This window comes from Parasedimentitalea denitrificans (genome assembly GCF_011813015.1).
Lineage (GTDB): Bacteria > Pseudomonadota > Alphaproteobacteria > Rhodobacterales > Rhodobacteraceae > Parasedimentitalea > Parasedimentitalea denitrificans.
Genome location: NZ_QHLQ01000001.1, coordinates 111,812 through 227,154, shown reverse-complemented (window position 1 = coordinate 227,154; position 115,343 = coordinate 111,812). Strand labels below are relative to the sequence as shown.

Genomic DNA, 115,343 nt, shown 5'->3' with positions numbered 1-115,343 from the left:
GTTTGTGGTCGTCGCGGCCTGGATGATTGCCGCTAGTCAGCATATCAACGGCCCTCCGGGACGGCTGTGGTCCTTTGGTCTGTGCATCACGATTGTGCTGATGCTGGCAATGCAGCCGGACTTTGGTCAGGCCTGTTTGGTGCTGTTTGGCTGGGGTGTAATGTACTTTGTTGCCGGCGCACCGATGCTGCTTCTGGTGGGAATGGCAGGGGCCGTGGTGATGGGCGGCATGTTTGCCTATGGCAACTCGGAACACTTTGCCCGTCGCATTGATGGTTTTCTAAACCCCGAAGTCGACCCGAGAACCCAGTTGGGCTATGCGGCTGATGCGATCCGCGAAGGTGGCTTGTTTGGTGTTGGTGTCGGTGAAGGCCAGGTGAAATGGTCGCTGCCTGATGCGCATACTGATTTCATTATTGCCGTTGCGGCCGAGGAATACGGCTTGGTGCTGGTGCTGATCCTGATCGCCCTATACGCAACAATCGTTGTGCGCTCGCTGTTCAGGTTGATGCGTGAACGTGATACATTCATCCGATTGGCGGGTACCGGGCTGGTTTGCATGCTGGGTGTACAGGCTATGATCAACATGGGTGTTGCGGTGCGGCTGCTGCCAGCCAAGGGCATGACACTTCCGTTTGTCAGTTATGGCGGTTCATCCCTGATCGCGACTGGCATTGCAGTTGGAATGTTGCTGGCCTTTACCCGCTCGCGACCGCAAGGTGGCATTGCAGATTTGCTGCGCGGACACGAACGCGGCTGAGATTAAGGAATACAGGGGCAGATGGCTCAGAAACTGCTATTGATGGCGGCAGGCGGCACCGGTGGGCATATGTTCCCGGCGCAGGCCTTGGCCGAGGCTATGTTGAAAAAGGGTTGGCGGGTGAAACTGTCAACTGATGCGCGCGGCGCACGCTATACTGGGGGCTTTCCTGAAGGTGTAGAAATAACCGAGGTGTCCTCGGCGACGTTTGCCCGTGGTGGGATATTGGCCAAGGCGTTGGTTGGGCCCAAGATTGCTGGCGGTGTGCTGAGCATGGCGCTGCAGATGCGTCGTGATCGACCTGATGCAGTGATCGGCTTTGGCGGCTATCCGTCAATCCCGGCGCTGGGGGCGGCAACGCTGCTGGGGCTGCCTCGGATGATCCATGAACAGAACGGTGTTTTGGGTCGGGTGAACCAACTGTTTGCCAAGCGGGTTGCCGGTGTGGCCTGCGGTGCTTGGCCAACCGAATTGCCCGAGGGCGTTTTGGCAGAGCATGTTGGCAATCCAGTGCGCGGCGCAGTTTTGGAACGGGCTGGGGCGGGATATATCGCGCCCGGCGACTATCCAATGTCGGTCTTGGTGATGGGCGGCAGTCAGGGGGCTCGGATTCTGAGTGATATCGTGCCTGAAGCCATCGCAGCCTTGCCAGATGAGATCAAACAATACGTTCGGGTTAGCCATCAGGCCCGGGAAGAAGATCTGCAAAGGGTTCAGTCCTTTTATGCGGATCACGGTGTCAGTGCGGAAGTTCAAACCTTTTTCACAGATATCCCGTCACGAATGACCGAATGTCAGCTGGTGGTAACCCGCGCTGGTGCCTCGACTATTGCGGATGTCAGCGTGATTGGGCGACCGTCCATCCTCGTGCCGTTGGCCGCAGCGATCCGGGATGAGCAAACAGCCAACGCAAGGGCGCTGGTTGAGGCCGGAGGCGCAGTTCTTATTCCGGAAAGTGCGCTTGACGCGGGCTCGTTGTCCGAGCAAATAAATTCTATTCTAAGCAACCCTTCGGCGGCGAACCAAATGGCCGCAGCAGCATTAAGCGCTGGAGTTCCCGACGCCACCGATCGTTTGGTGACCTTGGTTGAACAGCTGGCGGAAAAGGATAAAGCATGACCCCTACAACCAAGCTCCCCGGTGACGTTGGTGCGATCCACTTTGTTGGTATTGGTGGCATAGGCATGTCGGGCATTGCCGAAGTTCTGTTGAACCAGGGCTATGTGGTGCAGGGGTCGGATCTGAAGTCCTCAAAAATCACTGACCGATTGGCCAAGCTGGGCGCACAGGTTTTTGTGGGACAAAAAGCTGAGAACCTTGAGGATGCCTCAGTCGTGGTGATCTCATCCGCCATCAAGCCGGGCAACCCAGAACTGGACGAGGCCCGCCGCCGTGGACTGCCGGTGGTACGCCGGGCCGAAATGCTGGGCGAACTGATGCGGTTGAAGTCCAACGTTGCGATTGCAGGGACTCACGGCAAAACCACCACCACCACAATGATGGCCGAGCTGATGGTTGCCGGTAAGTTCGACCCAACCGTGGTGAACGGTGGTATCATCCACGCCTATGGTAGTAACGCCCGTGTAGGTGCTGGCGAGTGGATGGTGGTTGAGGCTGACGAGAGCGATGGCACGTTCAACCGTCTGCCCGCAACTATCGCCGTTGTCACCAACATCGACCCCGAGCACATGGAGCACTGGGGCGATTTCGACACTCTGCGCGATGGGTTCTACGATTTCGTATCGAACATCCCATTCTACGGCGTTGCTGTCTGCAACACTGATCACGCCGAAGTTCAGGCTTTGGTCGGCCGGATCACTGACCGCCGGGTTGTCACCTATGGCTTCAACGCGCAGGCGGATGTGCGTGCCAGCAACCTGACCTACAAGGCAGGTGTGGCGCATTTCGACATTCACTTGCAGACCGAAGATCTGGTGATCGAAGGTTGCAGCCTGCCAATGCCGGGCGATCACAACGTGTCCAACGCGCTGGCGGCTGTTGCAGTGTCGCGCCATCTGGGCATGGCCACGGATGACATTCGCGATGCACTGGCCAATTTCGGCGGCGTCAATCGCCGCTTTACCAAGGTGGGCGAGGTCAATGGGGTGACCATCATTGATGACTATGGCCATCACCCCGTAGAAATTTTGGCTGTGCTAAAGGCTGCAAGACAGGCTTGTGAAGGTCGGGTCATCGCAGTGCATCAGCCGCACCGCTTCTCGCGTCTTGCCAGTCTGTTTGATGATTTCTGTTCCTGCTTTAACGAGGCCGACGTTGTGGCGATTGCCGATGTCTTTGCCGCGGGAGAAGAGCCCATTGAAGGCGCAGGCCGCGACGATCTGGTTGCCGGACTGATCCGCCACGGTCACCGCCATGCGCGGGTACTGATCGACGAGGATGATCTGGAGCGTCTGGTGCGTGAACAGGCGCAGCCCGGTGACATGGTCGTCTGTCTGGGCGCTGGTACAATCAGCACCTGGGCCAATGGATTACCCGAACGGCTGAAAGGTTAGCGATGGCTGCTCCGCTTAAACGCCGCATCGGGCCCGGTCTGCTGACCGCCTATGGCATTGGCGTTATGGTCGGGGCTGGGATCTACGTTTTGGTTGGTGCGGTTGCGGGGGCTGCAGGTGTTTGGGCCCCTGTGGCCTTTTTGCTGGCAGGGCTAGTGGCGGCACCCACGGCACTAAGCTACGCTGAATTCTCTACCCGCATCCCCGAGGCTGCAGGTGAGGCGGCCTATGTTGGTGTTGGCCTGAATTCCCAAGCTTTGGCTGTCATCGTAGGTTTAGCGGTTGTCGCGGCTGGTACTGTGTCTGCCGGTGCAGTGTTGCGTGGCGGTGTAGGTTATCTGTCTGCCTCTTGGGATATTGACGCGGTGTGGGCCGTTATCGCGCTGGGAATTGTTCTGACAACAGTTGCGGTTCTGGGCGCGTTGGAAAGTCTGGCACTGGTCGCGCTGTTTACGTTGATCGAACTAGGCGGCTTGGCGCTGGTGATCTGGGCAGGGTTCTCGGCGCCCGTGGTCGCGGAATGGTCTGCTCCGGCATTGCCGGTTTGGTCAGGCGTTGGTCTGGGGGCTGGGTTGGCATTTTTTGCCTTTATCGGCTTTGAAGACATCGTCAACATGGCCGAAGAAGTGGACCGCCCAAACACCACTTTGCCGCGCGCAATTCTGGTGGCGCTGGGAGTCACGACCCTTATTTATGCATTGGTTGCGATAGCCGCAGTGCGTTCCGTTGATACAGCGACGATCTCGGCCAGCTCAAACCCTCTGGTTCTGGTCTGGCAGGCCGGGCGCGGTGGTAGCGGTGACTTTTTGTCGGGCATTGCAGTTTTTGCGGCGCTGAACGGGGTCTTGGCACAAATTGTCATGGCGTCGCGCGTGCTGTTCGGGTTGGGGCGACGCAGTCCTACACTTGCCATTTTTCATACCGCGCACCCACGGTTTGGTACGCCAGTACTGGCCACCTGCCTGATTGGAGCGGCTGTTATTGTCATTGCTGTTGGTGTTCAACTTGTTACGCTGGCGGGGCTTACCTCTGCGATCCTTTTGTCTGTATTCATGCTGGTCAATCTTGCACTTATTTTCCAAAAACGCCGAGCGCCACAGGCACCGTTTACAGTACCAATGGCCGTTCCGGTGCTTGGTTTCATCCTGTCTATTGTAGCTCTCGCCGCCGCTGTTATGGGGGCACTATGAGCGTTTCGGTTATTTGCGCCATCGTTTGGGTGTTTGCCGCTACTTTCGTAGCTTTTTTACCAATGCGCTGGCAGTTCCCACCGGGCCTTTGTTTGCTTGTAGCTGCCCCGGTCATCATTGTGATGTTGGGCCTTCAGCATGGTTGGTTACCTGCCTTGGGTGGGGTCGCCGCATTCGTTTCTATGTTTCGCAGGCCACTGGTGCACTACTGGCGCAAGTGGAAAGGTGTGCCGCAATGAACTTGTCCCTGACGCTAGCTGCAGTGTGGGCACTGGTTGCCAATATTTTGGCGATCATCCCAAGCAGTGACAACCATTGGCGCCGGGCCTATGTGCTGATTGCACTGGGAATACCGCTGCTGGGCTACGTCACCTATGAAAACGGCCCTTGGTGGGGGTTGGCGGTGTTGCTGGCAGGTATGTCGGTGCTACGTTGGCCAGTGATCTACCTTGGGCGCTGGCTGCGTCGGCAATTGCGAAAAGATTAGAGAGAGCGGCATGGAAACACTTATTCTTTTTTCGGTCTTCTTCAGCTCAATCGTTTGCGCTCACCTGCTTGCACTGCGGGGGCGGTATCTTCTGATCTTGTGTTTCGTAGTTGCCGCGGCCCTTCTGTATGCAGTGATTTATTGGTATGTTGGCACGCTCGAAGGCTGGGATGGGCTGGCGTTGGCAATATTTTCTTTGATCGCGGTCATGCCCTGCGGGGCCGGGCTGGTTCTTGGGGCGGGCTCTGGTTGGTTGCATCAACGGATTAGAACGCGCCGCGCCGCAAAGTGAGATTGTTCCCCCGCGCATAGAACTGGGCGTTGTTTTGTGGCGGCAATCCAGTTTAGAAGCACTGCAATTCGTTACGAGAGGCGCGCACAATGAATATGGATGGTATTCGGGGTAAGTTGACCCCTAATCGTGTGCTGTCAGAACTGACTTGGTTGCGGGTTGGCGGTGCGGCTGACTATTTGTTCCAGCCTGCTGATGTCGATGATTTGGCACTGTTCCTTTCGCAGCTTGATCCGGATGTCGACGTGTTTCCCATGGGGGTTGGGTCGAACCTGATCGTTCGTGACGGTGGGCTGCGGGCTGTGGTGATCCGTTTGGGGCGTGGGTTCAATGGGATCGACGTCGACGGCGACATCGTCACTACCGGAGCCGCCGCACTGGATGCACATGTGGCGCGCAAGGCTGCGGATGCTGGCCTTGACCTGACCTTCCTGCGCACCATTCCCGGTTCCATTGGCGGAGCTGTGCGGATGAATGCGGGCTGTTATGGCAGCTACGTGGCAGATGTCTTTGTATCAGCAACAGTCGTGACCCGTACCGGTGAGATCCGCGAGATCTCGGCGAAGGAGCTGGCGTTCCAATACCGTCAAACTGACCTGCCAGAAGGGGCGGTGCTGGTGTCTGCCAAGCTGCGCGCCGGGGCCGGGGAGCCGGATGTGCTGCATGCCCGGATGCAGGCGCAGTTGGAAACACGTGATAGAACCCAGCCAACCAAAGATCGCAGCGCTGGGTCGACTTTTCGCAATCCAGCCGGATTTTCATCCACAGGACAGGCGGATGATGTTCATGATCTGAAAGCTTGGAAAGTGATTGATGACGCCGGGATGCGCGGTGCCATGCGTGGTGGCGCTCAGATGAGCGAGAAACATTCCAACTTCTTGATCAACAAAGGTGGCGCAACTGCCGCAGATTTAGAGGGATTGGGCGAAGAGGTGCGGAAAAAGGTTTACGCGTCTAGTGGGATAACACTAGAGTGGGAAATTATGCGGATCGGAGAGCCGCAGCCGGACTAACCTGAAATTCCTTATGCTACCAATCACTTCATTGCAGTTGAACGTGTTGGAGCGGCCCTAGAATGATTAAAATGGCAGGGTGAAGGTAAACATGGTAAACCAACCGTTAATAAGTCGGTAAGACTTGTGTTGGTATAAAGGCACGGGGACTGGGTGGTCCTTATGATCCTCTGGCGGCGATGTCGTACTAAAAAAGGGCGAAAAATCGCCTGAACAAAAAAATGGATCGATAACGGTCCTAATAACCAAAGGGGCGCAAAGCCCTGTGTATATTGAGGCATTTGAAGTGGGTAAGTCGAGCGGGACTCTCCCGAAAGTGGCGGTATTGATGGGTGGGTCCTCAGCTGAGCGCGAGGTTTCCTTGTCCAGTGGACGCGAATGCGCCGCCGCACTACGGGGTGAAGGATTTGAAGTGGTAGAGGTGGACGCTGGTCCAGACCTCTGCACGCGTTTGCAAGACATCAAACCCGATGTGGTATTTAACGCCCTGCATGGTCGCTGGGGCGAAGATGGTTGCGTTCAGGGCATGCTTGAATGGATGGGCTTGCCCTATACTCATTCCGGCGTGCTGGCCTCAGCGCTGGCAATGGACAAGCAGCGCAGCAAGGATGTTTTTCGCGCTGCCGGGCTTCCAGTTGTCGACAGCGGGTTGTTCGATAAGGGCGATGTGATGGCCGCGCATGTGATGGCGCCGCCCTATGTCGTTAAGCCAAACAACGAAGGCTCAAGCGTCGGGATCTATCTGGTCCACCAGGATGCTAACGCGCCGCCGCAACTGGCCAATGATATGCCGAGCCAGGTGATGGTCGAGGCATTCGCGCCGGGCCGCGAGCTGACTACAACTGTCGTGGGCGACGATGAGGGTGACCCGGGCGCGTTTACCGTAACGGACATTCTGACGGATGGTTGGTACGATTACGATGCCAAGTATCAGCCCGGTGGGTCACGCCATGTAGTGCCTGCTGATCTGCCGAAAGAGATTTTCGACCTATGTTTGGACTACGCACGTCGAGCACATCAGGCACTGGGGTGTCGCGGTGTCAGTCGTACGGATTTTCGCTGGGATGAAAGCAAGGGATCTGCGGGCTTGATTTTGCTGGAGACGAACACTCAACCCGGTATGACGCCCACTTCGCTCTCTCCGGAGCAGGCGGATCAATACGGCATGAGCTTTGGCGAGCTTTGTGCCTGGATGGTAAAGGACGCATCATGCAATCGTTGATCCCTTGGCGCCGCAGCAAAACAACACAAAAGCAGGACCCGGCTCCGTCGCGGTTAAAGTACCGGATGCAGCGTTGGATGCTGACACCTGGCATCCGTCTTGGTCTGCGGATCGGCGTGCCGTTTTGCTTAGTGTTCGCACTCGGTAGCGCTTATCTCGCAAATGAGCAGCGCCGGGATGCATTGAACACATTTGTTTCTGACTTGCGGCAGTCGTTCCACGATCGCCCAGAGTTTCAGGTCAAAATGATCGCAATTGATGGCGCTGGCGCTGATCTGGCTGATGACATCCGCGAGGTCGCTTCGCTGCGGTTTCCCGTCAGTTCATTTGAACTGGATGTAGATCAAATCCGTGAAGTGATCGAAACGCTGGATCCAGTGAAAACTGCGTCGGTGCGTATCCGTTCAGGCGGCGTGCTTCAGGTCGATGTTGTTGAACGCCTGCCGGTGATGGTTTGGCGTGGTCGACAAGGTTTGGCGCTGTTGGATGAAACTGGCGCACATGTAGCTGAGCTGGGGCACCGGTCCTTGCATTCCAATTTGCCACTGATCGCTGGGGATGGGGCTGACGCCCATGTCGCCGAAGCATTGCGTATTTTTTCCACGGCCAGCCCTTTGGGTTCACGGCTTCGGGGGCTGGTACGCATTGGCGAGCGGCGCTGGGATGTGGTGTTAGACCGCGGCCAGAGGATTATGCTGCCGGCCGAAAATCCAATCTCTGCATTGGAGCGGGTGATCGCGGTAAGCGAAGTACGAGACCTGCTGGAGCGCGATATCGCTGCAGTAGACATGAGATTATCAACGCGGGCCACTGTACGGATGAGCGATAACGCCGTGCAGGAGTGGTGGCGGATCAGACAGATGAACGGAGGCGGATAGCGGCATGACGGATCTCTATCAATCCCAACGAGCCATGCGGCAAATGCGTCGCCAGTCCATGCAACGCGGCGTTGTTGCCATTCTGGATGTTGGCAGTTCCAAAATTGCCTGCCTTGTGCTGCGCTTTGATGGAAGCAGCCGGTTGAGCGAGGACAATTCCATCGGCTCGCTTGCTGGGCAATCCGGGTTCCGGGTAATCGGCGCTGCCACAACGCGGTCTCGCGGCGTGCAGTTTGGTGAAATCACCGCCATGCAGGAAACAGAGCGTGCCATTCGTACGGCTGTGCAGGCTGCGCAGAAGATGGCAGAGGTCCGGGTGGATCATGTCATTGCCTGTTTCTCGGGCGCCAACCCACGGTCCTATGGCTTGAACGCCCATGTGGATCTGCAGGGGCAGGTGGTCACCGAGGATGAAGTCGCTCGCGTATTGGCGGCGTGCGACGTGCCGGAATACGGCCATGGTCGTGAAGTTATGCATGCGCAGCCAGTGAACTTCGCGCTTGATAACCGATCAGGCTTGAATGACCCGCGCGGTCAATTGGGTCAATCCCTGGCCGTTGATATGCATATGTTGACCGTCGACGCTGCCTCAGTTCAGAACCTGGTGCGCTGCATCAAACGCTGTGATCTGGAGCTCGCCGGAATTGCTAGTTCTGCCTATGCCTCGGGCATTTCGGCGCTGGTCGAGGACGAGCAGGAATTGGGCGCGGCCTGTATCGACATGGGTGGCGGGTCGACTTCGGTGTCGATCTTCATGAAGAAGCACATGATCTATACCGATGCGGTTCGCATGGGCGGGGATCACGTCACAAGTGATATTTCCATGGGGTTGGGTGTTCCTACATCCGCCGCAGAACGGATCAAGACATTCTGTGGTGGCGTTCACGCGACTGGAGCAGACGACCGTGACATGATTGATATCGGTGGTGATACCGGCGACTGGGAACATGACCGTCGCACAGTGTCGCGGGCCGAGCTGATCGGAATCATGCGTCCGCGTGTCGAGGAGATCCTAGAAGAAGTTCGCGCACGGTTGGATGCGGCTGGGTTCGACCAGCTTCCCAGCCAGCAGATTGTTCTGACTGGCGGATCAAGCCAGATCATGGGGCTGGACGGATTGGCCAGCCGCATTCTGGGTCAGCAAGTTCGCTTGGGTCGTCCTCTTCGGGTACATGGCCTGCCGCAATCGGCTACCGGGCCGGGGTTTGCCAGTGCAGTAGGGCTCAGCCTGTTCGCGGCGAATCCGCAGGATGAATGGTGGGACTTTGATATGCCAAGCGACCGTCAGTCGGGCGGTTCAATCCGCCGCGCGGTGCGCTGGTTCCGCGATAACTGGTAAGGCGGGCCTGCGCAGAAAAAATTAACAAAATGCGAAAATTGTTTGGTGACAATTTTCGCATTTTGCATTATCGAGCTATTAACCAGCCGCGAAAAGCGGTGGAACACGCAGGCCGAGCAGTGGTTTGCACGCGAGAGAATGATGTTTTTGCCCTGCAAGAAGGCGGGTTTTCTAGTCGTTCTTGTATGTACTGGTTTGAAAATCCCCAAATATATCCTGATCAGCGAAATATCGCGGATGGATGTCCCGAATTTGCCATATTTTGTGGGGAAACGCGCTTTTCTTGGTGACGGATCGGCCCTTGCAATGTAGTGTCAAGGTGGACAGGAAATAATAATGCCTCGAACAGAGGTGCATAATAAAAGGCGGAATGACCATGACATTGAACCTTTCGATGCCCGGGCAGGAAGAATTGAAGCCACGTATCACCGTGTTTGGTGTTGGTGGTGCTGGCGGTAACGCTGTCAACAACATGATCGAAAAAGAGCTGGATGGCGTCGATTTCGTCGTGGCTAATACCGACGCGCAAGCGCTGCAGCAAAGTTCCTCTAAAAGCCGTGTGCAACTGGGTGTCAAAGTAACCGAAGGTCTCGGTGCCGGTGCGCGCCCCTCGGTTGGCTCTGCCGCTGCAGAAGAAAGCATTGAACAAATCGTTGATCACCTGGCGGGCGCACACATGTGCTTTATCACCGCTGGTATGGGTGGCGGCACTGGTACAGGTGCAGCCCCGATCATCGCACAGGCCGCTCGTGAACTGGGTGTTCTGACTGTTGGTGTTGTCACCAAGCCGTTTCAATTCGAAGGCGCCAAGCGGATGCGCCAGGCCGAAGAGGGCGTCGAAGCCCTGCAAAAGGTCGTCGATACACTGATCATTATTCCCAACCAGAACCTGTTCCGGTTGGCCAATGAAAAAACCACATTCACCGAAGCCTTCTCGATGGCAGACGATGTTCTGTATCAAGGTGTTAAAGGCGTGACTGACCTGATGGTTCGTCCAGGCCTGATCAACCTCGACTTTGCTGATGTTCGCGCCGTAATGGACGAAATGGGCAAGGCGATGATGGGCACAGGCGAAGCGGACGGCGAAACACGCGCAGTCGAAGCCGCAGAAAAAGCCATTGCCAACCCGCTGCTGGACGAAATCAGCCTGCGCGGCGCCAAGGGCGTTCTGATCAACATCACCGGGGCTGGCGATCTGACATTGTTCGAATTGGACGAAGCCGCCAACCGTATCCGCGAAGAGGTGGACCCAGAGGCCAACATCATCGTTGGTTCCACACTGGATACCGCCATGGAAGGCAAAATGCGGGTCTCTGTTGTGGCGACTGGTATCGACGCTGTTGAGGCGCGTCAGGAAACACCAGTTCCACGTCGCCCAATGTCTGCCCCGCTGAAGCAAACTGTGTCTGCCGAAGACTTGCGCCCTGCGCCACTAGAGCTGGAGCCTGCAGCGCAGGTACCTGCTGAAGTCGAAGTTGTAGCTGAAGAGCCATCTTTGTTCGAAGACATGAATGTAGAGCAAGTCGCGGCTCATGATCAGGCCGAGGATATCTTTGAAGAGTCAGAGCTGGTTGCTGAAGATGGATTGCCGATGCCTGCCTATCAGCCAAAAGTAGCTGAATTCCAGCCGCAAGAAGATGTTGCACAGGCCCCTGAGCAAACCTTTGTTGCTCCGAAGGCTCCTGCCGTTGGCACGCCTTCACCAGAAGCGATCGTGCGTTTGCAAGCAGCTGCGCAGCGTGTTGCTCCGAATGCAGTTGAAGAGGCCCAGCACGATGCAAAGCAACGCGGTGGATTTGGCTTGAACTCGCTAATTCACCGTATGACCGGGCAGGCGGGTGACACACCTGTTGGCGCTCAGCGTCGGCAACCTGTTGTTCAGCAGCAGGCTGCAGCCCCTCAGCAAGAGATCAATCCTGAACAGGAGCGCATCGAGATTCCAGCGTTCCTGCGTCGTCAAGCTAACTAAATCAGTCACTTATCTGATGAAGAGGGTCGCCTTTGGCGGCCCTTTTATCGTTTTAAGACAAGTTGTTAAGAAATATTAAGCGGCGTTCTGCCTATTTGTTACAGTGATGTTTCAATCGGTTACAAAGATTGAGTTGTGGGTTTCTAATCAACAGCATAACTCTGCTTCAACACAGCCCATGTGGCTGGAAACAGTGCTAAGAGGCATAGAGTGCAAAATACGCTCAAGACATCAGTGACTTTTGAAGGCGTCGGCCTGCATTCCGGCCATCCTGTCAAAATGATTCTAAAACCTGCCCCCGCAGGATATGGGATCAGCTTTAAGCGCACTGATATTGCTTTGGGCAACACCGTCATTCCAGCGCGCTGGGATATGGTAGAGCGCACCGCCCTGTGTACACGTCTGGTCAACGAAGCGGGCGTGTCTGTATCTACAGTCGAACACATCATGGCTGCTTTGGCTGGCTGTGGCGTGCACAATGCATTGGTTGAACTGGACGGACCAGAAGTTCCTATCGCCGACGGCTCGTCTGCTCCTTTTGTTCGCGCAATTATGAAGCAGGGCCTGCGTCGCTTGGGTGATGCTGTCGTCGCCTTTGAGGTGCTGAAGCCAGTCACAGTAGAGCACAATGGCGCCAAGGCGACCTTGTTGCGATCTGACCGCACCCGGATTGAGTTCCATATCGATTTCACAGACGAGGCCATCGGCCGTCAAAGCAAGACACTGGATATGCGCAATGGCGCCTTTGCCCGTGAACTTTGTGATAGCCGCACCTTCTGTAGCCGTTCTGACGTCGAGACGATGCAGGCCAACGGTCTGGCACTTGGCGGTGTTCCCGGAGAAAATGCTGTAGTATTTGACGGTAACTCGGTTGAGAGCGGGCCGGGCCTTCGTCACAACGACGAACCTGTCCGCCATAAGATGCTGGATGCGCTTGGTGATCTTGCTCTTATCGGTGGTCCGTTGATTGGACACTATGTAGGCGAACGTGCGGGGCACGCGCTAACCAATACTCTGCTGCGTGAACTATTCGCTACACCCGGTGCTGTGCGCGCGGTGACCTGTGATGCAGTGATGGCCGCACGTCTTCCTGGTCAGGGTTTGATCTGGTCGGAAATCCCGTCCGAAGTCGCGCGCGTCGCCTAATCTTCTTTCGCATGTATGTTTTATTGTGATGTCAGGTTAAGAAGCCTGAGCCTATTTTGATAATTTTTCCAGTGGCTTCCCCTTTATGGAACACTCGCAGGCCTTGACCCCGCCTGACTTTCTCTGCCAAGTGAATGCGAAATGGAATTAAAGGCGTTTTGCACGTTTGATGAATGTGCTAGACCCTGATGAAACGGGGTAAACACCCGCAAGATAAGACGGTGAGGTTAGGCTAACATGATCGGCATCAGAGCAGGGGCCAAAGCCTTTGGCACAGTTCTTCTGCTGACCGCTCTGGTCAGTTGCGGTGGCAAAGGCCGCGAAGGCGATCGGTCTGCGAACCTTGAGGCTTTCACTCCCGAGCAGATTTTCGAGCGTGGTGAGTTTGAACTAGCACGCGATCGCACCAAGGATGCTGCTTATTACTTCTCGGAAATTGAACGTCTGTATCCTTACTCGTCTTGGGCGCAACAGGCTCTGATTATGCAGGCCTTTACCTACCATCAGGGTCAGGACTATGAAAATAGCCGTGGCGCGGCTCAGAGGTTCATTGATTTCTACCCAACAGACGAAGATGCTGCCTATGCGCAGTATCTTTTGGCGCTTAGCTACTACGACCAGATCGACGAAGTTGGTCGCGATCAGGGCCTGACTTTCCAGGCGCTGCAGGCGTTGCGCACCGTTATTGAGGTTTACCCTGACAGCGAATATGCAAACTCAGCCGTTTTGAAGTTTGATCTGGCGTTCGACCATCTGGCCGCCAAGGAAATGGAAATTGGTCGCTACTATCTGCGGTTCGGGCATTACTCGTCTGCGATCAACCGTTTCCGCGTGGTGGTTGAGGACTTTCAGACCACAAGTAACACTCCAGAAGCGTTGCACCGGTTGGTCGAGGCCTACCTGTCGCTGGGTTTGACCGATGAAGCTCAAACGGCGGGTGCCATTTTGGGACATAACTATCGGTCTACTGAGTGGTATGAGGACAGTTACAAACTGTTGACTGCCAATGGTCTGAAGATGAAGGACCGCGGCAACAATTGGTTGAGCCAGATCTATCGCCAGACGGTAAAAGGGCAATGGCTGTAAGGCCTAAACAGGTGATGGGGCTCTTTGATGCTGCGTGCGCTTGATATCCGAAATTTGCTGATCATTGATCATCTCGAGCTGGGCTTTCATCCTGGCTTGAATGTGCTGACTGGCGAGACCGGCGCTGGTAAGTCTATCCTCCTCGATTCACTTGGGTTTGTGCTGGGTTGGCGTGGTCGTGCTGAACTGGTGCGCAGCGGTGCAACTCAGGGCGAGGTCGTGGCGGAATTCGACCTTCATGACGGTCACCCGGCTCATGCGGTGCTTAGCAAGGCTGGCTTGCCACCAAGCGAAGACGGTGAATTGATTTTGCGCCGGGTGAATACCGCCGAGGGACGTAAAACCGCTTGGGTCAACGATCGGCGTTGTTCCGGCGAGGTACTGCGGGCGCTTTCGGCCACTTTGGTAGAGCTGCATGGGCAGCATGATGACCGTGGATTGCTGAACCCGCGTGGACACCGGGCGATGCTGGATGAATACGCAGAACTTTCAGATCTACTCACCAAGGTGCGAGAGGCTTGGACCTCTATGGCGCGCGCACGCAAAACTGTGGATGCCACACGGGCTGCGCTTGATGCGGTGCGCGCCGAAGAAGAGTTTTTGCGCCATGCAGTGGGTGAACTGGACCAGCTGGATCCTCAGCCCGGAGAGGATGCCGAGCTGGATGCTCAACGGCGTCAGATGCAGGGTGCCGAACGTATTCGTGGTGACGTGGTGCGCGCGCATGGTCTACTAACCGAGGGTGCTGAGGGAGCTATGACCGAGGCACAGCGTTGGCTTGAAACAGCGGACATCAGCGAGGCAGCCTCGTTGGATGCACCATTAGCGGCGCTTAGCCGTGCGTTGCTGGAACTGGGCGAGGCACAGGATGGTATTGGTCAGGTTCTGAACATTCTGGAGTTCAATCCGGCTGAACTGGAAGAGTGTGAAGAACGTTTGTTTGCAATTCGTGCCTTGGCCCGCAAGCATGATGTTCTGGCTGATGAACTTGGCACTTATGCTGAAACCTTGCGAGTCAAATTGTCCGCGCTGGATGATGGCGACCGCGATCTGGCGGATCAGGAAGCTGCGCTTTCTGCAGCTGAACATGCCTATTCAGAGGCTGCTACTGCCCTTAGTGCAGCTCGCAAACAAAACGCGGCTGCTTTGGACAAGGCGGTGATGGCTGAACTCGCCCCGTTGAAAATGGAACGGGCGGTGTTTGAGACAACATTTGAAACCGCCGAACCGGGTCCCGAAGGGCAGGATACCGTTGCTTTTACCGTCGCGACGAACCCCGGTGCGCCTGCGGGTCCGTTGAACAAGATTGCATCAGGTGGTGAACTTAGCCGTTTTCTGTTGGCCCTTAAGGTCTGCCTGCACGGTGATGACGCTGGCCAGACGCTTATCTTTGACGAAATCGATCGTGGTGTTGGCGGCGCTACTGCTGATGCGGTGGGGCGGCGTCTGTCCGCACTGGCCGAGGGCGGTCAGGTGCTGGTGGTGACTCATTCACCGCAAGTTGCCGCTAAAGGGGCATATCACTGGCGGGTACAAAAACGGGTTGTGGATGAGGTTACTCTGTCAACAGTCGTCCCGCTGGACAGTGATGAACGCGTGACCGAGATTGCCCGGATGGTATCAGGCGACACAATCACAGATGAAGCGCGTGCCGCTGCACGATCACTATTGGTTGGGTGAGCCTCGCTTCGGCTCCTATACTACTCAATCTTCTACGAATTTTGGCGAACATGTTGAGTTTTTCAACGAAACCGGGTGGCAAAATTAACCGTCTTTTTCGTAGCTTCCGCCTGTCCTAGACTAGTGGGACCTAATGAGAGACTCAAAATGGCTGACAGTACCCATACCGAACTGCCGACCCAACTGGCGCAGGTCTGGACTGCGATGCGTGATGGATGGAAAGTCATTCGCCAGCGTGGCCCCAGTCAGGTGCAGTTTTGGTTTATCGCGCTGCTCATTGGGATTGCCGCCGGTTTTGCGGCCTTGGGATTTCGCCTGGGAATTGCGGCGCTTCAGGCCTGGCTCTACGGCGCAGACGATGTGGATTTTCTGCATAGTTTCGTGGAGTCCCTTGATTGGTACTGGATCTTACTCATACCGACAGTCGGCGGGTTGGTTGTTGGCCTGATCCTACACTATTTCACGCCTGACGGGCGCGTCCGCTCGGTTGCCGATGTTATCGAGGGCTCGGCGCTGGGAGATGGTCGGGTCGAGGTGAGGGCCGGTCTGGCCTCGGCAGTGGCCTCGTTCCTGACGCTGAGTTCGGGCGGGTCAACTGGGCGCGAGGGGCCGGTTGTGCACCTGGCTGGAGTGATTTCGACATGGGTTAGCAATCGCATCGGTGCTGATGGTCTGACTGGTCGGGATTTGTTGGGCTGTGCAGTGGCTGCGGCCGTCTCAGCCAGTTTTAACGCGCCGATTGCCGGGGCCTTGTTCGCGTTAGAGGTGGTCCTGCGTCACTTTGCGGTGCACGCTTTTGCTCCGATCGTTATCGCCTCGGTTGCTGGGACTGTAATCAACCGTCTGGCGTTTGGGGATGTGACTGAATTTGTCCTGCCAACTCCCGGAGCACTGCAATTCTATGTTGAGTTGCCAGCCTTTCTGATGCTTGGGGTTATTTGCGGTCTGGTATCCGTTGTTCTGATGCGGTCGATCTTTTGGGCCGACAGCTTTGGGACGCAGATGCAAAACCGTCTTGGCCTGCCGCGTTGGCTGCGGCCTATGGTTGCGGGCGTGCTGCTAGGCCTTATCGCCATTTGGTATCCGCACATCATTGGAGTGGGCTATGAGACCACTGTACTGGCCCTGACAGGCGGTTTGGTGTTGGGCCAGGTAATCCTGTTCACAATCGTCAAGACGGCAGCAGTCGCCATTACTATGGGTGGGCGCATGGGTGGTGGCGTGTTTTCCCCTTCTCTGATGATTGGTGCGCTCACAGGGTTGGCTTTCGGTTTGATCGCCACGTCGATCTTGCCAGACGTTTCGGGAACGCACACCCTGTATGCCTTTGCTGGAATGGGTGCAGTTGCTGCCGCTGTTCTGGGTGCACCGATTTCGACAACTTTGATTGTGTTTGAACTGACAGGGGATTGGCAGATCGGTCTGGCAGTGATGGTGGCTGTGTCAATGTCGACAGCACTGGCGTCACGCATGGTCGATCGCTCATTTTTCCTGACCCAACTGACTAAGCGTGACATTCACTGTGCAGCGGGCCCACAGGCCTATCTGTTGGCAATGATCCGTGTCGGCACGGTGATGCGACCAATGGGGGATCCACGCTGTGCCGAGGCTGTCGACTGTGAGGCAAAGTTGGAGCAGGGGTTGGTTCTGACTGATATGGACAAGCTTGATACCGCGATACCGATGTTTGATCGTGCCGATGTTGCCTACCTGCCGGTGGTCGATCAAAGCGGCGATGCGCCCGAAATCCTTGGTGCCTTGTACCATGTGGATGCGCTAAAGGCCTATAACCGGGCACTGGCTGAGACTGCCGCAGAGGAGCATAGCTAAGCCTAACCCGCTTGGGTGTGCGGTTTCTTAGTTCATCGTCACCTGTACCAAATCCCGCAGCCATTTCAGGCGGTTGGAGTTGTCATAGCGGCGGTGCCAGACCAGATCGAAATTTAAAACCGATTGTTTTAGGGGCAGGGGGCAAGACTGCAGTCCGCTAAACGCCGATTGTGCAAGTTGATTTGGAAGTGTTGCAATTAGATCGGTTCCACGAACCATCTCTGCCAGCAACCAGGCGTTCGGTGCCATGCAGTAAACTTTGCGGGTTAGCCCCTGTTTTTCCAAGGTCTGGGTTAGGGTACTTGCTGAACTGCCGCCAAAGTCCAATGCCGCATGACGGGCGTTGCAGAAATCAGTGACGGTGCGAACCGGGTCCGAGACAGAGGCATCATAGAACACCACCATTTGGTCCGACGATAGTGGCTGATGTTTTAACGCCTGCGGGTACTTGGACTGACGCACTGTAATAGCGATATTTGCGCTGCCGCTGTCCAGCATGGATTCAGCGTTGTTTCGGGTGCCGAGTTCTCTAAATATTACGGGTTTATCAGGCACTTGCGACCAGATTGCGTCGCGAATTTTAGACACTCCGCAGGCCAGCGTGCCACCATTCGCGGCTATTGAAAACGGCTCGGGGTCCTCCTGCGGGTTATATTCGCCCAGGTCAACCAACGCTTCCATGTCCGCCAATAAGCGCCGAACCTTGGGGGCCATCAGATCGGAATGTGCGCTAGGGATGATGCCACGCCCGGCCTGAACGAATAGCCTGTCGCCCAGAATGCCGCGGAGCTTTTCGATGCTGTGGCTAACAGTGGACTGATTGATATCCAGAAGGTGCGCAGCCTTGCTGACTGACTTCAAATCATAGACAGCGATAAAGATGCGCAAAATGCGGCCATTAACCTGTGATATATCTACATTACGCATAGGTTAATTTTTTCTTTCGATTGATTTTATCCACAGGTTAACCACAAGATAAGAAACGACAGTAGCATCACTCACAGGCACGACGGAAGGAATAACATGTTCTTCTCGAAAGTTGGTCCGCAAGAGGCCGATTTAAATAATAAAATGAGCGAGCAAGACAATGAACGAGTGGCAATGGAGGCCCTGATCGACTACGCGATTCAATGTGCAAACGAGACGCATTTTGTTGGATCGGGTGACGCAATGGAAGCTGCAAAGCGCCAACTCACGAATTCTTTGTTTTACTAGTATATGTTTTGGCTGCGGCTGGTTGTCACACTTGCTGCCGTAGTCCGAAACCTCGCCTCCTCCCCACAGGGTGTTTTTTTGGGGGGATTGGCATCCAATGTAGGTTTTTGGTCTGACGTGGCGCCTTAGGGCAACGTCAGACTACCTAACCGCGCCACAAATGGGCGCAGGACAAATTGGCTGGGTTTGTGACGACCTTACAGTTGCTCAACTTTGATTGAATCCCCAAGAACAAAGGCCAAGTGGTCTTTGATCTCTGCAACTGCATCAATTGGAGACTCGTAACTCCACACGGCATTCTCGGTCACCGAAGACTTATTGACGATCGAAAAGTAGCTGGCATCGCCCTTATGTGGGCAGTGCGTGGTTTTGTCAGTCCGGTCAAGCAGGGCCATGGCGATATCATCGCGTGGGAAATAGATGACTGGTGCCAGATCCCCTTCAGATAACTCCAACGCGTTTGTGCTTTCCCCAAGAATTGCGCCTCCAGAGCGCACAACCCAATTGCCAGTTGCCTTGCGAATGCGAATTTCCGTCATGAAATGGTCCCTGTAACTGTTAAATTCTTGGTATTGTGCAACCTGTCTAGCAGCTATGTATCAGATTGTCGCGGTCGCAGCATCCAACCATGCCTGTGCTTCGGCACTGACGTTTGGTCGGATCTTTGCCGCTACCTCTTGATGATAGCTGTTCAACCAATCCCGTTCCTCGCGTGTCAGCATCTCGATGACGATCAGCCGTCGATCAATCGGCGCGAAGGTCAGTGTTTGCCAGCTCAGCATGTCCCTCTCACGGTCGGCGCTCGCTAGTGCTGGGGCGGGCTCGACGACCATCAGGTTTTCGATCCGGATACCAAAGGCCCCCTCGCGGTAATACCCCGGTTCATTCGACAGAATCATACCAGTTTCCAAGGGCACGTGGCTGGCCCGCGCCAGACGCTGCGGCCCTTCGTGAACACTCAGAAATGCGCCGACGCCATGGCCCAATCCGTGGTTGAAATCCTGCCCGACCAGCCACAGGGGCATGCGGCCGATGGCTTCGATATCGCGCCCGGCCAGCCCCTTGGGCCAACGCAGACGGGACATGGCAATCATGCCCTGCAGTACTCGGGTGAAGGATGCTCGCTGTTCTTCTGACGGGGTTCCGACCGGCAGGGTGCGGGTGATGTCGGTGGTTCCATCCAGATACTGACCGCCACTGTCCAGAACAAGAAGATCTCCGTCTTGCAGTACAGTATTGCTGTCATCGGTCACTCGGTAATGCATGACTGCACCGTTTTCACCGGTGCCTGCAATGGTTTCAAAACTGATGTCGCGCAGGTTTGGATCGCGGCGGCGTAGGCCTTCCAGTTGTTTCACGACATCGATTTCGGTCAAGCTACCCGGAGCCTGTGCGTCCAGCCAGGTCAGCAGCTCTATCACTGCGGCGCCGTCGCGCAGATGGGCGGCAGCACTTCCTGCAATCTCGGCTTTGTTCTTGCGAGCCTTTGGCAGGGCGCAGGGGTCGCCGGAATTCACCGCCCGTTCCCCCAGTGCATCCGCCAGCACTTGGGGTATAGTTGCCTTGTCGACCGCAACACTTCCATTCAGTGCAGCAACAGCGGTCTGAAAGTCCGCAGGGTCTTTTCGCTGAACCGACGATCCAAGATGGTCGCTCACCCCATCCAGCTTTTCCTCAGCCATGAACAGGTCCACGCGCGCATCGTCGTGCAGAATGGCAAATCCCTGGGCAATCGGGTTTCGCGCAATATCTGAGCCACGGATGTTCATCAGCCACATGATCGAGTCAGGCAAAGTGATTACCGCCGCCGTCTGACCGGCGTCGCGCAGATCTTTGGCAAGGCGGGCACATTTTTCCGTCGCGCTTTCGCCTGCATATTCTATGGCATGGGCGCTGACAGGCTGCATCGGGGCATTGGGCTGGTCTTGCCAGATCCGGTCCACCAAGTTGTCCACCATCTGCACCAGTTCAATATCACTGTCCGCAAGGTCCCGCAGCAACACCTGAATTTGCGCTGCCGCATGCAGCCAGGGGTCAAATCCAACGCGGCCACCATTGGGAAGTTGCTCTTTCAGCCAATCCGCCAGGCTCACATCAGGCCAAGGCACCGGAGTGTACTCCTGCGCGACCTGTCGTTTGACCTGGGTGCGATAGCGGCCATCGATGAAAACACCGGCCTTGTCTTGCAACACAGCACAGAACCCGGCTGATCCGGTAAAGCCAGTTAGCCAACTCAGCCGTTCGTCACGGGGGGCAACATATTCCCCCTGATGGGCATCGTTGCGCGGTACCAGATAGCCGTCCAATTGCTCAGCACCCATCGCATCGCGCAGGGCCTGCAGGCGTGGCGGTCCCTGTTCCGGTCGGGCGGTCACATCAAATGTCTGATACATCGGGGGCTCCAGTGCTGACTTAGCAAAAAGGCACGCCCTCTCTCAGACGTGCCCATTTTTCTTCTTGTTCCAAATACCTCCGCCGGAGGCAAGGGCCGGCCTAGCCGGCCCTTTTGATCCCCATCACCCGGGCACGTGCGCGCGGATCGGAATCAAACAGCGCGGCTAGTTGTTCTGTCATCGCGCCAGCCAACTGTTCCACGTCCGTAATGGTGACCGCACGGTTGTAGTAACGGGTCACATCATGGCCGATACCAATTGCCAGCAGTTCAACAATCTTCTTCTTCTCTACCATGGCGATCACATCGCGCAGGTGTTTTTCCAGATAGTTGGCCGGGTTCACCGACAATGTGCTGTCATCCACTGGCGCGCCGTCAGAGATCACCATCAGGATCTTGCGCGATTCCTGCCGGGCTGCCATGCGGCGGTGTGCCCATTCCAGCGCCTCACCGTCGATGTTTTCCTTCAGCAGGCCTTCTTTCATCATCAGCCCCAGATTGGGCCGGGTGCGGCGCATCGGGGCGTCGGCACTCTTGTAGATGATATGGCGCAGGTCGTTCAAACGGCCCGGCATCTGTGGGCGGCCATCATTCAGCCAAACCTCACGCGCCTGTCCGCCTTTCCACGCCCGGGTGGTAAAGCCAAGGATTTCGACCTTGACGTTGCAGCGTTCCAGCGTGCGGGCCAGAACATCAGCACAGATCGCGGCGATCGAAATTGGTCGTCCGCGCATCGAGCCGGAGTTGTCGATCAGCAGCGTCACCACGGTGTCGCGGAACTCGGTGTCTTTTTCGATTTTGAACGACAGCGGCGTGGTGGGGCTGACCACCACACGGGCCAGACGGCCAGCGTCCAGAATGCCTTCCTCCAGATCAAATTCCCACGACCGGTTCTGCTGTGCCTGCAGTCGGCGCTGCAATTTGTTGGCCAGACGGTTCACCGCGCCCTTCAGCGGTTCTAGCTGCTGATCCAGATAAGCGCGCAAGCGTTCCAGTTCAGCAGGTTCGGCCAGATCCTCGGCGTGGATCTCTTCATCGTGGTCACCCAGATACACCTTGTAATCCGGATCGGCATCCGAAGGAGGCATCGGGGTAGGCGGCTCTAGTGGTGCCTCGCCATCGGGCATCTCGGTTTCTTCGCCAGTTTCCTCGTCAGCCATGTCATCAGCCGAGACCTGAGCCTGCTGTTCGTCTTGCTGCTGCTCCTGGCTCTGCTCGGGCTCGGCATCAGCGTCTTCGTTTTCGGTATCGTCCTGACCGGTGCTATCCGGATCCTGCTGCTCTTCGGCGTCGTCCTCGGACTGATCATCCTGATCGTCGACATCATCCGGGTCCTCGCCCAGCTGATCACCATAGCCCAGATCCGAGATCACTTGACGGGCAAACCGCGCAAAATCGGCTTGATTATCAATCTTATCGTCCAGGTTCTCCAACGTATCGCCAGCCTGGTTTTCGATAAACCCGCGCCACAGCTCCATAATGTTGCTAGCGCCTGCGGGCAGAGGACGGCCGGTGGCCAGGTGGCGGATTAAATACCCGGCTGAAACAGCCAGTGGTGCTTCAGATGCGGTTTTGCACTGATCGTAACCTTTACGCAGGGCCTCGTTGTGGATTTTGACGTCGATGTTGCTGGCAGTGCCCGGCATATGCCGCGCGCCCATCGCCTCGCAGCGGGCTGTTTCCATCGCTTCGTACAGATCCCGTGCCATGTCACCGGGTGGGGCGTATTTGGCGTGCACGCCGTCATCGTGGAACTTATGTCGCAATGCCAGCGCATCGGCAGTCCCACGGGCCAGCAGTACCTCTTGGCGAGTCATCCGGCGCGACACCTGCGGCAGGCGCATGGCATCACCAGACAGCCCCGAAGGGTCAACTGTGTAGTTGATGCTCAGGTCCGAGTCGTCAGCCATGACCTTGGTGGCCTCGGCGAGGGCCTTTTTGAACGGATCAGCTGGGTTGTCGTTCGGCTTTTTCATTTGCTCATCGCCACTTCGTCAAGGTTGCGGCGTCCGGTGGCCAAATCGGCAAGAACCGATACATGCACATCCAGCGCGTCAATTACGGTATACTCTGGGCTCTGGTTGTCAAAGGCCAAGTTAAGATCGGTGCCGGCCAAAACAACGGCCTGAGCATCATGGTGTGCAATCATCCGTCGGCCGGCATCCAGCATCTGCGTTCGTTGTTCGTCAGAGCAGGTGCCTGCAACAGCAATGTCCTGATAGCTCTGCCCCAGAGTGTCGATCTCATCATCTAGCGCCACCGTCTCAGTTTGTTTCAGCTGGCCGAAAAGACGAGTTATCATGACTGATCGCGTCCCAAGCAGACCCACACGCTTCACACCCTGTGAAACAAAATACTCGTCCAATGGCGCTACACCGGAAACTACCGGTAGAGAGGATAACTCATTCATCTCGTTCACGCAGTAGTGCGCCCCTAGAGAGGTAAGGGCAACACAATCACAGCCAGCGTCCCGAAGGCGATCAATTTGGCGACCAAAAATATCTGCCTGCGGCTGGCGGTCATCTGCCAGGTTATTGCGGATTAGGGGCTGAATATCACCGTGGCTGATGGTGAGATCCAGCTTTCCGCCTCTCCGGTCTACTGCCGCCGTAAGGCGCTGATAATAGACCACCGTGGCTGCTACACCGATCCCGCCAATCAACCCAATGTGCATCTGTTCGGTCCTGTTTGCTTACCCCAAGCTTACGTTTGCAGCGCTTTCGGGCAGTTCCTCATCAAAGCAACGCTGATAGAACTCGGCCACGGTCTGGCGCTCCAGCTCGTCACATTTGTTCAGGAACGACAGGCGGAAGGCATAGCCAACGTTGCGGAAAATCTCGACGTTTTGCGCCCAGTTGATCACGGTACGTGGTGACATCACGGTGGACAGGTCACCGTTCATGAATGCAGTCCGGGTCAGGTCAGCCACAGTCACCATCTGGCTGACGGTCTTGCGGCCTGCCTCGGTGTTGTAGTGCGGCGCCTTGGACAGCACGATCATGGTTTCGGCGTCGTGGCTCAGATAGTTCAACGTGGACACCAGTGACCAACGGTCCATCTGGGCTTGGTTGATCTGTTGAGTCCCGTGGTACAGCCCGGTGGTGTCACCCAGACCAACAGTGTTGGCGGTGGCGAACAGGCGGAAGTGTGGGTTCGGGGTGATGATCTCGTTCTGGTCCAGCAGGGTCAGCTTGCCGTCATGCTCCAGTACGCGCTGGATCACAAACATCACGTCAGCACGGCCAGCGTCATATTCGTCAAACACAATCGCAACCGGGTTGCGCAGCGCCCATGGCAAAATTCCTTCGTGGAATTCGGTGACCTGCTTGCCGTCTTTAAGCTTGATCGCATCCTTACCGATCAGATCGATCCGGGAAATGTGGCTGTCGAGGTTCACACGCACAGCAGGCCAGTTCAGGCGGGCTGCAACCTGCTCGATGTGGGTCGATTTACCCGTGCCGTGGTAACCTTGGATCATGACCCGGCGATTGTGCGAGAAACCGGCCAGAATTGCCATCGTGGTGTCCGGGTCGAACTTGTAGGTGGGGTCGATGGCCGGTACCCGCTCTGAGCTCTCGGCGAAGCCCTTGACGGTCATGTCGGTGTCGATGCCGAACACATCGCGGACCGAGATGCTTTCGGTGGGTTTAGCAGTGATATCCAGCAAGCCGTTGCTCATGACGCGCGATCCTTGTTCTCATACCCCCATCGGAGGGGCCCCGTTTGCCGGATTGGTGCAACATCTGGCGGGCAAGGGCAAGAGGAACTGCACAGGTTCACGAATTGGCTGGGCGTTTGTCGGCCAACTGGTCCTATCTCTGGTAGGTTGCCACCCGCGACGATCCAATTATTTCTGCAATGTCGGTCGCAATCCCAAACACTGCGCTACCTTGTAATGATTACGCCGTTTCGGTGGTTTCCGTCTACGGTGAGTTTGTTGTGAAGGTATTGTGCTTCTGGAGGGGGCTTTATGGAAAAGTGGAGTATTCAGGGCGAAGAAATCGCCAATTGTAACTGCAACTTTGGTTGCCCGTGCCAATTTGGTGTTCTGCCAACGGACGGAACCTGCGAGGCGGCGGTGTTCTTTCGCATCGACAAAGGTCACTACGGCGATGTCAATTTAGACGGGTTACTGGCAGCCGGGGTCTACAAATGGCCGGGGCCGATCCACGAAGGCGAAGGCCAGATGCAGCTGATCATGGATGAAAATGCCAGCGCCGAGCAGCGTGCCGCGCTAGAGGCCATCATGACCGGCAAAGATACTGTTGAAATGGCCACCATGTGGTTCATTTTCAGCGCCATGTGCGCGACCCAACATGAAACACTTGTGGCGCCGATCTCAGTTGAGATCAACGCAGAGGACCGGATCGGCAAAGGCACTGTCGCGGGTGTTGTCGAGCTTGAGGCCGAGCCGATTCCTAATATTGTATCCGGCGCACCGCACCGCGTTGGTATTCGTCTGCCAAACGGGTTTGAGTTCGGCTTTGCCGAAATGGCCAAGGGGCACACCAAGACATCGGGTGGCGCAATCGAATTGCTGAAAAATTCGGGAACACACGCCCACATCGCCAGTCTGCATCTGACAGGTGAAGGACGGGTTGGTGCTTGAGTTGGGAGAATTGAAGTGGGGCAGTTGAAGCAGCCACTGGCACGAGGTCCGGTGGAACGTTTAGCGCGCAGAGATGGCTGGATTGTTGCGCTGGCTGCGCTGTCGATCACTGTCATGGCCGCCTGGTATACATTCGCTGGAGCCGGTCTTTCGATGGTGATGAACCCCGTTTGGACGCCGGGGTATGCTGGGCTGAACTTTGCCATGTGGTGGGCGATGATGATCGCCATGATGACCCCCAGTGCAGCACCGATGTTGCTCTTGTATACGTCAGTTAAACGGATGGGGCCTGATGCCAACCGGGTCGTGATGCTCAGCTTGTTGTTTTTGGCTGGGTATTTGCTGGCTTGGGGGGGCTTTAGCCTGGTCGCAACCTTTGCGCAGTGGCAGGTTGAAACCCTTGGCCTTTCGATGGGCGCAATGATGCCAATCAAGTCCGGGGCGCTTGCTGGCGCGGTACTGCTTTTGGCTGGATTGTACCAACTGACAGGAGTGAAGGATGCCTGCCTTTCGCATTGCCGCTCTCCCGGTGAGTTTTTGGTGCAGCACCGTCGACCCGGAGCATTCGGCGCACTTCGGTTGGGCGTGATCCACGGGGGGTATTGTCTGGGATGCTGTTGGGCGTTGATGGCGCTGTTGTTTGTTGGCGGCATCATGAATGTCTACTGGATCGTCGGGCTGGCGCTGTATGTTCTGGCCGAAAAGGCCGTGCCCAACATGCACAAGTTATCTGGCGTGACAGGCGGTGTGTTGATCGCCTGTGGCGCATATTTCCTGATCTCAGCCCTGACCAATTAGTCACTGGTAGAGCTTGACCTCGGACCATGATGTCTGGGGATGTTCTAACTATTTAACCCGTCACCGGAGGTAACCATGGCACTATTTATAACCTACGCAAGCTATTCGCAGGCTGGAATCAAAGGCTTGTTATCCAAGCCGGAAGACAGAACTGGGGCAATTCAAAAACTGCTAGACAGTGTTGGTGGCAAAGTCGTGGCCATCTATAACACCACCGGCACTAATGACATTGTTCTGGTGTCCGAAGCTCCGGATGGGTCTGATGCCGTTGCATTGGCTATGGCAGTGTCGGCGTCTGGCGCGATTTCCAAAGCTGAAACAGTGCGTGCCTGGACCAGTGATGATTTTGAATCGGTCATCAAGAAAGCAGCGGGCCTGACAGGGGCCTATGCCCCGCCCGGATCCTGAGAACAGTTTGGGTCGCTTGGAAAATAGCGGCCCTCACACCTGGCGGTTAATCGAAGTTGAATTAGCTGGCCTACCTAAGGCAGAATTTTGCTTGCCGCTGAGCGCATAGCTGCCTCAACAACAGAACATCTATACTTTTGCTCTGAAACCTATTACATGCCCCCAATCGGGTCACGTGGGCCCCGCCCACCGTGATGGTGGTGCCGTCAAAATTCCGGGCTGGCTGTCCCAATTGCCGTGCCCTGCAGCAAGCGAAAATGAATATCGTGAAAACAGCACTCGCAGATGCGCTTCAGGCGCGCGGTTATGAATCTCTGACCCAGGTCCAGCAAGAGGTCAGCAATCCTGAACTCGAACAGTCGGATCTTTTGGTTTCGGCCCAGACCGGCTCAGGTAAAACAGTAGGCTTTGGGTTGGCAATGGCACCGACCTTGCTAGGTGACGAAGAGGGCTTTGGCCGTGCCGCTGCCCCCTTGGCGTTGGTGATCGCACCAACCCGCGAACTAGCCATGCAGGTCAAGCGCGAGCTGGGCTGGCTTTATGCTGGCGCTGGCGCTCATCTGGCCTCGACCGTTGGTGGCATGGACATGCGTGATGAGCGTCGCGCGTTGGATCGCGGCACGCATATCGTCGTGGCTACGCCGGGCCGTTTGCGCGACCACATCATGCGCGGGACAATCGATCTGTCCGAAGTTCGCGCCGTGGTGCTGGACGAAGCCGACGAAATGCTCGACCTTGGTTTCCGCGAAGATCTGGAATTCATTCTGGGCGAAACACCAGAAACTCGCCGTACCCTGATGTTCTCGGCCACTGTGCCAAAGGGCATCGCGCGTCTGGCTGAAACCTATCTGAAAGATCACCAGCGGATCACCACGGTTGCCGAGAAATCGCAGCACGCGGACATCGACTATCAATTGTTGGCTGTGTCTCAGCGCGATAGCGAAAACGCGATCATCAACGTCCTGCGTTTCCACGAGGCCCCTAATGCGCTGGTGTTCTGTAATACCCGTGCCATGGTGAACCGACTGACCACTCGTCTGTCAAACCGGGGTTTCTCGGTTGTGGCCCTATCGGGCGAGCTGTCACAGGCCGAGCGTTCCAACGCGTTGCAGTCACTGCGCGATGGTCGTGCAAGTGTCTGTGTTGCGACTGACGTTGCTGCGCGTGGTATCGACTTGCCCAAACTGGATCTGGTGATCCACGCTGAACTGCCAAACAGCCACGAAACACTGCTGCACCGCTCGGGCCGGACCGGCCGGGCAGGGCGCCATGGTGTTTCTGCACTGATCGTGCCGCCCAAGTCGCGCGGCAAGGCGATGCGCCTGCTGCGTTCGGCCAAACTGACAGCGGATGAGCTGAACGCACCAAGTGCCGACGCCGTGCGTGCCCAGGACGAAGCCCGTATGCTGGGTGATGCTGCTTGGAACGAGGCCGTGACTGAAGCAGAAGCCACACCAGTTGCAAACTTGATGGATAAGTTCTCGGCAGAGCAACTGGCAGCAGCCTATCTGCGCCTGTTCCACTCGCGCCATACCGCACCCGAGGAGTTGAGTGATCCGGGTCAGGACCGCGGCGCCCGCAAAGAGCGCGAGCCATTTGGCCCGTCGGTCTGGTTCTCGATTTCTGGAGGCCGTGATGCTGGTGCAGAACCTCGTCGCTTGCTGCCAATGCTGTGCAAGGCTGGTAACCTGTCAAAAGACGACCTAGGTGCGATCCGGGTGCAGAACACAGAAAGCTTTGTTGAGCTGCGTCAAAGCAGTGTTGACGGCTTCCTCAAGGCTTTGGGCGGTGATCAGGTCGAAGGCTCCAAGGTGACCAAGCTGGACAAGGCGCCAGATATCGCCAATTCGCCACGCCCCAAGTTTGAGGGCAAAGGCCCGCGCCGCGATGACCGTGGTGATCGCAAACCCCGCGGCCCGCGCGAAGACCGTGGCCCCCGTGATGATTACAAAGCACGCGGCCCACGTGAAGACCGCAAACCCCGCGAAGATCGCAAGCCGCGTGACGACTATAAGTCGCGCGAAGATCGCAAACCTCGTGATGACTATAAGCCACGTGAAGACCGCAAACCGCGGGACGATATGGGCAAAAAGGGTAGCGGCAAATACGGCGGCAAGCCATCAACCCCACCAACAGATTGGAACGACGCACCCGCGCCACGCTCCAAAAAGCCCAAAGGCGCGGCCAGCAAGGCGGCACGTAACCCGTCAGAGCGCATGGCCCGTCCGGGTGAAGAGCACGTCACACCGCTAAAGCGTCGCAAGTCCGGCGATAGCAAACCCTATGCGGGTAAAACGCGCAGCGACGGCGAACGTAAAAAAGGCCCACCACCCCCGAAGGGTCGGCCTGACAGCAAAAAGAACCGCGCCCGCGCTGCTGCAGCCAAGGGTGGCGCTGCCAAAGGCGGCGGTGCTTATCCCAAGTCGAAGCCCCGCAAAGGCAACTGATTAAAAAGGGCGGTCCATCGGGCCGCCCTTTTTAATTAGAGTAGAAGCAGATTCCTACGACCTTGATCAGGTCAAGAAAGCGCGCCCAAATAGCTGTCTGTGAAGCTGCAATATGAACAGCCTGTTAGGTGCCGACCCAGGGGGCAGCAGTTACAGGAAGACATTAAAGGCCTTTTCAACCGCATAGACACCTGCACCGACGAAAATTCCTGTGAACAACAGGCCTAAGAATGCATTCAGGACCGCAAGAAATTTGGAAACACCCCGGGTAGGGCGGAAATCACCATACCCTACGGTCGTTGCGTTGATAAAGGCGTGATACAGTGCGTCACTTCGCTTCCAACCCTCGATGCGGCCAACCAGCAATCCATTGGCGGTGATAAGTGCTATCAGCACCAAGACAATGGGCCCGAGCCGCAGCAATACATCCGCGAAGGTTGTGAAAAAGGTCCAAGTATAGATCATACTTTCTGGTTATCCCGCAAACACCAGCGCCTTAACCGGCAGTAGAATGGTCTGAGCACGCATAACGATGGCGTTTGCAATTCCCATTCCATCAACCAGACGCGCGACAAAGGCCGAGAACCCGGTAATCTCTCCGGCTTCGATCTCTTTGGCCCGACTGGTATAAGCCACACCCACACAAGAGCTCCCAAGCGGCACCTCTTCCAGATGTTTCGGGTAAATTGGTGCGAGAAATGCCGTTATTGTCCCCGGGCGCCGTCGGTCTTGTTGGTCTAACAGCACATCACCCGGCCGGAACTGACCAGCGGCGATAACACTCTGTACGTCCTCTACGATCATCGGAATCACAGTCAGCGGTTTTGATGCACAGGTGATTTCGACCAACATGCCCTTCTTTACGACGCTGGCGGAAATCTGACCAAAGGCTGCAATGAAATGTCCTTCACCTGTCACTTTGGGCACCAAAATGCCGGCGGGTCGGAGGATGGGATTCACGATATCCCCGGTCTTCAGTAGAAACTGCTTCATAGTGCCGTCTACCTCTGCATAGACAGTTGATTTTGCGATTTCGGCCTCTGCTTCGTTCAACATCGCGCGCGCACTTTCCCGCTGGCTTGGGATGACACCGCTCTGCTGGAGCTTGGTGCCTTCCAAAGTGGACTGTGCACTGTCCCGCTGGCTCTCGGCGCGGTCCACGGTTGTTTCTAGGCGCGCCAACTCTTGTTCGCTAACCACCGCAGTGTTGCGTTCGGCAACCGCCCGGCGACGTTCCAGATCATCGCGCGCCTGTGCCAAGTCGGCCTCGGCGGCGGCAACCAAAGCGGTGGCTGTTGCGATTTGTGTCTCTGCTAGCGCCATGGCCGCGTCGAGTTCATCAATCCTACGTCGCGCTGTTTCAGCGGCGGCCTCCTGGCGGGTTGTATCAAGTCGAAAGATGGCATCGCCTGCCTTAACGTCGGCGTTGTTGGAAACGTAGACTTCTGCAACGCGGCCAGCCCTGTCAGACAGCACAGTAACAGTTCGAAACGCTGCTGATACATTGCGGGTTGTCGGGTGGTAGTAAAAAATGACCGTGAGCAGTGTAATCGCCAAGATTGCGCAGGCAGTTAGTCCCCAGCGCAGTTCATACCAAACGTTGAACAGCGTGATCTCATGCCCAAGCCTCTTACCTTGTTTGTAATGGCGGTAAAGATAGTCGGGTAAAATCGTTATCAGGGCTGAAAATATGAGCTCAAGCATCGGTGCTCTCCGATTTGTCGAGCATCGATTTTATCGATGGGAAAACTTCATGCAACGGCACTGCTGCAATCAAAATTGCGGCAATCCAGAATGCATTGTTCAATGTGAAAAGTGAGATCAGCCCCAGCACACTGACCAATTGCATCTGCACCTTGTGGGCGCCTGTGGCCATTCGGTCAGGAATGGCTTGAATCGTAAAATAGAGCGCCCCAAAGCCAAGCAGGACAGCGACTAGGACAAGCCCGATAACAATTAAAAAACCATCGGTTTGACCTGGTGGTGTTACCCAAAATGGTAATCGGTTCAGTACGTCGTCTGAATAAAGGCTGTCCATGAAACACTCCAATTAATCGTTATGCCCTTCAGCTTAAGCAGAAATTGGCGACAATCAACAATTCCGAAACTGGACTGACCACTGGCTGCAATGCCATCTGGGTTGCACATTGTCCAAATGAGGCACTTTTCTTTGTCGTTGCGGGGGCAAAGGGGCCCGGAATGGGAACGCCCAACCCTCCCTTGCTTTCCGTTCCAACCGATGCATTTTCACTAGGAAACTGGAGACTCCCTATGGAACGCCGTTTAGCTGCTGTTTTGGTCGCCGATATGGTTGGCTACTCACGTCTGATGGAACACGACGAAGGTGGGGTTCTTGAACGACAGAAAACGCACCGGTTGCAATTGATTGATCCAGCGATTTCACGTCATCGGGGACGCATAGTCAAAACAACTGGCGACGGGATGTTGGCCGAGTTTTCGTCAGCCCAAGATGCAGTGCGCTGTGCTATTGGCATTCAGTCGGAGATGACGCATCGGGAAACGGAAATGAAAGAACAGCAGCGGATAAAATACAGGGTTGGCATCAATCTGGGGGACGTCGTCTTCGACGAGGATGATATTTTCGGTGACGGCGTAAACGTGGCTGCGCGCCTAGAGGGACTGGCAGAGCCGGGCGGAGTGTGCATTTCCGATATTGTTCACCAGGCCGTAAATGACCAGAACCAAAGGTTCTTTCGCGACATGGGGGGGCAAAGGGTCAAAAATATCTCGCGCACAATTAGGGTTTGGCAGTGGACACCTGATGCACCAGATGAGCGCACAAAGCCCGAACTGGCGCTGCAACAGCATGTGCAATATTGCTGTTCAGAAGACGGAACAAAGATCGCATGGGCGGACGTCGGCGAAGGCCCACCGGTTTTTAAGGCACCCAATTATCTCAATCACATTGAATACGAATGGGGCAATCCAATTTGGGGGCCGTTTCTGGCCGAGTTCGCGCGAGCAAACCGGTTGGTTCGCTTTGATCAACGCGGAAATGGGTTGTCAGACTGGGACGTCGATACGATTTCATTTGATGCAATGACCCAGGATATGGAGGCCGTTGTAGCAGCATCTGGCCTTGACCGGTTTGCACTCTTTGGCGTCAGTCAGGGGGCGGGGTTCTCCATTCGCTATGCGGCCAAGCATCCAAATAGAGTTTCCTGTCTTGTCCTGTTGGGCGGTTTTGGCCGCGGAGAGGCAAAGCGCAACAATCCGGAGCATGATGCTTTTTGGAAAACAGCGCGTGTTATGTTTCGCGAAGGTTGGGGATCGACCAACCCTGTCTATCGCCAATTCTTCGCATCTGGCTTTGCCCCTGATGCCACAAAAGACATTCGCGATAGTTTTGACGAACTTCAAAGAATTAGCAGCTCTCCGCAAAACGCGATGCGTATCAAAGAGATGAACGGTCAAATGGACATTCTCGAAATAGCGGAACAGATCGATATCCCAACACTGATCCTTCACATCGAAGGTGATCAGGTCGTGCCGATTGAGGAGGGGATACTACTTGCCCGTGCAATCCCAGGAGCGCGATTTATCAAACTTTCAGGAAATAACCACGTTGCCCTAGAGGGCGAGCCCTGCTTCAACCTGTTTTTCGAGGAAGTTCACGCGTTCATCGCAGAACATGCGAACGTGCCTGTTTTCTGATCCGAAGCTCGCCTGATGATGTTAACGGCACGCATAAAATCATGACTGTCTGCTTGCACAAGTTAAAGGGCGGTCCAGTCGACCGCCCCTTGTTGCTTTTTGGTGTGGTTGCCGCTTTAGGCGTTCAGCAACGGCGTAGCTTATTGCTACCCGTGGGAATGAACCGATCGAATAGCATGCTCAATTGCGGCTTTGGCAAATTCTGACCCGTCAATGCCAAGCGGAGTAGGACGCAGCGATGCCTCTTGTTCATCCTGTCCAACCTGAATTTTCCGACCTTCCATAACTGTACCCCAGACGCCTACGTTCTTGATTTCGACGGGATCAACGGTCAGGGGGTTGTCGTCCAGAATTGTAAAGTTCGCGAGCTTGCCAACCTCAATACTGCCCCGTTCGTGCTCCAGTCTGTGTGAATAGGCCGCATCAAGGGTCACACCGCGCAGGGCGCCCTCGCGCGAGACACGTTGACCTTCACCGGCAACCCGTCCGGAGCTGGTGATCCGATTGACCGCACACCACATCAAGAACAATGGGTCGGCGGGGGCCATTGGCATGTCGGAATGCAGCGAATAAGAGATACCAGCACGCTCGACATCACCCAGACGCACCATCTGATCTGCACGTTCTGGCCCAAGCCCCGTTTCGCTGTACTGATCCGACAAAGCGGTCACATAATATGGGTTTGCGCTCACAATGGCGCCAAGCTGTTTGATGCGATCCACCTGATCCGCTGCGCTGACCGCAAAGTGGATAATTGTCGTCCGGTGGTCGGAACGTGGATTACGTTTCAGGTTGGTTTCAAGACTATTCAAAACGCGATCCAGCCCTGCATCGCCGTTTACGTGAATGTGGATTTGATATCCTGCGTCCCAGTAAATGCGGAAAGACCGCTCAAATAGGTCCTCATCCATCATCCACTCGCCGTGATAATCACCGATGTAGGGATCTCGCAGTTGCATCGCGAGCGAATAGATCGCCCCGTCTGCAAACAGCTTTACAGATCCTTCTGCAAAGTGGGTCATCCCGTTGTACCAGCTTTCCAGCTTCTCGGTTTCGGCAATGACTTCTGCATCATCCGCATAAGTCTCCGCCAAGGTCTTCCCGTCGGCCATAAACGACCAGCGGAATGGCATAGACGAGTCGGACATGACTGAATTCACCGCGTCCTGTACCGGTTTGGCCAAGATCCCACCGGGTTCGTTGCCAAAGGTGATCCCCTTTGCGTGCATGTAATTGCGCATCACAATCGCGCCTTCTTGGAACTTGTCAGGGTTGGCAACCATGGGGGCAATGTGGGGTAGGACTGAGAACATGCCTTGCTCCCAAAAATGACCCTCTTCAAAGTTGGATTGTTCTTTGGCGGATTTGCTCCACCCATCCATAATCTCTTGAGTGATGCCTGCTTGATTAAGGGCGAATGAGTTCATCACAAATTCATGGCATGACCGCAGCCAGATGACGACGGGGCGGGTAGAGCTGATTTCGTCCAGATCGCTGCGGGTAAGCGGGCCATAAAATGCGGCATGATAGCCCCAGCTGAACAACACGGCCTCGGGTGTTTCAAGTTTTGCTTCGGCGGCCATCAGGCGCTCCACAAAATCAGCTTTGTCTTTCAGCGCTGGAACAGTCCCCGTGGGCAGTTCCCAGTCTTCGATCGACAGGATTTCAGACGACATCGACAGGGACGCAAGTAGTGGGTGCGCGTGCTGGGCGATAAAGCCCGGAACAACCACCTTGTCCTGGAAGGTTGTATCCATCTGATAGGCACGATCACCAACAGCGGCCTTTACCTCGTCCAGAGTGCCACAGGCCAGAATGCGGTCGTTTACAACTGCAACAGCAGAGGCTGTTGGCTGTGACGGGTCAAGCGTGACGATCTCGCGGGCGGAATAGATCGTTATAGTGGCATCCATGACCAACAGTTTGCCTAGGTCAGAAAGAGAAGATGTCTTTGCCAAAGCAACTGCGGCAGGCGAGATCAGAAAACTCGCGCTCAATAGTCCAGTTCGTAGGAAGTTTCTGCGATTGAAATTGCTCATTACAATATCCTCTGACTTGAAATTACACATCCAAAGTGAGGGTAAGTTGAGTCGATTTCCAGAGGTGAAACGTACTTTGCGTTTGGTGAGCCAACGAAAAGGGCAAGAGACTAGGCCATTTATCGCCTTTTAATCGAGAACCGGCAATTGTCCGCTTCTTTGCTTTTATACCTGCCAATTAAGTGAAAACTCTCGGTGCGGCCCAAGCTGTTCTGACTTCAGCAGGGCGTCGCGTGCACACCGGGCCGCTTAACTCAGCAAGTACAAAGCCTGCGCAACAATGGCGTCCTTTTCTTCGTCACTTGGTGAGACAATCCCATAGATCGAAAGCCCGCTATCAAGTGTCGACAACAGATTGGCGAGCGCTTCGATGTCTTTGTCCGGCCCGATTTCTCCATCTTCCTGAGCCACTTGAAGGTTCATCAGGAACAATGCGCGCGCTCTCTGAATGACCTGACGGGCAGCTTCGAAAGCGGTCGAGGTGATGATGTTCTGCTCGGTCAGAGTGTTGATCAGGAAACACCCATGATAGTCGTCTCCGTAACTCATCTCTTTGAAATAGTTGCGAAGATTGTCCAGCCCATAGGGTTCCATTTTGAGCGTCGCATCATACACGGCAAGCGCGCGTTGCAGGTAGAGTTCCAGAGCCTCCTGAAACAGCCCGTCCTTGCCGCCAAACTCAGCATACAGGCTAAAGCGCTTGATGCCGGTCACTTCGACCAGTTCGGACAGATGCGCCCCTTCGAACCCTTTGGCCCAGAACAAGGTCATCGCCTTCTCCAGAACATCGTCGCGGTTATAGCTTTTGTGTCTTCCCATGCATCCTTTCTGGCGCATCAGAAGCCAAGAAGCAAGCTTTTCCCACCTATCGTTCAGAAAAATATTGACGCGGTTGCTCGTTTCCATTTATTTCCCACCTATCGTTCAGAAAAAGGAATCGACAATGTTCAAATCAATCATCTCCGCCGGCGCTGTGGCGCTTTCCCTTACTGCTCAGATGGCATTTGCCGAGGATAAAACGATCCTCGAAATTGCTTGGTTCAAGCTGGTCCCGGGCACCGAAGAGACACAGATGCTCGAAGGTGCTCAGCATGTTCAGGATAAATTCCTGCCACGCTTTGACGGCCGGATTTACCGCGAGCTCATGGCTGAAGAGGGGGGGGATTACTGGATCGACTCGATCCACTGGCGCTCGGTTGGTGACTTTGCCGAGGCTGCAGCAGAGATCTTGGTCGATCCGGATGGCGCACCGATCATGGAGCTGATTGATATCTCATCTATGGCTTGGTTCCACGCAGACCGCATCCGCCACTGGCAAACCGCAGACATTCCGCAAGGCGATGGATACACCGAGCTTCAGGTATTCCGCCTGATTGAGCCGGGGTCTGAGCTTGAGTTCTTGTATCCGACGACAGAACCAGAGTTCCTGACAGCAGCCGAGGATATCCAGACAGAGCTGGCGGCTCAGCCGGGGTTCACTGACCGTGAATTGTTCCGAACCGGTGATGGCTGGTGGCTGGATCTGGTCCACTGGACAGCAAAGGATGCAGCAGATGCAGCAAAGGCCGCCATCATGGCGGACATGGCGGATATGGAGTCTGCGACGTTCAAGTTCATGACCAAAATCGACCCCAAAAGCGTCAAGACCTTCAACATGAACCAGAAACGCGTTTGGTGAATTCGAACCTGACCGCGTGGTAACACAAGACAACAAAAAGGGCGGCCAAGGCCGCCCTGATTTCAACGCTGTGCAGGAAAATTACTTTTCCTTGAAGCTGCGGCTGTCCTTGATCTGATCCCAGGCCCACATCACCTCTTGCAGCTGCTCTTCCTGGCTACGGTCGCCACCGTTCATATCTGGGTGCAGCACCTTGATCAGCTTCTTATAGGCCTTGCGGATCTCGACCTTGGTCCAACCATCATTGGCCTCCAAAATCTCAATCGCACGACGCTCAGTCGCAGGCAGGCGGCGGCCAGTGCTGCCGTTGTTCTTGCCGGGGTTCTGGGTCGCGTTGGCACCTAGCACCTGATGCGGGTCCTCAATGCCCAAACGGGCCCAGGCGCGCGCTTCGGGGTCGCCAATTGGCCGGGTCTCGCGTTCCCAGACCTTGTCCTTGGACGACTGCGCGTTCAACTCGGCCTCTGTGGTGCCTTCAAAGAAGCTCCACTTGGCATTATACTCACGCACGTGCTCTTGGCAGAACCAAAAGAAATCATCCAGCACATCAGGTGCCTTGGGAGCGCGGAACTTGCCTGACTCCGTACAGCCTTCGTGGTGGCATTCACGGACAGAGGTCTCGGAGGCTCCGGACATGCTTCGCCGCCCGCGCGGGTTCTTTTTCTTTGCGGATCGGACCGACATATCGAAACCGAAAGGATCTGACTTGCTCATGGGGGTGCACCTTCTACGACGCATCTATTCGACTCGGAGCGAACATTCTAATCTACCCAGCGGCAGATAGAAGAGGCTAACGCAAATAATATGGAAAATGTGTCAATGAACGTGAAAGAAGAAATCGAAAGTAGACTAACCGCAGCGTTTGACCCGTCCGAGTTGCAGGTTGTGGATGACAGCGACAGCCATCGCGGCCATGCAGGCCACGACGGCAAAGGCGAAAGCCATTTTAACGTGCGCATTCGGGCGGCTGGCTTTGCGGGCAAGAACCGGGTGCAGCGCCATCGCATGGTACACAAGGCGCTCGGCGAAATCGTGCCGAAAATCCACGCTCTGGCGCTGGATATCGACACCTAAATAGCTCGAAGTTGTTCCTAGTCAGAAAAAATTAGGGCAGTGACCGACCGCGGGCGGAAGCGAAGCGCCCGCCCATGCGGGCGGTCGGGCGCTGCCCGGTGTTCCACTGGGCGTTTTGCTTGCTTTGATTATCAGCCGAGTGGCTTACTCGTCGCTCTGCTGCTTCGCACGGGTTTTCAGGGCCGAGGTCATGCCCGACACCGGGCTCAGCTCTTCCACACCATTGTCCGACAGCATCTCGCGCGCGCCGGGGCCGGGCACCGGCACAGCATCAGGCGAGGCATACGGATCGCCAGCTGTCGCCGTCAGCACAGGTTCCTGCGGCATCTGAACAGGGTCCACAGCAGGGGCAGCGGAAACCTCTTCTTCATCCACGTACTCAACAATCGCGCGTCGGAAAATCATCACATTACGCCAGTTGGTGGTCGACCCAGTCAGGCCCGAGCGCTCCTCGCTCGGCAACAGCTCGGCGCGTTGAAACTCCCAGCCCTCAGACGCCATCTCGTTTAGCAACTGCTCAATCGACACGGCAAAGCGCCCATGCGGAGTTTTCACTCCTTTGGCCTTGGTGCCCTTGGCAGGGGCGGGAACAACCTTGTACTCGAACTGCATCATGATCCGGATCTCTTGTTGGTTACGGGTGTTTAGCAAGAGAGGAAGGAGAGGCCAAGAGACGTAAACCCAGTTGGGGCGGCAAACCTTTGCCAGTGTTGCAATCTTTTGGAGCACCCATCTTGTTCGGTGCACTTTAAAGGTGTTATATTGGCTGTTATAGTTTGTTCTTATGGAGTTTTTTGACGTGCCCAATTTGATTCAAGCAATAACTTCAACAACTGCAGTTGTCGGCCTTATGGTGGCACCAGCACTGGCAGATACGCTTTATTTCAATGGCGAGATCTTGACGATGGATGGACCAGAACCGTCCTACGTCGAGGCGGTGGTTGAAAAAGATGGACGAATTGCCTTTGTCGGAAGCAAATCGGAGGCCCTGATTGCCTATCCCGATGCTGTCCCGCGCGATTTGGAGGGGCAGACCATGTTGCCGGGGTTCCTAGACCCACATGGGCATTTCATGTTTGCGTTGAACATGGTCAATCAGGTCAATGTGGCGATCCCACCGGTTGGAACAGTGACCAAGATCGCTGATCTAGTCGAGAACCTGAAAGCCTTTCAACAGGAAAGAGATATCCAACCAGGGGAATGGATTGTCGGTTGGGGATATGATCAGGACGGTTTGGCCGAAGGCCGCCACATCATCAAGTCAGATCTGGATGCAGCCTTTCCAGATAACAAGATCATGCTCATCCATGTGTCTGGTCACGGAGCGGTGTTGAACTCGGCGGCACTGGATTGGGCAGGGATTGACGCAAGCACAGAAACCCCGGCGGGGGGCATAATCGCGCGAGTGGATGGGTCGAACGAACCTGCGGGCCTGCTCATGGAGACCGCCTATATCCCGGTCTTGGAAAAGCTGCCTCAACCTACTGAGAGCGAAATGCTTGAATTGATGGAAGAGGCGCAAATGATGTATGCCTCCGAGGGCTACACCCACGCGCAGGAAGGGTTCACCTACCTCAAGGATTTGGCTTTCTTGCAGAAGGCGGCAGATGAAGGGCGGATTTTTCTCGACATTGTTTCGCTGCCTGCTTTTGTGGAAGCGCGAGAATTTGTCGGCAATCCGAATTATGTGTTCGGCGAATATAACGGTGGCCTGAAACTGCAGGGGATCAAGTTTACCCAAGATGGCTCTCCACAGGGCAAGACCGCGCATGTGAGCCACCCCTATCTGACCGGTGGTCCCAACGGTGAAGAGGGCTGGACAGGGGAAACCACTCAGCCGCGCGAAGATTTCGAGGCGCAGGTAAAAATGGCGATTGAGGCAGGGTTGCAAGTCTTCGTTCACGCAAATGGAGATGCAACCATTGATCAGGTGATCGAAGCGGTACGCGGGGCTGGTGTCACGGCAGCGGATGATCGTCGCACAATTGTTGTACATTCACAATTTCAGCGACCTGATCAATTGGATGCCTATGTCGAGCTGGGGCTCAGCCCATCCTATTTCACCAACCACACCTTCTTTTGGGGGGATGTGCATGTTCGGAATATTGGACAAGAAGCGGCTGAGTTCATTAGTCCGGTGATGTCATCCAAAGCCAAGGGGTTGACCTATTCCAACCATACGGATTTCAATGTCACGCCTCTGGATCCGATGTTTGTGATGTGGTCTGCGCGGGCGCGGCAAACCCGTTCCGGTGTGATCCTGGGGGCCGATGAACGGGCCGATGCCTATACGGCCCTACAGGGATTGACGACTGGCCCGGCCTGGCAGATCTTTGAAGAGGGTGAAAAGGGTATGATCCGAACCGGGCTAAAGGCCGATTTTGTTGTGCTTTCACAGAATCCGATGACCACAGATATCGACTCGCTGCGGGAAACCGAGGTTATCGAGACTATCAAGGAGGGTCGGGTGATCTACAGTTCCAATCCAAAGCTTGCCAACCCTTCGGCCACCTTTTGCATCGAAAGCGGCGGGGCCTACGACATTCGCGATGGAGAGGGCGGCAAGGTTGGCTATTGTACGCTGGCCGATGGTAGTGAGGTCGATGCCTGGGAATACTACCGCAAAAACGCCGGATAAGGGGCAGGGGACCTAGTGACGCCCGATCGCTCCCTCAAACCAAAGGGGGCTATTCAAAAAAAGGGCGGGGGCTTTGCCCCCCCCACTCGCTTCCAGGTGCTTTTCTCAGGGGTCTTACGAACCGAAAGAATTTACGCCCTTACTTCTCCGCTGCCAGTTGCACAACCGACAGGCACACATCCGTTGCTGTCGCCATGTCCTGCACCGAGATCCATTCTTTGGGGCCGTGAATGCACTGCATACCGGTAAAGATGTTTGGCGTCGGCACGCCGAATTCGGTCAAGCGTGAGCCATCCGTGCCGCCTCGGATCGGGATCGATACCGGCTCGATCCCTTGTGCCTTGGTAGCGGCATGGGCGAGTTTAACCGGGGCCATGTTTTTCTCCAGCCAGTAACGCATGTTACGGTATTGCGGCGTGATCTCGCAGGTGATGCTGGCGCGGGGTTCCGAGGCCTGAACGGCGGCGCAAACCTGACACAGCAACTCGCCCTTGGCCTCTAGCCCTTCCATCTCAAAATCGCGCAGGATGAATTTCAACTTCATCTCGGATGACCCGCCGGTCATGTCGGTGGCGTGGATGAACCCCTCGCGCCCGTCGGTGGTTTCCGGGGTCATTGTGGCTTGCGGCAGCGTCTGCACGATTTTCGAAGCCAGATGGATGGCGTTGACTAGCTTCTCCTTGGCCCAGCCTGGGTGGATCGACACGCCGGTGATGGTGACAACCGCGCCATCGGCCGAGAAGCTCTCGTATTCGATCTCGCCCACGTCGCTGCCGTCCAGCGTATAAGCAAAATCTGCCCCCAGATCCTTGGGCAGTTGCGGGCCAACACCACGGCCGATTTCCTCGTCCGGGGTGAACGCAATGCGGATCGGGCCGCGCTGAATATCGGGGTTGTTCAGCAGGTGGCGCGCCATGGTCATGATGATCGACACGCCCGCCTTGTCATCAGCGCCCAGTAGGGTCGCGCCCGAGGCGGTGATCAGGTCATGCCCCTGTTTGGTGGCCAGATAAGGATGCTCGGTTGGGGAGAGCACGAGTTCGGGATCATCGGGAAAAGTGATATCGCCGCCGTTGTAGCCCTTGATCACGCGGGGTTTAACGCCGGTGGCGTTGAACTGCGGCGCGGTGTCCACATGGGCGAGGAAGCCGATGGTGGGGCCTGGGACAGTGCCGGGAATGGTCGCCAGCACCACGCCATAGTCGGTCAGCGTAACATCCTGCGCGCCAATCTCGTTCAGCTCAGTTTTGAGCAGGTTCAGCATATCGAACTGGATCTCGGTGCTGGGGGCCGAGGGCGAGTCTGCGTCGCTTTGGCTGTCAATCGCCGCATAATGGACAAGGCGATCCTGAAGTTCCTGATTGAAATCGGTAGACATGGTCACTCCTCAAAAATTTTGCCTACAGAACGCTCCGCGCTGCGGAGTGTCAAGTTGATGACTTGATCCACAATTTGAGAAGATGATTTCCCTTGCTCAGTCGAATTCTGGATTACGCCAAACCATAAGCGCAAAGTGTTCTGCGATGCCGGTATAGTTGGGAAGAGCGATCTCATGATCGAAACCCGCATACAAAGCAATGTTGATAGATGTGGAAGGCCCCATTGAACCCGATAGATACGGGCGGCCGAAGTCTTTCGCACCTTCCGCCAAGGTCTGACGCTGAAACTCGGTGGTTCCTGAACGCTCCCGTTTGCCTGGAAATGGCAGAGCAATTGCCACCCCCTCCAAACCTGCTTTCATAGCCAGATTCTTTAAGGAAACGAGCAATGGAGAGAGTTCTGGATCTAACGATTGGTGGCCAGCTCCAGCGGTAAGAAGCATACGGCAGACGTATAGCCACTTGCCTGAGGGATTATGTGCAGCCCCTGTTCCCGAAGTGGTTATTGCAGTCCAGTTATGGGGGGCTAGCGCAACGCGGGATGGAAGACGAATGGCATTCAGATAACCGACAAGACGGCCCTTGGTTTCACTCACAAACGCGCCTTGTGGGAAGGTGTCAAAGCATGTGTTGACCGCGATATGCGAGTGCCTTGGATGAACAAAGGCAACGCTTCGTCGGCCAAGGGTGTCCACTCCCGGATTATCTTGCAACTCCACAATGGCTTGCAGGTCTATGTCGAGAGCTGAACGTGCAGGCAATGTCGCCAATGGGGCTTCCTAAATTGATTTTGAAAATATTGCCCGGAAATAAAGGTCCAACTCAGTAATAAAGGGCGATCTCCATTGGATAAATTGGTAATGCGATTATCGTCAAAAGAAAAGGGCGACCCCAAGGCCGCCCTGTTATTCCTTGCTGTAACCCATGGGTTACTTGGCCAAGTTACTCGCCCAGTTTCTGCGCCACCAATTGGTTCACAGCCTTTGGGTTGGCCTTGCCGCCGGTGGCCTTCATCACCTGACCGACAAACCAGCCTGCCAGTTTTGGGTTCACTTTGGCTTTTTCGACCTGCGCCGGGTTGTCGGCAATGATCTGATCCAATGCAGATTCGATCGCGCCAGTATCAGTCACCTGCTTCATGCCGCGCTCTTCGACGATCTGCGCCGGGTCGCCGCCTTCGGTGTAGACGATTTCGAACAGGTCCTTGGCGATCTTGCCGGAAATAGTGTCCGCCGAGATCAGCTCGATTACGCCACCCAGCTGCGCTGGGGTGACCGGACAGTTTGAGATGTCTTTGTCGTCAGCTTTCAGGCGGCCAAACAGCTCGTTGATCACCCAGTTGGCGGCCAGCTTGCCGTTGCGGCCCTCAGCCACAGCCTCGAAATAGGCAGCCGATTCGACATCTGCCGTCAGCACCGAAGCGTCATAGTCGGACAGACCGAAGTCGCTGATAAAGCGCAGTTTCTTGGCGTCTGGCAGTTCGGGTAGGGTGGCGGCAATCTGGTCTACCCACTCCTGTTCGATTTCCAGCGGCAGCAGATCGGGATCGGGGAAGTAGCGATAATCGTGTGCCTCTTCCTTGGACCGCATCGACCGGGTTTCGCCTTTTTCGACGTCATACAGGCGGGTTTCCTGATCAACGGTGCCACCGGCCTCGACGATTGCAATCTGGCGACGGGCTTCGACCTCGATCGCCTGCTGGATGAACCGCATCGAGTTCATGTTCTTGATTTCACAGCGGGTGCCGAGGTGCGAGAAGTCCTGGGTTTCCTGATATTTTTCGTACTGGCCCGGACGGCAGATCGACACGTTCACATCGGCGCGCATGTTGCCGTTCTGCATGTTTCCGTCACAGGTGCCCAGATACCGCATGATCTGGCGCAGCTTGCCAACAAATGCTGCTGCCTCTTCGGGGCCGCGGATGTCAGGGCGCGATACGATCTCCATCAGGCAAACCCCAACACGGTTCAGGTCAACGAACGACATGTTCGGATCCATATCGTGGATCGACTTGCCTGCGTCCTGCTCCATGTGGATACGTTCGATGCGCACGTTACGCGCCAGGCCGTTGCCCAGTTCCACCAGTACTTCGCCTTCGCCCACGATGGGGTGATACAGCTGCGATATCTGATAGCCCTGCGGCAGGTCCGGGTAGAAATAGTTCTTGCGGTCAAAGGCAGATTTCAGGTTGATTTCAGCCTTCAGGCCCAGACCAGTACGCACGGCCTGTTCGACACAGTATTCGTTGATGACAGGCAGCATGCCGGGCATCGCGGCGTCCACGAACGCCACGTTTGAGTTCGGCTCGGCGCCAAACTGGGTGGACGCCCCCGAGAACAGCTTGGCATTAGAGCTAACCTGCGCGTGGACCTCTAGGCCGATGACCAGTTCCCAGTCATGCTTGGCACCCGAGATCACCTTGGGTTTGGGCAGTTCATATGTCAGGTCGAGCATCTCGCACCGGCTCCTTTGATCGCGTTTGTCAGCGTTCTAGGCCAGCCAGCGGAGCGGGGCAAGTGGCCAGAGCATTGTCCGGCCACTTGTGGGGGTTAGGCGGTGGCGATTTGACCACTGCGACGGCGAAGTGCACCAAGCGAGAACAGTTGGAACGCGATGAAAATCGGCACAAAGTATTCGGGGAACAGGGCCAGTGGGTAGGCGTTGATGATGTTGGGGCTGTCAAAGGCCATCAGCTGCATGAAACCAACCGAGGTGACGATGCCTAGGCTGACGGCGACAACGAAATCCAACAATCCGATGATGCTGGCACGACGGACCAGGTGTTCGGCATTGGCGTCACCTCTGTCCAACGCCCGAACGGCCTGAATGGCGGCAATCCCGGCCATGATGTCGCCAATCCCGGCGGGCAGGGCGAATTGCCAAGGGATATCCCCCATTACCCAGCCGATCAGGAAGAACCCACCCATCAGACGCAGGCTCTGGATGCTGATCAGATGAATATGGTCAAGGCCGCCTAGGATAGTGCGTCCTGTATCGGTCCACCGCCCCAAAGCCCACAGCAGGAAAGCACCGCCTAACAAGGGCATCAGGGCATAGGGTGGATCGGTGGCTTGTAACGGCGGCATCAGAATTCCGGCCTTGGCCAGATTGACGGATAAGGCGTGCCAGACCCCAAGCAAGGCTGCGATACCGCCAATTGCAGCGACTGTCTTGGCCTTGGACAGGCCAGATCGATGGGCGCCAATGGCGATTAGGCCGATGACAAGTGCAGGCAGGATCACGGCAAATACCTGCACATAGTAGGTTGCGATGGTTTCGAACATTGTGGTCTCCGAGCATTTTGACTTCATTTATTATAGTGACTACTAAATGAGGAGTGACTTCACATTTGCAAGGGACGACCCTAAATAAAATACATGGAACAGGATGAACGCCGAAATTGCCCGATCCAACGGGCATCAAATGTGATGGGCGACCAGTGGTCGTTGCTGATCCTGCGCGAGTTCTTTTTGGAAGGGTCGCGAAGGTTTCAGGACTTGCAGGATGTACTGGCAGTGTCGCCCAACACGCTGTCAGGTCGGTTGCGTAAGCTGGAAGAGGGCGGCGTGTTGGAGCGTCGGAAATACTCGCAAAATCCGCCACGTTGGGAGTATCACCTGACCGAAAACGGGCAAGCGCTTGGCCCTATGATGTCGGCGCTTAGGGCTTGGGGCGCAGAACATACGCCAGACCTGCCGGATTGAAGTTGCTGAAATTGCCGCTCAGACACATGGAAGCCCGATGCACAGCTTATGAAGGCGGCGCATCGGAAATCACGGTTGGTTTCTAGGCGAACTTTCGGTGGATCAATCCCAATAAGACGCCAAATACGGCGAATTGGATTGTACTGGCCGTAGCCTCAACCCTGATCCAGTCCATAATAGACGGCACTTCGTATTTGGCAGGTTCAGTCAGGACAATATAGGACGCCAGAAACAGGCCAAAGCCTAAAGAGACAATCATCGCGTTACGCAGACTTGGCCGTGATGGGGCAAACCGAGTGAGAGCAAAGCTTAAGATCAGCCCCTCGATAATCATGACTGAAAACCCCAGTGGCAAAATGGGTGACTCTCGCAGAAACCCAATTGCCGCAAAGTGCTCCTTGTTGAGCTGATAGTGCGAAAACCCCTGCACGGCAAAGGTAACACCCATGAAGGCCAGAACGGACAGCAGATGCTTGGTCATTGTTGGGCAGCCTCATCGCGTTTCCACAATGCCAGTGGTGCGCCACCCGGATCCTTCAGAAAAGTTGCAATTCCTGCCGGGCCAGTCAGGTTCTCTGCAATAATTGTTGCGCCGTTCGACGCGGCCTTGGCCACTGCTGGTGCCAATTCATCGACCTCGACGTAGGGCACCCAACCGCGGACATCGTCCATGCCATCACAGGTTGCTGCAAAGGGGAGTTCTCCCTCATCCGTTAGAAATGTCATTGGGCCAATGTTGTTGGCTGACCAACCAAATGTCTTGTCTAGGAAGTCGGTCGTTTCATCTCGCTTAGCTCCGATATTATCAAACCATACAAAGGGTGAGGGCATGTCGTTCTCCAATTCACTTTTATTTTGCAAGTGGATTGTTGATTGGGCGCTTTCAAATTGCAAGTGAAAATATTTCTGCTAATCTGGGGCTATGAAAAAGTCAGATAAAATCACGTGGTCCGGCTGCCCGGTTCGCTATGCCGCTGGGGTTTTTGGCGACAAGTGGTGCTTTGTCCTGCTGCGAGACATTTTGCTGCATGGTAAGCGGTACTACGGAGAATTTGCCGCCTCGGAAGAGGGGATATCGACGAATATTCTGGCGGATAGACTGTCACGGCTGGAAGGCGATGACATGTTGACTCGGCATGTGGACCCCAACAAGCGAAGCAAAGTTTTCTATCTTCCGACGCGCAAAGCGCGGGCCTTGTTGCCTGCATTCCTCGGCATGATGGTTTGGTCCACTGAGTTCGATGAAAAGACCGCAGCTCCGGCATCCTTTGCCAAGGCATTTCGGGAAGACCCCAAGGCGGCTATTGATTGGTACGAGGCTGAAATCGACCGCGTGAATGCGGGACTGGAGCATTCTTCCTGACAAGTTTTGCAGACAGTCGATAATTTTCCACCATGGGATCGTGACCACTTGGCGATGGCTTTCGGCAAGGCTAAGAAGGGCGTCCAACAGACCCACAGGAGGCCGCCGTGGACACCGTCACCCGCATCGCCCAAACCATTGCCCGTGAAATCAGCGCCACGCCAAAACAGGTTAGCTCGGCAGTTACTTTGCTGGACGAGGGGTCTACGGTTCCTTTCATTGCACGTTACCGCAAAGAGGCGACTGGGGGTTTGGATGACACCCAGTTGCGGACACTGGATGAGCGACTGACCTACCTACGCGAGCTTGAGGCGCGACGTGTCTCGATCCTTGACGCGATCAAATCGCAGGACAAGCTGACCGCGGAGCTGGCAACCTCGATCGCCGGAGCCGAGACCAAGGCACAGTTGGAAGACATTTATCTTCCCTACAAAAAGAAACGCCGCACCAAGGCGATGATCGCGCGCGAAAACGGGTTGGAAGCACTGGCCGAGGCGATCCTGGCGGATCGTATGACCACACCAGAGAGTTTGGCTGAGGGGTATCTGACAGAAGCGGTTGAGACGGTCAAAGATGCCTTGAACGGGGCGCGGGACATTCTGGTGGAACGCTTGACAGAGAATGCGGTCCTACTCGGTAACCTGCGTGGTTTCATGCAGAAAGAGGCCCTTCTGACAGCGCGGGTCATTGATGGACAGCAGGACAAAGGCGCCAAGTTCTCGGACTACTTTGACCACCGCGAGCGCTGGGCGGGTGTGCCATCGCACCGGGCGCTGGCAATGCTGCGCGGATCGAACGAGGGCGTACTGACGCTGGATATCAGTCCCGAGCCTGAAGAGGGAGCTGTGAAGGCTGAAAACATGGTCGCCGCGCAATTGCAGGCGGGCGGTAACGGACCGGGCGATGTCTGGCTGCGCAAGATCGCCGGTTGGGCCTGGCGGGTGAAGCTGAGCCTGTCGATGATGCTGGAGCTGATGAGCGAACTGCGTTCGCGCTCGCAAGACGAGGCGATCAAGGTATTTGCCCGCAATCTAAAGGACTTGCTGTTTGCAGCCCCGGCCGGTGCGAGGCCGACACTTGGGTTGGACCCGGGCATTCGCACCGGCGTTAAGGCGGCAGTGGTTGATGCAACCGGGAAATTGGTGGCCACAGAAACACTGTACCCATTTCAGCCCAAAAATGATCTGCGCGGGGCGCAGGTGTCGATCTTGAAGCTGATCGCGGAACATGGGGTCGAGCTGGTTGCTATCGGCAATGGCACCGCCAGTCGAGAGACCGAGCGCATGGTGGCTGAGGTGATCAAAAATCTGCCACCTAAGGTGAAGAAACCCACCAAGGTTGTAGTGTCTGAGGCCGGGGCCTCGGTCTATTCTGCATCGGAACTGGCGGCCCGGGAGTTCCCGGATCTGGACGTTTCTTTGCGTGGTGCAGTGTCGATTGCGCGGCGGTTGCAGGACCCGCTGGCGGAACTGGTCAAGATTGAGCCAAAGTCGATTGGCGTCGGTCAGTACCAGCATGATGTGGATCAGCACCAGTTGTCCAAATCGCTGGAGGCGGTGATCGAGGATGTGGTGAACGGCGTTGGTGTTGATCTGAACATGGCCTCTGCACCATTGCTAGCGCATGTGTCGGGTCTTGGACCGGGACTGGCCGAAGCAATTGTAGCGCATCGAGACGTGAACGGCGCCTTTGTCTCGCGCAGGGAGTTGTTGAAAGTGGCGCGTCTAGGGCCGAAAGCGTTTGAGCAATGTGCTGGGTTCCTGCGGATCCGTGACGGCAAGGAACCGTTGGATGCCTCGTCCGTGCACCCTGAAAGCTATAAGGTCGCCCGTGAAATCGTTGCCGCCTGTGGTCGGGATATTCGGCAGATCATGGGCGACGATACGGCGCTGAAAGGTCTGCGAGCCGAGGACTTTGTTGGCGGTGATGTGGGGCTGCCCACCGCGCGCGATATTCTGAGCGAGCTGGAAAAACCGGGCCGTGACCCGCGCCCTAGTTTTGTTACAGCGTCGTTTGCGGATGGCGTTGAGGATATCAAAGATCTGAAACCGGGGATGGTTCTGGAAGGCACGGTGACCAATGTCGCGGCCTTTGGGGCCTTTGTCGATATCGGCGTGCATCAGGACGGTTTGGTGCATGTCAGCCAGTTGGCAGACAAATTTGTCAAAGACCCGCACGAAGTTGTGAAAACGGGTGCTGTGGTCAAGGTGACGGTCACCGAGATCGATGTACCACGCAAACGCATTGGTCTGACCATGCGCAAGGATGGTGGCGCCTCGGCGAAAGAAGACCGCAACGCGCGTGGGGGCGGGGCCAAGGAACGGTCCGGAGGTAAGCCTAACCGGAGCCATCAAGGCGGCCGCGGCAAGCAGAAAATGTCATCGAGCCCTAAAGGCAAACAAAGCAGCGGTGCTGCGGGTGGCGCGCTGGGCGCGGCGCTAATGGATGCGATGAAGAAAAAGTAGACCTCTGCTGAGGTCGCCGTGTGGCACGAAAAAGGAGCCGGCAGGGTACTTATCCTGTCGGTTATTCTATTGTTTAGATCGGTTCTTGCCGTCTTCGTATACTAGCGGCGACGTCGCCAAAACGGGATCGGACGAGGACTTTATCCCTCGAGCGTAAATGCATTTCGGTAGCACCTCCGGTACAACGCAGGCCCTGTTCCTGTGTCGGGGGTGTCAGGCCCGACGATGATCGCGATCAGGCTGCACTATGAGGGGCAATCCAAAATTTGGCGTTACAAGGGCGCGCGCTGCCTGCGCAATACCGGGTCAAAGCTGCGGTTCATGTCGCTAAAATACTCAAATCCCAACCAAAGCTGCGGAGGGCAGATCTTGTGAATTAACACAAGGCTATCAAACACCTAGGCAAGGCTGAACTGAGGGCCCTCGTTGGTGAGTGTTACCTTGTGGCCTTGGTCGATCTCATCGCGGAACAGATCGGCGATGATCTGCATTGCGTCGGCACGGCCGCGGGCAGCAAACCGGCTGGGTGAGGTGATCCTGGTATTGTTGTCAAACCCGTCAGCGGCATGTGCCCAGATCAGAGGGTGTAGCTCGTACAGGTGGTCGCGGATCAGCCATTCAGCGGACTCGGCAATTTTCAATCTGGGCAAATCAGAAGGTTCGTTAAGGCCCAGACCATTACTGAGCGCCACCGAACAATAGGCGGCCAGCAGGTTGATCATTTCCTGTGTCGGACGGGTTTTCACAATGTCGCGCAGCCCGTCGAGAAAGAAATCGACGTCAACCTGCGCGCAGGCGAGTTCGTCATTTACGATAGCGTCAAAGTAAACCCAAGTGTAGCCGCCAGCGCCCCAAATGTGCTCTGTGCGGGCTGCGGTGCGGCGGGCCTCAAGCTCTAGTGCGGGATAGGACCCGGACCACCGTGGCAGCATGTGATTACCAAGAGCCCGCAGGTGGCGGTTGTCGGTTGGGTCCAGATCAATCAGGCGTTCATATCCATTGGCGACCTGTGTCGTGTCGGTGGTGTTGCCCTGTAACACGGCGCAGCAGGTTGCCGCAAAAATGGGGCTGTTCAACTGCATGTTGTCGAATGGGGCTAGCAGTGCCGCTGCGCGATCAAAATGGGCGGACCAACGTTGGCGGTTGGCCGCAGGGAGGGTGTTTTCCCATCCGGTTCCGCGCCAGGCCCAGCCTATGTCGATATGGGCTAAGGCGACGACCGCGGCCAGATATGGGTCGTCGCGGAAGGGCATGCGAACCGCTTCGAGCGCCATGATCCCGTCGATCAATGCGCGCGAGTCTGGCTTGTGACCCTCGGCAAGAGCATGTTCGACTGCATTGACCACATCGGTGCGGGCCCCGAAGGCGAGCAGATCTGCGATTGGCATTCCGCCCGGTGTTTTGTCTCGGGCGATTTCTGCGGCCTTGATCTCAGCTGAGAGTTCTTCCCACAGGTCCTGTCTTGCCAGGTATTGCCCACGTGCCTGAGTGTCGCGACTGGCAATGTCGTCGACGCCCTGATCCATAACCGAAATTGACAGACTGTCTTCGGGTCTTACTTGCTGAAATTTGGTTTCGACTGGCACAGCCCGGGCGATCACCTGGTCTTTATTCGCCGTGCCAAAACGCCCCACCAATGGATGGATCATACGAGAAATGGCATCGTGCGCCTGTCGCGGTAGGTTGAGCATCAGCGGTATCCGGTTCGGTGGCAGCAGAATTCGTTGAACTACCATCTAACGGCAATGGGGCGCAAAAAGGGCAAGGTTGGGGTGCTCGGGAATTGAATTGGGGTTTTCGCGTGACCTTGGCCAAAAACAATCTGAGGTAGCCTTTGTCAGAAAAACCGAAAATGGTACCGCTTAGTTGGGATGCCGCGCTCTTGCAGTTCTGGTTCAAGCTGGCGGCGCGGGGGGATTACCTGAGACGGCAGGTAGAGTTTGCGACCATTTTTCAAGATAAGAGTGATCCGCACAGAGAAATCAAATCGGGTGTTAAAACTTGCGCGGTCGATCTGTTCCAACGGTAGGTTGTCTGTGCGTCGTCCGCTGTACCACTCGATCTGATCTGAGTTTAGCGTCAGGCCGGAATGGGTGTTGCGCCAACAGTCCCAGACAGCAGGTATTGTTGGAAGGGCTAATATGCTGACGATCCACCAAGCAGCGTCCAGCGAGAAAAACAGTAAAATCAACACAGTATAGAGCATGCCCAATGTCACAACCATCTGTGGCGTGCGGGAGCTTCGGGAAAACTGATAGGTTTCAGTCACTGGCAACCTCTGGCTCCTACGCTGCTTTGACACTGTGTTCGGGGCATCTGGTTCAGGACTTAGGTAACCGAAAGGAAATGCGGAACCGTTCAATTGCATCCTGTTGGTGCTGGCTTAGGCCACTATTGGGCAGGCTGCCTTTGATGATCTCCAACAGGGGCGGCAGGGCCTCTGGGCCACCAAGTTTGTAGACCTTGCGGGATAGTCGGGAAACGGCGGCGTCGGTTCCGCCACATTGGGACACAAGCCAGCCGCCGAGGATCACAGCCTCTTTTGCGGCCTTGCTGTCCATTTGTAGCTGTGCTTGCAGTTGCTCGGCCAGTTTACTGCGCTGTTCCCGCGTTGGCATGCCGTCGAGCTCCTGAAAGGCAACGGCTAGCGCAGCGGTGGCGAGGTTCAGGTCTTGGACAGTTTCAACGGGGTGCATGTTGTCCTGGCGGCGAAAGCCAAAACGCCGGGCAGCAAGTTGCACATCCTTGGCGACATCCACAAGGTCACCGGCCATCAAGGCCGCGTTTCGGGCGCGGTTCAAAAAGAAATACACCGCAGCAGCGATCGCGATGATGGCAATAAGAAGGGGCATTAAGGAAACTCCGTTGAAAGAGGCTATGAAATACCCGTTCTTATTGACCAGTGAATGGACGGCTATTCAACCGCCCATCGTTATTATCCGTTCAGAATACGCGTGACCATCTCACTTGTGTCGCGGCTTAGGTTTTCAGTGCCTGCGATGCGTTCTAGCTGGGTGCGGATTAGGCCCTGACGGGTGTCATCGTAGCGTTTCCAGGTCTGGTAGGCAGCGCACATCCGGGCGGTGGTCTGCGGGTTTAGCGCATCCAGCGCGATCAGGTTGTCGGTCAACAGCTTGTAACCGGCACCGCCAGCATAGTGAAACCCGGCCTGGTTCATCGCCAAGGCACCCATCACCGCGCGGAAGCGGTTGGGGTTCTTCATGTCGAACAGCGCGTGTTTGGTCAGATCCTCGGCCAGGCCGGCGGCCTTGGCTGGGGCGGCACAAGCGACTTGCAGGCCGAACCATTTATCCATCACCAGTCGGTCTCCCTGCCACTGATCGAAAAAGGTCTGCGACTGCTCGGCGCCTTTTTCAGCCTTCAACAGGCTGGCCAGGGCTGCGTTTTGCACTGTCATGTTGTCGGCATCAGCATACTGGCGGGCGGCTTGGTCGCCACCATCCAGACGGGTCAGCAGCGACAGGATGCGGGTGTTGAGATCGCGTTTGCCGGCGCTGGCTGCGTCAGGGCTGTAGTCTCCCTGCACGGTGGTGTCAGCGTATAGGCGGGGCAGGCTGTCGGTCATGGCCTCGGCGAGCGTCTGGGCGAAGGTTTCAGCCGCGTCATAGATTGCCTGGGGGTCGGGTGTGTGACCGCGTTCGAACAGGGTTTGGGCCAGATCCGATTGGCTGGGCGGCGACAGGACAAGCGAGCGGAACGCTGGGTCAAGGCTGTCATCACGGACCAGTTTGATCAGCGCATCCAGATAGTCGGCATCAGGGGCTGCGCCGTCCAGTACCATGGCGATCCGGGATTCTTTGGCCAGTGTATTGCCTGCTTCCCATCGGTTGAACGAGTCGCTGTCGTGCGCCAGCAAGAAGGCGCGCTCAGCGTTGGTGGTTTCACGTTCCAGAATGACCGGAGCCGAGAACTCGCGCAGGACCGAAGGGATCGGCTTGGCGGACAGACCTTCAAATGTGAAACTCTGCTTGGCCTCGGTCAGTTCCAGTACTTCCGTTTCACGGACCTCATCTCCATTCTGACCCAGTAGGCCGACGGCTACCGGGATCACCCGTGGGTCTTTGTCTGGTTGGCCCGGAGTAGGGGGCGTCGATTGCTCTAGCGTTAGCGTGTAGGTGCCGTCGGCGTAATCGTCAGTGACCTTGATACGTGGCGTGCCGGCCTGGCTGTACCACTTGCTGAACTGGCTGAGGTCGCGGCCGGTGCTGTCTTCGAACACCTGCAACCAGTCTTCGATGGTGCAGGCCTGACCGTCGTGGCGTTCAAAGTACAGGGCTACTGCCTTGGCGTAGGCGTCATCGCCAACCAGACGTTTTAGCATGCCGATCACCTCGGCGCCTTTTTCGTATATAGTTGCGGTGTAGAAGTTATTGATTTCCTGAAAACTTTCAGGTCTGACCTGATGCGCCAGAGGGCCGTTATCTTCGGCGAACTGGCGACCGCGCAGGTCGATCACGTCCGAGATCCGTTTGACCGACGCAGAACGCATGTCGGAGGTGAACTGACTGTCGCGATAGACAGTCAGACCTTCCTTTAGGCACAGTTGGAACCAGTCACGGCAGGTGATGCGGTTGCCTGTCCAGTTGTGAAAGTACTCGTGGGCGATAATCGCCTCGATACGTTCGAAATTTGCATCTGTGGAGGTTTCTGGGCTGGCGAGGACGCAAGAAGAGTTGAAAATGTTCAATCCCTTGTTCTCCATTGCCCCCATATTAAAGTCGTCAACGGCGACGATATTGAAGATATCGAGGTCATATTCCAGACCGTAAACATCCTCGTCCCATTTCATCGACTTGATCAGGGCCTCCATGCCAAAGGCGCATTTGTCCTCATCCCCCGGGCGGACCCAGATGTTCAGTTCTACGTCTTTGCCGGACTTGGTGGTGAAGCGGTCGGGGTGATTGATCAGATCACCAGCCACCAGCGCAAACAGGTAGGCGGGTTTGGGCCATGGATCGTGCCATTCTGCCCAGCCTTCACCCGACCCGGTGGGGTTGCCGTTGGACAGCAGAACCTTTTCATCGCCTTCGATGCGCACGGTAAAGGTGCTCATCACGTCGGGGCGGTCGGGGTAGAATGTGATCTTGCGGAAACCTTCGGCCTCGCACTGGGTGCAGTACATGCCGTTGGACATATACAGACCTTCGAGCGCGGTGTTGCCTTGTGGGTTGATCTCGACCTCGGCTTCCCAAACGAAGGGCTCGGTTGGGGCGTCGCAGGTCAGGCCCTGTGGCGTGACAGCAGGGGACACCGGCTGGCCGTCGATCTTGGCCGCGATCAATTTCAGCTGTTCCCCGTGGAGAAAGAATGTCTTGTCCTTGGCGTCAGGCTGCGGAGTGAATTCAATGCGGCTAACCACGCGGGTTGCCTTGGGGGACAGGTGAAAGGTGAGGTGGACCGAGTCTACCTGAAAGCCAAAAGGGGTGTAGTCCTTGAGGTAGATCGTCTGAGGGGCCGTTTCGGTCATGTCACTCTCCTTGGTCACGCTGTGTGACAGGTGTAGTGCAAGGCCGCGCAACTGCAAGTGGATAGGCGTGATTTGAATGACCTGAGCGGGATCTGGCGGCTGAATAATAGGAATTGGGAGGTCGTCGTGGGGTATCTTCTTGAATTCCAAGAGACAGACTATTGTGATTGCCGGGGCCGGTTTTGTTGCTGATAGGAAACCAGTGTTCTAGTTTGGCCCGGAATACGAATGGGTACCGCAGGAGGAAAGATGACAACTCGGGTTGAAAAGCAGGGGCTGCAGGTTGCAGCCGAGTACGCCGATTTCATTGAAAAGGATGCGTTGCCAGGTACAGGTGTGACAGCGGATGCTTTTTGGCAGGGGCTAAGCCAGCTGGTGCATGAGTATGGACCAGAGAGCCGCGCATTGCTGGCCAAACGTGAAGATCTTCAGGCCCGTATTGATGGCTGGCATATCGAGCGCAAAGGGCAAGAGCACGACGCCGAGTCCTACACAGCGTTTCTGAAAGAGATTGGCTATTTGACGCCAGAGGGCGATGATTTCGAAATTGAGACGCAGAATGTCGATCCTGAGATTGCCCAGGTGCCGGGGCCTCAGTTGGTGGTGCCGATCACCAATGCGCGGTTTGCACTGAACGCGGCAAATGCCCGGTGGGGATCACTGTATGATGCACTGTATGGCACCGACGCCATGGGTGATCTGCCGCAGGGCAAGGGATACGATGCTGCGCGCGGGGCGCGGGTTGTGGCCTGGGGACGTGATTTCCTGGATGCGAATTTTGCGCTGGCCGAGGGATCATGGGCTGATGCTGGGGCGCTGTCTGTTGTTGACGGAGCGCTGGTGCCGTCGCTGGGCAATGCCGCCGGTTTTGTCGGGCATGTTGGTGATGCAGCTTCTCCATCACGTGTTTTGTTGAAAAACAACGGCTTGCATGTGGTGCTTGAGATCGATGCGGCTGGTAATATCGGCAAAGATGATGGCGCGAGTATCAACGACATCACGCTTGAGGCGGCGATGTCGACGATCATGGACTGCGAGGACAGTGTGGCTGCAGTGGATGCGGCGGATAAGGTTCAGGCCTATTCCAACTGGCTGGGCCTGATGAAGCGCGATCTGAGCGAGGATATCGTCAAAGGCGACAATACTTTCACACGCGTGTTGAACGAGGACGTTCAATTTACCGCAGCGGATGGCTCGGATGCTTCGCTGAAGGGGCGGTCGCTGTTGCTGGTGCGTAATGTTGGGCATCTGATGACCAATCCGGCGGTTCTGGATCGTGATGGGCTGGAGATCGGCGAGGGTTTCCTTGATGCGATGACCACCGTGATGATCGCGATGCATGACCTGCAGGCCAAGGTTGGCAACTCGGCGCATGGGTCGGTTTATGTGGTGAAGCCCAAGATGCATGGCCCCGAAGAGGTGGCATTTGCCTGTCGGATCTTTGATCACGTCGAGGGTGCGCTGGGCTTGCCATCTAACACGGTCAAGATTGGCATCATGGATGAGGAACGCCGCACCAGCGCTAATCTGAAGGAATGTATCCGGGCGGCGAAATCTCGGGTGGCATTCATCAACACCGGGTTCCTGGACCGTACTGGCGACGAGATCCATACCTCGATGGAAGCCGGGGCGATGTTGCCCAAGGGCGAGATGAAGACCACGCCGTGGATCGCGTCTTATGAGGATCGCAATGTCGACATTGGTCTGGCTTGTGGGCTGAAAGGCAAAGCACAGATCGGTAAGGGCATGTGGGCGATGCCAGATCTGATGGCGGATATGCTAGAGGCCAAGGTCGGGCACCCGAAGGCGGGCGCGACATGTGCCTGGGTGCCGTCACCCACCGCCGCCACGTTGCACGCGACGCACTATCACGCGGTCGATGTTCTGTCTGTTCAAGATGGGTTGAAGGCTGGTGGTGCACGAGGATCGCTGCAGGACTTGCTGACCATTCCTGTGATGACTGGCGAAAACCTGTCGGATGACGAGATCCGCCGCGAAATCGAAAACAATGCTCAGGGTATTCTAGGCTATGTGGTGCGTTGGATCGATCATGGCGTGGGTTGTTCAAAGGTGCCGGACATCCACGATGTTGGCTTGATGGAGGACCGCGCGACGTGTCGGATTTCTAGTCAGGCTTTGTCCAACTGGCTGCATCATGGGGTCGTCGACGAGGCGCAGGTTATGACAGCGTTGCGCAAAATGGCCGCAGTGGTGGATACGCAAAACGCCGGAGATCCGAGCTATCAGCCGATGGCTCCTGGGTTCGATGGTATTGCCTTTCAGGCGGCGTGCGACCTAGTTTTCAAGGGGCGGATTCAGCCATCTGGGTACACTGAACCAGTGCTGCATGCCCGCCGGTTGGAGCTAAAGGCCGCTGAAGGCTGAGAGAGGCTTTCGTCGACCAAAATAGCAAAGGGGGCCAGCAGGCTCCCTTTTTGTTTTTCTTACTCACGCCAGCAAAAGTTGTCTTTAGCCGTGACCGAAGAGGGTGGGCTAAGTGGTAAGACGTTCTACGTAACCGAACATGATCTGGCACTTTGCTGTGCCAAGTCCTGTTAGGGCGGGAAGGCTGAGGGCCTAGTTGATGCTACGGTCACAATGCCCCACTGTGTGCGTGAGACATCGGGAATGATTTGAATGACGAGTGTTAGACCTCTCATGTATTCGTTTCTAGCAGGGGCGATGGTGTTGATCAGTACTTGGATGATCAACAAACTACTTCATGTTCAATTCGAGAAAGAAGCCGTGACGGTGGCCTCGGCTAAGGCTCAGGCTGTAGCCGAACACATGGAGAGCTCTCTGCACGAGCGGTTGGAACTTACAAAGGGGTTATCGGCCTTTGTAAGGAGTAGGTGGGATTTTTCGCAAGAGGATTTTGATGTTTTTGCTGCCGCGCTGCAGGACGGGTATCCAGCTATCCGCTCCTTGCAATTAGCACCTGGTGGCGTGGTTAGTTACCTGACCAATAAGGATATTAATCCCGGAGTTTTAGGCCACGACCTAATGGGTGATCCAGATCGCAGACCATTTGTCGAGAAAGCAATCAACAGTCGCCAGTATATCATCGTTGGCCCCTTGAGCCTAATGCAAGGTGGGTCCGGTATCATTGCCAGATTGCCTATTTATCACTCTGGTGAAATGAGCCCAGCTGATAGGTTTTGGGGGTTTGCCACTGTGGTGCTGGACCCAGGGGATATTATCGGTGGAAGTGGGTTATTCGACGGGACGGAAACGTTTGAATTCGCGCTGCGCGGAAAGAATGGGCTTGGTGCTGCGGGGGGTATGATCGCGGGTAATGAGGCGGTTTTCACAAATCCAGATTTTGTCGTTCCGGTGACTTTGCCGGTCGGCACTTGGCAGATTGGAGGGAGCAGCCGTGAGGGAAACGAACTTCATAATTTCGAATTGGAAGCCCTGATCTGGGTCCTTGGTCTCGTTCTTTCCAGCGCTGTTTCTTTCTTGCTTTATGGGCGCTTGCGTTTGCCTGACGAGTTGCAAAAACAGGTGGAGATCGCTGTCAGCGTAGCACAGGCAGAACGTGAAGAGACCAAAAAGATTGAAGTTGAACGGCTGAATGCGGAACAGGCAAATGACGCCAAGTCGGCTTTTCTTGCCAATATGAGCCACGAAATCCGAACTCCGATGAATGGAGTAATTGGTATGCTGGATGTGTTGCAAACAACACCGCTCCAAAATGACCAGGAGCGGATGGTGGATACAATTCAGCGTTCTGCACAAAGCCTGCTGAGGATCATTGATGACATTCTAGATGTGTCAAAAATCGAGACTGGAAAATTGGCGATTTACGAAGAGCCAATGCAGCTGTGTGCGATCTTTGAGGATGTTCTCAAAACCTTTTGGCCGATCGCCAGGGAAGCTAAAGTTGATTTGGATTTCGTCTGGAAACCACATGAGGTCGACCGCCGGGTTCTTGTTGATGGGCTTCGGCTTAAGCAAGTTTTGATCAATCTTATCGGCAATGCGATCAAATTCACGGCTGGCGTAGAGCAGGTGAAAAACCGGAAGGTCAGGATTATTCTGGAAAAACAGTCGAATAGAAGAACGCGAATTGTCGTGAGCGATACCGGTATTGGTATCGAGCAAAAGCAGAAGAAAAAACTATTTGACCGGTTCACTCAGGCTGATGAAACAACGACACGCCGATTTGGCGGTGTCGGGCTGGGGTTGTCCATTACTCGCGATCTTGTTGAATTGATGGGAGGAACAATCGATGTCGAGAGCAATTCGGGTCAGGGAAGCAGCTTTGAGGTGCTTCTTCCTTTGAAGGACGTCAAAGAGGAAAACCGGACGCCAACTTTGGACACAATACGGGTTTTTTTGGTGTCTGACGTGTCCAACCATCAGACCAAGGAGATTGAAGCGCTTTTGATTGAAGCTGGCGCCAATGTTGAAATTCGCGCTGATCCGATGGGTGTCCTTGACTGTGATACTGCCTTTGACCTGATTGTTGATCTTAGAGAGCAAGAAGAGTTGACGCTAGAGTTGCGAAGGGCAATGCCTGCATTGCCAGTGATAGCTTCGTTTTTGGGCGGGTATGAAAGCCAAACGCGGCCGACAAGCGAGAAAGGGCTAACGTTTTTAACCGCTCCGCTCCTGCCTGTAGAGCTGATAAAAGCTATCGTCGATATGACTAAGCCCGCGGATGCTGAGGAGGCTGAACAGGTAAGTAACACGGCCAAAGTTCTGTTGGTCGAGGATAATGAAATCAATCGTGAGGTGCTTACGGCCCAGCTGACACGGCTGGGGCATCGGGTTGAAACCGCCAATGACGGGAGTGAAGGATTCATCAAATGGCGTGATGGCTGGTATGATATCGTGCTGACCGATTGTCAGATGCCCGTCATGGATGGGTACGAGATGGCCAAATTGATCCGTCGCGAAGAGTTACAGCATGAAATGGAGGCAACAACGATTATTGCGATAACCGCCAATGCGCAAAAGTCGGAAGCGTTCAAATGTCGTGCTGCCGGGATGGATGGTCATATGAGTAAGCCAATAACCAATGCCGACCTAGTTGAGAAAATCAGCGAATACTGCTGATTTCTCAGTGGTTGTCCGATTGTTAGCCGCTGGTCAAACGAGAATGGGCAAACGACTCTTGTGCAATGCAGACTTATGCTTGTCAGATAAAACACCTGAGTGTTAGATCGGCTATAAATGTAGAAGGTTATGGTATGACGCGTCCTCGGGTTGGTATTATCGGAAACTCTTATCTGATCAACGATCAGTATCCGGCACATGCCGGTGGCACGATGAATTCAGAGGCGGTGGCTGAAGTTTCTGGATGTATGCCGTTGTTAATCCCGTCGGACCCTAGGTTCTTGTCAGTTGAGGAACTGCTGGAGACCTTTGATGGGTTCCTGTTGACTGGCGGTCGCCCCAATGTACATCCGCAAGAGTATGGAGAGGCAGAGACGGCCGCGCATGGGGCGTTTGATCGGGCACGTGATGCCATAGTGCTACCACTGGTGCGGGCCTGCGTGGAACGGGGGCAGCCGTTTTTTGGTATCTGCCGAGGGTTTCAGGAGGTCAACGTGGCGATGGGGGGGACACTGTACCCTGAGATCCGCGATCTGCCGGGGCGACTGAACCATCGCATGCCGCCTGATGGGACGCTGGAAGAGAAGTTTGCGTTGCGCCACGTTGTTGAGATGTCAGACGGCGGTGTGTTTCACAAGTTGCTTGGTGCACGTGAGGTGATGACCAATACCTTGCACGGGCAGGGGATCAAGACGCCGGGTACGCGTATTGTTATTGATGGTTATGCCCCGGATGGCACACCCGAGGCGACCTATGTCAAGGACTCGCCGGGATTTTCGCTTGCGGTGCAATGGCATCCGGAATGGGATGCGGCCAATGATCCAGTGTCACGGCCATTGTTCCAGGCGTTTGGCAAGGCGGTGCATGCATGGGCTGCAGGGGAGCGCCCCAGCGATCTTCATAAAACTGCTTAGCAGGTCCAAGCTCAATCTGATCTTTCAATGGCCTTGATTGCGTTCTGAGCTTTGCGGCCGGTCAAAGATCCATCGGTCATTTTCATGAGGGTGGGCAAAGCATTTTTTGCTCCAGGACCAATTTGTTCAAGCGATTTGATAGCTTGGTTTTTAACCACTTTGCTTTCATCCACAAGTGCCAGCGTGAGCAGGGGAACGGTGTCAGAGGCGTCAAGCTCGGGGAAGCCCAAGATCATCGCAACATTTCGGCGCTGAGAGGTGTTCCCGGTTTCTAAACGGTTCTGCAGATACCCAATTGGATCATCGGGTGGCAATGCAGCAAGATGAAGCCCGTTGATCACATTGGTTACGATCTCTGGGTTATGTTCCCAGGTGAACGGAAAATGGTAGGAATAGGGAAGTGCAGAAAGTTCTTTTTGGCCAGCCTTTGGCAGGGCCAGTCTTATGGCGGCGTTGGCTTCATCGAAACGCTGAAGATGTGCAAAGGTTGCTGCGGCAATAACCGCCAGCTGTTTAGCATTGGGGTCGCGTTCTAATGCTTTGGACAGAACGTCAGCAGATTGCTCAAGCTCGCCCATTGAATAATGCGCCATGGCCTGAGCAAAGACGTAATAGCTGGGGTAGGTTGGATTCAGCCGCATGGCCTGATCTACCAAATCCAAACCAAGTTTTGGCTGGCCGGTCGTGATCATCGCCCATGCCATGGCTATGAAAGCCTCGGGATCATTTGGGTCAGTTGCAATTGCCCGTGTGGCGTCAGTCTTGGCAATATCGTAGCGGCTATTATATAGATTGACCCCCGAGGCCGCTACGTTGCCCAGAGATGAGGGGAGACGTTTGGTTTCAGCAAGGGCGCTCATCGCATATGCATTTGCCTCACCAGCGCTGAGGCCCAGTGGTTTGTTCCACCGCAATTGGCAGCCACGCAGATAAGCCAGGCTAAGCGCCGCATGGGCGCGGCCATAATTTGGGTCGATTTCAAGCGCCTGTTTGAACTGATCAACTGCGTTGGCATTGTCCTCGGCTGAGTATTCCAGAAAACTCTCCCAACCGCTTTGGAACACTTCACGCGCTAGAATGTCTGTGGTCTGGCCGAGGGCAATTTCCTGCTCTTCCTCTTCTGTCAGGTTAATTGCCAGTGCTTTGGCAATTTTGCGGATGAAGGTATCTTGAACCTCAAAAATATCGGTGACGTCGCCATCGTAGCGTTCGGCCCAAATGTGACCTCCGGTAGTGGCGTCGATCAGCTGCGCGTTGACGCGAACCTGATCACCAGAACGGCGTGCGCTGCCTTCGAGCACGTATTGCACACCCAGTTCCTTGGCCACCATGGGGATGTTCACAGATTGGCCTTTGTACACAAATGTGGAATTGCGGGCGACGACGAAGAGACCTGAGATGCGTGACAGATCCGTGATCAAATCTTCGGTTAGGCCGTCAGAGAATCCTTCTTGTGTGGGGTCGTTGGACAGGTTGGCGAAAGGCAGGACTGCGAGTGAGGGTTTGTCAGGCAGAGGCAGGGCGGTGCGTTCTAAGTTTGCAGGCGCTGGGCCAGTCGTTTGGAATTGCGACCAGCCAAGGCCACCTAGAATGACAAGTCCGGCTGCCATGACCGCAGCCAGGTTCCAGCGCGTCTTTGATGACGGTGCGTTAGGGCTTTGCTCAACGGGGAGGGCGGCAACAATCGCCGTAAGGTGGTTAAACTCGATGGTGGCCGCATGAACTGGTTTATCGATATTCTTGACCGTGATCGCACCTAAGTCCTTAAAATCGAGGTGGAGTTTGCCACGGATCTGGTCGCGAACAGATTGGTGGACGCAGATACCGCCGGGTTCTGCCAAAGATTCTAATCTGGCCGCGATATTGACCCCATCGCCAAAGAGATCGTCATCATCCGCCACCACGTCACCAATGTTGATGCCAATGCGGTAGCTTAGCCGCTGGCCTTCGGTTTGATGAAGCTCGGACAGTCCTATGGCGTGCTGCATGCAGATGGCGAAATGCACCGCTTCAACAGCACTGGAGAACTCCATAAAACCGCCATCGCCCATGACCTTGATCATGCGTCCATTGTGACTTTTGGCGAGCGGCTGAATGACCTGTGAAAAGGTTTGTTTCAGGGCGCTGATCGTAGCGGTCTCATCCTGGCCCATTGCCCGGCTGTAGCCGACAATGTCGTAAAACAGTATGGCTGCGAGTCGACGGTTCATGGCGTCTCTCCCTGTCGCTGATACTAACAAGAAATGGTGCAAAAATCCATGCGGTCGACGCTTGTGTAGACATTCAATCACACATTTCGACTTTTCGCCGGATGCGCGCGCGTGACGCAGTTTTTCGATATTGAGCAGGAAGAGTGTGACGTTAAGTCAGCGAAGCCTTGCCAGAATGCCTGTTTTCGCTCAAATTTTACTTGCTATGACGCTCTGGTAGTTTAATCGGTGGTTAAGCAACGACAAAAAGCAGGCGCATGACCCAAACCACTGAACAATCCCGGACGCAACCCGGCGCGCTCTCAGCGCGCGACTGGGTAAAGACATTGGCAAAATACCGCGAGCCGAACCAGCTGCGAAGCGTATTCGAGCTTGCTGTGACCTTTGGTCCATTTGTTCTGTTGTGGGCACTGGCCTGGTGGTCGATGTCGATCAGTTACTGGCTGACATTTGCAATTTCATGCGCCAACGCGCTGTTCCTGTTGCGCCTTTTTACAATCCAGCATGATTGTGGCCACGGATCGTTTTTCAAGAACCGCCATGTCAGCGACTGGGTTGGTCGTGTGATCGGCGTTCTGACGCTGACGCCTTACGATGTTTGGCGTCGGACCCATTCGGCACACCACAGTGCGGCGGGTAATCTGGGCAAGCGGGGCATGGGGGATATCCACACGCTTACCGTGGCAGAATACAACGAGTTGAACGGCTTTAATCGTCTGATGTACCGGGTGTACCGCAACCCGATCACTTTGTTTGGCTTTGGTCCCGGATATTTGTTCTTTGTACAAAACCGGGTGCCGTTGGGTCTTATGAACAGTGTCAGATACTGGGTCAGTGCAATGGGCACCAATATTTCGATTATCGCAGCTTTGCTGGTAATCTGGTATTTCGGTGGGTTTGCTGCGGTTTTCCTGATTTTTGTTCCGTCAACGTTGTTGGCTGCAACTGCTGGCATGTGGTTGTTCTACGTGCAGCACCAGTTTGAAGACACCCGCTGGGAGCAGGATGAGAACTGGCAACTGCATGACGCGGCGCTGCATGGCAGCTCGCACTATGTGCTGCCGTCTGTACTGCAGTGGTTCAGCGCCAACATTGGCATTCACCATGTGCACCACCTGTACAGCCGGATCCCGTTTTATCGCCTGACCGAGGTCCTGCGCGACCATAATGTACTGGCGGAAAGCAACAAGATGACCATCCGCGAGAGCCTTGCCTGTGCCCGGTTGCACCTGTGGGATGAGAATAGCCGTCAGTTGTTGTCGTTCTCGCAAGCGCGGGTGATGTACGGCTGATCTGCCAGAAAGCTTGATGAAATCAAAAACACCGCAGCCCCAAGGGGTGCGGTGTTTTTCTTTGGCCGCGAGCAGCGGACCAAGGTGCCACACTCATTAGGCCGCGAGCAGCAAACCTTCGTGTGACTTGAGACATAGGCGAGCTGTGTCGCCAAACCCGCCTGCGTGGCTGCGCAGTTCTGGGAACAGGGTGAACATTTCATCCAAGCCTTCTTCGGTCAGGGCGTTAAGGGCCTCATCTCCGGGATAGAAGCTCTCGGTGGCGGCGCCATTGGCATAGACCACCTCGTGCTTGTCCAGCATCAGGTGCATGTAGGTGACTGCGCCACCTTCGCGACGGGATACGGCTGGATTTGCCAGTAGGTGACGCGCTGCAACCAGAACTTCGTCGTCTCCGAACAGCATTTGGGCCCGTGCGCCGCTCCATAGCAGACGGTGCTGCGGCGATACCAGCAAAGGTGCAGTGGCATCAGGCAGTAATGTTGGAGCAATTTCAATGGGTGCAAAATCGCCTTGGGCGGCAACGGTGCGACTGCCTACCCAGCGCAGGGGCTGCAATCCGTGGTCGCGCGTGACGATCAGGTCGCCGACCGTCAGGGTCTCGATGGGGCGGGGGCCATGGGCGGTGTCGATCAATGTACCGGGTGTGAAGCAGATGATGTTTTCGATGTTCGAGAACGTCACCAGAGAGCCATCGAGCATTTCGACGGTGCCTGCCTTTTCGCCCGGAAGGTCAGTGGTCAGGATCAGCGTGGACTTGTCGGCTAGCCCATTCAGGTTGAGAGTGTCGCCGGTAGTATCACCATCATCGCCTTCATTGCCGATGATGGTGATACTACCGCTACCGGATTCATTGTAGTCGCTGAGGACGAACATATCGTCGCCGTCGCCGCCCTCTGCGGTGTCGCCCTGCGCGACCATCAAGGTGTCATTGCCGGTGCCGCCAGACATGCTGTCAGCGCCATTCGCCCCTTGAAGGGTGTCGTTACCGTTGCCGCCTAGCAGGGTATCTGCGCCATAGCCTCCGTTCAGACTATCTGCACCGATGCCACCGTCTAGGAAGTCACTGGAGCCGCCACCATTAATCGTGTCGCTGCCGCTGCCCCCGATGAGCGAGTCACTGTCATTGCCGCCCTGAAGAAGGTCATCGCCGTCGCCGCCGATCAGAGTGTCTTGGCCAAAAGACCCTTGCAGTGTGTCGTTGCCGTCGCCACCGTCGGCATAGTCGTCCCCATCGCCGCCCTTAAGCAGGTCATTACCACCTTCACCATAGAGGCTGTCGTTGCCGTCGCCACCGTTCAGAACGTCATCGCCGGGTGGGTTGGCAATGGTGTCAAAGAACACGTCGCTGACCCAAATTGCCTGAGTTCCGTCAAGCTGGTTTGCGTAGATGATATCTATTTTTTCGACAGGGCCAGCGATTTCCACCAACAGAGATCCTGTCGCGTCCGAAGCGCTTTCGCTGGTTTCGCCTGCGGTAACTGTATTGCCGGAAACCACATCGGTGTTGGTGCTATTGTCGACAACCGTCAGGGTGACAGTCACAGGAGCGCCGTTGGCGTCATAGGCGTTGACTGTGATCAGATCACGGTGGTTGCCCGAGATGAAGTCGATGTCGCTAATTCGGAAGACAACATTTTCAACTTCGTTATCTACGTCTGACGTGCTGTTGGCGGCGAAATTGAGTGTTGTTGTCGAGGTTGCGTCATCGCCGTCGCCGCGCAGCTTTAGCGACGAATTCTCGTCGAATGCCTCGCCTGATGCGACGTAGATGGTGTCTGTGGTTTCCAGATTATAGGTGGGTGAGTTATTGCCGTCGTTGGTGAAACTGACGGAGACGTCAATCTGTCCGGTGGTCTGGGTGAACCCTGCACTGACGTTTTGATTGTCGTTACCCTGAGCATCCCAGTTTAGCGATTCAGTTGTAGAGGTGCCGCCGTCGCCATAGATGACGTCATCACCGGTACCGCCGTCCACAGTATCATTTCCGCTGCCGCCGTAGATCCAGTCGTTGCCGCTGCCGCTGCTAATGTCATCAGCACCGGCTTGTCCGTAGACCAGATCTGCGTTGTCAGCAGTGTCGTTTATGCTGTCGCCGTCGCCATCGGTATAGCTGCTGTCGATTACGTCGTTGCCAGAAGTGCCGTCGACTTGGTGGTCTGGTACAAGAGAATAGCTTGGGGCGCTGACCACATCGGCACTGGTCAAGGTGTCGACCTCGCCATAGTCCGGAACAAAATAGACGTTGCCATTGGTGGCCAGATGATACTGCCCGGTTTCCACCAAGTCAGTGTAGCTTGTACCGTCATCAATCCCGGTAAAGACCCATTCGCCGGTTCCCAAATTGGTACTAGACGTAAAAAGATACCAAGCGCCGCCGATCACGTCATCGACGCCCAGTGCGCTGTCTGCGCCCAGTGAAACTAGATAACCGCTTGGCATTGCTCTTCCTTAACTCATCACTGCCGACGCGCGGCATTAGGGATTTGTTAACCTTGTTAGAGGAGGGGCATGGCTGAATTTTGCGTGGAAAATGGAGACTTTACGGCGGGGTGCCTAAGAGGTGCCGCAATTGCAATGTTCGGGGCTGGACCGCGGAGAGCCGGGGCCAGCCCCGGACCCCGTGGTATTTATGACAAGAAGAATCTGATCGATCAAAGATCAACGCAGGTGTTAGGTAAACAGGTCGAAATCATGCATCAGGGGCAGGCGACGTGCGCGTTTGCCGGTGAGATCAAAGATTGCATTGGCCAGGGCCGGGGCCGCAGGCGGTGTGCCCGGTTCCCCTGCGCCGCCCATGTGCTTTTGCGTTTCCAGAACCCGGACCTCGGTTTGGGGCATGGTGTGCATGCGCAGGGCGTCATAGTCGGGGAAGTTGCCTTGCTCGACCTCGCCGTTGGCAAAGGTGATCTCGCCAAAGAGTGCGGCGGATAACCCGTAGACCATACCGCCAGACATTTGAGCCTTGACCGTTTCAGGGTCAAGCGCCAGCCCCATGTCGCAGGCGATCCATGCCTTGTTGAGGCGGATGCTACCGTCTTCGTCGACGACCTCGATCACCTGGGCAACAGGGGTGCCAAAGCTGTAGCACATGGCTACACCGCGCCCGACGCCATCTGGAGTTTTGCCGGTCCAACCGGACATCTCTTTGACTGCTTCCAGCACACCTGCGGCAGGGGCCCATTCCTGCCGCGCAAGTGCCAGGCGGAATTCGAGCGGGTCGGCGCCTGCCTTGTGGGCCATTTCGTCCATGAAGCTTTCGACAAAGAAGCCGTTGAACGAGTTGCCGACGGAGCGCCAGAAACCGACCGGGATTGATATGTCACTCAGGTGGCCGCTCATGCGGAAGTTGGGGATAGCGTAGGGCGGGTTGAAGAAGCCTTCGACATGGACCTTGTCGGGGCCACCGGCAGGCAGGCCTGCAATGCGATCCATGATCTGTGCTGTCGGTGATGCGGCTGCGACCTTGCCGTCCATCAGTACGACCGCACCGTCTTTGACTGCTCCGCGCATTCGCCCGATGGCCCCGGGGCGGTAGAAATCGTGGCGCATGTCTTCTTCGCGCGACCAAGTTAGTTGTACCGGGACGCCGGGCATTTGTTTGGCTAGGCGGGTTGCGAGAATTGAAAAGTCTAGCTCTACCCTGCGACCAAAACCGCCGCCCAGGTAGGTGGTGTGCACCTCGACCTGTTCGCTTTCAAGTCCGGCTTCGGTTGCGCATTTCCATTGGTGTATTGTGGGCATCTGATTGCCACACCAAAGGGTCAGCTTGTCAGTTTCAAACAGCGCGGTGGCGTTCATTGGCTCCATGGTGGCATGGGCCAGATAAGGGAGCTGATACTCGGCGGTCAGCCCAACTGCGCCTTTGGGCAGTTGATCAACATCGCCATCGTCACGCATGGTGGAGTTTGGTTCGTCGTCAAAGGCCTCGGCGATGCGAGCAAAGACCTGATCAGTTTCGGGCGGGTAGGGGGCATCTTGCCAGTCAATTTCGATCGCTTCGACCGCTTGCATGGCCAGCCATGTATTATTGGCAACCACGGCGACTCCATCGCCCATGTCGACGATCTTTTCGACGCCGGGCATGGTTTCGGCTGTCGTCGCGTCAAAGCTGTTCATGCCTGCTCCCAGACGTGGGTTCATACGAACTGAGGCAAACTTCATCCCCGGTTGGCGTACGTCGATGCCAAATTCGGCGGTGCCGGTGGCCTTTTCCACCATGTCTACACGCGGCTGGGTTTTGCCCAAAAGACGCCATTCGCTGCGGGGGCGCAGGTCGGGCTCAACCGGATCAAGCTTGGCTGCGTCCAAGGCCAGTTCGGAATAGCTGAGCGAGGTGCCGTCAGGGGCCTGAACCATGCCCTTGGCGGTCTTTAATTGTTCGCGGTTTATGCCCAGTCGATTGGCGGCGGCCTGTTTCAGGGTTTCACGCGCGGAGGCACCGGCCTGGCGCATGCGTTTGTAACCGTCCTTCATAGAAGTCGACCCACCGGTGCCCTGCATGTTCAGGGTTCTTCCTAAAACCCCCATCACTTCGCCGACGGCATGTTGGAAGTCACTGACGTTGTAGCCGCGATTGGGCAAAGCGTCGGCCATGAAGGCGCTGTTGTAATAAGCCCTGGCGGCGGGGCCATGTAAGACGCGAACATCTTCGAGTTCGACATCCAGTTCCTCGGCAATTAGGGCGGCCCAGGTGGTTTTGACGCCTTGGCCCATTTCTGCGCGGGGAGCAAAGAGCGTGACGCCCTGTTGGTCGATCAGAACAAAGGGATTGAGCGCGGCCTCGCCCTTGCCGGGTTTCAGCGGGTTGGGGGCCGGGCGGCTGACGTAGTAAGCGCCAAAGGCGACGCCGCCGACGATGGCTGCAGATCCGATCAGGAAGGTGCGGCGGGCGATTTTTCCAATGCTGGCCATGGATCAAGCCTCCTGCATTTTTTGCGCGGCGGTGTGAACGGCGGCGCGGATACGCGGGTAGGTGCCGCAGCGGCACAGGTTGCCCTGCATGGCCTCGTCAATATCTGCGTCTGTTGGTGATGGGTTTTCGGCCAAGAGGCTGGCAGCTTGCATGATTTGTCCGGATTGGCAGTAGCCGCATTGGGCAACCTGGTGGTCGACCCAGGCCTGCTGTATCGTGGCCATTGCGCCCGGTTTGCCGATGCCTTCGATGGTGGTGATCTCGCCCTCAACGTCGCCTAGCGCGGTTTGGCAGGACCGTACCGACTCACCATTGATGTGCACGGTGCAGGCACCACAGGCGGCGACGCCGCAGCCGTATTTGGTGCCGGTCAGGCCAACCTCATCCCGTAACACCCAGAGCAGGGGGACGTCGTCAGGCAGGTCCACTTGGTGGGATTTTCCGTTGATGAGAAGGGTTGTCGACATGGCGGCATTCTTTCTGGCTGTGCGGATTTCTGACAGAATGACTGCAAAGTGTCAGGGTGTCAATTGACAAATTTTCGTGAAAGTGTCAGACGTGAAATCATGATCAAAGCAAGTAAAGATCCAAAGCAGCAGGCCATATTGGAATCCGCATGGGCGGTCTTTTCCACCTATGGATTTCGCAAGACGTCGATGGATGACATCGCGCGTGGGGCGGGCATGTCGCGCCCGGCGCTATATCTGCATTACCGCAACAAAGAGGCGATCTTTGCCGGCCTGGTTGAGGGGCATTATGGGCTGGCGCTTGAAACGGTGGCCGAAGCTCTGGCATCTGAGGCCAACCTTTCAGAACGGCTGCATGCTGCGTTTGAGGCTCAGGGTGGGCCAGCAATGAAGGCGATGATGGATTCGCCGCATGGGCTGGAGCTGTTTGAGGCTGGGATGAGTGCGGCTGGTGAGGAAATTGCAGCGGGCGAGAAGGCGCTGCAGGGCGTCTATGCGGACTGGCTTAGTAAGGAAGCGGCGGATGGCCGGGTGGCCTTGCCCGGTGAGGCAACTGAAATTGCGCGTGTGTTTTGTTCGACCATGAAGGGGATCAAGCATACGTCGCACGATTACTCCAGCTATGCCTCGGGTGTGGCGCAGCTGGCGGCGTTGTTTGGGGCGGCGCTGCGGGCGGACTAAAGAGGAGGTCTTGTCTTCGCCTGTTCTCAGAGAGTTTGTCGCCTGGCGGAAGGCCGGGCCGCGCCTGACCTTCCCCGCGGGAAGGCGCGTTGCACCTCCCCAAGGTCAGGCACCGCCCTCAGCTATTTGACAACGGTCTACCTTTCCTCAGTTAGAGTTCGGTACGCAGGTGCCAAAGCTCGGGGAACAGTTCGACCGCCAACATGCGTTTCAGATAGCTGACCCCGCCGGTGCCGCCGGTGCCGCGTTTGAAACCGATGACCCGTTCAACTGTGGTGACGTGGTTGAAACGCCAGCGGCGGAAGTAGTCCTCGAGGTCGACCAGTTTTTCCGCTAGCTCGTACAGTTCCCAGTGAGTTTCCGGGTCACGGTAGACTTGGCTCCAGGCCTCTTGCACCGCGGCGTGGGGCTGGTGGGTTTCTTCCAGCGGGCGGCTAAGAACCTCGTCAGGTAGGGTAATCGACTGGGACAAGGCGCGCAGGGCCACATCGTACATCGAGGGTTGTTTCAGCTCATCCTCAAGCAGCGCCACCAGTTCGGGGCGGTGGCTGTGGGGTTTCAGCATGGCCTGATTGCGGTTGCCCAGCATGAATTCGATCTGGCGATACTGGTGTGACTGAAAGCCTGAGCTTTGCCCAAGGGCATCGCGAAAGGCGGTATAGTCCGAGGGCGTCATGGTGCGCAGCACGTCCCAGGCGGAGTTCAACTGCTCGAATATGCGCGACACACGGGCCAGCATCTTGAATGCTTGGCGGGTTTTGCCGTCCAGCAGGCAGGTGCGGGCGGCGTTCAGCTCGTGAATGGCCAGCCGCATCCACAGTTCGGATGTCTGGTGCTGGATGATGAAGAGCATTTCATCATGGGTGTCGGTCCAGGTTTTCTGGGCATCCAGGATCGTGTCCAGCGATAGGTAGTCGCCATAGGACATCCGATCCTTGAAGTTCATTTCGGCTCCGTCTTTGGACGGGTCATAGGGTTTGCTCATGTGAGGCATCCAATGTCAGTGACATGGCAAAGCGTTTTAGCTGCTCGCCGTTTCTGTCAACTATCTCCATTTCATCGACCTGCCACCCCTGACGGGCAAAGAAGGGCCGCGCCATCAGGCTGGCATGGGTCGTCAATCGCGTCAGATTTCGACCGCGTGCCCGTTCAAGGGTGATGTCATAGAGAGCCTGCGCCACAGAGCGACCCATCCAGCGGGGGCGCACGTAGGTAAAGTCGACGTAGCCTTGGGGTGTTGCACACATAAAGCCTGCGATCTCACCACCTGCCTCGGCCACCCAGGTTTCAAGTTTGGCCAAGCTGTCTGGCCACCAGTCCGGCATGTCAGCTGAAGGGGCCCAGGCTTGGCGTTGCGCCGCGCTGTAATGCGCGACGGTGCCTTTGTGGATTGCCTCGCTGAAGATAGAGTACAGCGTACGGGCGTCGTCAGGGTGATATGCCCGTATTGTAACACTCATGTCACCGCGGCGCGGATTTTGTATTCTGGGCGGTCCCAGAGGTTGTTGTTCATCACATCAGCGATGATATCCACAGCGGCGTTTACATCACCTTCGTCGATGTACAGCGGAGTGAAGCCAAACCGCATGATATCTGGCGCGCGGAAGTCGCCAATGACGCCACGGGCAATGACGGCCTGCATTGCGGCATAGCCTTCGTGAAATTTGAACGAGACCTGACTGCCGCGTTGTTGGCCGTCGCGGGGGCTGGCGAGGGTGAGCTCGGGGCATTTGGCCTCGATCCCTGCAATGAACAGGTCACAGAGTTCGATGGACTTGGCGCGAACCGTTTCCATGTCGGCCATGTCCCAGATGTCCATGGCTGCTTCAAGTGAGGTCAGTTGCAACACTGGCGGCGTGCCGACACGCATACGTTCGATACCTGCGCCGGGGCGGTAGTCGAGATCAAAAGCAAACGGGGCCTCGTGGCCCAGCCAGCCGGACAGGGCGGGGCGGACCTGATCAATGTGGCGTGGGGCGACATAGATAAAGGCAGGCGCGCCGGGGCCCCCATTGAGGTATTTGTAGGTGCAGCCAATTGCGAAATCGGCGTTGCAACCGGCCAGATCAACGGGCAAAGCGCCAGCAGAGTGCGCCAAATCCCAGACAGTCACGATGCCCTTGGCCTGGGCCTGCTCGGTAAGCGCTTGCATGTTGTGGACACGACCGGTGCGGTAATCGACCTGGGTCAACATCAGCACGGCAACATCGTCGGTCAGGTTGTCGGCCACATCTTCGGGGTTCACCACGCGCAGCTCGTAATCATCACCCAGTGACTTTAGCAGGCCGTCGGCCATATAGAGGTCGGTGGGGAAGTTGCCGTTATCGGACAGCACAACTTTGCGGGTTGGGTTCAGATCCAGTGCGGAGGCAACCGCTTGATAGACCTTGATAGACAGGGTGTCGCCCATCACCACGTGGCCCGGCTCGGCGCCAATTAGGCGGCCAACACGATCACCCAAAGCGCTAGATTTGGCCATCCAACCAGCTTTGTTCCAGCCGGTGATCAGCATCTCGCCCCATTCATTCTGCATCATGTCGCCAACCCGTTTGGTTGCGGCGAGGGGGAGTGGGCCCAGCGAGTTTCCATCCAGGTAGATCATACCCTCAGGCAGGTGGAACATGGCTTTGGTTGCGGCAAAGTCGGTCATTGAGGCCTCGTTGAGTGTGGGTATTTTAAGCATGAAACATATAGTAACTAGGCGACGGATGTCGACCTGTCGAGCCAATTCTTACGTGATGAAAAATCTCGTCAAAGATGGTTCCAGCCCTAACTGGTAAAAGGTGTTAGAGGGGGATCGAATATGTCAAATGCCTACGCTTATGCCTGCCGGGATTGCGAAGGAATGGAGTCTTGCCCAGCCAGTGTTGTGGCCGCGTCGGAAGCAGAGGTTTGGAAGCTCATCGAATTGCACGCCGAGTATGCACATGGTGAAGACCCTGCAGACTGGGATCAGGAAACCCGAACCTATCTGGCTACACTTATCAAACCGGTTGATGTCCGTGTGAAGGAAGATGCTTAGCCGCCTTTGAAGGGTTAGCCCATGCTTGGTTCGGGGATACCCAGCTCGAGGCGTTTCTTTTTTGACAGGCCAGCAGCGACCAGATCGTAGGAGATCTCGATATGGCGCTGCAATTCGGCATCTGACAGCCCCGGCGCGTCATAATGCTGCAGCCATTTCATCCCGCGTGAGGCGAGATAAGGGGCAGGGCGGATGCCGGGTTGTTCCTGCAGCACCTCGTAGGCGATTTCCGTCACCTTGAAGGTGAAGGCATCGCGGCCATCAGCCCAGCCGCAGATGGCAAAGACCTTGGGGCCGACCTTCCACACATCTGAATTGCCCCACTGTATGACGTGACTGGTGGCAGGCATGTCGGCGCAGAAGGCGTTGAAGGCGGCCCGGTCCATTACATTTCTCCACCTGATATCTGAATGGCCTGACCGTTCATGGACCCGGAATTGGCGCCACACAGGAACAGGGCTGCATCGGCAACTTCCTCAGGTGCGATCAAACGGCCATGAGGGTTGGCGCCGACCATGACCTGCATGGCCTCGTCCTCGCTCATGCCAGTGCGTTTCATAATGCTTTCTACATTCTGTGGTACAATATTGGTGTCGACGTAGGCGGGGCATAATGCGTTGAAGGTATATGGCTTGCCAACGTAGTCGGCGGCCAGTGCCCTGATCATGCCAACCATCGCGTGTTTGCTGGCTGTGTAGCAGCTGCCCCCTTTTAGTCCCTTAAGCCCAGCAATCGAGGAAATAGCGATGACCCGGCCCCAGTCGGTGGTGTGCATCGACTTGAGGCACTCGCGGATGGTCAGAAAGCAGCCGTCGACATTGATGGCCATCATAGTGCGCCAGAACTCCATGTCGGTCTTGTGAAGGGCGCGGCCTTCGGCGATGCCTGCGTTGGGCACGCAGATCTGGATTGGGCCGCGTGCCTCCACTGCGCTAGCGACGCCTGTGACCACCGAGTCTTCGTCTGCCACGTCCATCTGGACCGCGTGCAGGCCATTAATGGCGACTTGCTCCAAAACTTCGGCCCGGCGCCCGGTGATGGTAACTTGTGCGCCTTGTGCGGCCAGTGCCCGCGCAATAGCCAACCCGATTCCGGTGCCGCCACCTGTGACCAATGCGTGCTTTCCGTTCAAACTCATGTGACGATCTCCCTTTGTCCCGACCCTAGCCAGCGTCGGGGAGATGGCAAGCAGGTCGTGCCGTCACAAAGCCAGTGCACACCGAAAATGAAAGGAATCTCAACCGGACGCTGCATGCCAAAGTATACGTAGGCATTTTTGCCAATATGTGCAGGATCATGGCGCAATCGGGAAGAGATTCGTCGTTTATATGAAAGTTGGACATATTGTCCTTATTTCGTGCAAGATGACGATTGGCGCTGGACCCGAAGGCCTGAGAGGGGGCATTTAGGCGAAATGGTTGATAGGTTTTTAAAAAACCGAATGGTGCGGAGCAGTTGATGCGCTGGATGAACACCCCGCCGGTGTGGCTGTTTGCCTGCGTCATGTTGTCTTGGCTGCAGTCGGAATGGTTTTCTTTTGGGCTGAGCTTTGGCGGCACATGGGCGGATTTGTTGGCTGGGTTGCTGATTGGAGCTGGGATCATCCTGGCATTGCTGGCCGTCCACGAGATGCGCCGCCACAAGACGACGGTTATTCCGCACAAGACGCCTACGCATTTGGTGCAGAGCGGGATTTTCAGTCGGTCACGTAATCCGATCTATCTGGGTGACGTCCTGATCCTGGCCGGTTTTATCTTGCGGTTTGACGCGGTTCTGTCGCTGCCGCTTATTCCGATTTTTGTCTGGATCATGGAACGCGGTTTTATCCTTCAGGAAGAGGACAGGATGCGCCGAACGTTCCGAGCGGATTGGGCCAGATACGAACAAAAAACCCGTCGTTGGGTGTAACGAAAATGCGGCGTTGCAGGATATGCATGCCGCGATGCAGCGAAATGCTTGCGCAATTATGTTGCGCGCGCTAGAGAAAATTATTGCAATCCGTACCTAGGGTGCGGGCGCGGCAAAGCCGAGGGGGACCGATACGGTGAAGATAGGTACACCAAAAGAGATTTTTGAGGGCGAGGCGCGCGTCGCGATGACGCCGGAGTCTGCACGCCAGTTGCAGAAACTGGGTTATGACTGCGCGATTGAGACCGGAGCCGGTGCGGCTGCTGGGTTTTCAGACGCGACGTATGTGGATGCAGGGGTTGAGATCATCAAAACTCCGGCGGCGCTGTGGAAGTCAGTAGATATCGTTGCCAAGGTTCGACAGCCAACTACGGTTGAGTTGAAGCGGATGACCAAGGGCAAAACTCTGATCTCCTTCTTTAACCCAGCTGGGAACGAAGAGGGCATGGAGCTGGCGAAATCCAAGGGCGCCAATGTGATCGCCATGGAAATGGTGCCACGTATTTCGCGTGCGCAAAAAATGGATGCGCTGTCATCGATGGCCAATATCGCCGGCTATCGCGCGGTGATCGAGGCGGGCAACAACTTTGGCCGCTTCTTTACTGGGCAGATTACGGCTGCGGGTAAGGTCCCGCCTGCCAAGGTGTTGGTGGTTGGTGCTGGGGTTGCCGGTCTGGCGGCGGTTGGTACGTCGACCTCGTTGGGTGCGATCACGCTTGCCTTTGACGTGCGGCCCGAAGTGGCCGAGCAGGTTGAATCAATGGGCGCCGAGTTTGTCTACCTCGATTTCGAAGAAGAACAGGCGGATGGTGCGTCGTCGGGTGGCTATGCGTCAGTCTCCAGCCCTGAGTTCCGTGAGGCACAACTGGCCAAGTTCCGCGAGCTGGCACCTGAAGTCGATATCGTCATCACCACCGCGCTGATCCCGAACCGCGAAGCGCCTGAGCTGTGGACCGAGGATATGGTTGCGTCGATGAAGCCGGGTTCGGTTATCGTTGACTTGGCTGCGGAAAAGGGCGGCAATTGTAAGCTGACCGTGATGGACGAGAAGATTGTCACCGACAATGGTGTCACCATCATCGGCTACACCGACTTCCCCAGCCGGATGGCAGCGCAGGCCTCGACTCTGTACGCGACCAACATTCGTCACATGATGACCGACCTGACCCCTGAGAAAGACGGTCAGATCAATCACGACATGGAAGATGACGTGATCCGCGGTGCGACTGTGACCTTTGATAAAGAGATCACTTTCCCTCCACCGCCGCCGAAAATTCAGGCTATCGCTGCCAAGCCCAAAGAAACGGTCCCTGAACTGACAGCGGAAGAAAAACGCGCGCTGGAGGTGGCTGAATTCAAGCAGCAGACTAAGAACCAGGTGACATTGCTGGCCGTTGGTGCCGCGCTGTTGCTGAGTGTTGGTCTGGTGGCACCACCCAGTTTCATGCAGCACTTCATCGTGTTTGTTCTGGCAGTGTTTGTTGGTTTCCAGGTGATCTGGAACGTGGCTCATTCGCTGCACACGCCGCTGATGGCGGTGACCAATGCGATTTCCTCGATCATCATTCTGGGGGCGCTGATGCAAATCGGCTCTGGCTCCTTCTTGGTGATCCTCCTTGCCGCGTTGTCGGTCTTTATGACGGGGGTCAACATTTTTGGCGGCTTCCTCGTGACACGGCGCATGCTCGCCATGTTCCAGAAATCCTAAGGAGTAGAGGATTATGCTAGGATTTACTACTGCCGCCTATGTTGTTGCGGCTGTTCTTTTCATCCTTTCGCTGGGCGGTCTGTCGGGTCAGGAAAGCGCTAAACGTGCTGTTTGGTACGGCATCGTGGGCATGGGGCTGGCAGTGTTTGCTACGCTGATCGGTCCCGGTGCTGGCCTGTGGTGGCTGTCAATTCTGCTGATCCCAGCAGGGGGCTTTATCGGCTATAATTTGGCCACCCGGGTTCAGATGACCCAGATGCCAGAACTGGTCGCTGCGATGCACTCGCTGGTTGGTCTGGCGGCTGTCTTTGTGGGCTTTATTGCCCATATCGAACTGGGCCGTGTTCTGGCCATGGACGATACCGCCAAGAAAGCGCTGGAAGGTTTTGCGGCTTTGCTTGCCAAGAAGGACGGTGTTGAAATCGGCATTCTGCGGGTTGAGCTGTTCCTGGGTATTTTTATCGGTGCGGTGACATTCACCGGTTCGGTGGTGGCCTATGGCAAGCTTGCGGGCAAACTCACCTCGACTGCGACTAAACTACCCGGCGGCCATGCGCTGAACGCGGTAGCGGCTGGTTTGTCGCTGATCACATTGATCTGGTACTGCAACACCGGTGGCTTCTTTCCGCTGTTCCTGATGACGCTGGCGGCTTTGTTCATCGGCTATCACCTTATCATGGGCATCGGCGGTGCTGACATGCCGGTGGTGGTGTCGATGCTGAACAGCTATTCCGGTTGGGCCGCAGCGGCGATCGGTTTCAGCCTTGGCAATGACCTGCTGATCGTTGTGGGCGCGCTGGTGGGCTCAAGCGGTGCGATCCTGTCTTACATCATGTGTAAGGCGATGAACCGGTCGTTTGTCTCGGTGATCCTTGGTGGTTTTGGCGGCACGTCTGGCCCTCAGATGGAGGTCGAAGGCGAGCAAGTCGCGATCGACGCCGATGGCGTAGCCACTGCATTGGAAGAAGCCGACAGCATTGTCATCATCCCAGGCTATGGCATGGCGGTAGCACAGGCACAGCAGAACGTGGCTGAACTGACCCGTCGTTTGCGCGCTAGGGGTAAGACCGTGCGTTTCGCGATCCACCCTGTTGCGGGCCGTCTGCCTGGTCACATGAACGTGCTGCTGGCTGAGGCTAAGGTGCCGTATGACATCGTGATGGAAATGGACGAGATCAATGATGACTTTCCGGAAACGGATGTTGCCATCGTGATTGGCTCCAATGACATCGTAAACCCGGCGGCGCAGGACGATCCTAACAGTCCTATTGCTGGTATGCCGGTACTGGAATGCTGGAAGGCAAAGCAGGTATTTGTGTCCAAGCGCGGGCAGGGCACTGGATACTCGGGCATCGAGAACCCGCTGTTCTTTAAGGAGAACACCCGGATGTTTTATGGCGATGCCAAGGCCAGCCTGGATACGCTGCTGACCCAGATTAGCTGATAGCGGAGACATATTTTGAAAAGGGCGCTCTCACTGAGCGCCCTTTTTTTGTGCAGATGGGTGCGGCGTATTGAAGCTGTAGCTGTTGAACAGATCTTGGTCAGGGTTCCTTTGGGTAAGCTAAGGGCCCAGTATGGTTGGAGAAACGTGCTGTATGCGATCGTATTCCGGTAACATCCTGAAATAAAAGGTTTCTGTACAGGAATTTTGGCGACATCTATTCTACCGGTTCAATCAGGAGCCCAAGATGCCACCGATCCAAGACCACCCGCTGCGCTATCAGCTTGCCAACGAATTACACGCGCGGCCATTTCCAAATATGTCGAGCCCCAGCACCGTGGTCTATCTGGCCATCAAGCAGCCGCAAGAGGCGGTGCACCGCGAGCGGGCCAAGGATTTGGAGCATCTGATCGACCTATTGGACCGCCACGGGGCTCCGCATCCAAAACCCGGTGCTACTCACCATTCGGCCCAAATCGGGCGGCACACGCTGAAATGGGAACAGCACACCGAGTTTGTCAGCTATATGGTCTATTCCGCCGGGGTCAGCGCCCGGGCATTTGACCCGGTTGATTTCGAAGTGTTCCCAGCCGAATGGCTAGAACAGGCACCCGGTCAAAGAGTGACCTCGTTGATTGTGCGGGTTGAGCCACGGCCAACAGATAAGTCGCTTGCTAAATCACTAGACGATTGGTTCGTGCCTGAGAGCCTAGCCGTTTCAACGGTGCTGGATGACAGCACAGTGGTTGCAGGCGATTTCCGGATTGATCCAGCAGGGCACATGCGCTTTGCCATGTTTGCCAACAAAGGAACCGAGACCAGCCGTATAGGCCGGGTGGTGCAGCGGCTCTGTGAGATTGAAACCTACCGTGCCATGTCGATGCTTGGGTTTTCGCGGGCGCGTGGGTTGTCGCCGTCAATTGGCGGGCTCGATACACACCTGACCGAGATGATGATGGAAATGACCGCCGGGCAGGAAACGGCAGAACAGACCTTGTCGCAATTGCTGACTATCTCTGCCGAGCTGGAATCCATGGGGGTGCGGGCGGCCTTTCGCTTTGCCGCTACCGGTGCCTACGAGGCGCTGGTCAATCAGCGTATCAGCATGCTGAGGGAAGAGCGATACGAGGGGTATCAGACCTTTGCCGACTTTATGTTGCGCCGCTATGAACCTGCGATGCGGACAGTGAAATCAACCGAGGAACGATTGGGCGCGCTGGCTGATAGGGCCCGCAGGGCAGGGGAGTTGTTTCGAACGCGTGTGGACGTAGAACGCAGCGCACAGAACCAGGCGTTGCTGGAGAGCATGGACCGGCGCGCTGACCAAGCGCTACGGCTACAGACTACGGTTGAGGGACTGTCTGTGGTCGCAATCAGCTATTACGGTGTATCGCTGGTTTCTTATGCGGCTTATCCCTTGGCTCAGATGCTGGGGGTAACCAAAGGGACGCTGACAGCCGCAATCACTCTGCCGGTTGTGGCATTGGTTTGGCTGGCTGTGCGCCGAATCCGAAAGAAGCTGCATTGATCAGGCGATTTGCAACCACTCCACCAATGGCGATGGAGGCCAGTGCCAGTAGTGCCGCAAAGCCAAGGGTCGGAACCCCAGCTAGTCCGGCGCCAACGGTACAGCCTCCTGCCAGCACCCCACCCATTCCCATCAGGACCGCACCCGCCATGTAGCGACCGGTCTGGCGGGGGCTGTCAAAGCTCAGCCATTTGAAGTTGCCAGTCAGCACTGCGGCGGCCAAAGCGCCAAGAAGAACGCCACCAACCAGCCCGGTCCCAAACCCAGCCGGGATAGCACTTGAGGCTATTCCATAAAACAGTGTTTCAGTGGTTGGGGCCGTGAAGGAAAGGCTTTCCATTGCAATGGGGTCAAAGTCATCGAACAACACATACCCAGTGCCAACCCAGCCAAGGGGCACCAGTAGGCCAATCAATGCAGCGCCCAGTAGTGGTAACACTGGATTGCCGGAACGTAAGGCCAGTGCCAGAGCCGCACTAGCCAGCAGGGCAGTCCAGAACAGCGGGCCTCCGGGTAGGGCAGCCAGCGATGTGGTGTCGCCCAAATTTAGGGTCAAAGCGCCTAGGGACTGGCGTAGCGGTGCAAGCACGCCCTTTAATGTGGCGTGGGCTACAATGGCAAAGATCACAATCACCATGGCCGCACGCAGGTTACCGCTGCCGCTGAGCACCATCAGTCGAGACACGCAACCACGGGTCAGAACCATTCCTGCGCCAAACATCAAGCCGCCGAGAACAATGGCAAGTACGGGCAGGTCCGAGTTCAGCAAGCGGTGGCTGTCAAAACTGATCCACCCGATCGCCACAGAGGCCTGCGTTCCAACGACCGCAACAGCAAGAGCCATAGCCCAGACACCTGCGGCCTGACGGCGATCTGCTCCGACTAACGTGCGACGAAAGCAGAACCGGGTGAGCTGTGCCAATGCGCCAAATGCTGCTCCCAACATTAGGGCAAACAGAACAGAAGCCTCGCGTGCGGTGGTGTCTTCGAAGCCAAATGATTCAAACATCGTGTTTCCAACCCCTAAAACAGAATTATTTCCCAACTGGAGGCTCAGGGGGATTCTGGCAATGATTGCGGTAAGGATCAGGGTAGGGGCGCCTAGAAGATTGTCGCACTTTCTAGTGTTCAGCGGGAACGGTTTTCTGTTTGCTCAACGCACTCAAAGACAAACAGCCGCCCAAAGCTGGACGGCTGTTTGTTTTGTTTTTATTTCAGCCTTGGGGACTGATCAGCGGCCGCGAATACGGGGGTCTAGTGCGTCGCGCAGGCCATCGCCCAGATAGTTAACACTCAGAACCGTCAGCGAGATAGCGATACCCGGCAGCATCACGCGCTCGGGGAACTCTTCCATCCGCTGCACCGCATCCGCCAGCATTTTACCCCAGGTGGGGAAGTCCGACGGGAAGCCCACGCCGAGGAACGACAGGGCGCTCTCGGTGATGATCGCCGCAGCTAGGCCCAGTGTGGCCGAGACCATGATCGGTGAGATCACGTTGGGTAGCAGGTGACGCCAGATCATCGCGCCGGGCTTGGTTCCGATCGAGCGCGCGGCCAGAACAAATTCGCGTTCTTTTAGCGCCAGAACGTCACCACGCACGATGCGTGCTGTTGGCATCCAGCTGGTGATACCGATGATCGCAACGATCAGGATGAACATGCCACCTTCAGGTCCAAAGTTGCCACGCAGAGGTTCCCGGAACAGGGTCACGGCGACCAGCAGCAGTGGCAGGATTGGCAGTGACAGGAACAGGTCGGTCAGACGCATCAGCGGGCCGTCCAGTTTCTTGAAGAAACCAGCGACAACGCCGATCATGGTGCCGATGAACAGGGTCAGCAACATCGCTGCCCAGCCCACTGCCATCGAGGTGCGACCACCAGCTAGGATGTTGGCTAATCCGTCACGGCCCAACTGATCAGTACCCAAGGGGTTCGCCCAAGCGGTTTTAGCGTCAGCATCAAACAGGGCATGGTAAATGGGCCGGAAATCGCGTGCCCGGTAATCGATCTTTTGTGGATCGAGCGTCCAGACATACGGCCCAAGCAGGACTGCCAAGGTGATAAAGACTAAGAAGCCTCCACCCAGCAAAGCACCTTTGTGCTTTTTCAGCTGATCCCACACGTTGCGCCATTGGCTGCGCGGTGGGGCAAGCGGGGTTTGGTTGGACAGATCAGTCATAGCGGATCCTCGGATCAAGCAGGCCGTAGAGGATATCTGCAATCAGGTTGAAGAACACGATTAGCATCGCAAAGATGAAGGTCAGCGTTTGAACGGTTGGCAGGTCATTGGCAAACAATGCGGTGATCAGCTGCGAGCCGATGCCGTTTACCGAGAATACCTGTTCGGTGATGATGGCACCGCCAAAGATGGCAGGCATACCCAGTGCGATAACAGTGACCACGGGGATCATTGAGTTCCGCAGCACATGCACCATAACCACGACAGCTTCGCTAAGTCCCTTGGCGCGGGCGGTACGAACATAGTCTTGGTTCATGTTGTCCAGCATCGAGGCGCGCATGTAGCGGCTGATCTGAGCCGTAGTTTGCAGTGCAAGAACCATCACCGGTAGGATCATTTGCCTGAGCTGGTACACAAAGCTGTCCCAGTCGTCGACCACATGGGTGGTGTCATAGATGAACGGGAACCAGCCTAACTGCACCGAGAAAACCACAATCAGCAGTGGACCGGTAAAGAATGGTGGGATCGAAAAGCCGATCATGGTGACAAAGGTACCGCATTGGTCAAACACCGAGTACTGGCGATAAGCCGAGTAGATGCCGATCGGCAAGGCGATCAGAATACCAACGATATAAGCAGTTCCAACAACCCACAGGGTCTGTGGAATACGCTGAACCACGGTGTCCATCACTGGCGAACGGGTCTGCCAAGAGATCACACGCAGGTCACCAACGGCGTAGGTGGTGCCAAAGTAGTGGTCGATCATCACCTGAGGTTCGATCCAGAAAAACTGTACCAGCCACTTCCAGAACCGGATGTGCATGGGTTGGCCAAGGCCCAGGGCCTCGCGCATTTTTTCTTTGACTTCGGGCGGGACAGTCAGGGGAACCTGGGCCATCGGATCGCCAGGGGCGAGCTCTAGCAGCAGGAAAATCACCAGACTGATAAAAAGGAGGGTTGGCACTGATAGGATCAGTCGCCGGATTGTAAAGGTCAGCATCGGATAGGGCGCCTTTGCGAATGGGTCTTAAGTTTTAGGAGCAGAGAGAGTGAGCCTCGGTTCCCGTCGCAAGCGCCGTATACGTTACCGGCAGCGAAAGGCAAGAGGCCCCGGCGAAACACCGGGGCCTCCAGAGGCGTTAACCTCTTACTTGATGCGGTACCAGTCCGCAGCGTTCCAAAGTTCGCTATCCCATGTGTTCAGGATAACGCCACCAAGGCTGTTGGCATGAGCCGATACACGACCACGGTCAACCAAAGGTACAACAACATAGCTTTCTTTGGTCAGCATGTCGTTCAGCTTCTTGGCGATTTCGCCACGCTTGGACAGTTCACCAGTGCGGCCCAGTTCTGCAACCAGTTCGTCATAGGCTGGGTCACAGTAACGGTTGATGTTTTCACCCTGCCACTGGCTTTCAGGCTTTGGAGCCTTGTCGCAAGTGTGCTGAGCCAGATAGCTTTCTGGATCGGTGCCATCAAAGTTGTTGGCGTACATTTCAACGTCAGCATAGAAACGCTGGAATGTGTCAGGCGAACCTGGATCACCACCAAAGAAGACGGATGCGTTGATGTTACGCAGCTCGGTTTCTACACCAATTTCTTCCCACCACTGTTTGATCAGAGCCTGGAAATCCTGGCGAACAGCGTTTGTAGAGGTCTGATAGACCATCGACAGGCGAACGCCGTCTTTGGCGCGAACACCATCCGAACCTTTGGCCCAACCAGCTTCGTCCAGCAGAGCGTTTGCACCAGCGATGTCCTGTGTCAGACAGTCGGTGTTGTCCGAAGCATAAGCCAGAGGAGCCGGAACCAGGTTACAGGTTGGGCGACCAGCCTGACCGTAACCGATTTCAACCAGCAGATCGCGGTCGATAGCCATCGACATCGCTTTACGCACGTTGATGTCGGACAGAGCAGGGTGAGGAGCCGCAGCAGTTGCGCGTACGCCTTCTTCCAGGCTTGGCGACGGATCGGTCATGTTCATTTCGATACGCTCAACCAGTGTACCAAATGCGGAAACCGCTGTGCCTTTGCCGCCTTCGGCCATTTTGGCCAGTACGTCAGGTGCTAGCTGCAGGTTCCAAGCGTAGTCATATTCGCCGGTTTCCAGAACAGCACGACCAGAAGCAGTTGCGTCGCCGCCACCTTTGAAGGTCAGAGATGCGAACGCAGGCTTAGCTGCATCGCGGTAGTTTTCATTGGCAACCATCGAGATCACGTCGTTTGGACGGAAGTCGGTGACAACAAATGGGCCTGTGCCGATTGGGCCAAAGTTGGCTTCGGTACACTCAGGTGCTTTGGCGCCTGTGCAGTTTTCGAACTGAGCCATCTGGATGATCGGGGACTGGCCGCCCATGAATGGACCATATGGGTTTGGCTTTGCTTCACCAAAGGTCACAGTGACGGTCAGGTCGTCAATGATCTCAACTGATTCTACGCCTTCGAACTTAGCCAGCTGCGCACAGCCGCCTTCTGGGTTCATGCAGTAGTCAGCAGTGAATTTAACGTCAGCCGAAGTAACGGCAGAGCCATCAGACCATTTCAGGCCGGACTTCAGTTTCCAAGTGATGGACTTCAGGTCAGCAGAAACGCCGCCGTTTTCAACGGTAGGAATTTCTTCGGCCAGGTAGGCAACCAGAGCACCATCTTGGTCGTAGCGACCTAGAGGCTCAACAACCAGAGACGCAGATTCAATGTCTTTGGTGCCGCTGGACAGATATGGGTTTAGGATCGATGGAGCCTGCCAATAAATAATATTGACGTGGCCGTCCGAACCGCGCTCAGCAAAGGCAGCTGGGGCCAATGCTGTGCCAGCGATGGCGCCAAGCAAAAGGGTTTTAAGTTTCATTACACTCTCCTTGTCGACACTTGCGTGCCTTTATCCCGAGCACTAGATGGCCGCGGGTTTCTCCGCAATATTTGCGGTTTGTAATCGTACCGTTAGGAAACACAGAAGTTACTCTTGGTGCGGCAATCTTTGCTACGCCTTGCGTTACTTCAACCCTTGCGGTCACTGCGCGTATCGAAACAGAACCTCAGAAAATTGCAAGCCTTCCTGTGGAAAAATTCGGTACAGGGTTTGACGGCATAGCTAGGCCCGCGTAACGTCCGGCAAAACTCAAACAAGATGATCAAAGGAGTGCTAAGGTGCTTGATCAACCGATTGCGCAGATTAAGGGGCTCCGAGTCAAATTCCAGACCAAGGATGGTCCGGTTCTTGGGGTCAAGGACGTCTCGTTCGACGTCAATCCGGGTGAAACCGTTTGTGTGGTTGGCGAATCTGGCTCTGGTAAATCAGTATCCTCCCTGTCGCTGATGCGACTGGTCGAGTTCGGTGGCGGCGAGATTGATGGCGGAGAATTGATGTTTAGCCGTCGTGACGGTGACACTATTGATCTGGCAAATGCCAAGCAAGAATCGATGAAAGAGATTCGCGGCGATGAGATCGGAATGATCTTTCAGGAGCCGATGACAGCGCTGAACCCGGTGTTCACTGTTGGCCGCCAATTGACCGAAGGCTTGCGAGTTCACAAAGGATTGAACAAAAAACAAGCCGAAGAGCGCGCGCTTGAGTTGTTGCGTCAGGTCCGAATCCCCGAGCCGGAACGTCGGTTGGGTCAGTATCCGCACGAACTGTCCGGAGGCATGCGTCAGCGCGTAGTGATCGCGATGGCGCTGGCCTGCGAGCCGCGGCTGTTGATCGCTGATGAGCCGACCACGGCTTTGGATGTGACCATTCAGGCCGAGATTCTGGCGCTGATGGATCGTCTGAAACGCGAAACCGGCACTGCGGTGATGTTCATCACCCATGACATGGCGGTTGTGGCGCAGATGGCCGACCGCGTGGTGGTGATGTTCCGCGGTAACAAGGTCGAAGAAGGCACTGTCGAAGAGATCTTTGAAAACCCACAGCACGACTACACTAAAGCCCTGTTGGCCGCGGTGCCAAAACTGGGTGAGATGCGCGGTAAGGCCTATCCTGAGCCGATGAAGCTGATGGGTGTTGAAGGCCAGAACCTTGATCCGATCAAGGGCACTGATGAAGTACTGCTGAAGGTCGAGAACCTGACAACGCGGTTTGATGTCAAAGGCGGTTTCTTGCGCCGGACAGTGGCTCAGGTTCATGCGGTTGAAGATGTTTCCTTCACGATCAACAAGGGGCAAACCCTTTCGTTGGTTGGGGAATCAGGTTGCGGCAAGTCCACTACAGGGCGCGCTGTTCTGCGTCTTGTTGATCCGCAGTCTGGCACTGTTAATTTCGAAGGGCGTGATGTTTTAGGCTTTGACGCGGGCGAGATGCACAAGGTCCGTCAGGACATGCAGATGATCTTTCAGGATCCTTTTGCATCACTGAATCCACAGATGGTGCTGATGGATCAGGTGTCGGAACCTCTGCGTAACTATGGTTTGGCCAGCGGGTCTGAATTGCAGGATCGTGTCGCCAGCCTGTTTGATCGTGTACACCTGCCGCGTAGCTTTATGCGCCGCTATCCGCATGAAATGTCGGGTGGTCAACGGCAGCGAATCGCTATTGCACGTGCCTTGGCGCTGAACCCCAAACTGATCATCGCTGATGAGGCTGTGTCGGCACTGGATGTTTCGGTGCAGGCTCAGGTCCTTAACCTGATGATGGAATTGCAGGCGGATCTGGGGCTGTCGTTCCTGTTTATCAGCCACGACATGGCGGTGGTCGAGCGGGTCTCGCATCAGGTCGGCGTTATGTATCTGGGGCGAATCGTTGAAATGGGTCCCCGTGCTCAGGTGTTTGAGAACCCACAGCATGCCTATACTCAGGCGCTGATGAAGGCGGTTCCAATTGCCGATCCGCGCCAGCGCAAGTCTGAGAAGGACTTGAACTTTAAGCCGATCCCGTCGCCAATTCATGGTCTGGACTACAAGCCCGAGCCTTCGGAGTATCTTGAGGTCACTCCGGGTCACTTTGTTCTGACAACCGATAGCGGTTATTGAGAGTGGCAAACACCCTGACACCACTTGAGATCATGCAAAAGCTGATCTCATTTCCCTCGGTGAGCAGTGACAGCAATTTGCCCTTGGTCGACTGGGTCGATGGCTATCTTGCCTCGCATGGCATCACCAGCCATCGATTCATGGCGCCAGACGAACCCAAGGCAGCACTGTTTGCCCATGTCGGTCCGCAGGTCGAAGGCGCGGTTGTCTTGTCTGGACACACCGATGTGGTGCCGGTTGAGGGGCAGGCTTGGGATAGCGATCCATTCACCGTGGTCGAGCGTGACGGTAAATATTATGGCCGCGGCACCTGCGACATGAAGGGGTTTGACGCGCTGGCCATTTGGGCCTTGGTTGAGGCTCATAGTCATGGCGTAACCCGGCCGTTGCAACTTGCGCTTAGCTATGATGAGGAAGTTGGCTGCATTGGTGCACCGCTGATGATAGAGGCAATGCAGGGCGTTGTGCCAAAAGGGGCGGCTGTGATCGTGGGTGAACCCTCGATGATGAAGGCGGTGACCGGCCACAAAGGGTGTTATGCCTGTACGACCCATTTGCATGGGTTCGAGGTGCATAGCTCGTTGGTGCACACGGGCGTCAGTGCCATCATGCAAGCCAGTACGTTGTTGGAATGGACGAATACTTGCAACGTCGAGAATCAATCTCGCGAGCTTGACGCAATTGCTGCGATGTTTGAGCCATCTTGGTCCACATTGCATGTGGGGGTGATCGAAGGCGGCACGGCCATGAATATCACCGCCAAGGACTGCCAGTTCAGTTTGGATATTCGTGTGCTTCCTACCGAATCTTCGGAAGATTGGCACAATCGCTATATGGAGCAAGTGCAGGCCGTTGAGGCCAGAATGCAGGCCATTCACCCAGATACGAAGATTGAGGTAGAGCTGATTTCCGATGTGCCGGGTCTGAAACCAGAGGAAGACGGCGAGGCCGAATCTTTGGCGCGGGCGATTACAGGTGACAATGGAAGCCACGTGGTCAGCTATGGCACCGAAGCCGGGCAGTTCCAGCAGGCAGGGTATTCCGCCGTTGTTTGTGGTCCGGGTGATATCGCGCAGGCGCATCAGCCGAATGAATTTGTAACAGTTGCGCAGTTTAATGCTGGTCATGAGTTCATGAAGAAGTTGGTGCAACGGCTGAGAGGCTAACCAGCGCTAAGGCAACTACCTAAACTAATTCAATCCCTTACAAGGGCGTGATTGCGCCCTTGTTTGTTTTGTTTTCGCTGCCTGAATAGCTTGTGTGAAAGTCGTTATACGACCAACGAAATTCTTTGCGATACTGCGTCTTGAGATACTTGATAAGGCAACTTATTTACCTGAGAGTGCGCGGACCATGGGGAGGTTGTCATGCCAATCAAGAACAGTTTTGCCGAGATGCATGGTGAGATAACCGGCTGGCGTCGGCATCTGCATGAAAATCCTGAGTTGCTGTATGATGTGCATGAAACGGCTGCGTTTGTTGTCGAGCGGCTGAAGGAATTTGGCATCACCGAGATTACCACTGGAATTGGCCGCACGGGTGTCGTGGCGACCATCAAAGGTAAAACCGATACCAAGGGCCGGGTGGTTGGACTGCGGGCGGATATGGATGCGCTTCCAATCGAAGAAGCTACCGGGGCTGAATACTCATCAAAAGTGCCGGGTAAGATGCATGCCTGTGGCCATGACGGCCATACATCGATGTTGCTGGGGGCCGCCAAGTATCTCGCCGAGACCCGCAATTTCGACGGCACAGCCGTGTTGATCTTCCAACCCGCCGAAGAAGGCGGCGCAGGGGCTAAGGCAATGTGTGACGATGGCTTGATGGACCGCTGGGGGATCCAGGAAGTCTACGGTATGCACAATGAACCGGGCTTACCTGTGGGCGAGTTTTCGATCTGCAACGGAGCATCGCTGGCTTCGTCAGACGAATTTGAAATTATCGTGACAGGCAAGGGCGGCCACGCCGCGGTGCCACACGAGGCTGTCGATACCACACTGGTTGCGGCCCATATTCTGATTTCATTGCAAACTATTGTTGCGCGCAATGTAGATCCGATCAAACGGGTCGTTTTAACGGTTGGTACATTCAAGACAGACAGTGAGGCCTCAAATGTCATTGCGCATTCGGTGCGCATGGCAGGGACTGTTCGCACGCTGGACCCCGAATATCGCAAATTGGCCGAAGAGCGTGTTCGCCGGATTGCGACCGATACCGCTTCGGCTTTTGGGGCTTCGGCTGAGGTGAACTGGGACGCTGGGTATCCAGCGACCATCAACACACCGGATGAAACCGGGTATGCAGCAGACGCTGCACGCGCGGTTGCAGGATCGGTCAATGACAACGCTGACCCGATCATGCCGTCCGAAGATTTTGCCTATATGCTGGAAGAACGCCCCGGCGCCTATATCTCGATTGGCAATGGTGACAGTGCCATGTGCCATCACCCCGCTTTTGATTTTAACGATGATGCTACCCCTGCGGGATGCAGTTGGTTCGCCGAACTGGTTGAACGACGAATGCCCGCACTCTGAAGAAGGAAGACCCAAGATGCCTGTTAAGAACCGCTTTGCCGAGTTGCAGTCGGAAATCACCGAATGGCGCCGCGACATTCACGAAAACCCCGAAATCCTGTTCGAAACGCACCGCACCAGCGCCTTGGTTGCTGAAAAGCTGAAAGAGTTTGGTTGTGATGAGATCGTCACTGGCATTGGCCGCACCGGCGTGGTGGGTGTGATTAAGGGCAAAAGCGACAGCGCAGGTAAGGTTATCGGTCTGCGCGCGGATATGGATGCCTTGCCGATCCACGAGGCAACCGGGCTGGACTATGCCTCTAAAACTGACGGGGCGATGCATGCCTGTGGTCACGACGGTCACACAGCGATGTTGCTGGGCGCTGCTAAGTATTTGTCTGAAACCCGCAATTTTGATGGCACCGTAGTGGTTATCTTCCAGCCAGCCGAAGAAGGTGGCGGTGGCGGTCGTGAAATGTGCGAAGACGGCATGATGGACCGTTGGAACATCCAGGAAGTGTATGGCATGCACAACTGGCCAGGTAAGCCAGTTGGCGCATTTGCCATCCGTTCAGGTCCATTCTTTGCTGCAACAGACCAGTTCGATATCTCCTTTGAGGGGCTGGGTGGTCACGCTGCGATGCCACACAATACCGTTGATACCACTGTGATGGCAGCACAGGCCGTATTGGCGTTGCAGACCATTTCCAGCCGCAATGCTGATCCCGTGGATCAGGTTGTTGTCTCGGTGACTTCGTTTGAGACCTCTTCCAAGGCGTTCAACGTGATCCCGCAGAAGGTGCAGATGAAGGGCACAGTTCGTACCATGAGCAAGGAGATGCGTGATCTGGCTGAAAAGCGGATCAACGAGATCTGCTCGGGCATTGCAGCGACGTTTGGTGGGACTGTGGATGTCAATTACATCCGGGGCTATCCGACGATGGTCAATCATGATGAACAGACAGAATTTGCCGCTGACGTGGCCCGCAAGATTTCGGGTGATTGTGAGCATGCAGGATTGGTGATGGGCGGCGAAGACTTTGCCTTTATGCTGGAAGAGCGCCCTGGCGCTTATATTCTGGTCGGCAACGGCGATACTGCGGCTGTGCACCACCCTGAGTACAATTTCAACGATGAGGCCATTCCTGCCGGATGCAGCTGGTGGGCTGAAATTGTTGAGCAGCGGATGCCAGCTGCCTAAGGTCTGAAAAAGGGGAGGGGGCTGTCTGCCCCCTCTTGGCCTTTGGCCAATTCACCCCCGAGGATATTTTTAGCCAGATGAAGTTTGATCCATTTTGGCGAGGGCTTGGGGCTTGAAGAGCTCGGAGCTATTGTTTTACGGCTCTTTGGTCCACAGATCGCGGTAGACGTTTTCAATTCCGACGGCTTCTGACAGCGCGCTGAAGCTATCAAGTGCGGTTTCTCGGGCTGCATTGCTCATGCTGGCGTGACGTGTTGGAACCGTCAGGATCGCGAGTGCCGCTGCGGCGGCCTGATCTGCCGCGCCAAGTGGGACTATGGTTCCGGTTTTTCCCTGTGCCGAGAATTCGTCGTAGTAACCTGCTGGGGTGCCGACGAAGGGCACTCCACTGGCCATGCCTTCGAGGGGGACCATTCCGTAGCCTTCGTAGCGGGGGAGTTGCATGACCAGTGATAATCCGCGCATCAGGTTTGGGAGTTCTGTGGCGGCAATCTCGCCAGGGAAAAGGATGCGATCGGTCAGGCCTGCTGATGCGATGCGGGTTTTAAGATCCGCCAGGAATTTCTGGTGCTCGCGTCCGGCGCGCCCGATGACAAGGGCGCGGGCGTCGGGCAGTTTTGGCAGCAGTTGGATCATGGCGTCGACAAAGACATCTGTGCCTTTTTCAGGGCGGATGCGGCCGATAGTGGCTAGGCCGAGGTTGCCACCGTAGCCCAGTGCTGTCCATGCTGCGGCGCGGTCCTGCGAAGGCGTGAAAAGGTCGGTATCGACCCCATGTGGCACCACGGCGCGCACCTTAGAAACATAACGGGCGGCAATGTCGGTGGTGGCGACGATGGCATCCATTTGCCGGATCAGCCAGCGGGGATACGAGGAGTGCAGGCGCTGTGCAGCAGAAGTGAAGACAATGCGGATCGGCAGACGCAGAACGTCGCGGGACCAGATCGCAGCGCGCATTTCCGGATTGCGGCGCACGTGCCAAATGGCGAAATCACGTCCCGTCGGTGGTTGTTTGCTGAGCAGGCGGGCCTGTTTCAATGTGATCGGGTCAGGGCAGCCGGGAAGGGGATAGCCAACTAGGCGCAGATCGTGGTGTTTGGCCTGCTGGCGGATCACATTGGCGGCGGTGGCGGACACTCCGGTGAAGTTCTTGTTGAAGTTGGTGACAAAGAGTTCAGGCATTTTTCGGGTCCAGATCCAAATGGTCGATCAACATTTCAATCAGCCCGTCCAGCACAGCCGACTGTTGGGTTGCGAATTCACCTGCTGCCTGTTGGGCCTGATGCAGGGTGTCGGGCTGGGTAAGCCAATTTGAAACTGCTTGGCTTAGCTGATCGGCATCATGGATTTCTACCGCGCCTTTGGCTGCGATCATTGGCGGAAATGTTTCGGTAAAATTGTGATAACCGGGTCCTGTAATAACGGCGGCCCCTGCGCGGGCTACTTCGAAGGGGTTATGGCCGCCGATGGGTTCTAGTGAGCCACCAAGGAATACGATAGGAGACAGTGCATACCAGGTGCCGAGTTCACCCATAGTGTCGGCCAGATAGACCTGTGTTTTTTCTGTTGGCAGTTCATCTTTGCTGCGTCGGGCGTAGGTCAATCCGGCCTTGGCGATCAGATCGGCAACGTCGTCACCCCGCTCGGGGTGGCGTGGAGTAAGCACCAAGCACAGGTCGGGGTGGTGTTCTAGCAGGGCCTTGTGGGCGGTGAGAACAGGTTGTTCTTCGCCGATGTGGGTTGAGCTGGCCACCCATGCCGGTCGCGACCCCAAGGCGTCGTGCATCTGTACGAGCAGCGCCTCGTCAGCGGGCAGCGGATCAGATCCGGCCTTGAGGTTGCCGCCGTCGCGGACCCGGTCCGGGTGTGCGCCAAGTTCGAGCAGGCTGTCGGAGATGTGTTGGTTCTGGGTCAGGAACAGTGAAAACTGCTCCATGACAAATAGGGCTGTCGGGGCCTTGGCCCTCCATCGTGCCACTGACCTGTCAGACAGGCGGGCATTCACCAGCGCCAATTTCGCGCCTGTTGCTCTGGTCGAGGCCAAAGTGACTGGCCACAGTTCGCTTTCGACAAAGATACCAGCGCTAGGGCGCCAATGGGACAAGAACCGGCGCACTGGACCTGCGGCATCCAGCGGGGCAAATTGGTGGCGGCAGCGCGGAGGCATCCGTCTTTCCACGACTTGTTGTGCGGTGGCGGTGCCTGATGTCAGCAGAAAATGGGCGTGAGGCAGGTGTTCACCAAGGCGTTTGATCAGTGTCAGTGCGGCCAAGCTTTCGCCGACGGACGCGCCATGAAGCCAGACCACCTGTCCATCTGGGCGGGGTAGGGTGGCATGCCCATTTCGTTCTTGCTGACGTTCAGCTGTAACCCCATGCGCGGCCAGCCTGGCTGCGACTTTGCGGAACGCAAAGGGTGCCACCAGGGCGGTGGCGCTACGGTACATGTAATAAAGCAGCGTTGGGCCGCCGCCATTGGGTGTCATCTTTAGCCGCCAGTGTGGCTCATGTGGCGAGACATTTGCCCGTCAGCGCGCTGGCGTGAATAGTCGAAATCATGACCCTTGGGTTTAAGACCGATTGCGGCGCGAATGGCTTGCTCCAGTGCTTCCTCGCTATCGGGGTTCTCACGCATGGCAGGTTTCAGGTCCTGCATGCCTTCTTGGCCAAGGCAGGTGTACAGCTCGCCAGTGCAGGTCAGGCGAACCCGGTTGCAGCTTTCGCAAAAGTTATGGCTCATCGGGGTGATAAAACCAATTTTCTGGCCGGTCTGTTCCAGCCGGACGTAGCGGGCCGGGCCGCCGGTGCTCTCGGCAAGATCTGTAACCTGATAATGGTCTTCATAAGCTTTGCGCACGTCTTTCAGCGACCAGTACTGACCAAACCGATCTTCGTTGCCAAGATCGCCCATGGGCATGACTTCGATCCAGGTCAGATCCATTTCGCGGTCGGCACACCATTCGGTGATGGTCGGTAGTTCGTCTTCGTTGAAGCCTTTGAGTGCTACAGCGTTGATCTTGATCTTCAGACCAGCCTTTTGTGCCGCGTCAATCCCGCGCATAACTTGGGGCAGGCGGCCCCAACGGGTGATGTCGGCGAACTTCTGTTCATCAATGGTATCCATCGAGATGTTGATCCGGCGTACACCGGCGTTGAACAGATCCTGAGCGTATTTTTCCAGCTGTGACCCATTGGTGGTTACGGTCAGTTCTTTCAAGGCGCCGCTTTCCAGATGTCGGGTCATCGCGTTGAAAAACGTCATGATGCCGCGACGGACCAAGGGCTCGCCACCCGTAATGCGGAGTTTCTGTACGCCCATATTGATAAAGGACGAGCACATTCGATCCAGTTCTTCCAGCGTCAGCAGCTCTTTCTTTGGCAGAAAGGTCATGTTTTCCGACATGCAGTAGACACAACGAAAGTCGCAACGGTCGGTGACCGAAACGCGTAGATATGTGATGGCGCGGGCGAATGGATCGATAAGAGGTGCTGTCATAGAACCTAGGTAAGGCGGGGTTTAGCCTGCGGCAAGCCTATTGTGGGAGAAGTGGTTGGCAAAGCATGATTTGTGGGGCTAGTGTCTGCCTATGCGCTTATTTATTCTTTCTCTCCCCGCTGTGTCGCTGTTGTCAGCCTGTAACCTGATCCCAGATCGTTTCTCGGATGATAATCCGGTCATCCCACCTGCCGAGGAAGTCGAAGCGGTTGCATTGGATCCTGTTGAGGCGGTGCCAGAGGTTACTCCTGATGTGATGTTTTCTGGATCTGCCACCACGATTGCCGGGTTAGGCGATCCGACAGTGCCCGGATTGTGGATGGAGACGCCGTTGGTGACAACTGAGCAGATGGCGCGGGTGCGCAGTGCGACGGGGGGCAATGTGACTTTGACACTGCGCCCAATCGCTGGCGAGGCCAGTGCGGGCAGTCGGTTATCCATTGATGCTATGCGCGCACTTGGCGCGCCGCTGACTGAATTGGTCGAGTTAAAAGTATCCGCTGCGTCCTAAGGGGCAACACCGCCGAGGCGACAACCAACTTTCAATGCGCCCACCCGAGATAGGGATGGGCGCATTGGTTTCAGTCTTTGTGAAACAACGTTCACTTCAGATATTTGAGGGCTTCCTTGCGGGCAAAGTTCTTCAAGTGCTCGCCATTTACCGCCAGAAAGTCATGCACGCGCTGCGCATCGTGTTTGGACAGATCGCGCAGCCACCAGGCTACGGATTTCTGGATGAACCATTTCTGGTCCTGCGCATAGGTCGCAGCCCACCTCAGAATACGCTCGCGACACTCTAGCTCTTCTTGTTTTGGATTGTTCTGCTTGGTCCAGGGAAGGGTGGCTACCAAAGCTGCCCGCCGGGTCCACAGGTTTTCGGATGTGGTCCAGGTTTCAACCGCGTCCAGCCGCGTTGGGTCGGCCACTAGACGTTTCTGGATCGCCGAACAGGCGTGATCTGCCAGTGCCCAGCTGTCAAAATCAGGAACCCAGCTTTGCAAAAGATCCCACACCGCATCATCGGGCCGGATGCGGGCCTGTGTTAGCAGTTTGGTGGCTGCTAGTCGTGCTTCGAATATATCAGTCTGCCACAGGCCATCGGCCACTTCGACGCGCTCGTCGACTGTCATCTCTTTGCGCCATTCCTTGGTCAGGTCGTTGACCTGCGGATTGGTCAGGCCCAGATATTCACGTTTGACCTTGTGATAGCTGGCCATGCCGGCTGCGCGTTCAGCATTGGCCAAGGCGCGCAATTGTTCAAGGAATAGGAAGTGTGTGTCGCTCATTCTACTGTCACCGATTTGGCCAGATTACGGGGTTGGTCCACATCTGTGCCCTTGGCTATCGCTGTATGATAGGCCACTAATTGCGCTGGGATCGCATATAAAATCGGCGCTAGTGCATTTGGGACTTGTGGCATGGTTATGACTTCGGATGTCCCTTCGCCCGCAATTCTTGCGCCTTCTGCGTCCGTTATCAGTACAACACGGCCACCGCGCGCCATGACCTCCTGCATGTTAGAGATGGTCTTCTCAAACAGTGCGTCACGCGGGGCCAGCACGATCACTGGCACAGTGTCTTCGATCAGCGCAATCGGCCCATGTTTCAACTCACCGCTCGCGTATCCTTCAGCATGGATGTAGCTAAGCTCTTTCAGCTTTAGTGCACCTTCGAGTGCCAGGGGGTAAAGCTGGCCGCGACCCAGAAAGATAATGTCTCTTGCCGTCGCAAGCCCACGAGAGGATGCCGTGATTTGCTCTTCGAGCATCAATGACTGATGGATCAGCCCCGGAATGGCGCGCAGATCGCTCGGCATTCCTTCGGGCAATGGGATACCACGCTGCTGAGCGGCCTTTAGCGCCATGATCAACAGGATCGTCAACTGGCACGTGAACGCTTTGGTCGAGGCAACCGAGATTTCGGGGCCGGCATACAAGGGTAGGATAACGTCACTTTCGCGTGCAATCGAGCTTTCGGAGACGTTCACCAAGCCAACAATCTGATCCGCCTTACCACTCATGTAACGCAGGGCGGCCAGTGTGTCAGCGGTTTCACCGGATTGGCTGGCAAACAAGGCCAGTGTGCGATCCGACACTGGCGGTTCGCGGTACCTGAACTCAGATGCAACATCGACTTCGACTGGCATCTTGGCGATCTGTTCAAACCAATATTTCCCCACCAAACAGGCATAATGACCCGTGCCGCAGGCCACCATGGTAACGCGATCGATCTTGGTAAAGTCCAGCTCATCCGGCAGGGTGATGTCGTCAGTTTCCGACAGGTAGGCGTGTAGCGTGCGGTCGATGGCCACCGGTTGTTCGGCGATTTCCTTGGCCATGAAATGCTTATGGCCGTCTTTGTCCACGCGGGTTGCGTCCAGTTGGATCTGGCGTTTCTCGCGATTGATCTGGTTGCCGTTGCTGTCCCAGATTTGCAGGCTAGTGCGGGTCAGAATGGCAAAATCGCCTTCCTCAAGGTAAGTGATCTGATCAGTTAGGGGTGCCAGTGCAAAAGCATCGGACCCCACGTACATTTCACCTTCGCCGTGGCCGATCGCTAGGGGAGAGCCCTTGCGGGCTGCAATCATTAGATCCTCTTCGCCGTCGAACAAAAAGGCCAGTGCAAAGGCGCCATCCAGACGCTCTACGGTTTTACGCGCGGCCTCGGCCGATGCGTGACCCTCGTTTTTGTAGTGCTGGCACAGCAGCGCGACGGTTTCAGTGTCGGTTTCTGTTTCAAAGGACATGCCGTGCGAGGCAAGCTCTTCGCGCAATTCCTTGAAGTTTTCGATGATGCCGTTGTGAACAACCGAGACAGTGCCAGCCATGTGAGGATGCGCGTTGCTGGTTGTTGGCGCACCATGGGTGGCCCAACGGGTGTGTCCGATACCTGATTTGCCGGCCAGCGGTTCGTGTACCAGTAGATCGCTTAGATTCACCAGCTTGCCTACGGCACGGCGGCGGTCCAGCACCTTGTCATTGATGGTTGCAATGCCTGCGCTGTCATAGCCTCGGTATTCCAGACGTTTCAGAGCCTCGACCAGAATTGGCGCAACTTCATGGCTACCTAGTATTCCAACAATTCCACACATCAGCCTTTACCTCCGTCGCGGCGGGCCTTTTTGGCGCGCAGAATATCCATCAGTTTTTGCGCCCGGCCTGGCTTGTTGGTTTGTGCTGTGCGTGCGATGGCCAAGGCGCCATCCTCAACATCTTTGGTAATGACCGTGCCTGTTGCCGTCATGGCCTCGTCGCCAACTTTCACTGGGGCGACCAGTAGGGTGTTCGACCCGATAAATGCATTGGCGCCAATTTCGGTCTGATGCTTCATCACCCCGTCGTAGTTGCAGGTGATGGTGCCAGCGCCAATGTTGGTCTTTTTGCCGACCGAAGCATCGCCGATGTAGCTAAGGTGGTTGACCTTGGCACCTTCGGCGATTTCGGCGTTCTTGATTTCGACAAAGTTGCCCACGTGGGTGTCTTCGGACAGTTCTGCGCCGGGGCGCAGGCGGGCATAGGGGCCAACCTTTGCACCACGGCTAACGTGGCAGCCTTCGAGGTGTGAAAAGGCCCGGATCAAGGCACCGCTTTCCACGGTCACACCGGGGCCAAAGACCACGTTGGGTTCGATGACCGTGTCGCGACCAATAAAGGTGTCCAGCGACAGATAGACCGTTTCTGGGGCCATCAAGGTGACACCCAGATCCAGCAATTCAGCACGGGCGCGGGATTGGAAAACTGCGTCAGCACGGGCCAGATCGGCACGCGAGTTCACGCCCAGAGTTTCCTCTTCGTCGCAGGCCACAGCGGTAACGCTGCGCCCTTGAGCGCGGGCCAGCTCGACCACATCGGTCAGATAATACTCGCCGGATGCGTTTTCGTTGCCGACCTTGCTAATCAGGTCGAACAAAAGCTCGGCGTCGCAGGCCATAAGACCCGAATTGCAGAAGGATATGGCGCGTTCAGCTTCGCTGGCATCTTTGTATTCAACGATGCGTTCCAGATTGTCGCCATCCATGACCAAGCGTCCATAGCGGGCAGGATCAGCGGCCTGAAAGCCGAGGATTACCAGATCTGCCTTTGCGCGGGCTGCGATCATACGTTCCAAGGTGTCGGGTTGCAGAAAAGGGGTGTCGCCATACAGCACCACAACATCGCCCTGAAAACCATCTAGTGCTGCTCGGGCCTGATCAACTGCATGGGCAGTGCCCAGTTGCTCTGTCTGCAGCACCACCTGCGCGGTTTCGTCAATATCAGCCACAGCTGCGGTGACGGCCTCAGCCTCGTGACCGGCGACGATAACTGTCTGGTCCGGGTTCAGCGCGCTACCAGCCTGCATAGCATGGGCCAACATTGGCGCTTGGGCGATTGGATGCAGGACCTTTGGCAGATCAGAATTCATCCGGGTGCCTTTGCCTGCGGCCAGGATAATCAGGGCGGTGCTCATATGGCTTTTCTCTTTAATTTCATGTTTAACCCGTTTTATCTGCTACGGGGCGGGGTACAAGCTATCTGCACATCAAACAAGGTTGCGGCTTGCAATATCATATGGCGGAAATACGCCGAAAGGGGCGAGAATGCGAACGGTAATTTTTGATCTGGACGGGACCTTGGCTGATACGTCAGGGGATTTGCTCGCCGCGGCCAATACGTGTTTTCGGCAAATGGGGTTAGGGGATGTTCTGAATCGGCCCGAAGATGCCGCAGTTGCGCTGCGTGGTGGTCGGATGATGCTGACCCGAGGTCTAGAGCGGGCGCAGTGCTTCGATGTGGCGACAGTGGATGAATATTACCCTGTACTTCTGGATGCATACAGAGAGTCGATAGCCCTGCATACAGTGTTGTATCCAGGTGCAATGGATGCAGTCGAAGTGTTGAGAAGTGCTGGCTATGGCGTTGGAATCTGTACAAATAAGCCTGAGGGGCTAGCCGATTTGTTGCTGGCTCAGCTCGGTGTGCGCGATGCGTTTTCCTCGCTGGTTGGAGCAGATACATTGCCCGTTCGCAAGCCTGATCCAGAGCCCCTGCGTGAGGCCGCACGGCGGGCTGGTGGTGATCCGGCAAAGACAATTCTGATCGGCGATAGTGATACCGACCGCAACACATCGGCTGCGGCGGGGGTTCCATCAGTGCTGGTAACATTCGGTCCATCGGGCGAGGATATGGCGGCGCTGAAACCCGAAGGCTTGTTGCATGATTTTAAAGAACTGCCAGAAATGGTGGAACGGCTGATTGGGTGATCGCTTGCCGGTAAAGTTGTGATGGTTTTGGCGGTGTCACCTCTTGACCATCCCCCAAAGGCGGCTCAGAAACATTGAATGAGCGAGATTTTTTCAGGCAGTTTCACCCAGCAAGAGCCACTTTCAGACGCCGCGATTGCAGCGGCGTTGGAGGTTATGCGCAACGGGCGTTTGCATCGCTATAACGTCGAGGCAGGTGAGTTGGGCGAAGCCGCGCTGCTAGAGCAGGAGTTCGCGGCGCAGATGGGGGCCAAATACTGCCTGGCCGTTGCGTCAGGCGGATATGCCATGGCCACGGCGTTGCGGGCTGTTGGCGTTAAGTCTGGCGATAAAGTTCTAACCAATGCGTTCACCCTAGCGCCAGTGCCGGGCTCCATTGCCTCGGTCGGGGCCGAGCCGGTGTTTGTCGGTGTAACCGAAGATCTGGTGATTGATCTGGATGATCTGGCGGCCAAGGCGGGGCAGGCCAAGGTCTTGATGCTGAGCCATATGCGCGGCCATCTGTGTGATATGGATCGCCTGATGAAGATCTGCGATGAAGCGGGAGTTACCGTGATCGAGGATTGCGCCCATACAATGGGGGCAGCATGGAATGGCGTTGCGTCCGGTCGGCAAGGGGCCGTTGGCTGTTATTCCTGCCAGACCTATAAGCACGTGAATTCGGGTGAGGGCGGTTTGCTGATCACCGACGACGAGGACATCGCTGCGCGGGCCATTATGTTGTCCGGGTCTTACATGTTGTTTGAGCGTCACCTGGCGGCGCCGGATCCGTCGGTGTTTGATCGCATCAAATATGAAACGCCCAATATTTCGGGGCGAATGGATAATCTGCGTGCTGCCATCCTGAGGCCTCAACTGGCCGATCTTGATACTCAGGTCGAGCGCTGGAATGCGCGGTATCGCTGTGTCGAGGAGGGGCTGCGTGACACTCCGGGATCGCGGGTGATCAACCGGCCAGAGGCAGAGACCTATGTTGGCTCATCTATCCAGTTTCTGTTGCTCGACTGGTCGTCGGACAAGGTGCAAGAGGTCATTCGCCGCTGTGGCGAACGCGGGGTCGAACTAAAGTGGTTCGGAGGAGCCGAGCCGATTGCCTTTACTTCACGCTACGATAGTTGGCGCTACGCCAATAAGCAAAGCCTGCCAGAAAGTGACCGTATCCTTGCGGGCATCGTCGATATGCGGGTTCCTCTGACATTCAGCCTAGAAGACTGTGCGCTGATCGCCCGGATCATTCGGGCCGAGGTTGCCGCGGTGTTTCAGGGGCAGTGATGCCGTAACATCGGTTTTGTTCGGCAAGATCTAACACGCGCAGTGTGACTACGACATTCTTCTCAAGCTGACGCAAGTAACTCTTTCGTTGCCTGAATGTGCACGCACGTCCAGATTGTAGGTATGCTAACTGAAAATGGCAGTCACCCTAGGATTTCTCTGGGTGTGGTGAGCGTGGTTGACGCGAATCAAACCCTGTTCTAGTTAATGAACGACTGTTCATATAATTTAAGACTACCCTTGGGAGGGAGCCTGCGATGTTCAATGCCAGCATGCAATTCGATCTAGGTGACGACGTGAATGCCCTGCGCGACATGGTGCACCGCTGGGCGCAGGATCGGGTTCGGCCGATGGCGCAGCAGGTTGACCAGAACAATGAGTTCCCTGCCGAGTTGTGGAAAGAGATGGGAGAGCTGGGGCTGCTGGGCGTCACGGTTCCTGAGGAATTCGGTGGGGCAGGCATGTCCTATCTGGCACATACCATTGCCGTTGAAGAGATCGCCCGCGCCAGTGCTTCAGTGTCGCTATCGTACGGCGCGCACTCGAACCTTTGCGTTAATCAGATCAAATTGAACGGCACGCCAGAGCAAAAGGCGAAGTATCTGCCGGGTTTGGTGTCTGGCGAGCATGTCGGTGCCCTGGCCATGTCCGAGGCCGGGGCTGGGTCAGACGTTGTTTCAATGTCTCTGCGTGCGGAGAAGCGCAACGATCATTACCGACTGAATGGCAATAAATACTGGATTACCAATGGTCCGGATGCCGACACTCTGGTTGTTTATGCCAAGACCGATCCGGATGCTGGGTCCAAAGGGATCACCGCCTTTATCGTTGAGAAAGAGATGAAGGGATTCTCTACCTCGCCGCATTTCGACAAGCTAGGGATGCGCGGGTCAAACACTGCCGAGTTGATCTTTGACGATGTAGAAGTGCCGTTCGAGAATGTGCTGGGCGAAGAGGGTCGCGGTGTTGCGGTTCTTATGTCTGGCCTTGACTATGAGCGCGTTGTTCTGGCCGGCATTGGCACCGGAATCATGGCGTCTTGCATGGATGAGATGATGCCTTATCTGGCCGAGCGTAAGCAATTCGGAAAACCCATTGGTTCATTTCAGCTGATGCAGGGCAAGATTGCCGACATGTACACTGCCATGAACTCGGCGCGTGCCTATGTCTATGAGGTTGCCAAGGCCTGTGACCGGGGTACTGTTACCCGTCAGGATGCGGCGGCTTGTTGTCTGTATGCATCCGAACAGGCGATGGTACAGGCTCATCAGGCCGTACAGGCGCTGGGTGGCGCTGGTTATTTGTCGGACAACCCGGTGGGTCGCATATTCCGCGATGCCAAGCTGATGGAAATCGGCGCCGGGACTTCAGAAATTCGTCGTATGCTTATTGGTCGTGAATTAATGGGGGCAATGAATTGAAAAAAATACTTGCTATAGCTCTACTCTTGGGAAGCCCTGTTTCGGCACAGGAAGTGGTCTATTCGGATGAGGCTACAAACACCTGCGCAATGCAGGCAGACACGATCGATGATCGCAGGCAGTGCATCGGGATGTCAGCCAACGCTTGTATGGAGAACTCTGAGGAAGGGTTCACAACCATTGGAATGATGGAGTGTATCGATAAGGAGCGGGTGTATTGGGATGGGCAGTTGAACCAGACCTATAAGCTGCTGAAAGACGCCTACAAACCGCAGGATGCCGAGCTGGACAGTATGCAGTCTTCTGCGCCCCGTATGGTGCCAGCATTGCGGGATATGCAGCGGTCCTGGATCGCTTATCGTGACGCAACCTGTGACTTTGAGCAGTCGCAGTGGGGTGGTGGCAGCGGCGGTGGGCCGGCGGTTTTGTCCTGTTTGCTCCGGTTGACCGCGTTCCAGTCGATCTATCTGCTGCAGACGTGGTCAGGCGAATAGCCTTGCAGGTGTTGCTGTGAAAACCAGATGTTGATCCCGAGGGGGCGTGAATAATGAGTGATAGACGCACTGCTCCAGGGCTACGGTGTGACGGAAGCTGGGATCTGCCTGAGCAGTTGAACATGGCTGCTCAGGCGTTGGATCATCCTAAGGAACAGCTGGCAATTATCGACCTGACTGGTCCTGACCGGGGGGATGTCAGCTACGGTGACCTCGTCGGTATGGTGGATGGGCTGGCGCGCTACCTAGGCACCCGCATTCAGACGGGTGATCGGGTTGGCGTTTTGCTGGGTCAGTCGCCGTGGTGCGTTGCTGCGCATTTGGCAGTCTGGAAAGTCGGCGCGATTTCTGTGCCGTTGTTTAAGCTGTTCAAACGTGACGCACTGGCCAGCCGTGCCGGGGATGCTGGCGCGCAATTTGTGTTCACCGATACTGAGGGTGCCGACTTGCTTGGCGATTTGGCCGAGGCGATCATAGTGGATCAGGCTGGCCTGCCGGGGGAACCTGTTGTCTTTGCCCAGACCACACCCGAAACCCCCGCGGTTCTGATCTATACATCCGGCACAACCGGCAGCCCCAAGGGCGCGCTGCATGGGCATCGGGTGTTGACTGGGCACCTGCCGGGCGTCTCGATCAGTCATGACCACCTGGGGCAACCCAGCGATTGCCTGTGGACCCCGGCCGATTGGGCCTGGATCGGTGGGCTTTTTGATGTGGCCATGCCGGGATTGGCGCTGGGTGTGCCAGTAGTCGCCGCGCGGCTGGACAAGTTTACACCCGAGGCCTGTGCTGATGTCATTTCACGTGGTGAGGTTAGAAATGTGTTCTTCCCGCCAACCGCGTTGCGCATGCTCAAGGCGGCCGGGCAGGGGCTCGACGGCCTACGCTCGGTTGCCAGTGGTGGAGAGCCCCTGGGTGCGGAGATGCTCGCCTGGGGCCGACGTCGGCTGGGGGTGACAATCAATGAATTCTACGGCCAGACCGAGTGCAATATGGTGGCCACGTCCTGTGGGGCGGATTTTGAGCCGCGTCCGGGGTGCATTGGCAAGGCGGTGCCGGGACATGAGCTGGCGGTGGTGGACGAAAACGGCCAACTAGCTGCAGAAGAAGGTGATGTTGCTGTGCATCGCGGCTCAGCATCAATGCTGTTGGAATATTGGAACCGGCCTGAAGAGACGGCTGCCAAGTTTCGCGGGGATTGGTTGATCACTGGGGACCGCGGTGTCTGGGAAGGCGATTACCTTCGCTTTGTTGGGCGTGAGGATGACGTGATCACCTCAGCCGGATACCGGATTGGCCCTGCAGAGATTGAGGATTGCCTGATGACCCACCGGGCTGTGGCCACGGTTGGTGTTGTGGGTAAGCCTGATGAGATGCGTACCCAGATTGTGAAAGCCTATGTGGTGTTGAAACCGGGCGTTTCTGCGACTGAGAAAGAGCTGCAGGACTATGTGAAAGAACGCCTGGCGCATTACTCCTATCCGCGTGAGGTGGAGTTTCTGGAGGCGCTGCCGATGACGGTGACCGGCAAGGTGATCCGCAAAGAGCTGAAGCGCCGGGCGGCGGGAGAGGAGATTGGTGAATGAAGTCCTTTCAAATTCTTTCTTTGATATTTTCACTACTCTTCGGCTCTGCCGTCGCCGGTTTGGCGGACGAGCATTCCCCATCAAACTGGTTGGAACGCTGCATTGAAAACGTCAAGGGCGGTTTGGATTGGGTGAGTAAACGAGACGAATGTGCCGGGGTTATCCTAATCTACTGTCGTCATGTGCAAGATAGCCAGAAGTGCTTCCGGGAGCTGACCTTCGAGTTTGAGCCGCGGAACAAACAGCTTTTGGGCAGTTTCCCAAGCGAAATTCAAGGCGAAGAACCTCAGCTTAGGTTTTACCAAACACGCCTGAAAACCATTCTTAGTCAATTGAATACGCAGCGCTGCGAAGCAGACACAGAATGCGCGGCGTTCAATGCAATCGGACTATATTATGCCGCCATCTCGCTGAAAGAGTGGCTGGCCAAACACGAGGGTGGAGAATGAAACTTCAATCCAAAGCCATGCCTTCTTCCGAAGGCTTCAAAGCTAATCGGGCCGCCCATCTGGAAGCACTTGCCCAGATCAGCGAGGCCGCCGAGGCCGCACGGATGGGCGGTGGCGAGCGCTCTCGTGCGCGTCATGAAAGCCGGGGCAAAATGTTGCCGCGTCGTCGGGTGGCGAACCTGCTGGATCCGGGTTCTCCGTTTCTGGAAATCGGAGCGACAGCAGCCCATGCCATGTACGACGGTGCGGCGCCGGGGAGTGGTGTGATTGCAGGTGTTGGCCGGGTGCATGGGCAAGACGTCATGGTGGTTTGTAATGACGCCACGGTGAAGGGCGGCACCTATTTCCCGATGACCGTGAAAAAGCACCTTCGGGCGCAGGAGATTGCCGAGGAAAACCATCTGCCGTGCATCTATCTGGTGGACAGCGGCGGTGCCAATCTGCCGCAACAGGATGAAGTATTTCCAGATCGCGACCACTTTGGCCGGATTTTCTACAATCAAGCGCGGATGTCAGCCAAGGGCATCCCACAGATCGCGGTGGTTATGGGGTCTTGTACCGCTGGCGGCGCCTATGTGCCGGCGATGTCGGATGTGACGATCATCGTCAAAGAACAGGGCACCATTTTCCTGGCAGGTCCACCCCTAGTTAAAGCCGCCACTGGTGAAGTGGTCAGTGCTGAGGATCTTGGTGGTGGTGATGTACACACTCGTCTGTCCGGCGTGGCTGATTATCTGGCCGAGGATGACACCCATGCGCTGGCACTGGCGCGCCGCGCGGTTCTGTCTCTGAACCTGACCAAGCCATTGACCGTGAACTGGGCCAGCCCCGAAGATCCCGCCTATGACCCCGAGGAAATCTTGGGCGTGGTGCCGGGGGATCTGCGTACGCCTTATGATATCCGTGAGGTGATCGCTCGGCTGGTGGATGGCTCGCGCTTTGATGAGTTCAAGCCGCGCTTTGGTGAGACCCTGGTCACTGGCTTTGCCCATGTAAAGGGGTGCCCGGTGGGGATCATTGCCAACAACGGCGTGTTGTTTTCCGAAGCCGCGCAAAAGGGTGCGCATTTTGTGGAGCTGTGCAGCCAGCGCAAGATTCCGCTGGTGTTCTTACAGAATATCACGGGGTTCATGGTGGGCCGTAAGTACGAAAACGAAGGCATCGCGCGCCACGGCGCCAAGATGGTGACAGCCGTAGCCTCGACCAATGTGCCCAAGATCACCATGCTGGTCGGCGGCTCGTTCGGGGCGGGCAACTACGGAATGGCTGGGCGCGCTTATCAGCCGCGCTTCCTGTGGACCTGGCCAAACTCGCGTATCTCGGTCATGGGCGGTGAACAGGCCGCTGGCGTGCTGGCGACGGTAAAACGTGACGGCATTGAGAGGCGTGGCGGTAGCTGGAGTGCCGAGGAAGAAGCAGAATTCAAGCAACCGACTATTGATATGTTCGAAGAACAAAGTCACCCGCTCTATGCCTCGGCACGCCTGTGGGATGATGGGATTATTGATCCGCGCAAGAGCCGTGATGTTCTGGCGCTGTCCTTGAGCGCAGCGCTGAATGCGCCAATTGAGGAGACACGCTTTGGCGTGTTCCGGATGTGATGCCGCCGTTTAGAGGACTGATACAAGATGCCTTTCATCTGCAAAATGAAGCGGGCGTAGCTCTGAGTTTAACGCAGGTAGAAGGCATACCTGAAATTGGGATGATGGTATCGGTGGCAGGTCAGCCTGCGACCATCAGGGATTTTGGCCACAACTCTACCGACGGTCAGGTCATCTCTTCTCGGTCTTGTCTAACCGGAGAACCATGCTCCCCTTATGGGGGCATATTTGTTGAATGGAATAAGAACACTCCCGCCCCTGAGGATCTTTGTAAGCAGTGGGTGCAGGAAGAGGATGGATCTGATGTTTGATAAAATCCTGATTGCTAACCGAGGCGAGATTGCTTGCCGGGTTATGGAAACAGCCCGGGGCATGGGCGTAAAAACTGTTGCAGTCTATTCTGATGCAGACCGAGAGGCCAAGCATGTGGCGCTGGCGGATGAGGCCTATCACATCGGGCACGGTCCAGCCCCGGCTGACAGCTATCTACTCGGGGATGAGATAATCGCGGTCGCCAAGCAAAGTGGGGCGCAGGGTATTCACCCGGGATACGGGTTTCTGTCGGAAAACCCCGAATTTGTGGATGCGGTTGAGGCGGCAGGGCTGAGTTTTATCGGACCTTCGGCGGATGCGATCCGCAAGATGGGTCTGAAGGACGCGGCCAAGGTGTTGATGGAAGAGGCGGGTGTTCCCGTGGTGCCAGGTTATCATGGCTCTAATCAAGACAGCGAGCACTTGTTTGGTGCGGCCGACGGCATTGGCTATCCGGTACTTATCAAGGCGGTGGCCGGTGGCGGCGGTAAGGGGATGCGCTTGGTTGAGCGCTCAGAGGACTTTATGGCGGCTCTGGAAAGTGCGCGTGGTGAGGCGATTACTGCTTTTGGCAATCCGGATGTGTTGGTTGAGAAGTACATCCAGCAGCCTCGGCACATTGAAATTCAGGTGTTTGGCGATGGTACCCATGCGGTGCATCTGTTTGAGCGGGACTGTTCTTTGCAGCGGCGTCATCAGAAAGTGATCGAAGAGGCGCCGGCACCGGGGATGACCGCGGAGGTGCGGGCGGCAATGGGGCAGGCCGGTGTGCGAGCAGCTGAGGCGATTGGCTACAAGGGCGCAGGCACGGTCGAATTTATCGTTGATGGGTCGGATGGCCTGCGCGCCGATGGGTTCTGGTTCATGGAAATGAACACCCGCCTGCAGGTGGAGCATCCGGTGACCGAGGCCATCACCGGTGTGGATCTGGTGGAATGGCAGTTGCGGGTGGCGGCGGGTGAAAGCCTGCCCAAGCAGCAGGACGAGTTGTCGATCAATGGTCACGCGTTTGAGGCGCGGCTTTATGCCGAAGATGTGCCCAAGGGCTTTTTGCCTGCCACGGGGACATTGACGCATCTGAAGTTTCCCGAAGATTGCCGCGCAGACAGTGGTGTGCGGGCAGGGGATACCATCAGCCCGTGGTACGATCCGATGATTTCCAAGGTCATCGTACATGGCCCGACCCGCGAGGTGGCGTTGGCGCAATTGAGCCGGGCACTTGAGGGGACGCAGGTTGGTGGGACTGTGACCAACCTTGCCTTTCTAGGGGGGCTGGCTGGGCACCAGGGTTTTGCCAAGGGGGAGGTGGACACTGGGCTGATCGCGCGTGACATCGACAGTTTGACAGCTGCTCCGGTTGCCGAACTGCATCACCGTGTTGCGGCTGGAATGGTGGCCTTGGGGCTGACCAAAGTGGATCAAGCTGAGGGCTTTACGCTGTGGACGCCTTTGAGGCGGGCCGTTTCGTTGAGTTGGCAGGGCGAGGTGTTTGACCTTGAGGTTGAGGTTGATGGTCCCGATCGCCAGATTTGGCATATCGGAGAGGATGAGGTCGTTGCCAACCGCAGAGGCACAGGCTGGATCATTGGTAGTTGGGTCATGTCGGATGTGGTGCAATCAAGTGCGACGATCACAGTTTTTGACGGCTATGGCTTGCCGTTTGAGGTGTTTGACCCGCTGGATCGCGAAGCTGACGCTAGCGGAGACAAGAACGTGATCGAGGCGCCAATGCCGGGGCTGATCAAAGCAGTCTTTGCCAAAGCGGGACAGGCTGTGAGCGAGGGCGACAGGCTGGCAGTGCTGGAAGCGATGAAGATGGAGCATGCCTTGCTGGCGGCGCGTGACGGTGTGGTTGCCGAAGTTTTGACGGCGAATGGGGACCAGGTTGAGGCGGGTGCTGCATTGATCCGTTTGCGCGAAGACGCCGAATAACCTTGCCAAAACAGCTGGCGGCCCGCAGGCTGCCAGCTAAGAGTTGAGTATTTTAGGCAAAAAGAAACTGGGAGTTTGACTATGGGCGATAGGGTCGAGATTTTTGAAGTGGGACCACGTGATGGGCTGCAGAATGAAAAACGTGAGATCCCTGTTGCCGAGAAAGTGGCCCTGGTCGATTGCCTGAGCCAAGCTGGTTTCAATCGCATTGAAGTCGCCAGCTTTGTGTCGCCCAAGAAAGTGCCGCAGATGGCGGGTAGCGGCGATGTGCTAACTGGCATTAAGCGCGCGGATGGAGTTCGATATGCGGCGCTGACGCCGAACATGCGCGGCTATGATGACGCAGTGAGCGCCAAGGCGGGCGAAATTGCGGTGTTTGCTTCGGCTTCGGAAGGGTTTTCCAAGGCAAACATCAACGCCACGATTGAGGAATCCATTGAGCGGTTCAAACCTATCCTAGAAGCGGCCCGTCACATTGATCTACCGGTTCGCGGTTACATTTCCTGTGTGACCGACTGCCCCTATGACGGGGCCACAGCGCCAGAGAAAGTAGCGGAGATGGCCGACCGTCTGTTTGCACTAGGGTGCTATGAAATTTCACTGGGAGATACGCTGGGCCAGGCCACTCCGGATTCGGTAGCGCGGATGTTATTGGCGGTTCGCGAGGTTGTACCTGCAACACGTCTTGCTGGGCATTTCCACGATACCTCGGGCAGGGCGATGGACAACATCGATGCTGCGTTGACGATGGGAGTTCGGGTGTTTGATGCGGCGGTCGGTGGGCTTGGTGGCTGTCCGTTTGCACCGGGATCTGCCGGGAATGTGGCCACGGAGCTGGTGCATGAGCATCTGACCCGTCTGGGCTATGAGACCGGGTTGGACAAGGATATCCTTAATCAGGCCGCGGATATGGCACGGACCATGCGCGGCAGTTGACCACCGCGGCGCGGTAGTCCCTTACAATAAAACAGGATCGTAGATGTTTAATACCATTTCCCTAGTCACGGATATACGTGGGGTGGCGACGCTTACCCTGTACCGGGCTGAGAAACACAATGCCATGTCCGGCAAGATGATCAGCGAGCTGACTGATGTTGCGCGGCAGATAAACGAGGATGACGCGATCCGGGTGGTTGTCCTAACCGGCGCGGGCAAGAGTTTTTGTGCTGGTGGTGATCTCGCATGGATGCGGGCGCAGATGGAGGCAGATTCGGAGACTCGTTTTGCTGAGGCCCGCAAATTGGCAGAGATGCTGCAGGCGTTGAACACATTGACCAAGCCCTTGATTGGGGCGGTTCAGGGCAATGCCTTTGGCGGCGGTGTCGGAATGATCTCGGTTTGCGATGTGGCCATTGGGGTAGATCATCTGAAAATGGGGCTAACGGAAACCAAGCTGGGGATCATTCCGGCTACCATTGGTCCCTATGTTCTGGCTAGGATGGGTGAAGCAAGGGCGCGACGGGTATTTATGTCTGCACGTTTGTTTGATGCAGAGGAGGCTGTCGAACTTGGGTTGTTGGCTAAGGTCGTTCCAGCAGATCAATTGGCCGAATCCATTGAGGCCGAAGTTGTGCCCTATTTGAGCTGCGCACCTGGTGCTGTGGCTGCCGCAAAGCAGTTGGCGAGGGATTTGGGCCCAAAAATCGACGACTCAGTCATTGATCATACAATAAAATCTCTGGTCGACCGCTGGCAAACTGAAGAAGCCGAAGAGGGAATCGGAGCGTTTTTCGACCGTCGTAAGCCTCGCTGGCAGCGTTGAAAAGTTAATTGAAAAATACCCCTTTGGCACAGGGCCTTGCTAGGAAGGGATTTGCGGGGGAGAAACCCATTTTCCTTATTAAAAGAATAAGGATTAAACGCGATTGTGTGGCAAAGGGGCTGCAATATTTAACCCCGTCATCATTACCAATGCCTTGGTTGACGCTGGCAAATCACGAGAGTAGACACAGCCCAAGTCAACACGCCAATTGACCTCGCGCGGCGAAAAGCGCGAAGGAAAGGAGCCACTCGTGGAAGAGATGTTGCGGGAATACCTCCCGATCCTAGTGTTTCTGGCCGTAGCTATCGGTCTTGGAATTGTCCTTATTCTAGCCGCCGTGGTGCTGGCTGTACGCAATCCCGACCCAGAGAAAGTTAGTGCCTACGAATGCGGTTTCAATGCCTTCGATGATGCACGCATGAAATTTGATGTCCGGTTTTACCTGGTGTCGATTCTTTTCATTATCTTTGATTTGGAAATTGCATTCCTGTTTCCATGGGCCGTTGGGTTCAAGGACATCAGCATGACCGGTTTCTGGTCGATGATGATTTTCCTGGGCGTTTTGACCATCGGCTTTGCCTATGAATGGAAAAAAGGGGCCCTGGAATGGGAATGATGACCGGAGCCAATACTGCTGGTGTCGACAAAGACGTTGCTACCCAGGCCCTGAACGCTGAACTGCAGGACAAAGGCTTTCTGCTGACCTCGGCTGAAGATCTCGTCAACTGGGCCCGGACCGGGTCGCTGCACTGGATGACCTTTGGTCTGGCCTGCTGCGCGGTTGAGATGATGCACACCTCGATGCCACGTTACGACGCCGAGCGTTTCGGGATTGCGCCGCGTGCCTCCCCGCGTCAATCGGATGTAATGATCGTTGCGGGTACCCTGACCAACAAGATGGCGCCAGCGCTGCGCAAGGTTTACGACCAGATGCCCGAGCCACGTTATGTGATCTCGATGGGGTCCTGCGCCAATGGCGGTGGTTACTACCACTATAGCTACTCTGTTGTGCGCGGCTGTGACCGTATTGTGCCTGTAGACATCTATGTTCCAGGTTGCCCGCCAACCGCCGAAGCACTGCTGTACGGTTTGATGCAGCTGCAACGTAAAATTCGCCGCACTGGCACTCTGGTGCGCTGATCGCGCGAAGTTGGAGAGTATTTGATGACTGAAGCGCTGAAAGAGCTTGGCTCTTATTTGGAGCAAAAACGCCCGGATTGTATTCTGGGGTGGGACATTGCGCATGGTGAGTTGAATGTTGATGTGGCTCCGGCCAATATCACTGGCTTTGTCGAGTTCCTGAAAACGGATCGCACCTGCAAGTTCTCGTCACTGGTGGATATCGCTGGTGTTGACTACCCTGAGCGGGCGAAACGTTTCGATGTGGTCTACCACTTCCTGTCGATGTACCAGAACCACCGCATTCGCCTGCGGGTTTCGGTGCGCGAAGACGAAATGGTGCCGTCGATTGTTGACATTCACCCTTCGGCCAACTGGTTCGAGCGAGAAGTCTACGACATGTTTGGTGTGCTGTTCACTGGCCACCCAGACCTGCGCCGCATCCTGACCGACTATGGTTTCCGCGGTCACCCGCTGCGCAAGGATTTCCCAACCACTGGTTATACCGAGGTTCGCTATGACGAGGCGCAAAAGCGTGTTGTCTATGAACCCGTAAGCCTAGTGCAGGAATATCGCCAGTTTGATTTCATGAGCCCATGGGAGGGTGCTGAATACATCCTGCCCGGGGATGAGAAGAAAGAGGAGGCGAAATGATGGACGGCTCCAAAGGTTTCGACGACGCCCAAACCGGCGAACAGAAAATCCGTAACTTCAACATCAACTTTGGCCCCCAGCACCCCGCCGCCCACGGCGTGTTGCGCATGGTGCTAGAGCTGGATGGCGAAATTGTAGAACGCGCTGACCCGCATATCGGCCTGCTGCACCGTGGCACCGAAAAGCTGATGGAAAGCCGTACCTATCTGCAAAGCCTGCCGTACTTCGATCGCCTCGACTATGTGGCGCCGATGAACCAGGAACACGCTTGGTGTCTGGCCATTGAAAAGCTGACCGGCGTCGAAGTTCCGCGTCGCGGCTCGCTGATCCGTGTTCTGTACTCGGAAATTGGTCGTATCCTGAACCACCTGCTGAACGTGACTACTCAGGCCATGGACGTGGGCGCGCTGACGCCGCCGCTCTGGGGCTTTGAAGAGCGTGAAAAGCTGATGATCTTTTACGAGCGTGCTTGTGGCGCCCGTTTGCACGCAGCTTACTTCCGCCCGGGTGGCGTACATCAGGATCTGCCCGATGCGCTGATCGACGACATCGAGGCTTGGAGCCACGAGTTCCCTGCGCGTTTGCAAGATATCGATGACCTGCTGACGGAAAACCGAATTTTCAAACAGCGGAACTGCGATATCGGTATCGTCAGCGAACAGGATATTCTGGACTATGGCTTTTCGGGCGTGATGGTTCGGGGTTCTGGTCTGGCCTGGGACCTGCGCCGCTCGCAGCCCTATGAATGCTACAACGAGTTTGATTTCGAAATTCCTGTGGGCAAGAACGGCGATTGCTATGACCGTTATCTGGTCCGCATGGAAGAAATGCGCCAGTCGATCTCGATCATCCGCCAGTGTGTCGCCAAGCTGCGCGATTGCCCCGGTGATGTGCTGGCCCGTGGTAAGCTGACGCCACCAAAGCGCGGTGAAATCAAGGCCTCGATGGAAGCCCTGATTCACCACTTCAAACTGTACACCGAAGGGTTTCACGTCCCAGCTGGAGAAGTCTACGCTGCCGTCGAAGCCCCCAAGGGTGAGTTTGGCGTGTATCTGGTTGCTGATGGGTCAAACAAACCCTACCGCAGCAAGATCCGCGCGCCGGGCTTCCTGCACCTGCAAGCGATGGACTATGTCGCGGGTGGTCACCAGTTGGCCGACGTTGCTGCGATCATCGGTACCATGGACGTCGTTTTCGGGGAGATTGACCGTTGATCAACACATCTTCTTCCCGGCTTCTTTTTGCTAAAAATACTCCCGCCGGAGGCATCTTCGCGGGCAACATGAACAGAAAGACGAATTAATGCTGCGCCGTCTTCACTCAGAACAACCCGATAGCTTTGCCTTTACTCCGGCCAATCTGGCCTGGGCCGAAGGGCAGATCACCAAGTACCCAGATGGCCGTCAGGCCTCGGCAGTTATTCCACTATTGTGGCGTGCGCAGGAGCAAGAGGGCTGGTTGTCCAAACCCGCCATCGAACTGATCGCCGACATGCTGGATATGGCTTATATCCGCGTACTCGAGGTGGCCTCGTTCTACTTTATGTTCCAGCTTCAGCCGGTTGGCTCGGTTGCCCACATCCAGATCTGCGGCACCACGTCCTGCATGATCTGTGGCGCCGAAGATCTGGTTGCTGTCTGCCAAGAGAAAATCGCCAACAAGCCACATGAAGTGTCGGCCGACGGCAAGTTCTCTTGGGAAGAGGTCGAGTGCCTCGGCTCTTGTACCAACGCACCGATGGCTCAGATCGGAAAAGATTACTACGAAGATCTGACCGCTGCGAGCTTTACCAAGCTGCTGGATGAACTCTCTGCTGGCAAGGTGCCAACACCGGGTCCGCAGAATGGTCGCTACAGCTCAGAGCCACTGTCTGGTTTGACTTCCTTGCAGGAATATCAAAGCGGCAAGGCCCAGTACAACGCAAGTGTTCAGCTGGCGTCGGACATTGGCGACACGGTCAAGCGTATTCAGGGTGACGAAGTGCCTCTGCTGACCCCATGGGTTGGTAAGGGTGGCGTTGTTGCTGGTCGTGCGGCTGAGGCTCCAGTTCCGGCAGCACCTGCAACTCCGAAACCTGCTGTGAAGCAGGCCGAGGACGCCAAGAAGGCTGCTAAGCCTGCTAAGAAAGCTGCCCCGGCCAAGAAGACCGAAGCACCTAAAGCAGAGGTCGCCGAAACTGAACCAGAGGTTCTGAAAGAAGCTCGCGATGGCAAAGCTGACGACCTGAAGCTGCTGAAAGGTGTAGGCCCCAAGCTGGAGCAAACCCTGAATGAGCTGGGCTTTTTCCACTTTGATCAGGTTGCAGCCTGGGGCGAAGCCGAGATCGCTTGGGTTGACTCTCGTCTCAAGTTCAAAGGCCGGATCGAACGTGATGGCTGGATTGAACAGGCCAAAGAACTGGCCGCTAAGAAATAACCGGTCTTCGCCCAATCGGGCGGGGGCTAACCACATAGGACCACATGAGCACTGAACAGGACCAAGCCATTGCCCGCAAGGGGCGCCACATCTCTCTGGTGATTGCCGGGACTATGGTGGCATGGGTTGTTCTATCTCTGGCCGGACCCTCGCTGGGGCTGCCAGGGCGTTTTGCTCTTCTGTTCGACTTCGCCGCCTTGGCAGGTCTGATATATGCAGTGGTCAACATAATTCAACTCTGGCGCATGCGTCAGGATAGTCAAAGGTAGGCAGACATGCTGAAGGACCAGGACCGGATCTTTACCAACCTCTACGGTATGCATGATCGCACGCTGAAGGGTGCGCAGGCACGGGGCCATTGGGATGGCACCGCCGCAATCCTTGCAAAGGGTCGCGATTGGATTGTGCAGTCGATGAAAGACTCTGGCCTACGTGGTCGTGGCGGTGCGGGTTTCCCAACCGGCCTGAAGTGGTCGTTCATGCCAAAAGAGAGCGACGGTCGTCCGGCTTATCTGGTTATCAACGCTGATGAATCCGAGCCAGGCACCTGTAAAGACCGCGAAATCATGCGCCACGATCCGCACACGCTGATCGAAGGTGCACTGATCGCGTCTTTCGCAATGAACGCCCACACCTGTTACATCTATATTCGCGGCGAATACATCCGCGAAAAAGAAGCGCTGCAGGCGGCGATTGACGAGGCTTACGACGCTGGTCTGCTGGGCAAGAACGCTGCCAAATCTGGCTGGGACTTCGATCTGTTCCTGCACCACGGGGCAGGGGCCTATATCTGCGGTGAAGAAA

At 56.1% G+C, this 115,343-nt stretch carries 102 protein-coding genes (2 of these 102 running past the window's edge); 60 read left to right on the top strand and 42 right to left on the bottom strand.

Going from position 1 to position 115,343, the window contains the following annotated elements; genetic code table 11:
* The 16 genes from ftsW to DL239_RS01010 all read left to right on the top strand — a co-directional run.
* Positions 1 to 760 carry the 3' portion of a putative lipid II flippase FtsW gene (ftsW, locus tag DL239_RS01085; RefSeq protein WP_167681373.1) on the top strand. 410 nt of this gene lie to the left of the window's left edge, so only the last 760 of its 1,170 coding nucleotides appear in the window; its start codon lies off the left edge, out of view; it ends in the stop codon at positions 758 to 760.
* A gap of 21 nt (positions 761 to 781) precedes the next feature.
* Positions 782 to 1,879: a UDP-N-acetylglucosamine--N-acetylmuramyl-(pentapeptide) pyrophosphoryl-undecaprenol N-acetylglucosamine transferase gene (locus tag DL239_RS01080; protein WP_167681371.1), complete on the top strand. Its 1,098-nt coding sequence runs from the start codon at positions 782 to 784 to the stop codon at positions 1,877 to 1,879.
* Positions 1,876 to 3,273, top strand: coding sequence for a UDP-N-acetylmuramate--L-alanine ligase (gene murC, locus DL239_RS01075; RefSeq protein ID WP_167681369.1), 1,398 nt, complete (start codon positions 1,876 to 1,878; stop codon positions 3,271 to 3,273). The genes DL239_RS01080 and murC overlap by 4 nt, the downstream gene beginning before the upstream one ends.
* Before the next feature lie 2 nt (positions 3,274 to 3,275).
* Positions 3,276 to 4,463, top strand: a complete 1,188-nt coding sequence (locus DL239_RS01070) for an APC family permease (protein ID WP_167681367.1) — start codon at positions 3,276 to 3,278, stop codon at positions 4,461 to 4,463.
* Positions 4,460 to 4,702, top strand: a complete 243-nt coding sequence (locus tag DL239_RS01065) for a DUF2484 family protein (protein ID WP_167681364.1) — start codon at positions 4,460 to 4,462, stop codon at positions 4,700 to 4,702. Before DL239_RS01070 ends, DL239_RS01065 begins: the two co-directional genes overlap by 4 nt.
* Positions 4,699 to 4,950, top strand: a complete 252-nt coding sequence (locus DL239_RS01060; RefSeq protein ID WP_167681362.1) for a DUF2484 family protein — start codon at positions 4,699 to 4,701, stop codon at positions 4,948 to 4,950. Before DL239_RS01065 ends, DL239_RS01060 begins: the two co-directional genes overlap by 4 nt.
* Before the next feature lie 10 nt (positions 4,951 to 4,960).
* On the top strand, positions 4,961 to 5,242 hold the full coding sequence (locus tag DL239_RS01055) for a hypothetical protein (protein ID WP_167681360.1): 282 nt from the start codon (positions 4,961 to 4,963) through the stop codon (positions 5,240 to 5,242).
* 89 nt (positions 5,243 to 5,331) lie between these two features.
* The gene (murB, locus tag DL239_RS01050) at positions 5,332 to 6,255 is read left to right on the top strand and encodes a UDP-N-acetylmuramate dehydrogenase (protein ID WP_167681358.1); all 924 of its coding nucleotides are present in this window, start codon (positions 5,332 to 5,334) and stop codon (positions 6,253 to 6,255) included.
* A gap of 286 nt (positions 6,256 to 6,541) precedes the next feature.
* Complete coding sequence (locus DL239_RS01045; RefSeq protein WP_167681356.1) at positions 6,542 to 7,477, top strand: D-alanine--D-alanine ligase; 936 nt, start codon at positions 6,542 to 6,544, stop codon at positions 7,475 to 7,477.
* Positions 7,465 to 8,355 carry a cell division protein FtsQ/DivIB gene (locus DL239_RS01040; protein ID WP_167681354.1) on the top strand — a complete coding sequence of 297 codons (891 nt, stop codon included), beginning with the start codon at positions 7,465 to 7,467 and terminating at the stop codon, positions 8,353 to 8,355. Before DL239_RS01045 ends, DL239_RS01040 begins: the two co-directional genes overlap by 13 nt.
* A gap of 4 nt (positions 8,356 to 8,359) precedes the next feature.
* A complete protein-coding gene (gene ftsA / locus DL239_RS01035; RefSeq protein WP_167681352.1) occupies positions 8,360 to 9,694 on the top strand; it encodes a cell division protein FtsA in 1,335 nt (444 codons plus the stop codon).
* A gap of 376 nt (positions 9,695 to 10,070) precedes the next feature.
* Positions 10,071 to 11,663: a cell division protein FtsZ gene (gene ftsZ / locus DL239_RS01030; RefSeq protein ID WP_167681350.1), complete on the top strand. Its 1,593-nt coding sequence runs from the start codon at positions 10,071 to 10,073 to the stop codon at positions 11,661 to 11,663.
* A gap of 210 nt (positions 11,664 to 11,873) precedes the next feature.
* On the top strand, positions 11,874 to 12,809 hold the full coding sequence (lpxC, locus tag DL239_RS01025; protein WP_167681348.1) for a UDP-3-O-acyl-N-acetylglucosamine deacetylase: 936 nt from the start codon (positions 11,874 to 11,876) through the stop codon (positions 12,807 to 12,809).
* A 237-nt stretch (positions 12,810 to 13,046) separates the two neighbouring features.
* Positions 13,047 to 13,895, top strand: coding sequence for an outer membrane protein assembly factor BamD (locus tag DL239_RS01020; protein WP_167681346.1), 849 nt, complete (start codon positions 13,047 to 13,049; stop codon positions 13,893 to 13,895).
* A gap of 27 nt (positions 13,896 to 13,922) precedes the next feature.
* The gene (gene recN, locus DL239_RS01015) at positions 13,923 to 15,575 is read left to right on the top strand and encodes a DNA repair protein RecN (protein ID WP_167681344.1); all 1,653 of its coding nucleotides are present in this window, start codon (positions 13,923 to 13,925) and stop codon (positions 15,573 to 15,575) included.
* Between the two features lie 147 nt (positions 15,576 to 15,722).
* Complete coding sequence (locus tag DL239_RS01010; RefSeq protein ID WP_167681342.1) at positions 15,723 to 17,405, top strand: chloride channel protein; 1,683 nt, start codon at positions 15,723 to 15,725, stop codon at positions 17,403 to 17,405.
* Positions 17,406 to 17,432: 27 nt separating this feature from the next.
* Here the strand turns inward: DL239_RS01010 and DL239_RS01005 are convergent, their stop codons facing one another.
* A complete protein-coding gene (locus DL239_RS01005) occupies positions 17,433 to 18,332 on the bottom strand; it encodes a LysR family transcriptional regulator (protein WP_167681340.1) in 900 nt (299 codons plus the stop codon).
* 96 nt (positions 18,333 to 18,428) lie between these two features.
* On the opposite strand from DL239_RS01005, the gene DL239_RS01000 reads away from it, so the two are divergent.
* A complete protein-coding gene (locus DL239_RS01000) occupies positions 18,429 to 18,620 on the top strand; it encodes a hypothetical protein (RefSeq protein WP_167681338.1) in 192 nt (63 codons plus the stop codon).
* A 197-nt stretch (positions 18,621 to 18,817) separates the two neighbouring features.
* On the opposite strand, the gene DL239_RS00995 is transcribed toward DL239_RS01000, so the two are convergent.
* The 5 genes from DL239_RS00995 to cobS form a co-directional block, all read right to left on the bottom strand.
* Positions 18,818 to 19,159 (bottom strand): DUF427 domain-containing protein, encoded by a 342-nt coding sequence (locus DL239_RS00995; protein ID WP_167681336.1) that lies wholly within the window; start codon positions 19,157 to 19,159, stop codon positions 18,818 to 18,820.
* 60 nt (positions 19,160 to 19,219) lie between these two features.
* Complete coding sequence (locus tag DL239_RS00990; RefSeq protein WP_167681334.1) at positions 19,220 to 21,013, bottom strand: aminopeptidase P family protein; 1,794 nt, start codon at positions 21,011 to 21,013, stop codon at positions 19,220 to 19,222.
* A 100-nt stretch (positions 21,014 to 21,113) separates the two neighbouring features.
* Complete coding sequence (gene cobT / locus DL239_RS00985; RefSeq protein WP_167681332.1) at positions 21,114 to 22,988, bottom strand: cobaltochelatase subunit CobT; 1,875 nt, start codon at positions 22,986 to 22,988, stop codon at positions 21,114 to 21,116.
* The gene (locus DL239_RS00980; RefSeq protein ID WP_167681330.1) at positions 22,985 to 23,686 is read right to left on the bottom strand and encodes an aspartate/glutamate racemase family protein; all 702 of its coding nucleotides are present in this window, start codon (positions 23,684 to 23,686) and stop codon (positions 22,985 to 22,987) included. The genes cobT and DL239_RS00980 overlap by 4 nt, the downstream gene beginning before the upstream one ends.
* An 18-nt stretch (positions 23,687 to 23,704) precedes the next feature.
* A complete protein-coding gene (gene cobS / locus DL239_RS00975) occupies positions 23,705 to 24,691 on the bottom strand; it encodes a cobaltochelatase subunit CobS (RefSeq protein ID WP_167681328.1) in 987 nt (328 codons plus the stop codon).
* Positions 24,692 to 24,982: 291 nt separating this feature from the next.
* On the opposite strand from cobS, the gene DL239_RS00970 reads away from it, so the two are divergent.
* The 4 genes from DL239_RS00970 to DL239_RS00955 all read left to right on the top strand — a co-directional run bounded on the left by DL239_RS00970 (position 24,983) and on the right by DL239_RS00955 (position 29,274).
* Positions 24,983 to 25,621, top strand: a complete 639-nt coding sequence (locus DL239_RS00970) for a DUF1326 domain-containing protein (protein ID WP_167681326.1) — start codon at positions 24,983 to 24,985, stop codon at positions 25,619 to 25,621.
* 15 nt (positions 25,622 to 25,636) lie between these two features.
* Positions 25,637 to 26,419 (top strand): DUF2182 domain-containing protein, encoded by a 783-nt coding sequence (locus DL239_RS00965; RefSeq protein ID WP_369410519.1) that lies wholly within the window; start codon positions 25,637 to 25,639, stop codon positions 26,417 to 26,419.
* 75 nt (positions 26,420 to 26,494) lie between these two features.
* Positions 26,495 to 26,827 (top strand): GYD domain-containing protein, encoded by a 333-nt coding sequence (locus DL239_RS00960; protein ID WP_167681324.1) that lies wholly within the window; start codon positions 26,495 to 26,497, stop codon positions 26,825 to 26,827.
* A 257-nt stretch (positions 26,828 to 27,084) separates the two neighbouring features.
* The gene (locus tag DL239_RS00955; protein ID WP_206188295.1) at positions 27,085 to 29,274 is read left to right on the top strand and encodes a DEAD/DEAH box helicase; all 2,190 of its coding nucleotides are present in this window, start codon (positions 27,085 to 27,087) and stop codon (positions 29,272 to 29,274) included.
* Positions 29,275 to 29,424: 150 nt separating this feature from the next.
* Here DL239_RS00955 and DL239_RS00950 read toward each other — a convergent pair whose 3' ends face one another.
* From DL239_RS00950 to DL239_RS00940, 3 genes are read right to left on the bottom strand one after another with little or no spacing between them, the layout of a single operon-like run.
* Positions 29,425 to 29,739 carry a potassium channel family protein gene (locus DL239_RS00950; protein WP_167681322.1) on the bottom strand — a complete coding sequence of 105 codons (315 nt, stop codon included), beginning with the start codon at positions 29,737 to 29,739 and terminating at the stop codon, positions 29,425 to 29,427.
* A 9-nt stretch (positions 29,740 to 29,748) separates the two neighbouring features.
* On the bottom strand, positions 29,749 to 30,978 hold the full coding sequence (locus DL239_RS00945; RefSeq protein WP_167681320.1) for an HlyD family secretion protein: 1,230 nt from the start codon (positions 30,976 to 30,978) through the stop codon (positions 29,749 to 29,751).
* Positions 30,971 to 31,312: a hypothetical protein gene (locus DL239_RS00940; protein WP_167681318.1), complete on the bottom strand. Its 342-nt coding sequence runs from the start codon at positions 31,310 to 31,312 to the stop codon at positions 30,971 to 30,973. Before DL239_RS00940 ends, DL239_RS00945 begins: the two co-directional genes overlap by 8 nt.
* A 233-nt stretch (positions 31,313 to 31,545) precedes the next feature.
* On the opposite strand from DL239_RS00940, the gene DL239_RS00935 reads away from it, so the two are divergent.
* Positions 31,546 to 32,949, top strand: coding sequence for an alpha/beta fold hydrolase (locus tag DL239_RS00935; protein WP_167681316.1), 1,404 nt, complete (start codon positions 31,546 to 31,548; stop codon positions 32,947 to 32,949).
* Positions 32,950 to 33,095: 146 nt separating this feature from the next.
* Here the strand turns inward: DL239_RS00935 and DL239_RS00930 are convergent, their stop codons facing one another.
* Complete coding sequence (locus tag DL239_RS00930) at positions 33,096 to 34,988, bottom strand: amidohydrolase (protein ID WP_167681314.1); 1,893 nt, start codon at positions 34,986 to 34,988, stop codon at positions 33,096 to 33,098.
* Positions 34,989 to 35,237: 249 nt separating this feature from the next.
* The gene (locus DL239_RS00925; RefSeq protein ID WP_167681312.1) at positions 35,238 to 35,807 is read right to left on the bottom strand and encodes a TetR/AcrR family transcriptional regulator; all 570 of its coding nucleotides are present in this window, start codon (positions 35,805 to 35,807) and stop codon (positions 35,238 to 35,240) included.
* Between the two features lie 124 nt (positions 35,808 to 35,931).
* Between DL239_RS00925 and DL239_RS00920 the strand changes: the two genes are divergently transcribed.
* The gene (locus DL239_RS00920) at positions 35,932 to 36,666 is read left to right on the top strand and encodes a hypothetical protein (RefSeq protein ID WP_167681310.1); all 735 of its coding nucleotides are present in this window, start codon (positions 35,932 to 35,934) and stop codon (positions 36,664 to 36,666) included.
* 81 nt (positions 36,667 to 36,747) lie between these two features.
* Here DL239_RS00920 and DL239_RS00915 read toward each other — a convergent pair whose 3' ends face one another.
* Complete coding sequence (locus tag DL239_RS00915; RefSeq protein ID WP_167681308.1) at positions 36,748 to 37,380, bottom strand: DnaJ domain-containing protein; 633 nt, start codon at positions 37,378 to 37,380, stop codon at positions 36,748 to 36,750.
* A 105-nt stretch (positions 37,381 to 37,485) separates the two neighbouring features.
* On the opposite strand from DL239_RS00915, the gene DL239_RS00910 reads away from it, so the two are divergent.
* Positions 37,486 to 37,740: a BolA family protein gene (locus DL239_RS00910; protein WP_167681306.1), complete on the top strand. Its 255-nt coding sequence runs from the start codon at positions 37,486 to 37,488 to the stop codon at positions 37,738 to 37,740.
* Positions 37,741 to 37,884: 144 nt separating this feature from the next.
* On the opposite strand, the gene DL239_RS00905 is transcribed toward DL239_RS00910, so the two are convergent.
* Positions 37,885 to 38,355: a DUF4177 domain-containing protein gene (locus tag DL239_RS00905; RefSeq protein WP_167681304.1), complete on the bottom strand. Its 471-nt coding sequence runs from the start codon at positions 38,353 to 38,355 to the stop codon at positions 37,885 to 37,887.
* A 184-nt stretch (positions 38,356 to 38,539) separates the two neighbouring features.
* Between DL239_RS00905 and DL239_RS21585 the strand changes: the two genes are divergently transcribed.
* Positions 38,540 to 40,378, top strand: coding sequence for an amidohydrolase family protein (locus DL239_RS21585; protein ID WP_369410518.1), 1,839 nt, complete (start codon positions 38,540 to 38,542; stop codon positions 40,376 to 40,378).
* Between the two features lie 139 nt (positions 40,379 to 40,517).
* Here the strand turns inward: DL239_RS21585 and pepT are convergent, their stop codons facing one another.
* The 4 genes from pepT to DL239_RS00880 form a co-directional block, all read right to left on the bottom strand.
* Positions 40,518 to 41,756, bottom strand: a complete 1,239-nt coding sequence (pepT, locus tag DL239_RS00895) for a peptidase T (RefSeq protein WP_167681299.1) — start codon at positions 41,754 to 41,756, stop codon at positions 40,518 to 40,520.
* Positions 41,757 to 41,852: 96 nt separating this feature from the next.
* The gene (locus tag DL239_RS00890) at positions 41,853 to 42,527 is read right to left on the bottom strand and encodes a hypothetical protein (protein ID WP_167681297.1); all 675 of its coding nucleotides are present in this window, start codon (positions 42,525 to 42,527) and stop codon (positions 41,853 to 41,855) included.
* A gap of 172 nt (positions 42,528 to 42,699) precedes the next feature.
* The gene (gatB, locus tag DL239_RS00885) at positions 42,700 to 44,211 is read right to left on the bottom strand and encodes an Asp-tRNA(Asn)/Glu-tRNA(Gln) amidotransferase subunit GatB (RefSeq protein ID WP_167681295.1); all 1,512 of its coding nucleotides are present in this window, start codon (positions 44,209 to 44,211) and stop codon (positions 42,700 to 42,702) included.
* Between the two features lie 95 nt (positions 44,212 to 44,306).
* Complete coding sequence (locus DL239_RS00880; protein WP_167681293.1) at positions 44,307 to 45,041, bottom strand: DUF8737 domain-containing protein; 735 nt, start codon at positions 45,039 to 45,041, stop codon at positions 44,307 to 44,309.
* A 93-nt stretch (positions 45,042 to 45,134) separates the two neighbouring features.
* Between DL239_RS00880 and DL239_RS00875 the strand changes: the two genes are divergently transcribed.
* A complete protein-coding gene (locus tag DL239_RS00875) occupies positions 45,135 to 45,461 on the top strand; it encodes a winged helix-turn-helix transcriptional regulator (protein ID WP_167681291.1) in 327 nt (108 codons plus the stop codon).
* 82 nt (positions 45,462 to 45,543) lie between these two features.
* On the opposite strand, the gene DL239_RS00870 is transcribed toward DL239_RS00875, so the two are convergent.
* Positions 45,544 to 45,942: a hypothetical protein gene (locus DL239_RS00870; RefSeq protein WP_167681289.1), complete on the bottom strand. Its 399-nt coding sequence runs from the start codon at positions 45,940 to 45,942 to the stop codon at positions 45,544 to 45,546.
* Positions 45,939 to 46,292: a VOC family protein gene (locus DL239_RS00865; RefSeq protein WP_167681287.1), complete on the bottom strand. Its 354-nt coding sequence runs from the start codon at positions 46,290 to 46,292 to the stop codon at positions 45,939 to 45,941. The genes DL239_RS00870 and DL239_RS00865 overlap by 4 nt, the downstream gene beginning before the upstream one ends.
* A 91-nt stretch (positions 46,293 to 46,383) precedes the next feature.
* Between DL239_RS00865 and DL239_RS00860 the strand changes: the two genes are divergently transcribed.
* Together DL239_RS00860 and DL239_RS00855 are read left to right on the top strand one after the other, a co-directional pair.
* Complete coding sequence (locus tag DL239_RS00860) at positions 46,384 to 46,824, top strand: winged helix-turn-helix transcriptional regulator (RefSeq protein WP_167681285.1); 441 nt, start codon at positions 46,384 to 46,386, stop codon at positions 46,822 to 46,824.
* Positions 46,825 to 46,931: 107 nt separating this feature from the next.
* Positions 46,932 to 49,289, top strand: coding sequence for a Tex family protein (locus DL239_RS00855; protein ID WP_167681283.1), 2,358 nt, complete (start codon positions 46,932 to 46,934; stop codon positions 49,287 to 49,289).
* 398 nt (positions 49,290 to 49,687) lie between these two features.
* Here the strand turns inward: DL239_RS00855 and DL239_RS00850 are convergent, their stop codons facing one another.
* From DL239_RS00850 to pepN, 4 genes are all read right to left on the bottom strand, one after another.
* The gene (locus tag DL239_RS00850; protein ID WP_240931641.1) at positions 49,688 to 51,025 is read right to left on the bottom strand and encodes a hypothetical protein; all 1,338 of its coding nucleotides are present in this window, start codon (positions 51,023 to 51,025) and stop codon (positions 49,688 to 49,690) included.
* Positions 51,026 to 51,126: 101 nt separating this feature from the next.
* Positions 51,127 to 51,558: a hypothetical protein gene (locus DL239_RS00845; RefSeq protein WP_167681281.1), complete on the bottom strand. Its 432-nt coding sequence runs from the start codon at positions 51,556 to 51,558 to the stop codon at positions 51,127 to 51,129.
* A gap of 52 nt (positions 51,559 to 51,610) precedes the next feature.
* On the bottom strand, positions 51,611 to 52,141 hold the full coding sequence (locus tag DL239_RS00840; RefSeq protein ID WP_167681279.1) for a hypothetical protein: 531 nt from the start codon (positions 52,139 to 52,141) through the stop codon (positions 51,611 to 51,613).
* Between the two features lie 83 nt (positions 52,142 to 52,224).
* On the bottom strand, positions 52,225 to 54,777 hold the full coding sequence (gene pepN / locus DL239_RS00835; protein WP_167681277.1) for an aminopeptidase N: 2,553 nt from the start codon (positions 54,775 to 54,777) through the stop codon (positions 52,225 to 52,227).
* A gap of 249 nt (positions 54,778 to 55,026) precedes the next feature.
* On the opposite strand from pepN, the gene DL239_RS00830 reads away from it, so the two are divergent.
* The 3 genes from DL239_RS00830 to DL239_RS00820 all read left to right on the top strand — a co-directional run bounded on the left by DL239_RS00830 (position 55,027) and on the right by DL239_RS00820 (position 60,752).
* Complete coding sequence (locus DL239_RS00830) at positions 55,027 to 57,162, top strand: malate synthase G (RefSeq protein ID WP_167681275.1); 2,136 nt, start codon at positions 55,027 to 55,029, stop codon at positions 57,160 to 57,162.
* Between the two features lie 273 nt (positions 57,163 to 57,435).
* Positions 57,436 to 59,838 (top strand): ATP-binding protein, encoded by a 2,403-nt coding sequence (locus DL239_RS00825; protein ID WP_167681273.1) that lies wholly within the window; start codon positions 57,436 to 57,438, stop codon positions 59,836 to 59,838.
* Positions 59,839 to 59,972: 134 nt separating this feature from the next.
* Positions 59,973 to 60,752, top strand: a complete 780-nt coding sequence (locus tag DL239_RS00820) for a gamma-glutamyl-gamma-aminobutyrate hydrolase family protein (RefSeq protein ID WP_167681271.1) — start codon at positions 59,973 to 59,975, stop codon at positions 60,750 to 60,752.
* An 11-nt stretch (positions 60,753 to 60,763) separates the two neighbouring features.
* On the opposite strand, the gene DL239_RS00815 is transcribed toward DL239_RS00820, so the two are convergent.
* A complete protein-coding gene (locus DL239_RS00815) occupies positions 60,764 to 62,962 on the bottom strand; it encodes an adenylate/guanylate cyclase domain-containing protein (RefSeq protein WP_167681270.1) in 2,199 nt (732 codons plus the stop codon).
* 257 nt (positions 62,963 to 63,219) lie between these two features.
* Here DL239_RS00815 and DL239_RS00810 point away from each other — a divergent pair, with 257 nt between their 5' ends.
* Positions 63,220 to 64,254, top strand: coding sequence for a fatty acid desaturase (locus tag DL239_RS00810; RefSeq protein ID WP_167681268.1), 1,035 nt, complete (start codon positions 63,220 to 63,222; stop codon positions 64,252 to 64,254).
* Positions 64,255 to 64,350: 96 nt separating this feature from the next.
* On the opposite strand, the gene DL239_RS00805 is transcribed toward DL239_RS00810, so the two are convergent.
* The 3 genes from DL239_RS00805 to DL239_RS00795 all read right to left on the bottom strand — a co-directional run bounded on the left by DL239_RS00805 (position 64,351) and on the right by DL239_RS00795 (position 69,636).
* Positions 64,351 to 66,696, bottom strand: a complete 2,346-nt coding sequence (locus DL239_RS00805) for a Hint domain-containing protein (protein ID WP_167681266.1) — start codon at positions 66,694 to 66,696, stop codon at positions 64,351 to 64,353.
* A 231-nt stretch (positions 66,697 to 66,927) separates the two neighbouring features.
* On the bottom strand, positions 66,928 to 69,168 hold the full coding sequence (locus DL239_RS00800) for a xanthine dehydrogenase family protein molybdopterin-binding subunit (RefSeq protein ID WP_167681263.1): 2,241 nt from the start codon (positions 69,166 to 69,168) through the stop codon (positions 66,928 to 66,930).
* Positions 69,169 to 69,171: 3 nt separating this feature from the next.
* Complete coding sequence (locus tag DL239_RS00795) at positions 69,172 to 69,636, bottom strand: (2Fe-2S)-binding protein (protein WP_167681261.1); 465 nt, start codon at positions 69,634 to 69,636, stop codon at positions 69,172 to 69,174.
* A 99-nt stretch (positions 69,637 to 69,735) separates the two neighbouring features.
* Between DL239_RS00795 and DL239_RS00790 the strand changes: the two genes are divergently transcribed.
* Positions 69,736 to 70,317 carry a TetR/AcrR family transcriptional regulator gene (locus DL239_RS00790; RefSeq protein ID WP_167681259.1) on the top strand — a complete coding sequence of 194 codons (582 nt, stop codon included), beginning with the start codon at positions 69,736 to 69,738 and terminating at the stop codon, positions 70,315 to 70,317.
* 151 nt (positions 70,318 to 70,468) lie between these two features.
* Here DL239_RS00790 and kynA read toward each other — a convergent pair whose 3' ends face one another.
* The 3 genes from kynA to kynU are packed head-to-tail and all read right to left on the bottom strand — an operon-like array spanning position 70,469 to position 72,967.
* Positions 70,469 to 71,302 (bottom strand): tryptophan 2,3-dioxygenase, encoded by an 834-nt coding sequence (gene kynA, locus DL239_RS00785; protein WP_167681257.1) that lies wholly within the window; start codon positions 71,300 to 71,302, stop codon positions 70,469 to 70,471.
* Complete coding sequence (locus DL239_RS00780; protein ID WP_167681255.1) at positions 71,286 to 71,777, bottom strand: GNAT family N-acetyltransferase; 492 nt, start codon at positions 71,775 to 71,777, stop codon at positions 71,286 to 71,288. Before DL239_RS00780 ends, kynA begins: the two co-directional genes overlap by 17 nt.
* Positions 71,774 to 72,967: a kynureninase gene (kynU, locus tag DL239_RS00775; RefSeq protein ID WP_167681253.1), complete on the bottom strand. Its 1,194-nt coding sequence runs from the start codon at positions 72,965 to 72,967 to the stop codon at positions 71,774 to 71,776. The genes DL239_RS00780 and kynU overlap by 4 nt, the downstream gene beginning before the upstream one ends.
* Before the next feature lie 153 nt (positions 72,968 to 73,120).
* Between kynU and DL239_RS00770 the strand changes: the two genes are divergently transcribed.
* A complete protein-coding gene (locus tag DL239_RS00770; RefSeq protein ID WP_167681251.1) occupies positions 73,121 to 73,339 on the top strand; it encodes a DUF1059 domain-containing protein in 219 nt (72 codons plus the stop codon).
* Between the two features lie 14 nt (positions 73,340 to 73,353).
* Here DL239_RS00770 and DL239_RS00765 read toward each other — a convergent pair whose 3' ends face one another.
* Entirely contained in the window at positions 73,354 to 73,725 is a 372-nt protein-coding gene (locus DL239_RS00765) for an MmcQ/YjbR family DNA-binding protein (protein ID WP_167681249.1), read from the bottom strand.
* The gene (locus tag DL239_RS00760) at positions 73,725 to 74,477 is read right to left on the bottom strand and encodes an SDR family NAD(P)-dependent oxidoreductase (protein ID WP_167681247.1); all 753 of its coding nucleotides are present in this window, start codon (positions 74,475 to 74,477) and stop codon (positions 73,725 to 73,727) included. The genes DL239_RS00765 and DL239_RS00760 overlap by 1 nt, the downstream gene beginning before the upstream one ends.
* A 320-nt stretch (positions 74,478 to 74,797) precedes the next feature.
* On the opposite strand from DL239_RS00760, the gene DL239_RS00755 reads away from it, so the two are divergent.
* From DL239_RS00755 to DL239_RS00740, 4 genes are all read left to right on the top strand, one after another.
* Positions 74,798 to 75,247: a methyltransferase family protein gene (locus DL239_RS00755; protein WP_167681245.1), complete on the top strand. Its 450-nt coding sequence runs from the start codon at positions 74,798 to 74,800 to the stop codon at positions 75,245 to 75,247.
* A 136-nt stretch (positions 75,248 to 75,383) separates the two neighbouring features.
* The gene (locus tag DL239_RS00750) at positions 75,384 to 76,955 is read left to right on the top strand and encodes a Re/Si-specific NAD(P)(+) transhydrogenase subunit alpha (RefSeq protein WP_167681243.1); all 1,572 of its coding nucleotides are present in this window, start codon (positions 75,384 to 75,386) and stop codon (positions 76,953 to 76,955) included.
* Between the two features lie 10 nt (positions 76,956 to 76,965).
* Entirely contained in the window at positions 76,966 to 78,399 is a 1,434-nt protein-coding gene (locus tag DL239_RS00745; RefSeq protein WP_167681929.1) for an NAD(P)(+) transhydrogenase (Re/Si-specific) subunit beta, read from the top strand.
* 247 nt (positions 78,400 to 78,646) lie between these two features.
* On the top strand, positions 78,647 to 79,927 hold the full coding sequence (locus DL239_RS00740) for a DUF3422 family protein (protein ID WP_167681241.1): 1,281 nt from the start codon (positions 78,647 to 78,649) through the stop codon (positions 79,925 to 79,927).
* Here the strand turns inward: DL239_RS00740 and DL239_RS00735 are convergent.
* The 4 genes from DL239_RS00735 to DL239_RS00720 form a co-directional block, all read right to left on the bottom strand.
* Positions 79,863 to 80,936: a YeeE/YedE family protein gene (locus tag DL239_RS00735; protein ID WP_167681239.1), complete on the bottom strand. Its 1,074-nt coding sequence runs from the start codon at positions 80,934 to 80,936 to the stop codon at positions 79,863 to 79,865. The two genes, DL239_RS00740 and DL239_RS00735, sit on opposite strands and share 65 nt — an antisense overlap.
* Positions 80,937 to 81,158: 222 nt before the next feature.
* Positions 81,159 to 82,106, bottom strand: coding sequence for an ABC transporter permease (locus DL239_RS00730; RefSeq protein ID WP_167681237.1), 948 nt, complete (start codon positions 82,104 to 82,106; stop codon positions 81,159 to 81,161).
* Entirely contained in the window at positions 82,099 to 83,106 is a 1,008-nt protein-coding gene (locus DL239_RS00725; protein ID WP_167681234.1) for an ABC transporter permease, read from the bottom strand. The genes DL239_RS00730 and DL239_RS00725 overlap by 8 nt, the downstream gene beginning before the upstream one ends.
* A gap of 147 nt (positions 83,107 to 83,253) precedes the next feature.
* The gene (locus DL239_RS00720; RefSeq protein ID WP_167681232.1) at positions 83,254 to 84,954 is read right to left on the bottom strand and encodes a peptide ABC transporter substrate-binding protein; all 1,701 of its coding nucleotides are present in this window, start codon (positions 84,952 to 84,954) and stop codon (positions 83,254 to 83,256) included.
* A 299-nt stretch (positions 84,955 to 85,253) separates the two neighbouring features.
* Between DL239_RS00720 and DL239_RS00715 the strand changes: the two genes are divergently transcribed.
* The 4 genes from DL239_RS00715 to DL239_RS00700 all read left to right on the top strand — a co-directional run bounded on the left by DL239_RS00715 (position 85,254) and on the right by DL239_RS00700 (position 90,788).
* Positions 85,254 to 87,074, top strand: a complete 1,821-nt coding sequence (locus DL239_RS00715) for an ABC transporter ATP-binding protein (protein WP_167681230.1) — start codon at positions 85,254 to 85,256, stop codon at positions 87,072 to 87,074.
* 2 nt (positions 87,075 to 87,076) lie between these two features.
* On the top strand, positions 87,077 to 88,240 hold the full coding sequence (argE, locus tag DL239_RS00710) for an acetylornithine deacetylase (RefSeq protein WP_167681228.1): 1,164 nt from the start codon (positions 87,077 to 87,079) through the stop codon (positions 88,238 to 88,240).
* Positions 88,241 to 88,441: 201 nt separating this feature from the next.
* A complete protein-coding gene (locus DL239_RS00705) occupies positions 88,442 to 89,608 on the top strand; it encodes a M20 aminoacylase family protein (RefSeq protein ID WP_167681226.1) in 1,167 nt (388 codons plus the stop codon).
* 16 nt (positions 89,609 to 89,624) lie between these two features.
* Complete coding sequence (locus tag DL239_RS00700; RefSeq protein WP_167681224.1) at positions 89,625 to 90,788, top strand: M20 aminoacylase family protein; 1,164 nt, start codon at positions 89,625 to 89,627, stop codon at positions 90,786 to 90,788.
* Between the two features lie 135 nt (positions 90,789 to 90,923).
* Here DL239_RS00700 and DL239_RS00695 read toward each other — a convergent pair whose 3' ends face one another.
* The 3 genes from DL239_RS00695 to moaA are packed head-to-tail and all read right to left on the bottom strand — an operon-like array spanning position 90,924 to position 94,283.
* Positions 90,924 to 91,970, bottom strand: a complete 1,047-nt coding sequence (locus DL239_RS00695) for a glycosyltransferase family 4 protein (protein WP_167681222.1) — start codon at positions 91,968 to 91,970, stop codon at positions 90,924 to 90,926.
* Positions 91,963 to 93,273 (bottom strand): 3-deoxy-D-manno-octulosonic acid transferase, encoded by a 1,311-nt coding sequence (locus tag DL239_RS00690; protein WP_167681220.1) that lies wholly within the window; start codon positions 93,271 to 93,273, stop codon positions 91,963 to 91,965. The genes DL239_RS00695 and DL239_RS00690 overlap by 8 nt, the downstream gene beginning before the upstream one ends.
* 2 nt (positions 93,274 to 93,275) lie before the next feature.
* Positions 93,276 to 94,283, bottom strand: a complete 1,008-nt coding sequence (moaA, locus tag DL239_RS00685) for a GTP 3',8-cyclase MoaA (protein WP_167681218.1) — start codon at positions 94,281 to 94,283, stop codon at positions 93,276 to 93,278.
* Positions 94,284 to 94,374: 91 nt separating this feature from the next.
* On the opposite strand from moaA, the gene DL239_RS00680 reads away from it, so the two are divergent.
* Positions 94,375 to 94,794 carry a hypothetical protein gene (locus DL239_RS00680; RefSeq protein ID WP_167681216.1) on the top strand — a complete coding sequence of 140 codons (420 nt, stop codon included), beginning with the start codon at positions 94,375 to 94,377 and terminating at the stop codon, positions 94,792 to 94,794.
* A gap of 91 nt (positions 94,795 to 94,885) precedes the next feature.
* On the opposite strand, the gene DL239_RS00675 is transcribed toward DL239_RS00680, so the two are convergent.
* The 3 genes from DL239_RS00675 to glmU are packed head-to-tail and all read right to left on the bottom strand — an operon-like array spanning position 94,886 to position 98,729.
* Positions 94,886 to 95,569 (bottom strand): DNA alkylation repair protein, encoded by a 684-nt coding sequence (locus DL239_RS00675; RefSeq protein WP_167681214.1) that lies wholly within the window; start codon positions 95,567 to 95,569, stop codon positions 94,886 to 94,888.
* Positions 95,566 to 97,374 (bottom strand): glutamine--fructose-6-phosphate transaminase (isomerizing), encoded by a 1,809-nt coding sequence (gene glmS, locus DL239_RS00670; RefSeq protein WP_167681212.1) that lies wholly within the window; start codon positions 97,372 to 97,374, stop codon positions 95,566 to 95,568. The genes DL239_RS00675 and glmS overlap by 4 nt, the downstream gene beginning before the upstream one ends.
* Complete coding sequence (gene glmU / locus DL239_RS00665; protein ID WP_167681210.1) at positions 97,374 to 98,729, bottom strand: bifunctional UDP-N-acetylglucosamine diphosphorylase/glucosamine-1-phosphate N-acetyltransferase GlmU; 1,356 nt, start codon at positions 98,727 to 98,729, stop codon at positions 97,374 to 97,376. The genes glmS and glmU overlap by 1 nt, the downstream gene beginning before the upstream one ends.
* Before the next feature lie 130 nt (positions 98,730 to 98,859).
* On the opposite strand from glmU, the gene DL239_RS00660 reads away from it, so the two are divergent.
* The 17 genes from DL239_RS00660 to nuoF form a co-directional block, all read left to right on the top strand.
* Complete coding sequence (locus DL239_RS00660; RefSeq protein ID WP_167681208.1) at positions 98,860 to 99,522, top strand: HAD-IA family hydrolase; 663 nt, start codon at positions 98,860 to 98,862, stop codon at positions 99,520 to 99,522.
* A 78-nt stretch (positions 99,523 to 99,600) separates the two neighbouring features.
* Positions 99,601 to 100,794 (top strand): DegT/DnrJ/EryC1/StrS family aminotransferase, encoded by a 1,194-nt coding sequence (locus DL239_RS00655; protein ID WP_167681206.1) that lies wholly within the window; start codon positions 99,601 to 99,603, stop codon positions 100,792 to 100,794.
* A gap of 257 nt (positions 100,795 to 101,051) precedes the next feature.
* Positions 101,052 to 102,215: an isovaleryl-CoA dehydrogenase gene (locus DL239_RS00650; protein ID WP_167681204.1), complete on the top strand. Its 1,164-nt coding sequence runs from the start codon at positions 101,052 to 101,054 to the stop codon at positions 102,213 to 102,215.
* 26 nt (positions 102,216 to 102,241) lie between these two features.
* Entirely contained in the window at positions 102,242 to 102,709 is a 468-nt protein-coding gene (locus tag DL239_RS00645) for a lysozyme inhibitor LprI family protein (protein ID WP_240931640.1), read from the top strand.
* Between the two features lie 53 nt (positions 102,710 to 102,762).
* On the top strand, positions 102,763 to 104,295 hold the full coding sequence (locus DL239_RS00640; protein ID WP_167681202.1) for an AMP-binding protein: 1,533 nt from the start codon (positions 102,763 to 102,765) through the stop codon (positions 104,293 to 104,295).
* Positions 104,292 to 104,744: a hypothetical protein gene (locus DL239_RS00635; RefSeq protein ID WP_167681200.1), complete on the top strand. Its 453-nt coding sequence runs from the start codon at positions 104,292 to 104,294 to the stop codon at positions 104,742 to 104,744. Before DL239_RS00640 ends, DL239_RS00635 begins: the two co-directional genes overlap by 4 nt.
* Entirely contained in the window at positions 104,741 to 106,345 is a 1,605-nt protein-coding gene (locus tag DL239_RS00630) for a carboxyl transferase domain-containing protein (RefSeq protein WP_167681198.1), read from the top strand. Before DL239_RS00635 ends, DL239_RS00630 begins: the two co-directional genes overlap by 4 nt.
* Before the next feature lie 303 nt (positions 106,346 to 106,648).
* Entirely contained in the window at positions 106,649 to 108,589 is a 1,941-nt protein-coding gene (locus tag DL239_RS00625; protein ID WP_167681196.1) for an acetyl-CoA carboxylase biotin carboxylase subunit, read from the top strand.
* A gap of 81 nt (positions 108,590 to 108,670) precedes the next feature.
* On the top strand, positions 108,671 to 109,525 hold the full coding sequence (locus DL239_RS00620; RefSeq protein WP_167681194.1) for a hydroxymethylglutaryl-CoA lyase: 855 nt from the start codon (positions 108,671 to 108,673) through the stop codon (positions 109,523 to 109,525).
* 43 nt (positions 109,526 to 109,568) lie between these two features.
* Positions 109,569 to 110,351, top strand: coding sequence for a crotonase/enoyl-CoA hydratase family protein (locus tag DL239_RS00615; RefSeq protein ID WP_167681193.1), 783 nt, complete (start codon positions 109,569 to 109,571; stop codon positions 110,349 to 110,351).
* Positions 110,352 to 110,601: 250 nt separating this feature from the next.
* Positions 110,602 to 110,967: an NADH-quinone oxidoreductase subunit A gene (locus tag DL239_RS00610; RefSeq protein ID WP_167681192.1), complete on the top strand. Its 366-nt coding sequence runs from the start codon at positions 110,602 to 110,604 to the stop codon at positions 110,965 to 110,967.
* Positions 110,958 to 111,491, top strand: coding sequence for a NuoB/complex I 20 kDa subunit family protein (locus tag DL239_RS00605; RefSeq protein WP_167681190.1), 534 nt, complete (start codon positions 110,958 to 110,960; stop codon positions 111,489 to 111,491). Before DL239_RS00610 ends, DL239_RS00605 begins: the two co-directional genes overlap by 10 nt.
* A gap of 24 nt (positions 111,492 to 111,515) precedes the next feature.
* Positions 111,516 to 112,124, top strand: coding sequence for an NADH-quinone oxidoreductase subunit C (locus DL239_RS00600; RefSeq protein WP_167681188.1), 609 nt, complete (start codon positions 111,516 to 111,518; stop codon positions 112,122 to 112,124).
* The gene (locus DL239_RS00595; RefSeq protein WP_167681925.1) at positions 112,124 to 113,338 is read left to right on the top strand and encodes an NADH-quinone oxidoreductase subunit D; all 1,215 of its coding nucleotides are present in this window, start codon (positions 112,124 to 112,126) and stop codon (positions 113,336 to 113,338) included. Before DL239_RS00600 ends, DL239_RS00595 begins: the two co-directional genes overlap by 1 nt.
* Before the next feature lie 88 nt (positions 113,339 to 113,426).
* The gene (locus DL239_RS00590; RefSeq protein WP_167681186.1) at positions 113,427 to 114,539 is read left to right on the top strand and encodes an NADH-quinone oxidoreductase subunit E; all 1,113 of its coding nucleotides are present in this window, start codon (positions 113,427 to 113,429) and stop codon (positions 114,537 to 114,539) included.
* A 44-nt stretch (positions 114,540 to 114,583) separates the two neighbouring features.
* Positions 114,584 to 114,808, top strand: a complete 225-nt coding sequence (locus DL239_RS00585) for a DUF5337 domain-containing protein (RefSeq protein WP_167681184.1) — start codon at positions 114,584 to 114,586, stop codon at positions 114,806 to 114,808.
* A gap of 6 nt (positions 114,809 to 114,814) precedes the next feature.
* On the top strand, positions 114,815 to 115,343 hold the 5' end (the start) of the coding sequence (nuoF, locus tag DL239_RS00580; RefSeq protein WP_167681182.1) for an NADH-quinone oxidoreductase subunit NuoF. The gene runs 770 nt beyond the window's last position; 529 of the gene's 1,299 nt are visible here — the first part of the coding sequence; the start codon lies at positions 114,815 to 114,817; its stop codon lies off the right edge, out of view.

Excerpts from the sequence above, each read along its gene's own strand:
- DL239_RS00675 (WP_167681214.1), bottom strand. The coding sequence starts at position 95,569 with ATGAGCGACACACACTTCCTATTCCTTGAACAATTGCGCGCCTTGGCC.
- DL239_RS01055 (WP_167681360.1), top strand. The coding sequence starts at position 4,961 with ATGGAAACACTTATTCTTTTTTCGGTCTTCTTCAGCTCAATCGTTTGC.
- DL239_RS00755 (WP_167681245.1), top strand. The coding sequence starts at position 74,798 with ATGCGCTGGATGAACACCCCGCCGGTGTGGCTGTTTGCCTGCGTCATG.
- glmS (WP_167681212.1), bottom strand. The coding sequence starts at position 97,374 with ATGTGTGGAATTGTTGGAATACTAGGTAGCCATGAAGTTGCGCCAATT.
- DL239_RS00690 (WP_167681220.1), bottom strand. The coding sequence starts at position 93,273 with ATGACACCCAATGGCGGCGGCCCAACGCTGCTTTATTACATGTACCGT.
- DL239_RS00705 (WP_167681226.1), top strand. The coding sequence starts at position 88,442 with ATGCCAATCAAGAACAGTTTTGCCGAGATGCATGGTGAGATAACCGGC.
- DL239_RS00770 (WP_167681251.1), top strand. The coding sequence starts at position 73,121 with ATGTCAAATGCCTACGCTTATGCCTGCCGGGATTGCGAAGGAATGGAG.
- DL239_RS00820 (WP_167681271.1), top strand. The coding sequence starts at position 59,973 with ATGACGCGTCCTCGGGTTGGTATTATCGGAAACTCTTATCTGATCAAC.
- DL239_RS00980 (WP_167681330.1), bottom strand. The coding sequence starts at position 23,686 with ATGCACATTGGGTTGATTGGCGGGATCGGTGTAGCAGCCACGGTGGTC.
- DL239_RS00720 (WP_167681232.1), bottom strand. The coding sequence starts at position 84,954 with ATGAAACTTAAAACCCTTTTGCTTGGCGCCATCGCTGGCACAGCATTG.
- DL239_RS00875 (WP_167681291.1), top strand. The coding sequence starts at position 45,135 with ATGGAACAGGATGAACGCCGAAATTGCCCGATCCAACGGGCATCAAAT.
- DL239_RS00635 (WP_167681200.1), top strand. The coding sequence starts at position 104,292 with ATGAAGTCCTTTCAAATTCTTTCTTTGATATTTTCACTACTCTTCGGC.
- DL239_RS00960 (WP_167681324.1), top strand. The coding sequence starts at position 26,495 with ATGGCACTATTTATAACCTACGCAAGCTATTCGCAGGCTGGAATCAAA.
- DL239_RS00600 (WP_167681188.1), top strand. The coding sequence starts at position 111,516 with ATGACTGAAGCGCTGAAAGAGCTTGGCTCTTATTTGGAGCAAAAACGC.
- DL239_RS01060 (WP_167681362.1), top strand. The coding sequence starts at position 4,699 with ATGAACTTGTCCCTGACGCTAGCTGCAGTGTGGGCACTGGTTGCCAAT.
- gatB (WP_167681295.1), bottom strand. The coding sequence starts at position 44,211 with ATGCTCGACCTGACATATGAACTGCCCAAACCCAAGGTGATCTCGGGT.
- DL239_RS00830 (WP_167681275.1), top strand. The coding sequence starts at position 55,027 with ATGACAACTCGGGTTGAAAAGCAGGGGCTGCAGGTTGCAGCCGAGTAC.
- DL239_RS00585 (WP_167681184.1), top strand. The coding sequence starts at position 114,584 with ATGAGCACTGAACAGGACCAAGCCATTGCCCGCAAGGGGCGCCACATC.
- DL239_RS00725 (WP_167681234.1), bottom strand. The coding sequence starts at position 83,106 with ATGCTGACCTTTACAATCCGGCGACTGATCCTATCAGTGCCAACCCTC.
- DL239_RS01020 (WP_167681346.1), top strand. The coding sequence starts at position 13,047 with ATGATCGGCATCAGAGCAGGGGCCAAAGCCTTTGGCACAGTTCTTCTG.
- pepT (WP_167681299.1), bottom strand. The coding sequence starts at position 41,756 with ATGTCTACCGATTTCAATCAGGAACTTCAGGATCGCCTTGTCCATTAT.
- DL239_RS00995 (WP_167681336.1), bottom strand. The coding sequence starts at position 19,159 with ATGACGGAAATTCGCATTCGCAAGGCAACTGGCAATTGGGTTGTGCGC.
- DL239_RS00935 (WP_167681316.1), top strand. The coding sequence starts at position 31,546 with ATGGAACGCCGTTTAGCTGCTGTTTTGGTCGCCGATATGGTTGGCTAC.
- DL239_RS00840 (WP_167681279.1), bottom strand. The coding sequence starts at position 52,141 with ATGCCCCTTCTTATTGCCATCATCGCGATCGCTGCTGCGGTGTATTTC.
- DL239_RS00650 (WP_167681204.1), top strand. The coding sequence starts at position 101,052 with ATGTTCAATGCCAGCATGCAATTCGATCTAGGTGACGACGTGAATGCC.
- DL239_RS00680 (WP_167681216.1), top strand. The coding sequence starts at position 94,375 with ATGCGCTTATTTATTCTTTCTCTCCCCGCTGTGTCGCTGTTGTCAGCC.
- murC (WP_167681369.1), top strand. The coding sequence starts at position 1,876 with ATGACCCCTACAACCAAGCTCCCCGGTGACGTTGGTGCGATCCACTTT.
- DL239_RS00795 (WP_167681261.1), bottom strand. The coding sequence starts at position 69,636 with ATGTCGACAACCCTTCTCATCAACGGAAAATCCCACCAAGTGGACCTG.
- DL239_RS00700 (WP_167681224.1), top strand. The coding sequence starts at position 89,625 with ATGCCTGTTAAGAACCGCTTTGCCGAGTTGCAGTCGGAAATCACCGAA.
- DL239_RS00870 (WP_167681289.1), bottom strand. The coding sequence starts at position 45,942 with ATGACCAAGCATCTGCTGTCCGTTCTGGCCTTCATGGGTGTTACCTTT.
- DL239_RS00660 (WP_167681208.1), top strand. The coding sequence starts at position 98,860 with ATGCGAACGGTAATTTTTGATCTGGACGGGACCTTGGCTGATACGTCA.
- DL239_RS00815 (WP_167681270.1), bottom strand. The coding sequence starts at position 62,962 with ATGAACCGTCGACTCGCAGCCATACTGTTTTACGACATTGTCGGCTAC.
- DL239_RS00805 (WP_167681266.1), bottom strand. The coding sequence starts at position 66,696 with ATGCCAAGCGGTTATCTAGTTTCACTGGGCGCAGACAGCGCACTGGGC.
- DL239_RS00765 (WP_167681249.1), bottom strand. The coding sequence starts at position 73,725 with ATGGACCGGGCCGCCTTCAACGCCTTCTGCGCCGACATGCCTGCCACC.
- DL239_RS01065 (WP_167681364.1), top strand. The coding sequence starts at position 4,460 with ATGAGCGTTTCGGTTATTTGCGCCATCGTTTGGGTGTTTGCCGCTACT.
- DL239_RS01005 (WP_167681340.1), bottom strand. The coding sequence starts at position 18,332 with ATGCGTAATGTAGATATATCACAGGTTAATGGCCGCATTTTGCGCATC.
- cobT (WP_167681332.1), bottom strand. The coding sequence starts at position 22,988 with ATGAAAAAGCCGAACGACAACCCAGCTGATCCGTTCAAAAAGGCCCTC.
- DL239_RS00850 (WP_240931641.1), bottom strand. The coding sequence starts at position 51,025 with ATGGTAGTTCAACGAATTCTGCTGCCACCGAACCGGATACCGCTGATG.
- DL239_RS01040 (WP_167681354.1), top strand. The coding sequence starts at position 7,465 with ATGCAATCGTTGATCCCTTGGCGCCGCAGCAAAACAACACAAAAGCAG.
- DL239_RS01080 (WP_167681371.1), top strand. The coding sequence starts at position 782 with ATGGCTCAGAAACTGCTATTGATGGCGGCAGGCGGCACCGGTGGGCAT.
- DL239_RS00625 (WP_167681196.1), top strand. The coding sequence starts at position 106,649 with ATGTTTGATAAAATCCTGATTGCTAACCGAGGCGAGATTGCTTGCCGG.
- DL239_RS00595 (WP_167681925.1), top strand. The coding sequence starts at position 112,124 with ATGGACGGCTCCAAAGGTTTCGACGACGCCCAAACCGGCGAACAGAAA.
- DL239_RS00695 (WP_167681222.1), bottom strand. The coding sequence starts at position 91,970 with ATGCCTGAACTCTTTGTCACCAACTTCAACAAGAACTTCACCGGAGTG.
- DL239_RS01010 (WP_167681342.1), top strand. The coding sequence starts at position 15,723 with ATGGCTGACAGTACCCATACCGAACTGCCGACCCAACTGGCGCAGGTC.
- DL239_RS00800 (WP_167681263.1), bottom strand. The coding sequence starts at position 69,168 with ATGGCCAGCATTGGAAAAATCGCCCGCCGCACCTTCCTGATCGGATCT.
- DL239_RS00615 (WP_167681193.1), top strand. The coding sequence starts at position 109,569 with ATGTTTAATACCATTTCCCTAGTCACGGATATACGTGGGGTGGCGACG.
- kynA (WP_167681257.1), bottom strand. The coding sequence starts at position 71,302 with ATGAGCAAACCCTATGACCCGTCCAAAGACGGAGCCGAAATGAACTTC.
- DL239_RS00860 (WP_167681285.1), top strand. The coding sequence starts at position 46,384 with ATGAAAAAGTCAGATAAAATCACGTGGTCCGGCTGCCCGGTTCGCTAT.
- DL239_RS01070 (WP_167681367.1), top strand. The coding sequence starts at position 3,276 with ATGGCTGCTCCGCTTAAACGCCGCATCGGGCCCGGTCTGCTGACCGCC.
- DL239_RS00925 (WP_167681312.1), bottom strand. The coding sequence starts at position 35,807 with ATGGGAAGACACAAAAGCTATAACCGCGACGATGTTCTGGAGAAGGCG.
- DL239_RS00655 (WP_167681206.1), top strand. The coding sequence starts at position 99,601 with ATGAGCGAGATTTTTTCAGGCAGTTTCACCCAGCAAGAGCCACTTTCA.
- cobS (WP_167681328.1), bottom strand. The coding sequence starts at position 24,691 with ATGAGCAACGGCTTGCTGGATATCACTGCTAAACCCACCGAAAGCATC.
- kynU (WP_167681253.1), bottom strand. The coding sequence starts at position 72,967 with ATGACCGACTTTGCCGCAACCAAAGCCATGTTCCACCTGCCTGAGGGT.
- DL239_RS00730 (WP_167681237.1), bottom strand. The coding sequence starts at position 82,106 with ATGACTGATCTGTCCAACCAAACCCCGCTTGCCCCACCGCGCAGCCAA.
- DL239_RS00970 (WP_167681326.1), top strand. The coding sequence starts at position 24,983 with ATGGAAAAGTGGAGTATTCAGGGCGAAGAAATCGCCAATTGTAACTGC.
- DL239_RS00810 (WP_167681268.1), top strand. The coding sequence starts at position 63,220 with ATGACCCAAACCACTGAACAATCCCGGACGCAACCCGGCGCGCTCTCA.
- DL239_RS00905 (WP_167681304.1), bottom strand. The coding sequence starts at position 38,355 with ATGATGCAGTTCGAGTACAAGGTTGTTCCCGCCCCTGCCAAGGGCACC.
- DL239_RS00740 (WP_167681241.1), top strand. The coding sequence starts at position 78,647 with ATGCCACCGATCCAAGACCACCCGCTGCGCTATCAGCTTGCCAACGAA.
- DL239_RS00910 (WP_167681306.1), top strand. The coding sequence starts at position 37,486 with ATGAACGTGAAAGAAGAAATCGAAAGTAGACTAACCGCAGCGTTTGAC.
- DL239_RS00990 (WP_167681334.1), bottom strand. The coding sequence starts at position 21,013 with ATGTATCAGACATTTGATGTGACCGCCCGACCGGAACAGGGACCGCCA.
- DL239_RS00825 (WP_167681273.1), top strand. The coding sequence starts at position 57,436 with ATGTATTCGTTTCTAGCAGGGGCGATGGTGTTGATCAGTACTTGGATG.
- pepN (WP_167681277.1), bottom strand. The coding sequence starts at position 54,777 with ATGACCGAAACGGCCCCTCAGACGATCTACCTCAAGGACTACACCCCT.
- DL239_RS00955 (WP_206188295.1), top strand. The coding sequence starts at position 27,085 with ATGAATATCGTGAAAACAGCACTCGCAGATGCGCTTCAGGCGCGCGGT.
- glmU (WP_167681210.1), bottom strand. The coding sequence starts at position 98,729 with ATGAGCACCGCCCTGATTATCCTGGCCGCAGGCAAAGGCACCCGGATG.
- DL239_RS00640 (WP_167681202.1), top strand. The coding sequence starts at position 102,763 with ATGAGTGATAGACGCACTGCTCCAGGGCTACGGTGTGACGGAAGCTGG.
- ftsZ (WP_167681350.1), top strand. The coding sequence starts at position 10,071 with ATGACATTGAACCTTTCGATGCCCGGGCAGGAAGAATTGAAGCCACGT.
- murB (WP_167681358.1), top strand. The coding sequence starts at position 5,332 with ATGAATATGGATGGTATTCGGGGTAAGTTGACCCCTAATCGTGTGCTG.
- DL239_RS01000 (WP_167681338.1), top strand. The coding sequence starts at position 18,429 with ATGTTCTTCTCGAAAGTTGGTCCGCAAGAGGCCGATTTAAATAATAAA.
- DL239_RS00760 (WP_167681247.1), bottom strand. The coding sequence starts at position 74,477 with ATGAGTTTGAACGGAAAGCACGCATTGGTCACAGGTGGCGGCACCGGA.
- recN (WP_167681344.1), top strand. The coding sequence starts at position 13,923 with ATGCTGCGTGCGCTTGATATCCGAAATTTGCTGATCATTGATCATCTC.
- DL239_RS00590 (WP_167681186.1), top strand. The coding sequence starts at position 113,427 with ATGCTGCGCCGTCTTCACTCAGAACAACCCGATAGCTTTGCCTTTACT.
- DL239_RS00780 (WP_167681255.1), bottom strand. The coding sequence starts at position 71,777 with ATGAGTGTTACAATACGGGCATATCACCCTGACGACGCCCGTACGCTG.
- DL239_RS00735 (WP_167681239.1), bottom strand. The coding sequence starts at position 80,936 with ATGTTTGAATCATTTGGCTTCGAAGACACCACCGCACGCGAGGCTTCT.
- DL239_RS00930 (WP_167681314.1), bottom strand. The coding sequence starts at position 34,988 with ATGAGCAATTTCAATCGCAGAAACTTCCTACGAACTGGACTATTGAGC.
- moaA (WP_167681218.1), bottom strand. The coding sequence starts at position 94,283 with ATGACAGCACCTCTTATCGATCCATTCGCCCGCGCCATCACATATCTA.
- DL239_RS00605 (WP_167681190.1), top strand. The coding sequence starts at position 110,958 with ATGGGAATGATGACCGGAGCCAATACTGCTGGTGTCGACAAAGACGTT.
- DL239_RS00940 (WP_167681318.1), bottom strand. The coding sequence starts at position 31,312 with ATGGACAGCCTTTATTCAGACGACGTACTGAACCGATTACCATTTTGG.
- DL239_RS00620 (WP_167681194.1), top strand. The coding sequence starts at position 108,671 with ATGGGCGATAGGGTCGAGATTTTTGAAGTGGGACCACGTGATGGGCTG.
- DL239_RS00945 (WP_167681320.1), bottom strand. The coding sequence starts at position 30,978 with ATGCTTGAGCTCATATTTTCAGCCCTGATAACGATTTTACCCGACTAT.
- DL239_RS00630 (WP_167681198.1), top strand. The coding sequence starts at position 104,741 with ATGAAACTTCAATCCAAAGCCATGCCTTCTTCCGAAGGCTTCAAAGCT.
- DL239_RS00880 (WP_167681293.1), bottom strand. The coding sequence starts at position 45,041 with ATGTTCGAAACCATCGCAACCTACTATGTGCAGGTATTTGCCGTGATC.
- DL239_RS00790 (WP_167681259.1), top strand. The coding sequence starts at position 69,736 with ATGATCAAAGCAAGTAAAGATCCAAAGCAGCAGGCCATATTGGAATCC.
- DL239_RS00865 (WP_167681287.1), bottom strand. The coding sequence starts at position 46,292 with ATGCCCTCACCCTTTGTATGGTTTGATAATATCGGAGCTAAGCGAGAT.
- ftsA (WP_167681352.1), top strand. The coding sequence starts at position 8,360 with ATGACGGATCTCTATCAATCCCAACGAGCCATGCGGCAAATGCGTCGC.
- DL239_RS00920 (WP_167681310.1), top strand. The coding sequence starts at position 35,932 with ATGTTCAAATCAATCATCTCCGCCGGCGCTGTGGCGCTTTCCCTTACT.
- DL239_RS00915 (WP_167681308.1), bottom strand. The coding sequence starts at position 37,380 with ATGAGCAAGTCAGATCCTTTCGGTTTCGATATGTCGGTCCGATCCGCA.
- DL239_RS00950 (WP_167681322.1), bottom strand. The coding sequence starts at position 29,739 with ATGATCTATACTTGGACCTTTTTCACAACCTTCGCGGATGTATTGCTG.